This is a genomic window from Cecembia rubra (genome assembly GCF_003014575.1).
In the GTDB taxonomy this organism is placed as follows: domain Bacteria; phylum Bacteroidota; class Bacteroidia; order Cytophagales; family Cyclobacteriaceae; genus Cecembia_A; species Cecembia_A rubra.
Window position 1 is genome coordinate 167,850 of the sequence record NZ_PYGF01000002.1, and the last position, 115,343, is coordinate 283,192.

A 115,343-nucleotide genomic window follows, 5' to 3' on the forward strand; every position below is an offset into this window, starting at 1 on the left:
TTTCGGGTAAAAGATGACAAAAACTAAATTTAGGCGATGATTTTAGCGAATTAAAGCTGGCGCTTGATTTTACAGTAGGTGGTGGTCATATTAAGACGAAGTCTTTGATTCGCTTTAATTCTACAAGCTCCGAGCTCCTGATATGGCAGATCTTGAGAAAAGCACAACTAAAATTCGTGCAATTGGTGTAATTCGTGGACAGAAAAATATTGTCCACGAATTACATGGATTTCCACGAAGAGATGCTTTTCGGGTAAAAGATGACAAAAACTAAATTTAGGCGATGATTTTTGCGAATTAAAGCTGGCGCTTGGAGTTACGGTCGTTGATGGTCATATTAAGACTAAGTCTTTGATTCGCTTTCATTCTACAAGCTCCGAGCTCCTGATATGGCAGATCTTGAGAAAAGCACAATTCAAATTCGTGCAATTGGTGTAATTCGTGGACAGAAAAATATTGTTCACGAATTTCACGGATTTTCCTGAAATAGTTTATTTAAAGAAATTAAGGAAAGTATTTTGGGTTTATTATCAATCACCAATTAAACAAAAAAGGTGGTCTATTCAGACCACCTTTTTTATGTAGATTTCACGAAAATCATCCAGCATTTTTCTTATCCTGAACTTCTTTACGGATGTCTTGCGCCAAAGTCTTAAGGTCTTGCATGCCTTTTCTTACTCTGGTTCCAGCTGCTTGGTTGCCTTTGCTGTAGAACTTGTCGAAGTCAGCCTCCAAACCCATCACAAGATTTTTAATTTCTTCAAATCTGTTCATAATCAAAAGTTAATTTTTAGGTTGATGATAAGTTTAATTTTTCGTTCAATATAGTCAAAATGTTTATAAAACAACAATCTGGCGCACTTTTTCGATTTTTTTTTATTCACCAAAAGACATGGCTAACTCAGTAGACTTGTAATATCCACTGCTTAGCTTATCCTTAACTGCCTCAAATGCAGCTATTGTTTCAGCTACATCTTCCAAAGTATGTACCGCTGTAGGAATCAATCTCAAGATAATCATTCCCTTTGGTACAACTGGATAAATTACCACAGAACAGAAGATATTGTAGTTTTCCCTAAGGTCTTTACTCAAAGTAGCAGCTTCTCCTACAGTTCCATTCAAAACCACCGGTGTTACAGGTGAGTTGGATTTTCCTGTACTGAAACCTTTTTCTTGAAGTCCACTCTTAAGTGCATTAACAATTTTCCAAAGATTGTCCTTCAGTTCTGGCTTAGATCTCAATAGCTCTAACCTCTTCAAAGCTCCTTCCACTAATAGCATGGGTAAGGACTTTGCGAAGATTTGGGAGCGCATATTGTATTTTAGATAACGGATTACATTGGCATCCCCGGCGATAAAAGCACCAATTGAAGCCATAGATTTAGCAAAAGTAGAGAAATAAAGGTCAATTTGATCTTGAACTCCTTGCTCTTCTCCTGTTCCAGCTCCTGTTTTTCCCATTGTTCCAAAACCATGGGCATCATCAACCAATAATCTGAATTGATATTTTTCTTTTAGTTTAACTATTTCGGCAAGTTTTCCTTGGTCACCTGTCATACCAAAAACGCCTTCAGTGATAACAAGAATCCCGCCGCCAGTCTCTTCAGCAAGCTTGGATGCCCGTTGAAGCTGCTTTTCACAGTTTTCAATATCATTGTGAGGGAAAACATACCTTTTGCCTAAGTGCATCCTTAACGCATCTATGATGCAGGCATGGCACTCACTGTCATAGACTACTACATCTTTTCTGTCCAAAAGGGCATCGATGGCAGACATAATACCTTGGTAACCGTAGTTCAACAGGTAAGAACTTTCTTTGCCTACGAATTCTGCTAATTCACGCTCCAATTGCTCATGGAGATCAGTCTGACCGGACATCATTCTAGCTCCCATAGGATAAGCAGCGCCCCACTTAGCTGCAGCCTCAGCATCAGTTTTCCTGACTTCGGGGTGATTGGCCAATCCCAGGTAGTTGTTTAAGCTCCAGGTCAACACTTCCTTGTCTTTAAATTTCATTCTTGGAGCGATTTCTCCTTCTAGTTTAGGAAACATAAAGTATCCCTCAGAAAGATCCGAATGCTTGCCCAATGGGCCAAGATTAGTGTGTAGTTTGTCGAATAAGTCCAATGTCTTATGCTGTTTTATGTTACATTTTTGTTCTAAGGTTCAGACCTTAAAATCGGCCAAAAGTAATATAAATTGTCCATCCTTGCAAAAATCAAAGGGCTTTTCAAATTTTCTTTCACTTACTCGTTTTATTTTATTTATTTCGTGAGTTGAGCCTTTTTGACAGAAATAAACCCTGAATATGCGAAAAATCAATAAGCTATTGGTTGCCAATCGTGGAGAGATCAGTTTGAGGATAATGAGAACTGCCAAAGAAATGGGAATCAAGACTGTAGCCGTTTACAGTGAAGCGGATAGAAATGCACCCCATGTGAAATTTGCTGACGAAGCTGTATGTCTTGGACCTCCTCCATCCAATCAGTCATACTTATTGGCAGATAAAATTATTGATGCCTGCAAATCCCTAAATGTTGATGCGGTACACCCAGGGTATGGCTTTTTATCAGAAAATGCCACTTTTGCCAAAAAGGTAACTGATGCAGGAATCATTTTTGTTGGGCCATCCCCCGAATCTATAGAGGTTATGGGAAGCAAACTGGCAGCAAAAAATGCAGTGGCAAAATATGGTATTCCCATGGTTCCCGGTACAGAAGAAGCCATTACCGATATTCAGGCAGCAAAATTAAAAGCGGAAGAAATCGGATATCCCATCTTGATCAAAGCCAGTGCCGGTGGAGGTGGAAAAGGGATGCGTATAGTCAAATATGAGGCTGAATTTGAGGAGCAAATGCAGCGAGCTATTTCTGAAGCACTCTCGGCTTTTGGGGATGGAGCAGTATTTATAGAGAAATATATAACTTCTCCCAGGCATATTGAAATTCAGGTCTTGGGAGATGTGCATGGAAATATTGTTTACTTGTTTGAAAGGGAATGTTCCGTTCAGAGAAGACATCAAAAAGTTATAGAGGAAGCTCCTTCCGCAGTTGTTTCACCAGAAATGAGGAAGGCAATGGGTGAGGCTGCAGTTCAGGTAGCCAGAGCCTGCAATTATTATGGTGCTGGTACCGTAGAATTTATTGTAGATGAAAATCTGAACTTTTATTTCCTGGAGATGAATACCCGCTTACAAGTGGAACATCCGGTTACAGAAATGATCACCGGTAAAGACTTGGTGAAAGAGCAAATTTTAATTGCTGAAGGCAGGCCACTTAGTTTCAAACAGGGAGATTTAATAATTAACGGTCATGCCCTTGAGATAAGAGTATATGCGGAAGATCCTAAAAATAATTTCCTTCCTGATATTGGCAACTTGATGACTTATATCCGTCCCCAAGGACCTGGAATTAGGGTAGATGATGGGTTTGAGCAAGGAATGGATATTCCCATCTTTTATGATCCTATGATCGCTAAATTGATCACACATGACGAGACTAGAGAGAAATCTATTCAAAGAATGATCCGGGCAATTGATGATTACCAGATTACAGGTATAGAAACTACACTAGGTTTTTGTCGCTTTGTGCTTGAACATGAGGCTTTTACTTCAGGTAACTTTGACACCAAATTTGTTGAAAAATATTTTAGTCCTGAGAAGTTGGAAGTTCAATGGGATGAAGAGGAATTGGCATTGATGGCCTCTTTGGCGGTAGATATTTTTGAGAAAGAGAAAACTAACCTGAAACGGGTCACCGGTCAAAATAGAAATGGTATGCCAAGAACCAACTGGAAAAACCGATTGATTTGATGGCCGAAATCCTACCCATTAAAGCCTGGAGGTACAATGAGCGTTTTTCTGCTAATATAGAGGAATACACTTCTCCTCTATTTGATGTAGTTTCTAGTAAACAAAGGCAAGCGCTTTATGCTAATCCCTACAACAGTATCCATCTATCTGTTCCTTTAGGAGATAGCCCCGCCCAAAGAGCGAAAATCCTTCTAGAGGAGTGGAAACAGTCTAAAGTAATTCAACAGGATAAACTACCCGGCATTTATGTATATTACCAATATTTTAAATTTCCAGGTCAAGAGGAGGAGTCAGTTAGAAAAGGCTTTATCGCTCATATAAGAGCCTATGATTGGGAAGAAGGTGTGGTTTTGAGACATGAAAATACAATCTCAAAAGCAGTAAATGACAGAACTGAATTGCTTAAGGCTACTCAATTTCAGTCTAGCCCCACACATGGACTTTATGAGGACCCTTTGCATCTTTTAGAGCCCTATATGGATGCTGCCATAGAGGATCCAATATATGACTTAGAGGATTACCAAGGAGTAAGGGAAGTGCTTGCTGTCATTCAGGATGTAACTTTGATCAAAAAGTTTGTTGAGGTAATTGGCAATAAGAAAATTATTTTAGCTGATGGTCATCATCGGTATGAAGGGGCTATTGCCTTAAAGAAAGAAATGGAGAAAGCCAATCCACTTCATTCTGGAAAGGAAGGATATAATTACCACATGATGTATTTTACCAATGCCCTTTCCAAAAATTTAAGGATTTTGCCTACTCACAGGCTTTTCAGAGAAATTGCGCTTTCGGAGGAAGAAATCACCAACCGCCTTCAAAATTGGTTTATTGTAAGGAAACTCAACGAGGTGGATGAGATTATGGAGCTGATCCTACAGAAGCAATGGGCTTTTGGTTTAGTGTTTCCTGAAAATGCCTATAAGATCAGTCTCATTCCTGAGAAAATAAAGGAATTTGACCATCATGTTCCTGAAGTGATCAAAACAGTTGATCTGATGGTATTACATTATTTTTTCATTGACAAGGTTCTGGGAATCCCCATGTCGGAGCAGCGTTTTTCAGATCATATCGAATATGAAAGGAATCTGCATCGCTGTTTGCAGAAAGTAGAGTCTGGAAGTGCTTCATTTGCTGTCATTACCAAAGATGTTTCCATGAACCAGGTCTTGGATGTTTGCAAGAGTGGCTACACTATGCCTCAGAAATCCACCTATTTTTACCCTAAAACTCTTTCGGGTTTGCTTTTTACTTCCATTGAAGAATCAGAGTTTAATTTTCCATATGAAGCCTTTATGCCATGATTGACCTCAAAGGAAAACAACTGATACTGGCTTCCCGGTCTCCAAGGAGACAGGAACTGCTCAAAGGCCTCCATCTTGACTTTGAAATCAGAATCAAGGAAACTGAAGAGGATTTTCCTGCTGACATGCCAGCTGACCAGGTGGCTCCCTTTTTATCCGAAAAGAAGGCAAAGGCTTTTGAATCTGAACTAAACGAGGGCGAGCTGGTATTGGCTTCCGATACTGTGGTGGTATTAGAGGGAAAAATTTTGAATAAACCCTCAGACAGTGCAGAGGCAAAAGAAATGTTGAAGTCCCTTTCTGGAAATGTCCATGAAGTCATGACCAGCATTACCATCCTGTCCTCTGAAAAAATGGTAACCCAACAGGATATTGCCAAAGTGACTTTCAAAGGGCTTTCTGATGAAGAAATGGATTTTTATATCACCCATTTCCAGCCTTTTGATAAGGCCGGGGCTTACGGCATTCAAGAGTGGATTGGATTTATAGGTGTGGAAAAACTGGAAGGCTCATTTTATACCGTAATGGGTCTGCCAGTGCATTTAGTTTACAGAGTATTAAATGAATGGTAATTCCTGCAAAAACTAATATTTTCCGAAATTAATACATTAGGACTTTTTTCATGTGTTTTCCGAGCATTTTTGCATATATGAGTTTGAAAAATTACTATAAATTTGTCCGTTCAAAAATCCTGTAAAAAATAACAAAGAGGCCAATTTTGGCCTCTTTGTTATTATCTTTTATTTATCCTTTTTTTCCGGATTGTTGATTTTAATGGCATCCCCATCCTTCAATTGACGGCTCACTACAAAATAAGGGCCTGATATGACTTCCTGACCTTCTGTAACTCCCTCTAGAATTTCAATATTGTCAAAGTCTGAAATTCCTGTTTTAATTTCCACCATTTTTGCCCTTCCATTTTCAACCACAAAAACCAATTCTTTTGACCTTGAAGATCCGTCTTGATTTTGGGTTGTTTGATCCTCCCGGGTGGTGACAGCAGCCAAAGGTACAGCTAGGACATTATCCTTTTTCTGGGTTATAATATCAACACTTGCGGTCATTCCAGGTCGGAATGGGAACTTGTTTCTTTCAGTTATAAGATCAGCATAGGATTCATTTAGAATTCTAATTTTAACCTCAAACTCAGTAACTGCATCTGGACTGGCTTTGGTATTGGCAGAATTGGCAATGGAAGTAACGATTCCTTTGAATTTTTTACCTGAAGAAGAATAAGAATCCACATCAATAATGGTAGTATCTCCCAAATTGATTCTGATGATGTCATTTTCATTGACATTCACACGAACTTCCATTCTGGAAAGATCAGCCAATCTAAGCATTTCTGTACCGGCCATTTGTTGGGTACCGACTACCCGCTCACCTTTTTCTACAAGTAACTTGGAAACGATTCCATTTACCGGAGAATAAACATTGGTAAGTCTTAGGTTTTCAGCAGCTTCATTTACTGTTGCTTGTGAAGATTTTACAATAAATTCTCCTGCCAAAACAGTTTGTTTTGCTGCATCCAAGTCGTTTTTGGCAGTTTGGAAATTAGCCTGAACCTGTTCCCAATCAGCATCTGAAATAACTTTGTCTTTGTATAGTTTTTCATTTCGCTTGAATTCAAGCTCAGCTCTTATGAATTGAGCTTCAGCTCTCTTGAGATTTGCGTTAGACTGCGCAAGGTTTGCTTGGTTTTGGTTGAGGTTGGCCCTTGCCCTATCCAATGCAGAAATGAAGTTGTCAGGACGGATCTTTACCAGCAAGTCTCCTACTTTGACAGAATCTCCTTCGATAACATTCAATTCGATTATTTCACCAGCTACGTCTGGGCTGAGTTTTACTTCAATTTCAGGTTCAACTACTCCGGAAGCACTTACTTTCTCAGTTATAGAAGACTTCTTGGCTTTGGTTGTTTCTGCCATAATCTCCTTTTCTCCACCGATCCATCCGGCGGATTTACCTATTATGGCAAAAAGGATAATTGCGCCTAAAACACCTAGAAGGATATAAATCAGTTTGTTGGATTTTTTCTTAGCCATCTTTATTGCTATGATTAAAGTTTGAGGGGGTTTCCTAAATAAAAGTCAAGAACTTTGACCCTAAATATGTATGTATATTTTGATGTTACTAAATCAGCCTGTGCATTGAAATAGTTGTTTTGTGCCAATTGATAGTCTGCAAAGTTAATAGCGCCTGCATCAAAACGCTGCTGTGCAATCCTAAAGGCCTCTTCCAAAGAGGAAACCCTAATCTGTGAAGCCTGATAGGACTGTCTGGAAGCATAAGCATTGGTATAGGCACTTTCTATATCCTGCCTAAGTTGATTCTTAGTTTCGGATTCTTGGATTTCACTGAGTCGTTTTTGCAATCTTGCCCTTTGGACATTGGCCCTATTCCTTAAATTTGAAAGTATAGGAATGTTTAACTGCATATTTGCGGAATTGGAGAAGTTGTTCCTCATTTGGGTTCCGAAGTCAAGCCTTTCTCCCATGAAAAATTGATCCACATAGTTTGAAAATGCACTGGCTCCAATACCCAAAGTAGGCATATAGCCCCCTCTTGCGATTTTCACTCCAAATTCAGCACTTTCAATTCCCAACTCCGCGGCCTTCACCTCAGGCATCAATTCAAATGCGATTTCAAAAATTTCATCTACTTCTCTTTGTGTCAACATGTAATTCTCAGGGTCTAAATCCGGAGCAATTACGTCAAGCCTGTTATCAAAAGGAATCTGCATGGCCTGGGCAAGATTCAGCTTGGCTATTCTTAAATTGTTAGAAGCATTAATTACTTCAAGTTCATTGGTGGCATTTTGTGCCTGTATATCCAATTTGTTGGCTAAGGGTAGAGCGCCCGCATCAACCAGTTTTGTAGTAACAGAAAGTTGTTCCTTGGTAGTGGCCAGTTGATTTTCTGCAATTTTTAGTTGCTCTTTTGCAAAAACCACATTGATAAATAAATTGATCACGTTTAATGTGATAGTGTTTTCCGTGGCTTTGACATTGTACCTTGCAGCTTCAATATCGGTCCTACTTTGCTTAATTGAATTGGTGATCTGTTGACCGGCAAACAAGGTCATGTTGGAGTTGCCAAACACGTTGATATTGCCAATCCTATTATTTTCAAATAGGTTGGTTACGGGGTTGATGGAGCGGCCCCATCTATACCCTGTGCTTGCGCCAGTAGAAAGGGTGGGAATCCTTTGCCCTTGATTGCCTATTAAATTGGCCTCCTGGTTTGCAAGATTCACCTGACTCCTTTGCAGGTTCAAATTATTCTCTAGGGCAATATCAATAGTCGTCCTCAGATCCAAATTTTGGATATTATAATTCTGAGAATGGCTCTTGAAAGAAATCAGGAATAACAATAAGAAAGAAAAACTGTAGAAAATTTTCATATTTAAAGGTCAATGTCCGGAATATAAATCAATTGTTTTATCCAAGGCAAACTTCTTAGGTATTCTATGGTCATAGGTCTGATACCGGAATCCATTTCAATTACATGGCAGGCCAAATCGTTTTTGCCTTTTCTGGATACAGACATAGTAGCAATGTTAGTTTTTTCCTGCGCAATTACAGATGAAATAAAAGCAATAGCACCAGAAATATCATCTGCCTTGATAATCAAGGTATGCATCTGTGCGGAGAAATTGGCGTTGAAGCCATCTACTTCAGCTATGTTAATTACACCTCCACCTAGGCTTTCCCCAATAACCTCTATTTTCTGATCCCCCTTTTTGAGGTTGAGCTTGATGGTATTTGGATGATAAATGGAAGCATTACCTATGGATTTGAATGTGAAGTTCAGTCCTTTTTCTTTGGCCAGGTCAAAGGAAGTTTTGATGCCGGGATCATCTGTTTTTAAATCCAATAATCCACCTAAAATCGCCTTGTCACTTCCATGTCCTTCATATGTTCTGGCAAAGGAATTATAAAAAGTTATGGTCGCTTCTTCCGGTGTTCCTCCCAAAACCCTAATTGCCGCCCTTGCAATCCTTACAACTCCTGCGGTATGGGAAGAAGAAGGCCCTATCATAACAGGTCCGATCATATCAAAAACACTACTTTTATTGCCCATTGCCTAACTCTTTTCAATTAACGTGCTAAAGTAAAAAGTTTTTCGGTAATGTGGATTGTTTTCTACACAAAGCATATTTTTTTGAAGAAATAATGTGGTAATTTTTATTAATTTTATTCTTCCTTTATGAAAGCAAAGTAAGATTTGTTCAAAAATGAACATGCCTGTGAACGATTTTGATACAATTTATCTTTATAAGCAAGGAAGCGGGAATTGGTCTTCCGAACCAATTGAATGGCATAACCGTGGATTCTTGTTTGGGGATGGACTGTTTGAAACAATGGTCTTGATCCATGGTAAAATCCGATTCAATGATCAACATTCCGAAAGGTTATCCCAGGGGTTAGATCAGCTTGGGATTGATCGTGACAAGATTTCAACTTTGGACCAAATTGAAGAAAAAATCAATGAGTTGACCTTCCGTTCATCTATTCTTAGGGTCAGATGGAACATTTTTAGATCTGGAATGGGGAAATATGCTCCTGAAGATAATTTCTCTTCCGAATCACTTATAATCCAAACATTTCAAAAAGCTCCGGCAATTAAATTTAATGCCTATATTAGTTCTGCTTTTAGGTTGCCGGAAACTCCCTGGAGCCACTGTAAAACACTCTCTGCATTACCCTATGTGATGGCTGGTCAGGAACGGTCATCTTTAGATATGGATGAGGTGATTTTAAAAAATACAAAAGGATTTATTTCTGAAGCGGGAGCTTCCAATGTTTTTTGGGTAAAAAACGGTATTTATTATACACCTTCACTATCCTGCTCCTGCATAGCTGGAATTGGAAGAAACCGGGTAATTCAACGATTGAAAGATACAGGAAAGATGATCATTGAAGGTGAATTTCAGGAAAGTGAACTTTTGGTTGCTGAAAAAGTCATCACCACAAATGTTACTGGTGCCAGCTATATTTTTAAAATTGGAGAAGTGAAATTTGATACAACTCCGGATCCTTGGATAGAATCTGTTTTTGAGGGTACCTGAACTTTGGGATATTTTATAAGCTCAGAACTAACCTAAGCAAATTTTCCTATTCAGGGGTATGACAAGGCCATTGGCCTATTTTTTATGATCTGGCATATAAGCAGATATCAATGAAAATGAAATCTAAAAAAAGGGAGCAAAACATGCATTTGCTCCCTTTTTTTAGAATATTTTATAACTTTCTCAAGCCTTTTGTAGCTGATTTATCGGCTTCTGTAATACTTATGGCATATCCTCCACCTGGAGCTGAAAATTGAGAAAGTTTTGATTTGTTGCTTACCAAAAATCTTTTGATAGTGTAAGCCTGTGGATTATTTCGGTAATGGGCTTCCTTAGCATCAGTATAAATGGTGGCTATGTAGGATTTGTTTGGTTCCAAAAAGTCAAAAGTAATATTTGAAAGCCGACTTTCATTTCCGTTGACATTACCGACATACCATTCTTTTTTGCCTTTAGCTTTTCTGGCTATGGTAAGGTATTTTCCTGGTTCGGCTTCCAAATACCAGGATTTATCCCAGTCCACGGCTACATCTTTGATAAACTGGAAGGCATCGATGAATTTTTCATAATGTTCAGGAAGATCAGCAGCCATCTGAAGAGGACTGTACATAGTCACATAAAGAGCCAATTGATTGGCTAGGGTGCTATTCACCCAAGAATTATTTTCCGGGTTAAGTTTACTGATGTCCATTTCAAAAATGCCCGGTGTATAATCCATGGGCCCACCTATAAGTCTTGTAAAAGGTAGGATTGTAACATGGTTGGGTTTCGATCCACCAAAAGCCTGATATTCTGTGCCCCTTGCGGATTCGTTGGCAATCAAATTCGGCCAGGTTCTACCTACTCCAGTTGGTCTTACTGCTTCATGTGCATTTACCATAATCTGATAATCTGCAGCTTTTTCTATGGCGTATTGGTAGTGGTTGACAATCCACTGACTGTAATGGTTCTCTCCAATGGGTAGAATATAGCCCACATAACCACTTTTCAAGGAGTTATAACCATTGTCTTTCATGAACTGGTAGGCCAGATCCAGGTGACGTTCATAGTTCCTGACCGATGCGGAGGTTTCGTGGTGCATGATCATTTCCACTCCCTTACTTTTGGCATATTGACGGATTTCAACCAGATCAAAATCAGGGTAGGGTGTAACAAAATCAAAAACATAATCTTTGAAATTTCCAAACCAATCTTCCCAACCCACATTCCAACCTTCCACCAGTAAGCCATCAAAACCATGTTCTGCCGCAAAATCAATGTATCGTTTGACATTTGCCGTAGTTGCACCATGTTTTCCATTTGGCCTGGCATTGGAATAGTCAATAGAATTCAAGTCAATTGCCGCATAATCATCTGTATAATGCCAGGTGCTTTTTCCTGTTATCATTTCCCACCAAACACCCATATACTTCATTGGTTTGATCCAAGAGCTATCCTTAATTTTGCTAGGCTCATTGAGATTGTAGGTAATTCTTGAAGCCAAAATTTCCCTGGCATCATCACTGACTATGACAGTTCTCCAAGGGCTTTGGCCGGGTGCTTGAAGATATCCCTTATCACCAATTGCATCTGGTGTCAACCAAGATTCAAAAATCATGTTTTTGTCATCTAGGTTTAAATGCATAGTTGAATAATTGATCAATGCAGCTTCATGCAGATTAATGTAAAGTCCATCATCAGTTTTCATCATCAAAGCCGTCTGAACCCCGGTTGGTGAGAATGAAGTCTGAGAAATATTTCCAGTAATGGCTGATTCCATAAGCCCCCTTATTTCCGAAAGCCTGGATTCTGTGTAATCATATTCCTGAGTATCATAGTCGCCTGCGATCCAAAATGCCAAATGGTCTCCTGCCATTGCAAATTGTGTCCGTTCTTCTTTCAGTACAAAATGAGCCAGATTGGATTGAGCAGGAAATTCATAACGGAAACCAAGCCCATCATCAAAAAGTCTGAACCGAATGATCAAATTCCTTGAAGTGGAAGGCTGCTCCAGATGGATTTCCATTTCATGGTAATGATTGCGGATTTGGGATTCTTCTCCCCAAACAGGTGCCCAGATTTCATCAAAGTTATTATGCTTTAACTCAAAAATTTCAAATCCATCCAATAACGAAGGTTTGTTTTTCAATTCCAGCCCAAGTTTGCTGGGCAAAATCACTGGTTTTCCTTTGTAGGTTAATGTATATGTTGGCACTCCCTGATTTAATTCAAATCCCAGCTCAAGCAATCCATTAGGAGATTTCATTGTCTGTGACCAGACAAGAACAGGGATGAAAAGAAAAAACAAAAAAGGTAAAGTCAGTCGTAATCTCATAATTGTGGTTTTAATTTGTTGTACAATATTTTGAAAATTTCCATTGCAAAAATTATAGGAAGAGCCAGTGTCAGAATAATGCCCCATTCTGAAAGAGTGATCGGATGAATCCTTAGCAGTTCCTGCATAAAAGGGATGTGCATACTTACAATATGAACGCCCTGTGCTGCAATTACCAATATGATCAACCAAAAGTTCTTGACCAAGGGAATCCTGAAAGTTGATTTTCTCTCGGATCTACAATTAAAAATGTGAAAGTTTTGAAGAAAAACCATCAGCAATAAGACTAAGTTGCGGGCATACTGTTCTTCCATTTTCAAGTAATTGATCAAATAATACCAGTATCCAAATGCCATTGCTCCGATTATAAAGCCTGAGACAAGGATTTGCTTACTCATGATCTGATTGAAGATACCTTCACTTGGTTTCCTTGGCTTCCTTCTCATGGTTTCAGGTTCGCCTGCTTCAAAAGCAAGGGCTTTATCCTGTATACCATTGGTCACGAGGTTGAGCCAAAGCAGTTGGACTGCCAAAAGCGGCAAGGGTAGTCCGGCTATTATGGCCATAATAAACATGAACACTTCTGCTGCTCCTGTGGAAACCAATAAATAAATCACTTTTCGGACATTGTCATAAGCAAATCTTCCTTCTTCCACACCGGCCACAATTGATGAAAAGTTATCATCTACCACAATCATTGCCCCAACATCCTTTGCAACATCGGTACCAGATCCCATTGCCACTCCCAAATTGGCTCTCCTAAGGGCAGGGGCATCGTTCACACCATCTCCTGTGACTGCTACAAATTCCCCCGCCTTGATGAGCACATCCACAATTTCGAGTTTTTGTTGCGGTGAAACCCTTGCAAAAACAGAAGCTGAGGCTACCGATTCTCTGTATGCTTCAGTATCTGGATTTCCGGCTTGACTCAGCATTTTTCCAGTCACCACGGTTTGGTTTTCATCATGGATTCCCAATTCTCTTGCTATATTTCCTGCGGTGGCTGGATGGTCACCTGTAATCATGATGACCTTAACACCTGCTTTTTTACATTTTTCTACAGCTGATTTTGCCTCAGCCCGCAGTGGATCAATAAAGCATATCAATCCAATGAATTCTAAGATTGGAATTTGATTTTCCAATTCTGATCCAGATTGCAAAGAATCAGCTACCTCGCCCTCTGCAAAAGCAAGGACCCGATATCCTTTTTCTGCAAGATCATTGGCTTGTTGAAGTATTTTTTCCTTGAAATAGTATGAGTTCTCAGGGGCCTTACAGTAGTCCAAAACTGTTTCCACAGCACCTTTTATCCCACAGTGAATACTGCCTCCTCTTTTGTAAAAGGCAGCAGCATATTTTTTTTCTGATTCATAAGGGATTTTACCCAAAGATTCAATGCTGTTTCTGATAGTTAATGGGCTCATGCCGGCTTTTATACCCAAACCCAATAAGGCTACGTCCATGGCATCACCAAAATGTTGCCATAGCCCATTTTTAATTTCCAGTCCTGCCTCATTGGCCAATATGGAAACTTCTATAATTTTTATCAACTCTGGATAATCATCTAAAGAAGTAAGTCGCTCGGAATTATTTTCTGGTAAAATTTCCCCCTCTCCATTATAACCCTCTCCTGATATATTAAAAGCCAGACCATCTGGAAAAAAAATTTTCTTTACAGTCTGTTGGTTGACAGTAAGAGTACCAGTCTTATCGCTGGCTATTACTGTACAACTGCCCAAACTTTCCACTGAAGTTAATTTTCTTACAATGACATTTCTTTTTGCCATCCTTTTGGTCGCCACAGCCAGGGCTACTGTAAGTGAAACAGGTAAACCTTCCGGAATGGCTGATACCGCCAGTGCTACTACAAAGAAAAATATGGACGCCATATCCATGCCCTGAAACCGTAATAGCATTGCCAGTATGACACTCAATACAATTACTATATAAGCAATGTTTTTGGTGAATTTCTCCATCCGGTGGATCAATGGTGGTTTGGCTGATTCACCTTCAGAAACATTCTTTGCTATTTTCCCCACCTCTGTTTGGAGACCAGTGCTCACTACTATTCCCATTCCTCTCCCGGACATGACTGTAGAGCCGGCAAAGGCCATATTTTTCCTGTCAGCTACTACAGTGTCTTTTTTGATCACATCAGTATTTTTGATTACAGCTTGTGATTCACCTGTAAGGAAACTTTCATCTATTTCAAGACCAAGTGTTTCAACAAGCCTCAAGTCTGCAGGAACTTTATTGCCAGATTCCAAATAGACGAGATCCCCTGGAACCAATTCTTCTGAATCTAGGTGCTGTGCAGTATTATTTCGCTTGACCTTAGACCGAATTCGCAGGAGTTTTTGCAAACTTGCAGCACTTTTCTCGGCATTGAATTCTTGGTAAGTACCAATAATGGTATTGATAAGGATCACAAGAAATATAAAAATTGCATCCTCACCTTCACCAATTAGGATAGATGCTACAGCCGCAGCAATCAAAATAAAAATCAGAGGATTGAAAAGTTGACTGAAAATGATCTTCCATATACTGATTTTGTGTTTATCGGGAAGTTTATTTGGGCCAAAGTTTGCCAAGCGGACTTTTGCTTCTTTGGTATCAATACCATTTGCTGAAGTTTTTAAGATGTTATAGACATCTTCTTCACCGATTGAGTGCCATTTTTTATCTGATATTGAAGATTTTTTGATCATTTATAGGTCATTTTTTAGATTAAAATCAATCTTAATTTGATCTCATCAACATCTAAAGCTTTTAATGCTTTACGAAATATTTGCTTTTTCAATCACCAAACCAGAGCATTGAGTAACTAAGATAATATTTTAAATTTTCTTCCAAACCTTTCGAAAATGGATTTGTCAAGATTTTCCCTATGGTCTGGATGGGCAATATTCATCAGGGCTTCAGCTCTTTGCCTTAGATTCTTTCCATAGAGGTATGCTACTCCAAATTCAGTCACTACATAGTGAACATGAGCCCTGGTGGTAACTACACCAGCCCCTTCTTTGAGGAAAGGGACAATTTTGCTGTTCCCGTTTTTTGTTTCAGATCTCAACGCCAAAATAGGTTTTCCTCCTTCAGAAAGTGCAGCCCCACGCATAAAATCCATCTGTCCTCCCACTCCTGAATATTGGAAGCTTCCAATAGAATCTGCGCAAACCTGACCTGTAAGATCTATTTCAAGGCAGCTGTTGATGGCAACCATCTTGGGGTTTTTGCGGATAATAGCTGAATCATTGACATATTCAGCTTCTTGAAATGTAAATAATGGGTTATCATGGATAATGTCATAAAGCCTTTGGGTACCCGCAGCGAATGAAGTCAAGACTTTTCCTTTGTGTTTCTTTTTGTAAGCATTGGTGATGGTACCCGACTCCAGAAGATCAATGATGCCATTTGAAAACATTTCCGTGTGCACTCCCAAATCTTTATGGTTTTTTAATGCTGCTAAAACAGCATCAGGAATAGCACCAACCCCTAATTGAAGGGTTGATCGGTCCTCGATTAGTTCAGAAATGTATTTTCCGATCTGCCTTTCAGCGTCGGTAATTTTTTCTAAGTAATTGATCTCATGAAGTGGTTGGTCAGCAAAAACCACTGCATCGAATTTACTGAAGTGAATGTGGCCATCTCCATGGGTTCGAGGCATCTTTGGGTTGACCTGAGCGATAACGGTCTTTGCGGACTCCACTGCGGCTTTTGCTATATCCACCGAGACCCCTAAGGAGCAAAAACCATGAGCATCCGGCTCAGAAACATGGACTATGGCCACATCCAAAGGCATAATTTTTCTTCTAAATAGTTGCCCGATTTCACTCAAAAAAAGAGGGATATAGTCTCCCCTTGCTGTATTGACAGCACTTCGGACATTGCTGGAAACAAAAAATGTATTGAAGAAAAAGCTTTCTTCAAATTCTTCCCCGGCCAACGCCATAGGGCCAAATGTGGAAATACTTATCAATTCCACATTCTTAAGCTCATCTTTTCTTTTTGCTAATTCTTGGAGAAGGAATGTAGGAGTGGCGGCACTTCCATGGATAAATACCTTTTGATTGCATTTAATCAGATCTAAAGCATGGGATGCTGTAGTATAGGAGAATGTTTTCATGAAACACGGAATTTATAATATTTATAGATTTCAGTAACCCAAAATACCAAAGAAGAAAGTCCTGCCCACAACAAGAACTCCTCGAATGAAATGGGCTTGAATTTAAAGGCAATAGAAAGTACAGGTACTTCAATAATTAGAATTGTAATCAATGTGGAAATCAGTAATGCATAGTTCAACCATTTGTTTGAAAATATTCCAAGGGAAAACACAGACCCGCTCAAGTTTCTCATATTTATGGCGTTGAACAGTTGACTGAAAGCTAAGGATATAAACACCAGCGTCCTTGCTTTTTCGATTCCCTCATCGAGATGCCACCAAAAAGTAAAAATTGCCAACGAGGTCATAATCAAGGTGCTGATGACTAAATATGGCACAATGCTTCTATTGATGATGTTGTCATTTTGCCTGATCGGGGGGGAATTTAATTCATTTCCTTTGCCTTTTTCTGTAGCCAAAGCTTTGTCACAAAAACCATCTGTAACTATATTTATCCATAAGATCTGTGTGGCGGTTAAGGGTATCGGTAATCCAAATATAACTGTTAATATAAGCGTCATGATTTCTGCAAAATTGGTGGTGATCAAAAAGAAGGAAGTTCTCCTGGCATTGTTAAAAACTATTCTGCCTTGTTCAACAGCCCCGACAATAGTGGCAAAATTATCATCAGCCAAAACCATCATTGAAGCATCTTTGGCCACATCAGTTCCCATGATGCCCATAGATATTCCGATATTGGCTTGTTTGAGGGCAGGAGCGTCATTGACACCATCTCCTGTCATGGCTACAAGAGCGCCATTTTTCTGAAGGGACTTGGCAATTTTCAGCTTCATCATTGGAGTCAGCCTCGAAAAAATATCAGCTTCCTGAACTGCCCTGTCAAATTCTTCTTCTTCCATTTTAGCAAGATCCATTTCACAAAATACTTTTTGTCTTCCTTCTCTCACAATTCCAACATCTTTGCCTATGGAATAGGCTGTTGAGGCATGGTCACCTGTGGCCATGATTACCCTTATTCCAGCTTTGTGACATGATTGGACGGCTTCATAAACGCCATGTCGGGGAGGGTCAACCATTCCAGCTAGGCCGACAAATTCCAGTTCAAGTTCTCCTGATTTATTTTCTTCCTTTTTGGCCAATGCCAGCACCCGGAGACTTTCAGATGACCAAAGGTGTAGTTTGTCTTCAATGAGGGATTTGTTCAATAAAGGTATTTTCTTTCCTTCTTTATCCCTGGTTTCTGTGCAGAGTGATAGAATAGCTTCTGGAGCACCTAGGTAAAATCTGATCTTTTTTCCATCTTTTAGCACGAGCGTTGACCTGTATTTGAGATCAGAATTAAAAGCTACATCCTCTAAGATTGTCAATTCTTTAGATTTTCCAGCTTTATTTCCCAAAACCAGAAAGGCAGCTTCTGTGGGATCACCAGTAATCTGGTAATGGCCTTTATCATTTATTTCAATGGAAGAATTATGGCAGTGGGATGCAATTTCAAAAAGTTGCTCAATGCTCAAAATGTCCGCTTCACTTCCATGAAACTGTCCGATACTTTCCCAACCTTCTCCTGTAACTTTGACATCGTTAGTTTCAGGCATCCAAAGACGCGTTATCGTCATTGTGTTTTGGGTCAAAGTCCCGGTTTTATCAGTGATGATGGTATCAACAGAACCCAAACTTTCAGTTGCTGTGATCTCCCTAATGATGGCATTTTTTTTGGACATCCTATAGGAACCTATGGCAAGAACGATGGAAAGGACGGCTGGAAGGCCCTCTGGAATTGTAGCCACCAAAGCAGCTAAAGCAATCAAAAAAGATTCCGAAATGGGGATTTCTTGAAACCATCTGGTGACCAGAAAAAGTACCGTAGCAGTTCCTAATGCAATCAATGCCATTAGTCTTGCCAGTTTGTTTGTTTTTTTCTGAAAACTTGATGGTTCCCGTTCAATTTTACTCAGTGAACTTGCAATCTCTCCAAATTGGGTATTGAGACCTGTTGAGGTGACAACAGCCTTTATGGATCCGGAGTTGACAAATGTACTTTTCCAAACCATGTTGGATTTGTCTCCTAAAGGGATATCTTCCTGTAGTATGGTGTCAAATTTTTCTACAGGAACAGCCTCGCCTGTTAAAGAAGATTCGGTCACCCGGGCATTTTTTGAATAAATGAGCCTAGCATCTGCGGGTATATTGTCACCTTCTTCCAATACAAGAATATCTCCTGGTACCAAATCTATGGCATTGATTGTTTGAAGGAAACCCGATCGTAAAACCTTGCATCTTTGAACCAATAAACTTTTTAGAGCTTCCAATGCTCCCTCGGCACGGTATTCTTGTAAAAACCCGATCACAGCATTGATAAGAATTATGGCTAGGATGACATAAACATCTAAAAAGTGCCCTGTGAGGATTGAAATAAAAACAGCCACCAATAATATATATACCATCAAGTTGTTGAATTGCTTGAGGATAATTTCTCCGATTGGTTTTTTCCCGGGCTCAGGGATTTCGTTTTTTCCAAAATACTGAAGTTTATCCAAAACCTCAGAAGGCTCTAGCCCATTTTCATTGCTTCCCAATTGCCGGAGCACTTCGTTGCCCGAAAGCGCATGGGGAGCCTTCAGAAATGGTTTCATTGATTAAGGGCCGTTTTTACCAAAATAAGCTCACTGATATTTTCTTGGTCTAGGATACCAAGGAAATGCCCGTTTTCAATAATAAAAGCTACTTTTTTATTTTGGGTCAACATGAGCTTCCATGCATCGTCGAGAGGGGAATCGATATCTAATTTAATCGGATTGAGATCAGAGAATTTTTCGATATAAGCATTTTCTCCTCCCGTTTCCAAGCCTTTAATAATTTCATTCCTGCTTATTGTCCCTATTGCTACATCATCTTTTACTACCACAAAATGAGTGGCCTGGGAATTCAAAAGCTTCTCCACTGCCTTGGACAGGGGGGCATTGTAACCAAGAATCTGGAAATGGCTCATCAGCGCATCTTTGACTTTGAATCCTTTTAAGAAGCTTTCTTGTTGGGTATGGGCTACTTCAGCACCTGCTCCTAGGAAAATGAAAATCCCAATCAGAACCAATATGGGATTATTGAACAAGCCAAAGAAGACAAAAAAGATTGCTAAAAACTGACCTATTCCACCGGCTATTTGGGTAGCTTTTGCTCTTGGAAGCTTAATGGAAAGAAAAGCTCTCAGTACCCTTCCTCCATCCATTGGGAATGCCGGCAGCAAGTTGAACAATGCTAATATCAAATTAGCAGAGGCTATATATAGCAACATGGTGTTTGGCTGGATTTTGATTTCTTCCAAACTTTGGATATTGTAACCTGTGAAACTTAGAACGATGGACAGGATAATAAATAAGGCAATATTGACCAAAGGTCCTGCAATGGCAACCCATAATTCCTGCTTGGGGTCTTCTGGCAGTTTTTCAAGCCGTGCTACACCACCTATAGGATAAAGTACAATGTCTTTAGTCTGAATACCGTAACGCTGTGCGGCAAGGGCATGTCCAAATTCATGCATGACTACACAGGCAAATAGGGCCAGCACAAATAAAATAACCCAAAGAATGTCCATCATCGGAATTCCCTGTCTCATATTTGAAATTATGATCCAAAGTAAAAGCAATGAAAAAGTCCAATGGATGAAAACTTTTACATTCCTGTAACTTCCTAAGTAGAGGGAAAATTTCATGATCTACAGATTTAATATGTCCATTAATTTAAAGGTTTAATCCTTCAATAGCATAAAATTCGGAGGAATTAATTAGGAAAATCATGATGAATGTCATTTTTGAAAATGATATTTCAAAAATCTGCTTTTGGCAAAAACCGGGAATGGTCCAACTTTTTATATTTAAAGGGTAATATTTTATTATATTCTGCTATTGTTGTTTATTTTAGAACATTATTTTTATTATTGTTGATTTTAAAGAAAGTTCAAAATTTTGTTTTGAGTTATAGAGACATTGTGGATTTGATTAAGCGTCTTTTTTATTATATTCGCAAGCAGTTATGCTGCTGATGATCTGTTAATTCTTAGGACAGATTTATCTGGATTAGATTAAAAGAAAAACTCCTAATATAATGTCTTATTCACAGGAAATATATAAACCCAAAAACCACATTAGGATTGTGACGGCCGCATCTTTGTTTGACGGACATGATGCAGCTATAAATATCATGCGTAGAATCATACAGTCAACCGGGTGTGAAGTAATCCATCTTGGGCATAACCGTTCTGTTCAGGAAATAGTGGATTGTGCCATCCAAGAAGATGTTCAGGCTATAGCCATTACTTCCTATCAAGGTGGACATGTAGAATTTTTCAAGTACATGTTTGACCTATTGAAAGAAAAGGGAGCGGGGCACATTAAAATTTTTGGAGGTGGTGGAGGAACCATTTTACCAGAAGAAATCAAGGAACTGCATGAATATGGTATTTCCAGAATCTATTCTCCAGATGATGGCAGAGCAATGGGGCTCCAGGGGATGATCAATGATTTGGTTCAAAAGTCGGATTTTCCTGTCGGGCAAAATGTAAAGAGTTCCGTTCTAGATAAAGCTGATAAATCCAGCATTGCAAGATGCATTTCAGCGGCTGAAAATTATCCGGAGGAAAGTAAGTCTATTCTTGAGGAAATAAGGAAGATTTCTTCGGACAGCAAAACACCTGTATTGGGGATAACAGGAACTGGTGGTGCCGGCAAATCATCTTTGGTGGATGAATTGGTAAGGAGATTTTTATTGGATTTCAAAGACAAGCATATTGCCATTATTTCAGTGGATCCATCTAAAAGAAAGACTGGAGGGGCATTATTGGGAGATAGGATCAGGATGAATTCTATAAATCATCCAAGGGTCTATATGAGATCTTTGGCGACAAGGCAATCGAACTTGGCACTTTCAAAATATGTGCAGGATGCTGTGGATGTGGTCAAGGCAGCCAGTTTTGATCTGATTGTACTGGAAACCTCAGGAATAGGTCAGTCCGACACAGAAATAATAGAGCATTCTGATATGTCCTTATATGTGATGACTCCGGAATATGGTGCGGCAACCCAACTCGAGAAAATTGATATGTTGGATTTTGCTGATGTGATTGCCCTGAATAAATTTGATAAGAGAGGTGCACAAGATGCGCTACGCGATGTCAAAAAACAATTCAAGAGAAACCATAACCTTTGGGATATTGCTGATGAAGATATACCGGTTTTTGGAACTATTGCCTCTCAGTTTAATGACCCCGGAATGAACAACCTCTATAAAGCGGTAATTCATAAGCTTGCTGAAAAGACTGGAGCTGATTTGGCAACTTCATTCGAGGTTACCAAAGAAATGTCCGAGAAAATTTATATCATTCCGCCTTCAAGAACCCGCTATTTGTCAGAAATATCTGAGAATAACCGTAATTATGATAGGTGGGTGGAGGAGCAAAAAAATGTTGCTCAAAAATTATACAGTGTCCAAAAGTCGATTGAAGCAGTTAAGTCAGCCAAAGTTTCGGATCAGGACAGACTGATCAAAGAACTTCAAGAGGTGTATGACCAATTGGAATTGGAGCTGGATCCCAAAAACAAAAAATGGTTGGAGGAATGGCCTCAAAAAATGCAGCATTATGCTGATGATTACTATATTTTTAAAGTGAGGGATAAGGAGTTGAAAGTCAAGACTTACCATACTTCTCTGTCCCAGTCCAGAATCCCGAAGGTATCACTTCCAAAGTATGAGGCATGGGGAGATCTTTTGAAATGGGGCTTAAAGGAAAATGTGCCGGGAGAATTTCCTTATACTTCAGGAGTTTTTCCTTTCAAAAGGGAAGGAGAGGATCCTACAAGGATGTTTGCAGGGGAAGGTGGACCGGAAAGGACAAATAAACGTTTTCACTATGTGTCTAAAGACATGCCTGCCAAAAGACTTTCTACGGCATTTGATTCGGTAACGCTTTATGGTGAAGATCCTGATTATAGACCTGATATTTATGGTAAAATCGGTAATTCCGGAGTGAACGTTTGCTGTTTGGATGATGCCAAGAAATTATACTCAGGCTTCAATCTTGCGGATCCTTTGACTTCTGTTTCTATGACCATCAATGGGCCTGCAGCTACTATGACGGCTTTTTTTATGAATGCTGCTATTGATCAACAGTGTGAAATATATATCAGGGAAAATGGTTTGGAAGAAGAAGTTAATGCCAAAATTGACGCGATTTACAGGGGTAGGGGTTTGCAGAGGCCTAGCTACAATGCCTCCATACCGGAAGGCAACGATGGATTGGGATTAATGCTTTTAGGCGTTACCGGCGATCAGGTACTTCCTCATGATATTTACCAGCAAATCAAAACCAAAACCTTGGCTTCTGTCCGAGGAACTGTTCAAGCAGATATCCTGAAAGAGGATCAGGCACAAAATACCTGTATTTTTTCAACAGAGTTTTCATTGAGATTGATGGGAGATGTGCAGCAATATTTTATCAATCATAATGTAAGGAATTTCTATTCTGTTTCTATTTCTGGATACCATATTGCAGAGGCAGGAGCCAATCCTATCACCCAATTGGCGTTGACTTTGTCCAATGGCTTTACTTATGTAGAGTATTATGTGTCCAGAGGGATGGATATCAATAAATTTGCTCCTAATCTTTCATTTTTCTTCTCCAACGGCATTGATCCCGAATATGCCGTAATCGGTAGGGTGGCCAGAAGAATTTGGGCAAAGGCCATGAAGCTGAAATATGGTGCCAATGATCGTTCCCAAATGCTGAAGTACCATATCCAAACTTCTGGGAGATCTCTACATGCACAGGAAATTGACTTCAATGATATCAGGACTACCTTGCAAGCACTCTATGCAATTTATGACAACTGTAATTCCCTGCATACCAATGCTTATGATGAGGCAATAACTACTCCGACTGAAGCATCTGTTAGAAGGGCGATGGCAATTCAGTTGATCATCAATAAAGAACTTGGTTTGGCTAAAAATGAAAATCCAACCCAAGGAGCTTTTATCATTGAGGAGTTGACCGACCTGGTTGAAGAGGCTGTTTATGCAGAATTTGATAGGATTACCGAAAGGGGAGGAGTTCTAGGGGCCATGGAGACCATGTACCAAAGAGGAAAAATCCAAGAAGAAAGCCTCCATTATGAAATGTTGAAGCATACAGGGGAGTATCCGATCGTTGGGGTAAACACATTTCTATCTTCTGAAGGTTCACCAACAGTCATCCCTGGTGAGGTAATCAGGGCAACTAAAGAAGAGAAAGAGGAACAAATTGAAACCCTTAACCGTCTTCACAATAGACACAAAGAAAAGGCCGAAAAAGAGCTGGAAGAACTTCAGAAAGTTGCTGTCCAAAATGGCAATATTTTCGAAAAGTTAATGGAAGCAACCAAATTCTGTTCCTTAGGTCAGATTACCAACGCCTTGTACGAAGTAGGAGGTCAGTATAGGAGGAATATGTGATAGGAGAAGCGAGAAAATAGAAGCGAGAATCTACATAAAAAACTCAAGATACAAGACGCAAAAAATCGGTTAAGGGGGATTTCGGAAGGCGGATTTCGAGACGGAGCGTATAAATATGATCCCTTTGGATCATTTTAACGACGGGCCAGTTTGGAGTGGAGGTGAAAACTATTAAGGATTTAAGGTTTTCATTAAGGTAATTGCTTGAAATGATGACAAAACCACCCCGATGGGGGTTTAAATCCCTTAAGGGTAGGGGTTCGCCCGGGGCTGAGAGGTAATTTTGATATTCAGGAATCCCGACTCTTAGGGAGTCGAACCCTAGAGAAGAAAATAAAATAAGTGTCAAGTAAAATCAGGACGTTACAGGATATTGGATATATTTAGAAACTTGGTACTGGTGGACCAAGTTTCTTTTTTTTAAACTTGTCAGCTTACAGTTTTGATATTTCTTGATTAAATTATAGGATTATCTGCTAAAATTAAAGTCTATGTCACCTTACCGAAAATTCATTTTCCTATGTAACGGTTCTGACTGTAAGAAGGCAGGTAGTAAAAAATTGGGTTCGGGCATCAAGGAGCTAATCAATTCAGAAGACCATAAAGGGAAATTTAAGCTGATCAAAACGAAATGTATGGACTTTTGTAAGTCAGCTCCTGCAGTCATTATACAAAATGAATTGATCAAAAAAGCTGATATCGACGATATTGAGGCAAAAATAAAATAATTGAAAAAGGCTGTTCAAATTGAGCAGCCTTTTTTAATTAGTGTTTTATATATTAGTCAGCGAGGTATTTTTCAACTGGCACATAGTCCATATTGAATGCCTCAGCTACAGCTTTATAAACAATGTCTCCGTTGATAACATTAAGGCCTGGAACTAATTCAGGGTTTTCTTGAGCTGCTTTTTTCCACCCTTTGTTAGCCAATTGAATGGCATAAGGTAGGGTAGCATTGGTCAAAGCCAGTGTGGAAGTATAAGGAACAGCACCTGGCATATTGGCTACGCAATAGTGTACTACATCATCAATGATGTATGTTGGGTTTTCATGGGTCGTTGGCTTACAAGTCTCAATGCAACCTCCTTGATCTACTGCTACATCAACCAATACAGTTCCTGGTTTCATGTCCTTCAGCATATCTTTTGTGATCAAATGAGGAGCTTTTGCACCAGGAATCAATACAGCACCGACAATTAAGTCCGCATGCTTGATCATTTCTCTGATATTATATTCGTTGGACATCATGGTCTTGACATTGGCAGGCATTACATCTGCCAAGTACCTCATTCTTGGAAGAGAAACATCCATGATAGTCACATCAGCACCTAATCCGGCGGCCATCCATGCGGCTTGGGTACCTACTATGCCACCACCTAAGATCAATACTTTGGCAGGGAGTACACCTGGTACTCCACCTAGCAGGATCCCTCTGCCTTTTAATGGTTTTTCCAGATAATTAGCGCCTTTTTGTATAGCCATTCTTCCTGCAACTTCTGACATTGGCACCAAAAGTGGGAGGCTTCGGTCAGCTTTTTCAACAGTTTCATATGCTAAGCAAATAGCCTTACTTTCAACCATTGCTTTGGTCAAAGGTTCGTAAGATGCAAAATGAAAATAGGTAAATAAAAGTTGACCTTCTTTAATGAGCTTGTATTCAGGTTCAATTGGTTCCTTTACCTTGATTATCATTTCCGCAATGCTATATACATCTTCAATTGTAGGTAATATAGCAGCTCCTGCTGCGGTATATTCATCATCGGAAAAACCACTTCCTATACCAGCAGTATGTTGAACATAAACTTGATGGCCTCTTTTTACCAGTTCTTTCGCACCGGCAGGAGTAAGTGCCACCCTGTTTTCATTGTTTTTGATTTCCTTTGGAACACCTATGATCATATCGTTACAATTTGGGTTTTTTAAAGAGTTGCGCAAAGATAATAAGGGCTCATGGATTTGGAACAAAATCAATTCATTTATTTTGAATTCAAGGTGCAAACATTCTGTTTTCAGAATATAATTTTATTAGGTAATATTTTTCTAAACAAAATTTCAAAAATCTGTTTTAAAAAATTAAAAATTCCGAGAATCTTTAATTTTCGTTTTTGGCTAATATTTGTATGGCATTTTGCGCACAATGCATATTCTAAAAATTGGATTAAGTTGTCTATAAAAAATTTTATTTTGTAAAAAAGAAAAATATGTCGATTATTTGGAATTTTTTTTCGAATTTTTTTGCGATTATTCTGTTTTCCTGTTTGTAAAAATAACAAATTTCCCTATTTTTGGAATACTTGGTTGACAGCCATTTACACCCAAAATAACGATTAGAGATTACAATATGACTAACGTGGCAACAATTTCAAAAAACAAAAGATCAAAAGTGCTTGATAAAGAGCAGCTTCTCAACGATTACCGATTGGGCTGGGAAAGCCGTCATGCATCGCTAATGGGCAGGAAAGAAGTCTTTATGGGGAAAGCAAAATTTGGCATTTTTGGTGATGGTAAAGAACTGGCCCAGATTGCCATGGCAAGACATTTTAAAGATGGGGATTTCCGAGCAGGTTATTACAGGGACCAGACTTTTATGATGGCCATTGATCAATTGACAATAAAGGAATACTTTGCTCAACTTTACGCACATACTTCCGTTGAGGCAGACCCAGCTTCTGCCGGACGATTGATGAACGGTCATTTTGCCACTAGATCTTTAAATAATGATGGGACCTGGAAAAATCTGACTGAGATGAAAAATTCTTCTGCGGATATTTCCCCAACTGCCGGTCAGATGCCGAAATTGCTGGGCTTGGCATATGCATCTAAATTATTCCGCCAGAATCCTGGATTAAAGGAATTGAGTCAATTCAGTAAGAATGGAAATGAAGTAGCTTGGGGTACCATCGGTAATGCTTCTACTTCAGAAGGGATGTTCTTTGAAGCGGTTAATGCCGCAGGTGTGCTTCAAGTTCCTATGGTAATTTCAATTTGGGATGATGGATATGGAATTTCTGTTCCAAATGAATACCATACTACAAAAGGCAGTATCTCCGAGATTTTGAAAGGTCTCCAGAGAAATGATGATCAAAGAGGTTATGAGATTTTTGTAGTAAAAGGTTGGGATTATGAAGCCTTGGACAGGGCGTATGAAAATGCGGCAAGAATTGCCAGAGAAGAGCATGTGCCCGTAATGATACATGTTGTTGAAATGACCCAACCTCAAGGCCATTCAACATCCGGCTCGCATGAGCGATATAAATCCAAAGAAAGATTGGAATGGGAGAAAGAGTACGATTGCCTTCTCCAATTCAAAAAGTATATCATTGATAGTGGCATTGCTTCTGAAGAGGATTTGGATCAGATTGAACAGGACGCAAAAGCATTTGTCAAAAAAGAAAAGGATGCCGCTTGGACTGCATTTTCCGGTGAAATCAAAAATGAACTGAAAGAAGCAGTTCATTTGTTAAAACAAGCTGCGGAACAATCTTCATTTAAACAGGATTTAGAAGCTTTAGCAGAAGATCTGACCAAACTTATCAATCCAATAAGAAAGGATGTGATCAGTACAGTTAGAAGGGCTTTGTGGCTGTTGAGAAAGGAAAATATTTCTGCAAAAACTGTCCTTAAAAATTGGTATCTGCAACAGCAGGAAATCAATGAGGATAGGTATAGCAGTCATTTATACAGCCAATCAGACTTTTCTTCAGAAAAAATTTCTCCGGTGCCAGTTGAATATGAAGCGGATGCACCATTGGTTGATGGAAGGGAAGTCTTGCAGGCATGTTTTGATAACCTACTGGCTACGGATCCAAGATTTTTGGCTTTTGGAGAAGATGTGGGGAAAATTGGTGACGTAAATCAGGCATTTGCAGGTCTTCAGGCAAAACATGGCGAATTAAGGGTCACGGATACAAGTATCCGGGAGGTGACAATCATAGGTCAGGGGATTGGAACTGCATTAAGGGGACTAAGACCAATGGCAGAAATCCAGTACCTTGATTATATTCATTATGCCTTGATGACCTTGTCCGATGACTTGGCCTGTTTGCAATATAGGACAAAAGGTGGACAAAAAGCACCGCTGATCGTTAGGACCAGGGGGCACAGGCTTGAAGGAGTCTGGCATGCCGGTTCCCCGATTGGAATGTTGCTCCATTCTCTAAGAGGAATGCTGATATGTGTGCCAAGAAACATGACCCAGGCAGCAGGTATGTACAATACCCTGATGCAAGCTGATGAACCAGCTCTTGTGATTGAATGCTTAAACGGTTACAGGCTTAAAGAAAAAATGCCTGCCAATATTGGTGAGTTCAGAGTTCCCTTAGGCCAGCCTGAAGTGATCAAAGAAGGGAAAGATCTCACTGTTGTGACTTATGGGTCTATGTGCAGAATTGTGGAAGATGCAGCAAAAGACCTTGCTGATATGGGAATAGATATTGAAATCATTGATGTCCAAACGCTCTTGCCTTTTGATGTGAATCACATTATTTTAGAATCTGTGAAGAAGACAAATCGGGTGTTGTTTGCAGATGAAGATGTTCCAGGTGGGGCTTCTGCATACATGATGCAGAAAGTGGTTGAAGAACAGGGAGCTTATTATTTCCTTGATGCAGAACCTGCTACATTGGCAGGAAAGGCGCATAGGCCAGCCTATTCTTCAGATGGTGATTACTTCTCAAAACCATCCATAGAAGATGTGGTAGAGAAAATATATGGAATGATGCATGAAGCTGATCCTATAAAATTCCCTGAATTATAATCTGGTTTCCTGAAACAAAAAATTGAGAGGCCGCATTGCATTTGAAGCTTTGCGGCCTTTTTACAAATTTATCAATACAGATTTTTATTTATGAACCTTTTATTTGTCCCTGATATTGCAAAAAAATTAAGACATTTTGATACTTTTTAAGCATACTAAGAAAATCTTGCTAAATCAGATTTTTCACATACTTGGGTAGAAAGCCCATTATCTCCTGCTGATTTGATTCAAGGTTACCTCCGGGCTGGAAGCAATATTACTTTTGTTTAATGCCCTATCCTGAATTTGAACGTCAATCCTGATGGTGTCGTTTCTGAAAATGGACTGCCATCCAAAAGAAAGCATTGAATATTGGATAACCCCTTCTACAGGTTGTCCTTCAGCGCTATTGAATATCCTTGGGAATCGGCCATTAAATGTTGTAAAAAATGGAGGATCTTGCCACCTAAATTCGTTAAAGGTTCCATTTCTTTTTATAAAAAATTTAACAAAGATATTGAAGTGGTCGGGGTTCTGTTCAACCCAAATTGTGTCATTTACTCTAACGTTATTCACTAGCGGGTTAATTGCCCAGTCAAGCGGGTTGAAATTAGGTGCATTGGGAGGTCTATTTGCATAAGTGATGAGTGTGCCATCATTGTTTCTCCTGAAGTTAATCTCTTGAAATGGCGGGTTGATATCAGTTGGGTTCAGTCCGAGATCGCCTTCTGCATCTTTAAACTTAATGGAAACTATTAGGGAATCAGCCCCTGCGGTGTTGACAAAAACCATGTCTTCAAAAGCAATTTCCGGAACTGTCGGAAAATTATCCGGTGTGGATATACAGGAATAGGTTATTGGTATCAGAAATAAAATGTACAGATATTTTTTTACACTGCTCATGCTGGTATAAATTTACAGGAAATCGGTATCCACGTAAAATTGCTCAATTTTCGGTATACAAATTATGAAACGATGAATTATTTCAAAAGTTTTCAGGAAGATATCCTCAATTTTAATATTCAAGACTTTGAAAAAAAGTCAATTGAATTGTTTCAATTTCAAGCCCAGAATAATCCGGTTTATAAGACCTATCTGAACGCAAGGAGGATTAATCCGGATGATGTAGGGGAAATTTCTCAAATACCTTTTTTGCCGGTTGGATTTTTCAAAGATTTCATTGTTGTATCGGGAGATATTACTCAATATGAGGGTTTTTATTCCAGTAGTGGTACTTCAGGCACAATTACCAGTAAACATTACTATTGGTCTGAAGAATTTTATCTGAAAAATGCCCTGAATTTATTTGAAAAGGAATATGGATCTATCAGGGATTTCCATGTTTTAGCGCTTTTACCTGCTTATTTGGAAAGAAAGGGGAGTTCGTTGGTAAGTATGGCTGATTATTTTATAAAGGAATCAGATTCTCCATATTCTGGATTCTATCTGTATAACCATGAGGATTTGGTAAAGGTACTTTGGGAATTGAAGGATGATACAAAAAATGTTTTGCTTTTGGGGGTGACTTTTGCTTTGTTGGATTTGGCGGAAAGCAACATTAAGTTTCCAAAAATGGAAAATCTGATAGTAATGGAGACAGGTGGAATGAAAGGCAGAAGAAAAGAAATGATCAGGGAAGAGGTGCATGAAAAGTTAAAGGCTTCATTTCACCAATCAAAAATACATTCTGAATATGGCATGACGGAACTTCTTTCCCAAGCTTATTCAAAAGGAGATGGCAAATACAATTTGCCAATCACTATGAACGTTTTACTGAGAGATGTCAATGACCCATTGTCATTAAGCTCTAAGAGACAGGGTGGAATCAATATCATTGACCTGGCTAATTTTCATTCCTGTGCTTTTATTGAGACTCAAGATTTAGGGAGATTTGACGATCAGGGGTGCCTAGAAGTCCTGGGACGATTCGATAATAGTGAGGTAAGAGGTTGTAATTTAATGGTCAATTAATTTTGTATTGGTTGAATAATTAAACATATTTGGTTTTTAAAAACTTTAAAAGCATGAAAAAATTAGCGGTAGTTGTAATGGCTCTTGGACTTTTGGCTCTTGGTGCTTGTGCTTCCAGTAAACCATGTCCTGCTTATGCCAAAGCAGTAGACAACAAAGAAATTAAAGGATAAAAAATATGCTGACTTAGTAGTCAGCATATTTTTTGACATCTTCAAGGCAGATTGTTTTATCACCCAATATAACCAATCTTTCCACTACATTGCGCAGCTCTCGGATATTTCCTGTCCAAGGAAATTCCTGAAGTTTCGCGATTGCTTCTTTGCTGATATCTTTTTTGGCAGTTCCGTATTCCTTTGCGATATCTTCTAGAAATTTATCAACTAGTAAGGCTATGTCCTCTTTTCTTTCTTTAAGGGCAGGTACTTGAATCAGGATCACACTGAGCCGGTGATAGAGGTCTTCCCTGAATTTTCCATCTTCTATTTCTTTCTTAAGATCTTTGTTGGTTGCAGCTAAAACTCTGACATCCACTTTGATGTCTTTGTCTCCCCCTACACGGGTAATTTTATGCTCCTGTAAAGCCCTAAGTACTTTAGATTGAGCAGAAAGACTCATGTCTCCGATTTCATCCAAAAACAAAGTGCCTCCGTCTGCTTGCTCAAATTTCCCAATTCTCTGTTTGACCGCAGATGTAAATGAGCCTTTTTCATGACCAAAAAGTTCACTTTCAATCAACTCAGCAGGTATAGCGGCACAGTTTACAGCGATAAAAGGGGCTTCAGACCGGTTGCTTTTTTGGTGTAGCCAGTGTGCTACTAATTCTTTTCCTGTTCCATTGGGACCAGTGATTAGAACCCTGGCATCTGTCGGGGCTACTTTCTCAATAGTCTCCTTGACCTGTTTTATAGCAGGAGATTCTCCCACCATATCCAACTTTTGGGAAAGTTTTTTTCGAAGAACCTTGGTTTCGGAAACAAGATTTTTTTTGTCCAGGGCATTACGGACGGTAAGAAGCAATCGGTTGAGATCAGGAGGTTTAGGTATGAAGTCAAAAGCTCCCTTTTTAGTGGCTTCTACCGCAGTTTCTATACTGCCATGGGCAGAGATCATGATAAACTGTGGTTGTTTATCGAGTTCCGAAACTTTCTCGAGGACTTCCAGTCCATCCATCTTAGGCATTTTGACATCACAAAGGACCAGATCGAATTCCTCTTCTTGGATCTTTTTAAGCCCCTGTTCCCCATCTTGGGCTTCGGTTACTTGATAATTTTCGTATTCCAGGATTTCTTTTAGTGTGGACCGGATGACTTTTTCATCATCGATAATGAGGATTTTTGCCATAAATATTTTTAGTTGGTTAAAAAAAGTGCAAGCCTATAAGCCGGGTTCTGTTCACTGCTTTTTGGGCAGCTTACCTGTCATTTATCTAGGCCCTGATTCACATCAGGGCTCTATCGATCTACCCATTCCGCATAAGGACGAGCAGCCCTTTTTGGGTTTAACCCAAGGCGGAACCTATTTGATCTTTCAACCCATAAGGTTTACCGTGCCCCCTTCATCACTGTCGGAGCGGTGGGCTCTTACCCCACCTTTTCACCCTTACCCCGGGCCGATAGCTATCGGTACAGGGCGGTATTTTTTCTGTGGCACTGTCTGTGATCTTGCCGTCACCATCAAGACCCCTTCCCGTTAGGAAGTATGGTGCTCTTTGTTGCCCGGACTTTCCTCTCTCCCAGATTAAACCGGAACAGCGACAAGTCAGCTTGCACTTTGCAAATAAAGGTAAATAATCCTTATGTGGCTAACGAATAATTTTAGAAAAAGTGCGGAAATGGAAAATAATTAAGCAAATACAATAAAGAAGCCTGAATATGGATGAAATCTATCGGGTTAAAATTATCATAAAAAAACAGCATTTCACAATTAGCGGGTTTTATTTGGATTAAGTTTAAATAAGAAATACTTTTGGCCAATAAATTAAATTTAATCTAAATATAAACTCCTATTATGATTAAGCTTATCACAAATTGTTTAATGATTTGGGTGTTGTCATTAGTTTTGATATATCCAAGCTATGCAATCAACGGCGAAAATAAAGAAGGAAAGTCTTTGATAGTCTCCGGACAGGTCAAATCACCTGAAGGTGAGATTATTCCTTTTGCAAATATTCTTGTTTTAGGGACTGTAAAAGGAACCTATACCAATTTGGATGGAACTTTTCAGATTTATGATTTAGAAGATGGAGAATATACCATTAAAGTTTCTGCGGTAGGCTATAAATCTTTTACAAAAACGATACAGATAATAAACGGCATTGTGAGGGAATTGGACCTGGTTTTTGAAGAAACTGGAGTTGAAATGCCTCAGATTACGATAATTGCCTCAAAAGATAGGGTTTTCAGTAGGGTGCCGGGTTCTGTAACATATATTGATGCCAAAGAGATCCAGACCATCAATCCTCTAAGTGGAAATGAAGTTTTGAGAAGGTCTCCGGGAGTCCATGTAGTGGACGAAGAAGGCCTTGGGATGAGGGTAAATATTGGTATTAGGGGACTTGATCCTGACAGGAGTAGAAGTGTTTTGGTTTTAGAAGACGGAGTTCCAGTGGCTTTGTCTCCATATGGTGAGCCTGAAATGTATTATACTCCTGTGATGGATAGAATGGCCGGAGTTGAAATTTTGAAAGGCTCAGGTCAGATTCTGTTTGGTCCACAGACAATCGGTGGAGTTATTAATTACATCACGGCCAATCCACCACAAGATGAAGAAGGGTCGATCTATATTCAAGGAGGCCAGGGAGGATTTTTCTCCGGATTGGTCAATTATGGGAATACTTTTGGTAACACAGGAATTCAGACCAGTTTGTTAAGAAAAAAAGCAGACAATATTGGTCCAACTGAATTTGATATTACTGATTTCAACACCAAGTTCCTCTTCAACATCAATGAAAATTCGGAGTTGGGGATGAAGTTGGGGATTTACAATGAAAGCTCAAATTCTACTTACATAGGGATTAACCAGGTCATGTTTGATCGAGGAGGGGCCGATGATTTCCTAAGATTGGCACCTGATGATAGACTGGATGTAAGAAGGTATTCCTTGAGCTTCAATCACCAATATAGATTTAACAAAAATGTGAGATTGAAAACCATTGCCTATGGTTACACTACCACAAGGAATTGGAATAGGCAGGATTTTACCATCAATAATTCCAATACGCCTCCATCCAATTGGACTGGTATAGTTTGGGGTGATGTGGAAATTCCAGGTGGGGCAATTTATATGAGGAACAGTACAGGTAATAGAAACAGACAATTTGAGGTGGCAGGAATTGAGCCAAGACTGGAAGTAGATTACAAAGTATTTGACTTGAAAAACGAACTGATTGTTGGAACCAGGTACCTTTATGAGAGGGCATTTGAGCAAAGAGTGGATGGTACCAGAGCTGGTGTAAAAAGCGGGAACTTGGTAGAAGATGAAGTGAGGACAGGTTATGCACTTGCTGCTTACATTCAAAATAAAGTAAACTTATCCCCCAAATTAGACTTAAATATGGGGTTAAGATTTGAAAATTTTGACTATGAAAGAGACATAAGAAGGAGAAGTTTTCCAGGCTTAGGAGTACGGGATACTGTTTTGGTAGCGGGAAATGTTATCAATGAAATTATACCGGGTTTCGGCTTTAATTACAGACCTGCACAGACCTTAAATGTTTTTGGTGGGATCCATAAGGGATATGCTCCTCCAAGGACAAAAGACGCGATTACCTCACTTGGAGATGTGTTGGATTTGGAAGCTGAAAAAAGTGTTAATTATGAACTTGGCCTCAGAACAGAACCCTTAAAGTGGTTGTTCTTGGAGGCGACCGGTTTTGTTATGAATTTCAGTAATCAAATCATTCCTGTATCAGAGTCTTCAGGAGGTGTTGGCTTTGGCTTGGTAAATGGAGGGGCCACTTTGAATAGGGGTGTTGAAACAGCTTTGGTAATGGATTTAAGCAATCTTTTTGGATTTAGCAAAACCAGGCTGATTTATGATATCAACGCTACTTTTTTGAAAGCTACTTTCTCTGAAGACCGGTTCCAAAACGGAGTAAATATCAATGGGAATAAAACGCCTTATGCGCCTGATTGGTTTATCAATTCAGCCTTAACACTGGAGACTGAATCTGGATTAGGTCTGAGATTGGTTGGGAATTTTGTAGGGAGTCAATTTGGAGATGAATTAAATACTATTCAACCATCTGTTGACGGAAGAATTGGAATTATACCTTCCTACAAAGTCTTTGACGCTGTGATTTCTTATCAGATAAAAAACTGGAATTCCAAATTCAATTTATCAGTTAAGAACCTTACAGACGAGAGGTATATTGCTTCAAGAAGGCCTCAGGGAATTAGGGTAGGTATCCCTAGGTTAATTACCGTAGGTTACCAATTCACTTTCTAAAAAAAAAATTAAAAAAATTCAAACAAAATTAAATCCAGTTCAGTTAAAAGAATGAAGGCTTTAAAAGCTTTTCTTCATAGTGCTGGGTTGAGCCGTTCTGAGAAATCAGAACGGTTCTTTTATTTTTAGAATTCAACTTATTTGGCCAAATCTCCCTAAATTTACAATAAAATTTATTCCATGATACTGATAGGTAATGCGGTGATCAGCGATGATATCAAAGAGCAGTTTTTTGTATGTGATTTGGAAAAGTGCAAAGGAGCATGTTGTGTCGAAGGAGATTCTGGAGCACCACTGGAAGATAACGAGACCGACATTTTGGAAAACATATACCCCATTGTTAAAGATTATATTACTGAGGAGGGCAGGACTGTGATTGAGGCTCAAGGTACATGGGTGATCGATAAGGATGGAGATAAATGTACTCCAACCATTGGAGACAATAGGGAATGTGCCTATGCTCTTTATGACAACAAGGGTATTTTGAAATGTGGGATAGAACAAGCCTACCTGGATGGAAAAATTGATTTTAAAAAACCGATCAGTTGTCATCTATATCCTATCAGAATCACCAAATATGACCAGTTTGATGCCCTGAATTATGATCGCTGGCATATCTGTGACCCAGCTTGTTCCTTGGGGAGCAAATTGGGAGTTCCTATCTACAAGTTCCTGAAAGACGCTTTGGTAAGAAAATATGGCCAGGAATGGTATGATGAGTTGGTCGATGAGATCGAAAACAAATAATTTAAACTTTTGACCTGCTAAGTGGCAGGGTCATGCACCTTGGACCGCCCAACCCTCTTGAAAGTTCTGAGGAAGGAATCTCTAATACTTCAACCCCCATATTTCTCAAAGCCCTATTGGTATGGATATTCCTATTATATGAAATTACCCTTCTGGGCCCAATTGCAAATACATTGGCTCCATCAAACCATTGTTCACGCATTGAATAGTCAGGATTTCCATCTGCAGTTGAAAGTATTTCCAAATGAGGGATTTCCTTTTCCAAAACTGTAAGAAGAGATTCGTTTAGTACCTGTCTTTTAATGTGTACTTTGTCACCCTCTTGCTCTTTAAGGGTATAAAGTGAAGTTTGTAGGACTGCATTCAAAGCATCCGGATAAGTAAGCACCAAGTTTTCGTCCAAAATAGTGAAAACTGTGTCTAGGTGCATGTATTGCCTTTTCTTTGGAAGATGTACTTCATAGACCCTTTCGACTGTTCCTTCTGCCAGCAAGGCTTTGGCCGCATGGTAAATCGCCTTTTCTTCTGTTCTTTCAGAATTACCGATAGCAACGGCTTTTTTTGATAAGATGATCACATCTCCACCTTCAATGCTTGGTGGGTTATCATGTCCATTTACCGGATAGAGGGTGTTGACATGTTCCATAAATTCAGGGTGATTTTCAAAAACTGCCCTGAGAAGATTGGCTTCTCTTTGGCGTCCTTCCATTTTCATACTGGAAAAAATTATTCCTCCAGGAGTGATGGCCATAGGGTCTCTTTGAAAATAAAGATTCGGGCAAGGGGTAATCACAAAAGCATAATCCATCAGCTCAGTTTTGGGAAGGTTAGGGATCTTTCTTTTGAGTTCGTGAACCTTAATGCCAGCTGTAAGAGCCAGTGCACACTCTGCAGTTGAAAATCTTTCTAAAATGTATTCCTTGAAATGGGTAAGTCTGTTTCTTTTTAAAGCATCATCCATCAAAGTTTCCAATAAGTCCCTTTTTGATAAAGTCTGCATTAACAGTTCTTTTAATCTATAAACCTGGGCTCCGGTAGTTTGCTTAATGAGGTCAGTGAAATAGTCATGCTCTTTCTGCATTGCTTCCAGATAGGGAACATCTTCAAACAATAAGAAATCTTTGTTGTAGGGCGTCAGCCTGTCTATTTCTTTGCCTGGCCTGTGCATTAGCACGGCTTTTAATGTTCCAAATTCTGAATTGAGTCTGAGGTTCATGGTTGAAAAAGTGTTTTGATTAGAAATTTTGTAGAATATCGTAAAAATGATTTATAATTTAACAATAAAAAGGTAAAATATTTGCAAGATTTGATAAAATAGGTTGTTTTTTCAACCAATAGGATTATGTTTAATATGTGTATCCGCAATTAGACCAGTAACCAATTTAAATTGGGTCTTGAATCAACCTGTTATTAATAGATATTGGATCCGCCTGGGCGGACAAGTTATTCATTGATATTGGTTTGAAATCGTAGGTTTATTCTATTGTGATTATTCTACTGGCATGAAAGCGGACAACCATGATGTTTAATTATGACAAAGGATACCAAGTTAAAATTTTTAATTCCGTGAATTTTACTATTTTTCTGGCATGAAAAATTATCAATTTCTGGTTTACCTGGCTTTAGGGGTCTTGGTTTTTTTTATAATCAAGCCTTATAATTTCAGCTTCGAATTTAAAGATTCAGCCTACACTGTGGGATATAGTATGCCTTGGACCATATTATGGGTGGGCTTTGGAATTATTTATTTAATTATTAAACAAAAAAACCGGGCTTCCTGAACCCGGTTTTTTTTTGTTAAGCCAACCAATTTTCTACATCTTCTTTTGTAGGATTGGGTGTTTCAAGTTTCAGTTTTTTCCTTCTACCGCAGACATCATTGAATAATTTGTTGACATCCTGTTCCTTTAATTGTTCAATAGTATGAATATTCAAATCCCTTATCGCTGGGATCAGTGCTGCAGGAATACCCAATTCAATAAAATCTTTATCTGAAGCAATTTTTATTTTCTTTTCAGGGCGCATTTGAGGAAAGAACAATACTTCCTGGATAGTGGATTTGTTGGTCAAAAGCATAGTTAGTCTATCAATTCCGATACCCAATCCAGAGGTAGGGGGCATTCCATATTCCAATGCCCTTAGGAAATCCTCATCCATCGCCATTGCTTCATCATCTCCTCTGGCAGCTAACTTCAATTGATCCTCAAAGCGCTCTCTCTGATCAATTGGATCATTAAGTTCTGAATAAGCATTGGCAATTTCTTTACCATTGACAAATAGTTCAAATCTTTCTACCAGTCCCTCTTTGCTTCTGTGCTTTTTGGCAAGAGGGGTCATTTCAACAGGGTAATCAGTAATATAGGTAGGCTGGATCAGATGGTCTTCTACTTTTGCCCCAAAAATCTCATCGATCAATTTGCCCTTACCCATACTGTCATCGATTTCTATACCAAGGTCGATGCATGTTTTTCTCAAAGCACTTTCATCCATCTCGCTTACATCCACTCCAGCATATTCCTTGATGGCATCAAACATGGTCAATCTCCTGTAAGGGCCAGCAAAGTCTATCGTATTTTCACCAACTTTCACTGTTGTATTGCCATGGATGGATTCAGTAACTTTTTCAATTAGCTCTTCCACCATTTCCATCATCCATATGTAATCTTTGTAGGCCACATAGATTTCCAAAGATGTGAATTCAGGATTGTGAGTTCTGTCCATTCCCTCGTTTCGGAACATTTTACCAAACTCATATACGCCATCAAAACCGCCAACTATGAGTCTTTTTAAGTATAGTTCATTTGCTATCCTCAGGTAAAGAGGCATGTCCAATGTGTTGTGATGGGTTTGGAATGGTCTGGCAGCTGCCCCACCATGAACTTGTTGTAAAATCGGTGTTTCCACTTCCAGCCAGCCATGATCATCAAAATACTTGCGCATATTGGTGATAATCCTGGATCTAGTAACGAACACCTCTTTTACCTCTGGATTTACAGTCAGATCCACATACCTTTGTCTATATCTCAATTCCGGATCGGTAAATCCATCGTATACATTACCTATTTCATCCCTTTTTACCACAGGAAGCGGTTTGACTGATTTGGAGAGGATTTTCAGTTCAGTAACATGAAGGGAAATTTCTTCAGTCTGGGTAGTGAAAATATAACCCTTCACACCTATAAAATCTCCAATTCCCAAAAGTTTCTTAAAAACCGTATTGTAAAGTGTTTTATCCTCTCCTGGGCAAATGTCATCCCTTCTGATGTAAATCTGAAGTCTTGCCGTCGAATCCTGGATTTCTGCAAAAGCAGCGGAACCCATTATTCTCCTGCTCATCAGCCTTCCAGCAATGGAGATATTTTTATAGTCGTTTTTATTGTTTGCGTAATTGCTGTGAATATCTTTTGCTGTTACGTTGATAGGGAAGGTTTCCGCAGGATAGGGGTTTATCCCTAATTTCATCAATTCCTCACGGTCTTTTCTTCTCTCTAACTCCTGTTCGCTAAGTAATTGCATTTTGTTTAATTGGTTTGATATCAATTTATTTGGAACCCGGATGAGTTATCTTCACCAGGTTACATTTTTCTTTTTCTTTAGCAGATCCTGATTTAAGGAAAATCTATTATCGGATTGTTGCTTCAATTATTTTTAATTTTTCTCCTTCTCATTTCCTTTTTGATCAGGTCAAATTCCCTACTGCTCTGTCCGGCTACAGAGGTGTTTTCTTCTGCTCTCCTAGACAGGTAAGGCATTACTTTTTCAACCGGACCGTAAGGTACATATTTGACCACATTATATCCTGCATCCGCAAGATTGAAGGAAATATTGTCACTCATTCCATAAAGCTGCGCAAAGTAAACTCTTTCGTCATTTTCTGCCAGTCCATAATCTCCAATTAGTTCGGTCAATAGGAGATTGCTGTGTTCATTGTGTGAACCTGAAACCAGGTTCATGGTCTGGATATTCTCCATACAATATTTTACAGCTGCGTCGTAATCTCTGTCTGTTGAAGCTTTGTCAGGCTGTATTGGGCTTAGATATCCTTTTTTTAGAGCCCTTTCCCTTTCTTTTTCCATATAAGCTCCCCTTACCAGTTTTGCGCCAAGGAAATACCCTTTATCAAGTGCTGTTTGATGGGCATTTTTTAATCTCTGAAGCATATCATGCCTATACATTTGATAAGTATTGAATACCACGCAGGATTCTTTGTTGTACTTTTCCATGGCTCGGTAAACAAGGATATCCAAAGTCTCCTGATACCAAGAGTCCTCAGCATCAATTAAAATTTTGGTTCCTGCCTGGTAGGCGGCCTCACAGAGCTCATCTACTCGTTTTTCAAGTTTTTGGAATGCTATTTCCTCTTTACTACTGAGTTTTTGCCCTTCCTGGATTTTAGTCATAATATTGAAATCACCCAGGCCGGTGACTTTGAATACAGCAAAGGGGATATTTGGATCTCCTGCAGACCTTTCGATGGTTTTTAGGATTTCATTTTTTGTAGCCTCATAGCTTTCCTCATCTCCTTCTCCTTCTACTGAATAATCCAAGATAGTTTTTACACCGTATTCGGCCAGTTTATTTACTGATTTTTCACAGTCTTCGATACTTTCGCCTCCACAGAAATGACCAAACATGGTTTTTTTCATGATCCCATTGATGGGTAATTTCAATGCAAATGCCAGATCTGCCAACTTGATCCCAAGGCTGACAGCTAGGTTATTATTCATTGTAGCAAAGATGTAGTACATCTTTTTGAGTTCTGCATCCGATTTTGAAGCAAAGGCTACTTCTAAATTCTCAAAAGAAATTTTGGGTTTTACTGACATAAAGGTTGAATCAGGCTGCAAATATATCAAAAAAACTGCAAGAGGATTGGCTTTGTTTGGTGAAATACGTTGATTTAAAATGGGTTTTTTTAAGCCTGTTTCTGATTCAGTTGAGCTTCATCTGATTTTTACAAAGTAATATTCAAACTCAATTATAATATTACAGGAATTCACAGATCAGCATTAGATATAGGGAAAACATCACCTGAATATGGGTGAAAGTTTTTAAGAGGGGATCTGTATCTTTGCAAGTCAAATTAATCAATAAAAAAAGGAATGCTTATTAAATCATAAGCAAATGGGAATCTTCGGTTTAATGTTGATGTAAACTAAAGTCTTTCCCTTGTTGTTGATAAGTATTCAATAAATACCATAGAATTGGAAATTAAGAGACTAAATGATTGGGGGATTTTTGATAATCACCCTGTATTTATGGTAGGTCCCTGTAGTGTAGAGACTCCCGAGCAATTGGACAACACGGTAGGGGAATTGGCAAGACTAGGGTTCAAAATCATAAGGGGAGGGGTTTGGAAACCCAGGACACGGCCCAACTCCTTTGAAGGATTGGGAAGTATTGCCTTGCCCTGGATTCAGGAGGTCCAATCAAAATACAATGTCCAGTTTGCAATTGAAGTAGCCAGTCCCTACCACGTAGAGGAAGCACTTGAGCATGGGATCCGTGTTTTTTGGATTGGTGCCCGGTCTACAGTAAACCCATTTACAGTTCAGGAAATTGCCAATAGCCTAAAAGGAATTGATGTACCTGTCTTTGTAAAAAACCCGGTAAATCCTGATTTGGCACTTTGGATCGGTGCTTTGGAAAGAATCAACCAAGCCGGTATTACAAGATTGGGAGCTATCCATAGAGGGTTTTCCAATTTCAATGATAAAGTTTACAGAAACAGTCCGACCTGGCAGATTCCATTGGAGCTAAAGACCAGATATCCCCAGATCCCCCTTCTCAACGATCCGAGTCATATTTCAGGAAGAAGGGACCTTATATTGCCCGTCTCACAAATGGCCTTGGATCTGAATTTCGACGGATTTATTATAGAATCCCATATTGATCCGGATAAAGCCTGGTCCGATAGTGCTCAGCAGCTAACCCCATCGGATTTGGCAGGATTGATCCAGCAACTCCAGACCAGGATACCTTCTGTGGATAATCCCTTTTTGGAATCACAATTGGAAATTATTAGAGGACACATAGACGAAGTGGATAGGGAATTATTAGAAATATTGAGCAGAAGGATGAAGTTGGTGGAAAAAGCAGGAGAATATAAAAAGCTAAATAATGTAGCCATTTTTCAAATGGAAAGGTGGAAAAAAGTATTTGAATCCAGACCTGAATGGGCAAAAGCACTACAAATCAATCCTGAGTTTGTCAAAGAATTATTTGATATTATTCATTCAGAGTCCATAAGAAAACAAGAGGAAATTATGGAGGTCAAGAATAAGGGAAGTCATTCATGAGTTTTATTCAGAATTTTATTTTGTTTTGATTCAAAAAAATTATCTCATTTTCTGAATTTGTAATGTTTTGGTCAGTGTTTGAAAAAAAATCAAAAAAATATTCATTCATTGATTTGTTATTAATAATTATCCCCCTACATTTGAAACATGTTAAACGCAGCTCTATCATATTTTACCTTCTTTTACTTTTACTTTCGTCCTGAAGGTCGAATCGGAGCTGCTTATTGTCTGGTAAAAATTTAAAAAAAATAAACCAAATAAAGAGCCCGATTCGAAAGAATCGGGCTCTTTTTATTTAAACCGTAACAATCATGCAAGATCATTTACAAACCAAAGATTGGGGATTAGGGCTAAAAGGCCACACCATCATCGCAGGACCATGCAGTGCAGAGACACCAGAGCAAATTGAGAAGGTCTGCCTCGAAATGAAAAAAGAAAATATGGTTCCTGATATTTTCCGAGCAGGAATATGGAAACCTAGAACCAGACCGGGCTCCTTTGAAGGCATTGGGGAAGATGGATTGAAATGGATGGAAATTGTAAGGCATCATCTGAATATCCCCATCACCACAGAAGTTGGAAATGCAGCTCATGTGGAAAGTGCACTAAAACATAATGTAGATGTACTGTGGGTAGGAGCAAGAACTACTGTCAACCCATTTGCTGTGCAGGAATTGGCGGAAGCGCTTCGTGGAGTAGATATTCCAGTGATGGTCAAAAACCCTATGAATCCGGATCTCCAGCTTTGGATTGGGGCTTTGGAAAGGTTTCATGCAGTAGGTATTAATAAATTGGCTGCTATACACCGTGGATTCTCAGACTCTTACGACAAAAGATTCAGAAATAAGCCCAACTGGTCCATGCCTATTCACCTTAAAAGGGAATGGAAAGGAATGGAAGTAATCAATGATCCCAGTCATATCGTAGGTAATAGGGAGGGAATTTTAGAGACTGCCCAAAGGGCTATCAATTTTGGATTGGATGGTCTGATGATTGAAACTCATCATGATCCAGATAATGCATGGTCTGATGCTAAGCAGCAAGTAACCCCTGCCAAGCTAAAAGAAATACTTTCTTTTATTGATTTCAAAAATACACTTGAAGAAGAAAATCCAAGTGAAAGGCTGAATGATCTTAGGAATGCCATCGATCATTTGGATGATCAATTGTTGGATATTTTACAGGAAAGATTCTCTTTGATTGATCAGGTCGGTGCTTACAAAAGAGAGCATAATCTGGCAGTATTTCAGTCTGATAGGTGGAAATTTGTAATGGAGTCGAGGACACAGAAAGGGATTCAGAAAAACCTCAGTGAAAAATTCATGAAAGAATTGCTGTATTGTATCCATGAGGAGTCAGTAAAAAGGCAGGAAAAACAATTAAGAGAAGCAGAGCCTGTAAAAAAAGGTTGAGACTAACCACCTGTAATTGAACTTGTATGATGTGGAAAATTTGGATCGGGGGACTTAGATTCCCCGACCATTCCCTTCTTTCAATTGTATGGATTAAATTTATCTATCATGATATTAAGGAGTGGATAGACTTTTTTAAACTATACATTTCCTTAGTTTTGTAATAAAAAATCGTTTTGGAGACAGTTTTATTTTCCAGTCAAATTGCCAATGACCTCAAGCAATTTTTGGGGCATTTAGAATATTCATCATTGGGTCTAATAATGGATTCCAATACCAAAAATACTTGCCTTCCTTTAATAGAAAAGATTTTGCCGGAATCGGTAAGAAAATTTGCTTTTCCAGCTGGCGAAAATCATAAAAACCTTGAGACCTGCGTAAAAATCTGGGAGTGGATGACTAATGAAGGATTTGATCGCAAAACATTGATCATTAACCTGGGTGGAGGAGTAACAGGAGATATGGGGGGATTTTGTGCAGCGACCTATAAAAGAGGAGTTCGTTTTATCAATATCCCAACGACTTTATTGTCCCAAGTGGATGCCAGTGTAGGAGGAAAGCTGGGTATAGATTTCCAAGGTTTCAAAAACCATATAGGGGTTTTTACTCAACCGGATGCGGTAATCATTGCTGAAGAATTTTTGAAAACATTGCCGGAAAATGAACTTAGATCAGGATTTGCAGAAGTACTTAAACATGGCCTTATCCGTAACGCGGATTATTTCAGGATTTTAAAATTTGAAAACTGGCAGGATCAGCCATGGAAAGAAATTATTGAGAAGTCCGTGAATATCAAGAAAGAGGTAGTGGAAAAGGATCCCAAAGAATCCGGATTAAGGAAGATACTTAATTTTGGGCATACAATTGGGCATGCCTTTGAATCTCATTTTTTGGGAACCCAACAACACTTACTGCATGGAGAGGCTATAGCAATAGGTATGATATGTGAAGCGTATCTTTCTACCAAAAAATCCGGGCTTTCAAAAGAGGAATTGAAAGAAGTAGAGAAAGTGATATTAAGTGTCTTTGGCCATTTTGAATTTTCTGACGAAGATGTTCCTACTATCACCCAGCTTTGTAGTCAGGATAAAAAAAATGTATCCAGTACCATGTACTTTTCTCTTTTGAGAAAAATTGGAGCATGTGATTTTAATATTCCTGTAAGCCACCAGGAAATCAGTGAATCTATCCACTATTATCAATCAATCAAGCTTTAAACGAACCTATCCATACCTTGGAAACATTAGTATTGAATCAATTCTCTGCTTTTCAGCCCTGTACCATACCCTTACCTTCTTCCAAAAGTGAAAGCAACAGGGCCTTGATCATTGATGCCTTAACCGAAGGTGAAAATCACCTCCACAATCTCGCTGAAGCGAGAGATACACAGACTATGATCAGGCTATTAAAAGAAAATCCTCCGGTTTATGATGTACTTGATGCTGGTACAACCATGCGCTTTTTAACTGCATATGCTGCTGTAACCAATCAGCATAAAGTATTGACAGGGACTGCAAGGATGTGCGAGAGGCCTATTGGTATTTTGGTAGATGCATTAAGAGAAATTGGAGCTGAAATCCATTACCTAAACAGCGAAGGTTATCCACCTTTAGCTGTACATGGTCTTCAGGAACAAAAATCAGGAAGAGTAAGCATAAGGGGAGATGTCAGTAGTCAGTATATTTCTGCCCTATTGATGATCTCCCCCAAACTTCCCCAAGGTCTTCAGCTGGAACTTGAAGGAAAAGTAGGCTCAAAGACTTACATAGAAATGACCATCCAACTGATGAAGGCATTTGGGGTGGAGGCAATCTGGGAGAATAACACCATAATTGTAGCTCCCCAAAAGTATCAGCCTACGACCTTTTCCGTGGAGAGTGATTGGTCTGGAGCCAGTTATTGGTTCAGTTTGGTGGCCTGTGCAGAAAAGGGAGAGTTGTTCTTAAAAGGTCTTAAAGAGAATAGCCTTCAAGGAGATTCCAAAATTGTGGAAATTATGGATAAACTTGGGGTAAAAAGTGAGTTTAATGCAGATGGAGTTAAACTTACCAAGCAGCCCATCAAAGGTTTTGAAGCCTTCGATTTCACTCATTGTCCTGATATAGCCCAAACAGTAGCTGTAACCTGTGCTATTGTGGGCCAGAAGGCAGTTTTCACCGGAGTTGAAAGCCTAAGAATTAAAGAAACAGACAGGATTTTTGCATTGCAGCAAGAGCTTGCCAAATTCAATGCAGATTTTGTGGAGACAGAGAAAGATGTGTTTACACTGATCCCAAGTGTTAATATGCCAAATCAAGTAAGGATACATACTTATGATGACCATAGAATGGCCATGGCATTTATGCCTTTGATGACCAAAACAAGGGTTATTATAGAAGATCCAGAGGTCGTTAATAAATCATATCCGAGTTTTTGGAAACATTTGGAAATATTAAGTTCCAACATATAGTTTCATGCGAAGATGAAAGGATTACTTACCATCTTGTTACTTGTCTTGTCCAATACCTTTATGACATTTGCATGGTATGGTCATTTAAAATTCAAAGAAATGCGCTGGTTTGAAAATCTTGGGATAGTTTCTATTGTCCTGATAAGTTGGGGAATAGCCTTCTTTGAGTATATCTTTCAGGTTCCTGCCAACAGGATTGGATTTCGGGAAAATGGAGGCCCTTTTTCCCTGGTAGAATTAAAAGTTTTGCAGGAGGTAATTACTTTGATTGTTTTTATGGCATTTACTTTCATTTTTTTCAAAAATGAGTCCATAAAAGCCAATCATTTGATCGGATTTTTCTTTTTGGTGCTGGCAGTTTATTTCATTTTCAAAAAGTAATACAATGAAAATAGGCATACAGGGCATACCGGGTTCTTTTCACCATCAAGTGGCCTTGAATTATTTTGGGCATGAGACAGAAGTGTCACCTTACAGGACATTTGAAGAAGTGGCCAATGCTTTGTCATCCGGGAAAGATGATTTTGCAGTAATGGCCATTGAAAACTCCATTGCAGGTGCGATTCTCCCCAATTATGAACTTATAGACCGTTACGGCCTATTTGTTTTTGCAGAGTATTACTTGCCAATATCCCATAATCTTATGGCATTACAAGGGCAGGTAATTGAGGAAATCAAGGAGGTGAGATCCCATCCCATGGCCATCCTTCAGTGTAAAAAATTTTTTCAGCAATATCCGACAATCACATTAACCGATGATCTGGATACAGCGAGCGTGGCAAAGAGAATTGCAGACGAAAAAATTACAGGTGTAGCTGCAATTGCCAGCACAACAGCCGCTGAAATCTATAAACTGGAGATTCTGGCTTCAGATATTCAGACTGTTAAGGATAATTTTACCAGGTTTATTATCCTTCAAAAGGACTTTCCTGTCCAAAATAAAGCTAGCCAAAAAGCATCTTTGAAGATTATAATAAGTAATGAAAAGGGTAGCTTGGCCAAGCTATTGACTTTACTGAGCGACTTTGATATCAACCTCACAAAAATTCAATCTATTCCAGTAATAGAAAAACCTTGGAATTATGCCTTTTTCATTGATGCGGAATTTGAAAGTTACGAGAAATACAAGTTGGCATTGAAGGCTATAGAGGAGCAAGGGGGAGAGGTCAGGATTTTTGGTGAGTATAAAAAGGGCGTTAAATAAAAAAGGTCATGACCAGCTTTTCCGATAGATCAAATAATATTCAGGAATACTACTTCTCCCAAAAGCTCAAAGAAGTGAAGAGAATGCAGCTGGAAGGCAAGCCTGTGATCAATATGGGGATCGGAAGTCCTGATCTTTCACCGGCACCTTCCGTGATAAAAGCCTTGAATGATTGTTCTGTTTTGCCAGATGCCCATGGTTACCAGAGTTATCAAGGTATTCCTGAACTAAGACAGGCATTTTTGAAATTTTATGCCAACTATTATCAAGTTAAAGATCTTGGAATAGATGAAGTATTGCCCCTTTTGGGCTCCAAAGAAGGAATTCTCCATATTTCAATGGCATTTACCAATCCTGGAGACTCTGTTTTGTTACCTGATCCGGGTTATCCAACCTATACTTCAGTTAGCAAAATGCTGGATCTTACTTGCGTTCCTTATTCTTTAAGGGAGGAAAATGGCTGGTATCCTGATTTTGAGCAGCTTGAATTATTGGATTTGGAAAAGGTGAAATTGATGTGGGTAAATTACCCCCATATGCCGACAGGTGCAAAGGCAGATTTTTCAGTCTTTCAAAAACTGGTTGAATTTGCCGAAAAGCATCAGATTTTATTGGTCCATGACAATCCATACAGTTTTATTTTACAGGAAAAGCCAATGAGTATTTTTCAGGTTGAAGGAGCTAAAGAGGTGGCTTTGGAGCTGAATTCCTTGAGTAAAACAGCCAATATGGCAGGCTGGAGAATTGGTGCTGTCTTTGGTAAAAGGGAATTTATTGAAGTAGTTACAAGAGTGAAAAGTAATGTTGATTCTGGTATGTTTCTGGGATTACAGAGGGGCGCCATAGCAGCTTTGGAATTAGATGAATCTTGGTTTAATGCCCTGAATTCAGAATATGCCCAAAGAAGAGTTTTGGTTTGGGATTTGGCGGAAAAATTAGGTTTAAGCTTTCAAAAGGACACATCAGGAATGTTTGTTTGGGCGAAGTTAAATGAGGGGCGGGATTCCAAAATTTTTGTAGATGATTTGCTTTACAAAAAAAACTTATTTGTAACTCCGGGTGATATTTTCGGTCAAAATGGAGCCGGTTGGGTAAGGTTTTCACTATGTGTTTCCCAGGAAAAAATTAAAGAAGCAATTAATAGGATTTAATATAAACTAAAGTAAACGATTCAAAAAATTCGAAATGAAGAAGATACATGTTGTCGGGCTAGGATTACTAGGTGGTTCCTTTGCATTGGCATTGAAAAAAATAATGCCTCAAATAAAATTTACAGGATATGATACTAATTCCCAAAACCAGGCAGATGCCCTTTCGCTGGGAATCATAGATGAAGCCAAAACTGAGGCAGACCTTGATACAGATATTATTGTTTTGGCGACTCCGGCAGATACACTTCCTTCACTTTTGACTAAGGCATTGGATAAAATAGGATCACAGACATTGGTAATGGATTTTGGTTCTACCAAGTCCAATTTGTGCAGTGTTGTGTCAATGCACCCGAAAAGAGCTCATTATCTGGCCGGTCACCCCATTGCAGGAACAGAATATTCCGGCCCAAAGGCTGCCAAAGCAGACTTACTGGACAGGAAAGTTTTTATTGTCTGTGAGATGGAAAAGACAGATCTCCACTTGAAAAGCAAGGCTTATGAGGTTTTGGAAGCTTTAAATATGAAATTGCGGTTTATGGACCCTGAAGAACATGATAGCCAATTGGCTTTTGTGTCCCACCTCTCGCACATTTCCTCATTTATGTTGGGAAAAACTGTATTGGATAAAATGGAAGACGACAAGAATATATTTGATATGGCCGGATCTGGTTTTGCTTCCACAGTAAGGCTGGCGAAGAGTTCACCTGCAATGTGGGCACCAATCATGAAAGAGAACAAGAAAAATATTTTAGAGGCTCTTAGCATGTATATTGTGAATTTGTCGAAATTTAGAGATAGGATCCTTGAAGATGACTATGAGGGTGTTTTTCGTGAAATGGAAAAAATCAACAAAATCAGGGATATATTGGATCTGGAATAGTTAAATTGTTTTAAATAGTTCTTTTGCGGTCTGTTTTTTGATCTGATCAATTGAACTTAAATCCTAAAATGATGAAGAAATTGATTTTAATCCTTCCGGTATACTTACTTTACCTGTCTGTATTTTCCCAGCAAATACCCACTATAGAAGTAGAGGGTCTAAGTGAGATCAGTATCATGCCAGATGAGGCCATTCTATTCATCCACTTAACTGAAAAGGCCTTAAAGGTATCAGATGCTACAAATGCCCTGAACAAAAAAACCAAGGGTTTGGAAGATGCAATTAAAAAATCCGGGGCTAAAGGATATGATTTTTTTGTGGACAATTACAATGTGTATGTCAACAGGATTTATACCAAAGGAACATCCAGGGACAGCGGTTATGTAGCATCCCAAAATGTGAGAATAAGGGTAACTGATATCCAAAAGGAATTGGTGAAAATAACCGAGGCAGTCCATCAATCAGGGAATTTAGGTTTTAACCTTTCTATGCAGGTTTCGGATAAGCTCAAAAAAGAATCTCAGAAAAAGCTCCTAGAGATGGCGATTGAAGATGCAAAGCAAAAATCGGAAACCATCGCCAAGACTTTGGGTGTTGAAAAGGTAAAAGTCTTTAAAGTTCAATACACTCCACAGGGCAATGTTTTTTACCCAATAATGAGAGAAGCCAAGATGGCAATGTCTGACATGGGACAAGTAAGAGAGGATCCGGTTTTCAGGCCTGAAGAACAAAAGCTGACAGATAAAGTAATTTTAATTTTCAGTTTTGAAAATTAGGTAACAATTACCTCCAAGCATAAATTGACCCCAGAGCGATTGTTTTGGGGTTTTTTATTTTATCAAATCTTGGAAAAGTTAAATTTGGGTTAGAAAAGTAGAAAATTACCTTAAATAATACCATTTTGGTTTTAAAAAATACCTTGTACAGGGTATAGGAAGGTATATTTGAAACCGCTATATTTGAATTGGGTGATTAAGCGACTTTTCAAACAATTTTTGAAGAAATTCTTTGTAACTAAACAGGGTATTAATCTATAATTTTTTTTCCCTGTTTCTTATTTTTTTTTCAATCCGGTTTTTTGGGATTTGTGCCGTCCATCAAATTGGTTTTTCTTTCGGTATACTTTCATTTAAATTTCATGATCCAAAAACCTAGAATTATGAAGAAGATTTGCCTTATGTTTCTGGCTGCCACATTACTATCCACCATGTCTCATGGACAGCAAAGAGGAAATATAGACTTAGTGGCTTTAACAGAATCCCATTTTTTGCATGGAATTGATATTTTAAATTCTCTGCTTTCTATACCCAATGATTCCCATTATCCTGAGCAACTCATCCCCAATATTGAATGGTGTGAGGACAATTTAAGGGAAAGGGGATGGCAAGTGAAAAGGCTTGAAACTTCAAGCGTCCCTTTGCTTTTGGGTCAAAGGGAAGTGCCCAATGCACAAAAAACAGTACTTTTTTATTTCCATATAGATGGTCAGTCTGTTGACCCGAGGCAATGGCAGCAGCCAGACCCATTCCGTCCAGTGCTAAAGGAGAAAAATACAGAAGGGAATTGGGAAATCATTCCCATGGAAACACTACAAAAAGCATATGATCCGGAGTGGAGGGTTTTCGCCCGTTCGGCTTCGGATGATAAAGGGCCTTTTGCCATGTTCTTGACAGCATGGGATGCCATGGTTTCAAAAGGTCTGATGCCGGATTACAATGTAAAAATCGTTTTGGATTTTGAGGAAGAAATTGGTTCTCCAAACCTTGCCTCCGCGGTCCACAAGTATAAGAAAGATCTTATGGCAGACATGATGCTTATCATGGATGGTCCAAGACATGTGAGCAATATGCCTACCTTGAGTTTTGGAGCAAGGGGCATATCTCAGATTACTTTAACCACATATGGTCCACGTGTTGATCTTCATAGTGGTCATTATGGTAACTATGCACCTAATCCGGCATTGAGGATGTCACAATTGTTGGCGTCCATGAAAGATGAGAGAGGCAGGGTTGTCATTCCAGGGTTTTATGATGGTATAAAGCTGTCCCAGTTGGAAAAAGATATTCTATCTCAAGTACCTGATGATGATGGTGATATTATGAGTAAAATTGGAATTGGTATTACAGATAATGTAGGAGAAACCTATCAGGAATCTTTGCAATATCCTTCTCTGAATATCCGTGGGTTATCTTCAGGCTCGGTGGGAAATGAGGCCAGGACTATAGTACCTGCTATTGCTGTGGCTGAAATTGATGTTCGTCTCGTTCCTGAATCTGACCCTGAAAGGCTTTTTGCTCTTATCAGAAGGCATATAGAGGAGCAAGGTTATCATATTTTGGAAAAAGAACCAACTGAAGAGGAAAGGTCAAAATTCCCCAAATTGATCAAATGGGAAGGAAGCATTTCTTACAAAGCATTCAGGACACCTATGGATTCGGAAACAGGAATTTGGTTAAACAAAGCATATAATAGGGCATTTGGAAGAGATCCCATTCAAAAGAGAATCAGCGGTGGATCTTTACCTATCGCTCCATTTGTAGAAGCATTGGACAATATTCCTGCTGTCACCGTCGTGACAGTTAATTTTGATAACAACCAACATGGGCCAAATGAAAATATCAGGCTTGGAAATTTTAAAGAGGGCATCAAAACAGCTTTGGCAATTTTTACAGAGCCATTAAATGATTTGTCAATAGATAAAAAATGACCTGGATAGCAATTTGATCTAAGAACCGGTAAGACTTTATTTTACCGGTTTTTTTTTGGTTTATTTAATAAAATTTAAGAGGATCTTAAAGTTGTATTTTTATAACTTTTTGCCAAAAGAATTATTTCAGGTGTATACTTCTATTAGTTTCCATTAAATTTTGCTCAACTCGGAAACACAAGAATAACTACAAAGCATTGTTGTTCAGTGGATAATTACACTGATTGTATTAGAGATTTTTGAAATTTTGAAAAATTTGGTATTCAGCCAAATTTTATTTTTACCATTTATGGATTTGTAAATTAAAGTTTATGATTGTTTTTAGTATCTTTCACTAGAAGTAAATACTGTTCTATAATCAAACTTTTATGAAAAAATTTTACAGATTCAGCATTACCGTAATCCTATTTCTGCTCACAGCAGGATGGAGTTGGGCGCAGTACACGGTGACGGGTACTGTGACAGATGACCGTTCGGAAGAGCCGTTGATTGGCGCAACCATTCTGGTCAGGAATTCTACTACCGGTGCAGTTACTGACTTGGATGGTAGGTTCAGCATTACAGTTCCTGGTAACCAGGAAACTGTCTTGGTGGTGTCTTCTTTGGGCTATATTAGCCAAAATGTGACAGTAAGCCCAAGTTTAACTTCCATTCAAGTTAGGTTAAGGGAAGACGCAACAAATTTGGAAGAGGTGGTAATTACAGGTTTGGCCTCCACTGTTAAAAGGAGCAATCTGGCCAATGCCGTTTCTTCGGTTTCCGGAAAAGAACTTGTAGGAACCACAACCATCCAGACTACTGATGGTGCCTTATATGGAAAGATTGCAGGTGCCAATATCAGGATGAATTCTGGAGCGCCAGGTGGCGGTGTTTCCATTCAGCTACGTGGTATTTCCAGTTTGACTGGCGCATCCCAACCCCTAATTATTTTGGATGGGGTTTACATCAACAATTCTTTTCAGAGAACAGGGCGTGCTTCTGTTTCTGGTGCGGGTGCATCTAACCAAGATGATGGTGCCAACCGTCTGGCCGACTTGAACCCGAATGATATTGAATCCATTGAAGTCTTGAAAGGACCATCTGCTGCAGCAATTTATGGTACCCGTGCCAATGCTGGGGTAATCATTATCACTACTAAGAGAGGTTCTTCTGGAAAAACCCAGGTTTCCCTTTCCCAAGATATTGGCTTTGCTGAGCCATTGAGATTATTAGGGGTAGATAACTGGAGTGAGGAAAAAATCAACTTCTTTTTCCCTGAAGCCAGAAGACCTATCGAATTGGAAAGGTTCAGACAAGCTGTTGCCACCAATACTTTTGTGGATTATGAAGATTACTTTTACAACAACCGGGCTATCTTATCCAATACAAGGTTGACAGTTAATGGAGGAAATGATAAGACTAGGTTCTTTATAAGCGGAAATATTGCTGCAGAGGATGGAACAGTAAGAAACACTGGATTTGAAAGGTATTCATTAAGAGCCAATGTGGACCATAAGATTTCAGATGTTTTTAGATTGGGCGTATCTTCCAACTATATCCGAAGCAATACAGATAGGGGTTTTACAGGTAACCAAAATAATACCGGTGCCAGTATCGGTTATAACATCGCTTATGTCCCTAATTATTATGACTTAAGGAGAAACCCTGATGGAACTTATCCAATTAACCCTTACTTCTCAGAAAATCCCGTGGCCGTTACAGACCATGGAATCAACAATTCTGAAGTAAACAGATTCCTACAATCCTTCACTTTGGATGCGGATATTTATAAATCTACCAATAGCTTCTTGAGGTTCCAATTGTCAGGAGGCTTGGATTTTCTTCAAAATACTACTTTGGTCTATTTACCTGAATTCCTACAGTTCCAGAGAGGTCAGGCCAACCCAGGCGATGCACTTTGGGGCAAGCAGGAAAGTTTTAATACCAACATACAGGGTGTTTTGGTGTACAACTGGAACCTTGGAAAGGTAAACATGAACTCCCAGGCAGGTTTGGTAAGATTGGACTTTAAAAATGACGCTCTATTCAACAGAGGTAGGGGCCTTGCACCTGGTCAGATCAACCTTCAGCAAGCAACAGTTCAACAAATAGATCAACAGTTTTTCTCTGAAATTCAAGAAGCAGGTATATTCTTGCAGCAGGAGGCCAACTTTGATGATAAAATCATCGGTACGGTAGGTGTACGATGGGATAAATCCACATTGAATGGAGACCCAAATAAATTCTTCGCATTCCCAAGAGCATCGCTTGCTGTCAACCTAGCCAATTTTGATTTTTGGGGATCCAAGACAACATTCTCTGCTTTAAAACCAAGAATTGCATACGGTGAAACAGCTGGACCTGTGGCATTTGGGGCCACGTTTACTCCACTTGGGGGGGCGAACATCGGAGGTCTTTTGGGTTCTGTGGTTTCTGCTCAAATTGGAAACACCCAAATTTTACCTGAAACGGCTACTGAATTGGAGTTTGGTGTAGATGCAGGTTTCTTTAACAATAGATTGGGGTTGGAAGCAACCTACTATATCAAAAACACGCAAAACAATATCCAAAGCCTTAGCCTTTCACCTTCAACCGGTGTGACATCTACACCAAGTAATGAGGCTGAATTGGAGAACAAAGGTATTGAATTGGCTTTGTTTGGGACAGTTTTGGATAAGCCTAATTTCCGTTGGAATACACGATTGATGTATTGGCAAAATAGATTGAATATGAGGAGGTTAGGAATACCCACCTATGTGGCCGGTGGATTTGGAGCTGCATTGGGGACCTTCCTATATGCTCAAGGCTTTTCACCTACAACTATCGTAGGTACACCGGCTGACCCAAATAATCCTGGTAATTTTACCATTTGGGGAAATGCCCAACCAAAGTTCAATATGTCTATGATCAATAGCTTTACTATTGCCAAAAACTTTGAGTTTTCTTTCCTTATGGAATATAGAAAAGGTGGTGATAACATCAACTTGTCTCAGTTCCTTACTGATGCTGGAGGAACTACCAAAGGCTGGTTTGATGATGACAATGGTGATGGAATTCCTAATGGAAGGCAAAGACCTCCAGCACCTTTCAATAATGCCGGCCGATGGGTTCAGGATGCTACTTTCTTAAAAATAAGAGAGATTGGACTATATTACACCATTCCAAGAAATACAATAACTGAGACCTTTGGGAGAAGTATAGAGAATATCAGGCTTGGAGCTTCTATGAACAACGCCTTCTTATTTACAAAATATCAGGGTTATGATCCTGAAACTTCCACCTTTGGTGCTCAGGCAGTGGCTAACAATGTGGACATCACGCCATATCCGACACCAAGGAGGGTATTCTTTCACATCACAATTGATTTCTAAACACCAAAGCTGATAATCATGAAAAAATTGCACAAATATATCGGAACAGCGGCTTTGGCAGCAATGAGTTTGTTCGCTTGTAATCCGCTTCAATTAGATGAAATTATTGATCCAAACAATCCATCAGTTCAGAGTGTAAGCAATAATGCTTCCAGAGAACAGATCCAGTTTTTGATAACAGGTTTGGAGTCCAGACATAGAGATTATGTATTCAATGTAACGGCTGCTTGGGGTACGTTCGGTAGAGAAGTTTGGTACCTTAACGCTTCTGATCCGAGGTTTCAGACTGATTGGTTAGGGCAAAGTGGTAGGGTGCCTGACAGGGCTTACTTTGGTTTTGGTGTCACAGGAGGTGGTTCTTGGGCATCTCCTTATCAGGCGATTAAGCAGGCTAATGTCCTCATAGATGCTGCACAAAATGCTGCAACTTTAAATGAAGCAGATAAAAGAGCTGTTTCTGGTTTTGCCAAAACTATTAAGGGTTACCAGTTTATGATTCCAGCAAATTTTGTTTATCAAAATGGAATCAGGATTGACGTGACGGACCCTCTAAAACCTGGACCTTTTGTACCCTATGAGCAAGCCTTGGACTATATCAAGTCAGTATTGGATGAAGGTGATCAGGACCTTGCTGCGGCTGGTGCGGGTAATTTCCCTTTGAGGCTTACTCCCGGTTTCACTGGATTCAATACCAATGCCGCTTTGAGACAGGTAAATCGGGCTATCACCGCCAGATTAAATGCTTATAGAAAAGATTGGACAGGAGTGCTTTCCGCACTTGAGGGTTCTTTTATGAATTTAAATGGCAACCTAAATGCTGGACCTGCCCATCCTTATGGCGCACCACCTGATCTGTTCAATCCTATCTTCTACGTTCCCAATGCCTTGGTGACCACCATGATTGTAGTACATCCATCAGTACTTAGGGATGCTACTCCAGGAGATCTTAGGGTTGCAAATAAGTTTTTGCAAAGAACAGCACCCCCAGTAACGGTTTCAACTGACGTGGGGACATTGGTAGGAACTCATCAGGATAGAAGGTGGGCAAGCAATACTTCTGCTATTCCTTTTATTAAAAATGAAGAACTGATCCTTTTGAAGGCTGAAGCACATGCTAATTTGGGTCAAACTGCCCAAGCTGTTGAGGCTATCAATATCATCAGAAATGCAGCGGGAATAGGGAATTATTCAGGAGCAACTACTCAAGCCGCTTTGATTAATGAGATCCTTTATCAAAGAAGATACTCTCTTTGGTTAGAGCCTTGGGGCCACAGATGGATAGATGCTAGGAGGTACAATAAACTCAATGAGATAGATGTATCCTTTGATGGTGGGACAGTTTTTACTCAGTTCCCTCATCCACAAGCTGAAGTCAACTGGGATAATTATATTGGAAATTAATTTCAATTAGTAAAAGAAAGAAGCTGTCCAACAAACCGGACAGCTCTTTTTTTTAGTGAAATTTTAATTTTGGTGAAACCTTATGGACCCAGTAAGATTTCGGGATAGCATAAACGTACAGGTTGTTTAAAGCAGAAAAAATTTGGCATATCAATGAAATACCTTTTACTGGTACTATTATTATTCTTACAATTTACCGATGTCATGTCACAGCATCAATTAAGGATATTGACTTACAATATTTACCATGGAGAAAACCCTTATCAAACAGGCAAATCCATTACAGAGGAAGTCGGTGAATTCATCAGGTCGATCAATCCTGATTTGGTGGCACTTCAGGAAGTTGACAGCATGACGCTCCGGACAAAAGCTTTTGCAGGCAAGAAACTTGACCTGACCAATATATGGGCTGAAAAGACAGAAATGAAGGGTTTCTTTGCAAAGGCAATTGATTTTAGTGAGGGAGGATATGGTGAGGCTGTATTTTCCAGGTTTCCTGTTGAATTTGAATCCATAATGCTGCCCACACCAAAAGGAGGGGAGGGTAGGAGCATGGCCGTTGCCCATGTTCAATTGGAAGGAGGGATCAAAATAACTTTTGCCGGCACCCATCTTTGTCATGAATTTGTAGATAACCGCAGTGCTCAGGTTAGGGCTATAATAAATTATTTTAAGGATTATTCTCATCCTGTGATAGTCGTCGGAGATTTCAATTTTGAAGCTTCCGAAAAAGGCTACAGCTTAATGGAAGATGCTTTTTTTGATGCCGCAAAAGTCAGTGGACAATTAAAAAACACTTATCCCACTGACCATCCTGACATCCGTATTGATTACATTTGGTTAATGAAAAATACTGAATGGGATATTGATTTTTTCAAGGTTATGGAAGAAATTCAATATTCGGATCATTTGGCAGTATTTGCAGTCGTCAATTTCAATTGATCTATTATATCAATTTAAAAACATTTAAAATCATTCATACTCTTTCCCCAGCCGATGAAGACAAATACATTCAATTTAGCTTATTATTTACCAGTGCTGTTTGTATTGAGTTTATTTTCCTGTTCTCAACAAAACCGCCAAAATGAAGGAGAAGATGTTCAGTGGATACAGCTCTTCAATGGTGAGGACCTGGAAAACTGGATTGTAAAAATTGCAAAACATGAGCTTGGGGAAAATTTTGCGAATACTTTCCGGGTAGAAGACGGCTTGATGAAAGTGCGCTATGATGGCTATGAAGATTTTGACTATCAGTATGGACATATATTTTACAATAAGCCTTTTTCCCATTACGTGCTCAAAGTGGAATATCGATTTGTTGGAGATCAAGTCAAAGGGGGTGAAGGATGGGCCTTTAGGAATTCAGGGGCTATGCTCCATGGGCAAGATCCACATACCATGCTTAAAGACCAGGATTTTCCTATCTCTATTGAAGGGCAACTATTGGGTGGAGATGGAGTAAATCCAAGATCGACAAACAACCTATGCACCCCTGGTACACATGTTGTGATAAATGGGGAATTATTTACCCCGCATTGTGTTAACTCCAGTTCTAAGACTTATCATGGGGATGAATGGGTGACGGCAGAGTTTTTGGTGTTGGGAGACTCTGTAGTGCATCATATAATGGAAGGGGAAGCAGTACTTACTTATTCCAAACCCCAGATAGGAGGGGGAAATGTTGCCAATTTTGACCCCATTGTAAAAAAGGATGGTACACCATTAAAAGGAGGATACATTTCACTTCAAAGTGAAAGCCATCCCATTGATTTTAGAAATGTTGAAATCCTTGACCTTTCTAGATGGGCAACCTCACCCAAACATTTGGATTCAATTCTAATGAAGGAAGGTTATGGGGCTTTTACATCCAATAGGAAATAAAAGCCCAAAAACCATTACAGGTATTTTCTGAAAAACTCAATGCTGCGTTTCCAAGAGAGTTCGGCTGCATCTTTGTCATACCTTGGTGTGGAATGATTATGGAAACCATGGTTTACACCTGGGTAGAAATATGTGCTATAGGTTTTTTGGTTAGCAATAAGGGCTTCCTCATAAGCTGGCCATCCTTCATTTACCCTAGTATCCAATTCAGCATAGTGAATAAGTAGTGGGGCTTTAATGGAAGGAACATCTTCAGCTGCAGCTTGTCCACCATAATATGGAATACCGGCTTTAAGGTCCGGAATCCTAACAGCCATCATATTGGTTATCCAACCACCAAAGCAAAAACCAACCACACCAACGCTTCCATTGCAGTTTTCATGAATTTTCAAAAACTCATAAGCAGCGATGAAATCTTCTAGCATTTCATCCCTGTTCCTTTGGGCCTGCATGGTTCTTCCTTCATCATCGTTGCCTGGATACCCCCCAAAAGGTGTTAGGGCATCAGGAGCGAAAGCAATATATCCATCGATAGCTGCCTGCATTGCAACATCTTCTATGTATGGATTAAGTCCACGGTTTTCATGTACTACCACAATTCCAGAAAGTTTCCCCTTGCTTTCTTTAGGTATGCAAAGCAGCCCCTTCATGGTGCCTGCTCCTTTTGGAGAATTATAAGTTACATACTTAAAATCAATCCTTGGGTCATTTTCCTTAAACCTCCTGGCTTCTGCGTAATTGGGCATCAAAAATGATAGCATGGCTGTGACAGTGAGACCACCAACAGCGTATTTGGAAAGTCTTTCGGTAAACTCTCTTCTGGAAATTTTTCCATGAACATAGTAATCATACATGTCAAAAATCTCCTGATCCAGGTCTTCTTTTTTGATAGGGTGCATGTTGATTGAATTTGTTAAGTCTTTTGGGATTTGTGAAGCTTCTAAAATACAGCTTTTAGTGAAGAGTTTAACTCATTCTGTATGCCGTTGGTGTAATAAATTGACAACATATAAAAGTAATAACTCTTGTAAAGCAGGATGGTTTTTGTAATTCCTTCTTGCTTTACAAGAGTTTTAAAAAATTAGTCTGGTATTAATGGTTTACAATGGTAATGTTACCGGAGGTAATTCCTCCCCTTATTGTCTTAGTAGATCCATTATCGATATTCAGGTTACGGCCTGCTCTAGAATTTCCAACAGTGATGTTTCCCGATGTTGCGCTCAGAAAATAATTGAAATCATTCAAATTGGAGCTGGTCTGAATTTTGAAATTTCCAGAAGTTCCACTTATTCTGGTTTGGTCTCCGAGTCCGACATTAACCGCATTGAAATTTCCAGATGTGACTTTCAAATCCCCAAGTTCTGATACATTTTCCAATTTGGCATTACCTGAAGTAAGGCTGATATGGGCCGTTCCTGCAATTGAAGTTGCTTTCATTCCGCCACTGCTGCAGGAAAATTCCAAATCGCCTTTAATATCCGCAAATTCAGATGAGCCTGAACCAACTATTCCCTTTATATTTCCTGTTATTCCCGACAACTTTATCGAACCTGATCCTGCATTTGCATGTATATTGCTGTTTATATTGCTGCCGGATATTCTACCTGAGCCAACAGATAGTTGGGTTTTCTCAGAAACAACATTTTCAACATGGATGGCTCCGGATCCTCCTTTGATGTCAAGTTCCATTTTTTGTGGGCCACTGATTTTTATATGGCCTTTTGTGCGCATATTACCTATGGTTACCCGGTTTGAGCTTACCTGGTGGGTAATCTTCAAAACATTGCCTACTGTCACAAAAACGATATCCTGTTCATGATTATTTGACTCCAAAAATGCATTGACCTTAACTTCGGAATTGTTGTTGCCAATAAATTCAACTTCTAATGCCCCTCCTGAAACTTCAATTTTTGTAATTCCTGAAAAGCTTTTATTGACATCGACCAAAGTTTTCATTTGGGCAAAAGCTTGCATTGGACCTCCTACTAATAAAGCTATTGTCCAAATAATTGATAATTTGATTGCGTTCTTCATAGTTTTAGATTTTTAAAGGATTAGACCAAAGCTTATTGCATTTACTTTTGGCCCTTTGTCTTTTTGGAAATAATCATACAAGTCGTAATTCAGGAAAAGATCAACTTCTCCTACCCCAATTTCTAGTCTTCCGCCATAGCGGAAGTTATTGGCAAACATGTTGGCACGTTCGAATAGCTTGTTTCGATTGCCATTGTCATCATTGTAAACAAATTTTCCTCGTCCGCCTAATCTAAATCCAGCATATGGTCCTACACCAAGTCGAAAATTGCCATTGTTGGATTTGATTGTAGGGATGAGTGCCAGATTCAAATAAGAGGCAGATATTTTGGATTTCACGCCTTGACCGTCAAAATCCTCAAAGATTATTCCCTGATTGTTTCTTAAGGCTTGTAGATTTCTGTCTTCAAACTTAAAATTATACCAAGAGACACCAATTAAGGTATTCAATTCAAAGTTTTTACTTGGCTGATAAGCATGCCTTAGATTAATTGCTGGATTCCAACTTCCCCAAGGCCTAACTTTTGGTGCTTCACCAGAAGGTAACCAGGTATTGATTCCTATGTCAAAACTCAAATCTGTTGATTCCTTGTTGTGCTTTTTTTCCTTTTCAGTTGCCTCAAAAGTTTTGTGCTTTGGACTGAATTCCCAAGTTTTCTTCCCATCACCATGAACCGTTTTTTCAATTTGCATATCGAAAACCGTAAAAACTTTGGTGCGGGATTTTGCTTCATCCTCTTGGCCAAATGACCAAGAGGAAAGCAACATTGCCAATAAAATAATAGTGGTTTGTTTCATATGGTATTATTTTGAATATCACAGGTCGCCTGTTTTGACCTTATGATTGTCCTTTTTACAGGGAATAGCTACTCAGGTTTATCTTCTGTCCCTTTTTGCTTTTAGAAAATCACCCCAAAACTTAGGGCGTTTAATTCTGGGCCAGCACCTTTTTCAAATAATGGGTTCAGATCATAAGTAGTGAAGAAATTGAATCTGCCAATACCTACCTCTCCTCGGATACCATATCTAAAATTATTTAGATAAATACCGGTGTTTTGACTTTCTTTTCTTCTTCCACCACCATCAATAGGCCTGTAGACATATTTGCTCGTTCCTCCCAATCTATATCCTGCATAGGGTCCTGCTGCAATTCTTAACCCTTTTCTTCCATTATCATTCATTTTGCCAAAATCCAGTCTAAAAAGTGACATGGCTGTCAGATAGGAAGCTGATATTTTGCTTTTGAAACCGTCAACATCTGTCCTTTGTATAAAATCAATTTCTCCATCACCGCGTACCGCCTGGAAATCACGGTTTTCAAATTTGAAATTGTACCATTGTACGCCCAATCCAATGTCCCAGTTGAATCCCTTACTGATTCTTTGGCTGGCCATCCAGTTAAGTCCTAAATTCCAGCTTCCCCATCCTTTTACAGCGTATGGAGCACTGCTTCCTGGGAAGTTTCCGTTGGCATCAAGGTAATTGTTTATACCTAGATCGAGATTGAAATAAGTTCTGAAAGGAGGGTCACTTGCTTTTCTGCCTCTGGTTTCAACCTTTACTTTTGTATTGCCAGGATTGCTTTCATCTACCAAAATTTTGACTCCACCCACCGTGACCTCAGTTTTATTCCAGTCTTCGGTTACCTTGACAATTTCTTTGGTGCCTTTTTTTCCTGACACTTCCACCACAACCAATTCACCTGTCTGTTCGTCGATTTTTAAATCAAGTTCACTGATGATCTGGTTGACGTTCATGTTCTTAAGTTTATCAAAGTCCTCCTTGTTGTCCACAACAAGGACTATTTTTCCAGACTTCCCAAACTCTATAAGAATGGTATCTTTTTCTACCTGATTATTAGTTTCCAGTTTGGTTCCGAATGCCAACTGAACAAAACCCAGCAGGCAAAACAAGAGCAGATATTTTTTCATGGTTTCGTTTTCTAAAATTTTATTTACTTCTTTCTTTTCTTGGAGTATTGCTGGCAAAGAGGTTCTCTTTTGCATCCTGCAGGTCTGCAAAACCTTGTTCTACTTTTTCCAAAAATGCCCCGATTTTATTGACATTGTTTTCTAATCCCTCGATGATATTTTGTTTCTTCGTTTCCTCTTTTAATCCGTTGGATTTGATGGTGATACGATATGAAATGGTTTCTTCCTGAGCTTCTTCCTTTTCTTGGGTTTCGCTGTTAAAGGCGATAGTTTCACTTAGTTTTAATTCTGGAAGTGAAATTTCAGTCACCTGAGGAATATTTTCATCTAACCTGATTTTTTCGATAATGGGCTCATTATTTGCAAAAAGAGGGGTGTTTGGTTCTATTGATTTCTGACTAGGCTTTTTGTTCTGGTGATGTGAAGGCTTGTATTCTTCAGCATCTTGTTCAATGACTTGTGCTTGCCTATCTATTGTTGCATTTTCGATAGTTTCCATTCCTTCCATGCCTTCATTTGCCTTATACTTTTGATCAGCCGGAATTGCTTCTTTATTTTCAGCCACCTGCACATTTTTAGTATCACCTGTGTTGGATACCTGCCAGAAGATGTAGCCAAATCCCAATATAAGTAGGAATATGGCTGCCGATTTCCACAGTGGACTGAAGCCGGGTTTATTATTCCCTAAATTTTGGTCCAGTCTCTCCCAGACCAGATGCGAAGGTTTTTCCTCGTGTTCGACCAGTTTTTCGCGGAAATACCGGTCCAATTGATTTTCTTGATTAGCCATTGATCCTCCTTTCTTTGGTTTGTAAATCGGCTATTTTTTGTTTCAATACATTTCTTGCTCTATTGAGTTGGGATTTGGAAGTCGATTCTGTAATTCCCAAAAGATCCCCAATTTCAGCATGGCTATATCCTTCCACCGCATAAAGATTAAATACTGTCCTATATCCCACTGGCAAACCTTTGATAAGATCCATTAAATCCGAGGTTTCTAAATGGTTAAGTTCATATCCAGCATCTTCTACCTCTAGGTGACTTTCCACCTGCACGACTTCCATATTAAGGTGTCGTGAGTTACGCAATGTCAGAAGCGCTTGAGTCACCATGATGCGTTTCATCCAACCCTCAAAACTCCCTTTTGACTCAAATTGAGGTAATTTTTCAAAGATCTTCATAAAGCCTTCCATCAGCACATCTTCTGCCAGCTCCCGGTCTTTTACATATCGGATACAGATGGCCAAAAACTTTCTGGAATAGGTATGATACAGCTGCTCTTGAGCCTTTCGGTCATTTTTGAGGCAGGCTTTGATAATCTCCTGTTCCGTTGTAAAAGTTTTTCTAAATAGCATTAGGTTTGGTTTTCAATAATGTAGATACAGCTTGATAAAAATAGGTTGCACTGCCTTCATAAAAAATTTTAATTTTTTTTATTTAAGCCTATTAACTTTATGAACAGCCACTTTCTATTACTCATGACAAAGTCCTACATACCATATTTCTTAAATCAACCTGATTTTAGGATCCCCCAAAATATTACTACTGACATTCTCAAGGAGAAAGATGCTTTGGCTTTTCACCTATCCCTGGCAGAATATCAGCACACACCTTTAATTTCATTACCAGCTTTAGCCAAACATTTGGGAATAGGAAAGTTATTTGTCAAGGATGAATCTAAGAGATTTGGCCTAAATGCATTCAAAGGGCTTGGGGCTTCTTTTGCAGTTTTTCAGATTCTTCAAGATAAGCCAGACATGAAGGTTTTTTGTACGGCTACGGATGGAAATCATGGACGGGCGGTGGCTTGGGCTGCCCAAAAATTTGGTAAAGAGGCTGTGGTTTTTGTTCCCTCAGATACCACTTCTAATAGGATCCAAGCTATAGAAAAGGAGGGAGCTAAGGTAATACAATTGAATAAAAATTATGATGATACCTGTGCCTATGCAGAAGAGATGAGTATAAAAAATAACTGGGAACTGGTGCAGGATACTGCATGGGAAGGGTACGAGACTATACCTGCTTTGATCATGGCAGGTTATCTTACCCAATTTAAGGAACTTGAAACCGATTTGCATCCCAGGGAATTTCCAGAAGTAGATGTAGTTTTTCTTCAGGTAGGTGTAGGAAGTTGGGCAGGAGCTGCTGCCTATTACTACCTCCAAAGGTATAGTTCAAAAGGTCCTGCTCTGATTTCTGTAGAGCCGGAAGGCTCATCAGGTTTACTGGACTCCTTTAGAAGTAGTCAAAGAGTAGTTCCAAATAATCCTTCCTATACCATCATGGCTGGATTAAACTGTGGGATTCCTTCACTTTCAGGTTGGGAACTATTAAAAAATGCCATAAGCGTATCTCTCAATATCCCAGATATTCAGGTGGAGGAAGCTATTCGTTGCTTATATTATCCATTGGAAGATGATCCAAGAATAATTTCAGGTGAATCCGGTGCTGCTGGACTAGCAGGATTGTTGGCCATGATGCAGGATCCGGTTTTTCAGCCCGTCCGTCAGCAACTGGATATAGGTCCACATTCCCGTATTTTGGTTTTTAATACAGAAGGTGATACAGATAAGGAAAGTTTTCAAAAGATTATTTCCTGACTATTTCAAAGGTTTGCTGGCCAATTTCCAACTCCTCATTGGTAGGGATAACCAATATTTTGACAGGTGAACCTTTTTGGTTCACTTCCCTAATGGTTTGGGTTTTTTGGCTGTTGAGTAGGAGGTCCAATTGTATGCCAAAGAAATCCATGCCCTTGCATACTTCCGCCCGCATGTCCGGGTCATTTTCTCCAATTCCTGCAGTGAAAACAATCGCATCAAGACCTTTGAGAACTGCAGTAAATGAACCGATGTACTTTTGAATCCGATAAGCATACAATTGATAGGCTAATTTGGCATCCTTATTACCTTCTTCAATGGCTTTTTTCACATCCCTCATGTCACTGAATCCGGAGAGGCCCAAAAGGCCACTTTTTTTATTCAAAATTTCATTTACTTCTTTAGAGCTGTATCCTCTTTCATTGATAAGGTGAAAAATGATAGATGGATCAATATCTCCGGCTCTTGTACCCATAATCAGACCTCCCATAGGGCCAAGTCCCATACTTGTATCGATGGATTTTCCCGAATCAATGGCTGTCATACTACATCCATTTCCCAAGTGGATAGAGATGATTTTGGCATTTGGGTTTTGAAGGTATTTGAGCGCCTTTTTGGATACGTATTGATGGCTTGTGCCATGGAAACCGTATGCCCTGATGCCCAATTGAGAGTACATTTCTTTTGGCACAGCATAGCGGTAAGCCAATGGGGGCATAGATTGATGAAAAGCTGTGTCAAAAACAGCTACCTGTTTTGCGTTAGGGAAAATTCGCTCTGCTACGGTAATTCCTAGATAATTTGGTGGATTGTGAAGTGGTGCCAAAGCAAATAGTTCTTTGATTTTAGCTTTTACTACTTCGGTTATTAAGGTTGTGGATGCAAATTGCTCTCCTCCATGTACCACTCGGTGGCCTATGGCTTCTATTTCGGAATTGTCTGAGATTGATCCTTTTTCAGTGTCTTTGAGGAGTTCGGTGACCTTAAGCAGTCCCGCTTCATGATCTTGTATGGGAGTTTCTATCAGGAATTTTTCTTCCTTTCCGGACTTTAAGTTTTTATGTGTGATGGTAGACCCTTCCAGACCAATCCTGTCCACCAATCCCGAGCACAGCGGTTGTTCATTTGGCATCTCAAAAAGCTGGTATTTCAAAGAGCTGCTTCCTGAATTCAATACGAGTATTTTCATAGCATTAATTTGCTTTTTCTATGGTTATTGATGTACGTTTGGATCCAGAGTTATAAAACTCAACACTCCTTGGTCCTGCGTTTGGAAACACAGGGTAACCTAAGTCGCCAAAGGAATTATTTTTAACTACGTCCGGAAATCCGAAATCCGCATCCCTACTTTTCTTTCCCTCCACATGGTACAATATCCTACCTCAATCTTCCTGAGCTTGAATCGCTGTAATTATTACTGTATTGAAAATATCATCTACAGTACATCCTCGGCTAAGGTCATTGACAGGTTTATTGAGGCCTTGGAGCATTGGTCCAATGGCAATGGCTCCGGTTTCCCTTTGAACAGCTTTGTAGGTGTTGTTACCTGTATTTAGATCAGGGAAGACAAGTACAGATGCATTTCCGGCCACTTCAGATCCAGGCATTTTTTGTTTTCCGGTCACAGGATCTACTGCCGCATCATATTGAATTGGGCCTTCTACCTTGATGTCTGGTCTTTTGGATTTGACTATTTCAGTTGCTTTCCTAACTTTTTCCACATCTTCTCCAGTTCCGGAATCTCCTGAGGAATAAGACAACATGGCTACTCTTGGTTCAATACCAAACTTGGTACTGGTATCCGCAGAGGAGATGGCAATCTCGGCAAGTTCTTCCGCTGTTGGGTTGATATTTATGGCGCAGTCACCAAAAACAGTTACCCTGTCAGCCAAGCACATAAAGAAAACAGAGGATACAAGTGATATGCCTGGCTTTGTTTTGATAAATTGTAAAGCAGGCCTTATGGTATGTGCAGTGGTATGAATCGCTCCTGAAACCATTCCGTCTGCATGACCTTTGTGGACCATCATGGTGCCAAAATAGGCTACATCAGTCATTAAGTCTCTTGCTACCTCCATAGGCATGTTTTTGCCTTTTCTCAGTTCATAAAGCGTATTCACATAATCATCAAAATATAGGGAATCTTGTGGGTTGATGATTTGACAGTTTTCTTGATTGATACATAGTCCCAACCTGGCAATGCTTGCTGAGATTTCATTGATATCACCTAATAATGTAACATTGACAATACCCTGCTTGACCAGTCTGTCTGCGGCCTTCAATATCCTTTCATCTTTACCTTCCGGAAGTACGATATGCTTTTTCCGGCTTTTTGCCCAGCTGACCAATTGGTATTGGAACATTCTAGGGGTCATCCCTACAGGCCTGAATGCGGCAATTTCTTTTTCCAAAGCTTCCAGATCCATAAACTTCCTGAAAGTATTGATGGCAACATGGATTTTATCAGTATTGTCAGGAGTAATTTTCGAGTGGATACCGGCCACTTTGGTAGCTGCATAAAATGAGGGTTCTTCTACCCTAAGTATGGGAACTGAAATATTAGAACCTTCCATTAGGCGGAGAACGGAATCAGCTATCTCGAAGCCACCGGTCAGGACAATACCAGAAATCTTGGGGTAATTCTTTGATAAATTTGCCTGAAGTGAAGCCATAATGATATCGGCCCTATCCCCTGGAGTCACGATCAAGACGTTTTGTTTGATATGTTTGAGGAAATTGGAAATCTGCATAGCTCCAAAGATGAAATGATCTGCCCTGTTGGAGAGATGTTCTTCGCCAAAAAGAACCTCAGCATTGAGCAGTTCTTTAACCTCTTTCATGCTGGGACTTTTTAGCTCTGTTATATTGGGTATTACAGTTACAAGAATATCTTTTTTTAGGTGGCATATCAATTGGGTTTTAACCTCCTCCAATTCACTGGCCTCTACTTTATTGACTACTACCCCAAGAACTTTTACTTTTCTTTCAAGAAAATTATTGATGGTGACATTGACCGAATTAGTTATCTGTTGCACAGTTTTGCCCTCACCGGTAGTTACAATCATTACAGGTGTGCCCAGGTTTTTTGCAATAGTGGCATTGGCATCAAACTCAAAAGCTGTTCCTTCACCCAAAAAATCACTTCCCTCGATAATTGTAAAATCATAGGATTCTTCCAGCTTTTTGTATTTGCTTATGATGGTATCAATAATTTCGCCCTGCAAACCGGATTCTGCCAAAATGTTAGCTTCTTCTCTGGTGTAGGCATAGGCTTTTTCATATTGAATGGGCAGCTTGAAATGCTGGATCAAAGTATCTATTTGTGCGTCTCTTTTAATTTCCGGTTTTTCGTTGATAATGGGTTTGAAATATCCAACCTTTTGGGTTTTGGCCAATAACATATCAACGATTCCTAAAGCAACGGTAGATTTTCCACTGTATGGTTGGGCGGTAGCTATAAAAATACTCTTTTTGGTTTCCATTTTGACGTTGGTTTATGATGGGCAAAATTATAAAGGTTTACCAATCCCATTCTTGATGAAATTGGTGACCAAACATGACATTAATCATGTTAATTTATTTGCAAGTTTGGCAGAAACAGCCCGTCTTTCAGCTGCCTTATCCAAACTTACATTTATTTCAAAACTGATAAGAATAATTAGTGAAGTGATAAAAAGCCACAACATTACAGCAATCATGGCTCCAATGGATCCATAAAGTTTGTTGTATGTGCCAAAATTGTTCAAATAAAAAGTAAACAAATAAAAACTAAAATTGATCAGAAAACCGGCTGTAATAGAACCTGCTGAGAAAAACTTCCATTTATCATGAACAGCCGGAGCAAATCTAAAAATATAAGCTGTAGCTAGAGTAAATAGCCCTAGCAATACAATGAATCTGAAAATGGTCAATAAGTAATAATAAAGATTGCTGGATACTATTTCCCATTCCGAAATATGATACAAAACGCTGCTGCCAAGTATCATTACTACAACGGCTCCACAGATAGCTAATACCAAAACAATCACAATTGTGATGGCTATTATTCTAGTAGTCCAGAATGATCTGTTTTCTTTGGTCCTGTATACGGCATTAAATGCATTCATCATGCCTACCACACCATTGGTTGAAAGGAATAGTGCCAGGAAAAAACCTATAGAAAGTAAGCTTTGTCTGGGTTTACTGACAATATCCATGATGGTCGATTCGGCTTCTTGATATATACTTGCCGGAATCAGGTCTCCAATAAATAAGAGGATATTTTGTGTGGTTACATTGGGGAAAAAGTGGCCAATGTAAGGGATCATGTTCAAAAGGAACAGCAAGAGAGGAAACATGGCCACAGTAAAGCTAAATGCCATGGCTCCAGCCCTTTCATTTAGATCATCTTTCTTCAATTGCTCAAGAAATATCCTGCCTACATCATAAAGGTTTTGGTCAGGATTTCCTAAATGGAATTTCCTGAGGAGTTTTGCTTTTCGGGTAAACTTTATGGAAAATAATCTTATCCTTTTTTTCACTTAAAAATGGATTATTCAAAATATGGACGCAATAAATCTAATAAATATTGCGGAGGTCTGCAGGGTTTATGGCTGTCTTTTTTCAAAAAGGTCAATGTGGTCCATCCTTTGGTAATCAATTCTTGGGACTCATTGATAACTTCATATTCAAATTTTATCCGGATGCCGGGAAGTTCAGGAATTTTTGTTTTGATGGTCAACAACTCGTCATATTTTCCGGGCTTCATGAATTGGGTGTGGAGTTCTAAGACAGGCATCATGATGCCATCCTCTTCCATCTGCTTGTATGAAAATCCAGCCGAGCGCAGTGCTTCCACTCTCGCTACTTCGAAGTACATGGCGTAATTCCCATAATAAACATAGGCCATTTGGTCTGTTTCCGCGTATCTTACTCGTACTTGTGTTTCGGCTTGGAACATATCAATAAATATTAGCTTTGGTTAACGCAGCTTGATACTTTCTTGCATTGTTAAGGTGCTCATTAAAATTACTAGCAAAAGCATGGTAGCCTGAAAAATCATCTTTTGCACAAAAATAGAGGTAATCATGCTTTTCATAATTTAGGACAGCATCCAGAGCATTTATTTCGGGCAAATTAATTGGCCCAGGAGGAAGTCCTGTATATTTATAGGTATTATAAGGACTGTCAATTTCTTTATGTACATTAAGCACCCTTCTGATGGAGAAATCCCCAGCAGCAAATATTAGAGTGGGATCTGCCTGAAGGGGCATATTAATTCTTAGTCTATTCATATAAACTCCTGCCACCTTTGATCTTTCATCAGTTTTTTGAGTTTCAGCCTGTACTATGGAAGCCAAAGTGGAGACTTCTGTTGGACTTAAACCAATATTTTTAGCTTTTTCTTTCCTTTCATCTGTCCAAAATCTCTCATACTCCCTGTACATCCTGTCAAATAAATTTTCTGGACTTGTATTCCACCACAACTCATAAGTGTTAGGGATGAACATGGACATAACAGTCTCATCTTCAAAGCCAAACTTCATAATGTACACTGAGTCTGACATTAGGTCTAAGAATTGTTGTGGTACTATTTCCAAATTTCTTGTCAATTTTTCAGCGAGGTCCTCTTTGGTTCGTATATTGTTAAAAGTAACTTTCACAGGAGTTTGGCCTCCCCGGAGTATACGGATCAAATTAAGGTTATTGGTCTTTGGGTGGATAGTGTATAATCCTGGTTTGACAGCCTCTTGATAGTCCAAAACCTTGGCTACAAAGCTAAAAGTAATGATGTCATTGATGACCCCGTTGTTGTACAAACTATCAGACACGTTTTTGAAAGTGGCGTTGCTGGGTATTTTTAACAAATAAGGATCTTCTTTGTCCACTAAAGCGTTAGGGCTAAAAAAGGCCTGATAAAAATAGAAGGATAAAGAGGTCAACATCACAGAAAAAGTGATGATTACAATGAGGTAGATTTTAGTTTTTTTATCTTCAAACATAATTTGCACTTCAAACACAAGAATAACGGCAAAAATAGACAATTTTGTTCATCAGGCTAAACTAAATTAAAATCTATGTCCCATACTATCAGGGTGACTTGTGCTATCATTTTTAAGGATCAAAAAGTTTTGTGTGCACAAAGGAGTGAAAAAATGTCACTCCCTTTGAAATGGGAATTTCCAGGAGGAAAAATTGAAGATGGGGAATCGCCTGAGCAAAGCCTGATCAGGGAGATCAAAGAAGAGTTAAATCTTGAAATTGAAATTTTAAGGGAATTTCAAAGTTATACGCACGATTATAATAATGGGAAAGTGATTGAACTGATTCCTTTTCTTGCAAGACATATCGGTGGGGACTTGGAACTAAAAGAGCATAAGCAGGTCATCTGGAAAGAGATTGGGAACTTAAAAAAGCTTGATTGGGCAGAAGCAGATATTCCAATTTTGGAAGATTTATTAGCTTGGTGTAGAGCGTAATTCGCTGGATTTTAACTGTTTTTTTACAAATAGCTGATTTTGGTCTGAACAGATTTTCTATCACATTAATCTCATTTTCAATAAATTGAATGCTGTTTAAATTTTAAACATAAACTAAATCGGTTTAAAATTTTGACTTGAGGGTACTGCCCCCTAAATTCGATCATAGGAAGAGGTTAATCCTTCCTTCTTAGAATACCAAGTGCTACATGTTACTTGAATTACCTAGTGGATTTTTATCAGAAAAACCTATAAGAAATGGCAGCGGAATTTATCAAACTATATGCTGAAAATCCCGAAATAAGAAAAATCCAAAAAATAGTAGATATTCTTAGGGACGGAGGGTTAATTATTTATCCTACGGATACAGTTTATGGTATGGGCTGTGACATACACAATCAAAGGGCCGTAGAAAAGATAGCCCAGATCAAAGGTATCAAGCCAAAAAAGCATAATTTTTCTTTTATTTGTTATGACCTGAGCAACATTTCGGAATATACGAGAGCATTGAGTACACCCGTCTTTAAAGTAATGAAAAAAGCGCTTCCTGGTCCATATACTTTTATTTTGGAGGCAAATAATTCAGTCCCCAAAATTTTGAACAGCAATAAAAAAACAGTAGGTATTCGTGTACCGGATCACTCCATTCCGCGGCTTTTGGTAAAGGAATTGGGTTCCCCAATTCTGACTACTTCCATTCGGGATGAGGATGATGTGATAGAGTACAGTACAGACCCTGAGTTGATATATGAAAAATTCAAAGATTTGGTGGATGTGGTGATCGATGGGGGGTATGGCAATAATGTTGCTTCCACAATATTGGATTGTACAGGAGATGAGATTGAAGTGGTCAGAGAAGGCCTAGGTCCAGTGGATGAAATTCTGTAATATTCAAATTGAGTTTACAGGATGAGTATATTGACTGAATTATTTTACCTTCCAACATTGGAATTTTTCACGGCGGTTTTGGGCCATGAAGAGATATGTGTAGATGGAGGAGAAAATTACCAGAAGCAGAGCTACAGGAACAGGACTTCGATTTTATTGGCCAACAAGGTAGAGGTATTGTCTGTTCCTGTTTTAGGAGGGAACAAAGGGCTACCTTACAGGGAAGTAAAAATTGATTATGGTCAAAAGTGGAAGAATGTTCATTTGAGAGGAATTCAATCAGGATATGGAAAAGCACCTTTTTTTGAGTATTTTTATCCATATTTTGAAAAAGTTTATCAAAAAAACCTGGCATTTCTTTTTGACTTGAATTTAGAATTACTGACAGTTTGTCTTAACCTCTTGCAACTGGATGTCAAACTTTCCGTAATGGGAAATATAGGTCAAAAAACCTCGGAAAATGATATCAGAGGGCTTATTAATGCTAAAAAGGGATTTGAGTCAAGATCATTTTACCAATCTCATACCTATTCTCAATTATTTGGCGTAAACTTTGCCCCTAATCTCAGCGTGATCGATCTGCTTTTTTGTGAAGGTCCGGCTTCAAAAAATATACTCTGGACTTCTCAAAAAAAATGATTGAACAATCATTAAAAGGATTGTGTTTTTAAAACAAATTCGGTAACATTAGTACAGATTTCAAATAAAATCAGAAAGGATATACATGGAAGCAAAATTTTCAAACAGAGTCAAAGAGGTGATCTCCCTTAGCCGCGAAGAAGCATTGCGGTTAGGACATGATTACATTGGGACCGAGCACCTCTTGTTGGGAATGATTCGTGAAGGTGAAGGAGTGGCTGTTTCCATACTGAAGAAATTGGGAGTTCCGTTGGATGAACTTAGAAATTCTATTGAAAGAGCGGTGAAGGGTACGGCAAATCATAATGTAAAAAATCTTGCAAATATTCCTCTTACCCGTCAATCTGAAAAAGTATTGAAGATAACTTACCTGGAGGCGAAGATATTTAAAAGTCAATTGATCGGAACAGAGCACTTGTTGCTTTCCATTCTTAGAGACGAAGACAATATTGCAACGCAGATCTTACATAAGTTTGATGCCAATTATGATGCTGTAAAAGAGATGTTAGAGTTTCAAACCAATAGTGGTCCAAGATCTAAAGCTGAGGCAGACGATCCAGATGAGGACAGTTCAAAATTATTTGGTTCTTCTTCTGGCAGTGGTTCTTCAGGTAGTGCGTCCAAAGGCACTTCTGAGAAGTCTAGAACCCCTGTTTTGGATAATTTTGGTAGGGATCTTACCAAAATGGCTGAGGAAGACAAGCTTGACCCAATTATCGGAAGAGAAAAGGAAATTGAGCGTGTAGCCCAGATTCTGTCCAGAAGGAAGAAAAACAACCCAATTTTGATAGGAGAGCCAGGTGTAGGTAAAACAGCAATTGCGGAGGGTTTGGCCCTAAGAATTATTCAAAAGAAAGTGTCCCGTGTGTTGTTCAACAAGCGTGTTGTTACATTGGATTTGGCATCTTTGGTAGCTGGCACCAAATACAGGGGACAATTTGAGGAGAGAATGAAGGCTGTAATGAACGAGCTGGAAAAATCTCCTAATGTAATTCTGTTTATCGATGAGTTGCACACTATTGTCGGGGCAGGTGGAGCCAGTGGTTCCTTGGATGCTTCAAATATGTTCAAACCTGCATTGGCAAGGGGCGAGATCCAATGTATAGGTGCTACCACATTGGACGAATATAGGCAGTATATCGAAAAAGATGGAGCTTTGGCAAGAAGGTTCCAGATGGTAATGGTAGATGCAACCTCGCCAGAGGAAACTATTCAGATACTTAACAATATTAAGGATAAGTACGAAGATCACCACAATGTGATTTATACCACAGAGGCCATTGAAGCCTGTGTGAAATTATCTGATAGGTATATTTCTGATAGATTTCTTCCTGATAAAGCTATAGATATTTTAGATGAAGCCGGTGCCCGTGTCCATATCAACAATATCCACGTTCCAGAGGAAATTCTGAAATTGGAGGAAGAAGTCGAAAAGATTAAAGTCGAGAAAAACAGGGTAGTTAAAAGCCAAAAATACGAAGAAGCTGCCCAGTTGAGAGACAAGGAGAAAAAACTCCTAGAGCAATTGGAGAATGCTAAAGTGAAATGGGAAGAGGAAAGCAAGACCAAGCGCTATGTGGTGGAAGAAGACAACGTAGCAGAGGTAATTGCCATGATGACGGGTATTCCTGCAAAAAGAATTGCCCAGAATGAAGGTGCAAAGCTTCTCAATATGGGAGAGGAACTTCAGGGTAAAGTCATAGGGCAGGACGAAGCTATCAAGAAATTGGTGAAAGCCATCCAAAGGACCCGTGTTGGATTGAAAGATCCGAAAAAGCCAATTGGTTCCTTTATCTTCTTAGGTCCAACTGGTGTAGGAAAAACTGAATTGGCAAAAACATTGGCCACTTATCTCTTCGACAAGGAAGATGCCTTGGTAAGAATAGACATGTCTGAGTATATGGAGAAATTCAGCGTATCCAGATTGGTTGGAGCGCCTCCGGGATATGTTGGGTATGAAGAAGGGGGGCAATTGACAGAGAAGGTTAGAAGAAAGCCCTATTCTGTAGTGCTTTTGGACGAGATTGAAAAGGCTCACCCAGATGTATTTAATATCCTGCTACAGGTGCTGGATGACGGTATCCTGACTGATGGTTTGGGAAGAAGAGTGGATTTCCGAAATACCATTATCATCATGACTTCCAATATCGGTGTCAGGGACCTCAAAGATTTTGGTGCAGGAATTGGGTTCGCTTCTAAAGCTAAACAACAAAGCATGGATGATGTTATGAAATCTACCATTCAAAGCGCCCTTAAGAAAGCCTTCAGCCCTGAATTCCTCAATAGATTGGATGATGTAGTTGTATTCAACTCCCTGGATAAGGATCATATTCACAAGATCATCGAGATCAGTTTGAAGAAACTCTTCAGCAGAATCACTGATTTAGGGTACAAAATCCAGTTAACAGATAAAGCCAAGGATTTCTTGGCGGAAAAAGGCTATGACCAACAATATGGAGCAAGGCCTTTGAACAGAGCCATCCAAAAGTACCTTGAAGATGCCCTGGCAGAAGAGATACTCAAAGGGGAGCTAAGTGAAGGGGATGTGATCCTAGCGGATTATTCCGGTGAAGGTGATGAGTTGACCATCACTGTCAATAAAAAAGAAAAAGCTGAGTAAGTTGTGTATCACCTTGAATAACAAAGAGCTGTTGCAGTAATGCGACAGCTTTTTTTAATTGGGCTCTTTTTCCTCCTGTCCTAAAACTTTCAACTCAATAAATAAGTCATGGAAATCTTTCTGACAACTGAAACATGGATAGCTTTGGCTACCCTTACATTCCTGGAAATTGTCCTCGGAGTTGATAACATTATCTTTATCTCAATTATATCCAACAAACTCCCGGAAGATCAGCAGGAGAAAGCAAGGATATTAGGCTTGGCTTTTGCTATGCTCTTCAGAGTGGGCTTATTACTTGGGATTTCTTACATCATCAAATTCAATGATCCTCTGATTACAGTTTTTGATTTCAGTTTAAGCGGGAAAGATATGATTTTGGTCTTTGGAGGATTGTTTTTATTGTTCAAATCGACCTTGGAGATCCATCACAAGATGGAAGGGATACCGGAGGAAGTCAAATCCAACTCGGCCAGCAGTTTATCCCAAGTAATCTTTCAGATTATTTTGTTGGATGTGATATTTTCATTTGACAGTATTCTTACCGCAGTGGGTCTGGTAAAGGAGGTGGTCGTAATGATCATTGCTGTGATTATTTCCATGATAGTCATGATGCTGTTTGCCGGGAAAATCAGCAAATTCATCAACAAGCACCCTACACTTCAGATCCTGGCGCTATCTTTCCTGATCTTGATCGGATTTATGTTGTTGGTGGAGGGCTTCCATTTTGAAGTACCCAAAGGATATATCTACTTTGCAGTTTTCTTCTCTCTGGGAGTGGAACTTATCAATATGCGGATGAGACGGAATGTGGAGGGAAAAAAAGTAAAACTCAACCCAAGGATCAAGCAGAAATAATACTTCTTTGTATTACGATATTAGGAAAAAAAAGAGGCTGTCGTATAAATGGACAGCCTCTTTTAGCTTACATCGTTGTAATCCCTGATTCCAATTCCTTCATAAATGGTTGTTGATAGAACCTTCTTCCTGTCGCTTTATACAAGGCATTGGAAACCGCCGCAAAAACAGGTGGGAAAAAGGGTTCTCCCAGTCCTGTAGGGTCATGTTCATTTTTTGCAAAATGGATTTCTACCTTTTTGGGTGCTTCGGGCATGCGGATCATTCGGTAATTGGTGAAGTTGTTCTTTTGGGGAACACCATCTTTGAAGGTGAGTTCTCCAAAGAAGGCATTCCCAATACCGTCCACGATGGCGCCTTCCCCCATATTGATGGCTGCATCAGGATTGATGACAATGCCGCAATCAGCAGCAGCAAATACATTTTCAACCACGGGTTTATTACCTTCCAGTCTGAGGTCTATTACTTCCGCCACATAGGAATTATGACAGAAGTAAGCAGAAACTCCTCTATGGACTACGGGCTTTGGATTATCCCAGTCAGATTTCTCCCTGACCAATTTCAATACACCGGCATACCTTTCCGGATCATAATCATTATTCGAACCGACCGGGTTATTTTTAGCCCTTTCTAAGAGTTCCAATCTGAAATCAATGGGGTCTTTGCCCATTATTTCAGCAAGTTCATCCAGAAATGCCTGTTCAGCAGCAGCCATAAAATTGGATCTTGGGGCCCTAAATGCCCCAATGGTGATATTGGATTCGATCAGCCAACTTTCCGCTAAGTAATTATCAATAGCTCCTGCGGGGAACCTGTTGGGATAAATGGGACTCTCAGGGATTCCTCCTGCCTTTACATGGAATGCAAGAAGGTTGTTGTTTTCATCCAATGCCGCCCTGTAGGTAGCGGTATAGGTAGGCCGGTAGATACCATAGCTCATGTCGTCTTCACGGGTGTACATCATTTTGACAGGTGCGCCCATTTTTTGGGATATGACAGCTGCCTCGACCATGTGGTGTCCATAAGCCCTCTGTCCAAAACCGCCACCCATTCTGGCCAGGTTGATCTGGATTTTATCTTTGGGCAGCCCCAATCTATGGGTCAGTGCATTCATGATGGACTCAGGTGCCTGAATGGGCCCATAAACTTCCGCATGGTCTGCGGTGACATGGGCATAGCAGTTGACAGGCTCCATACAGTTATGTGCCAAGTAGGGAGCATTGTAGCTACGCTCCAGGATTTTGCTGGCTTTTTTAAAGGCGGATTCAGGATCGCCATCTCGACGAAGGATGTTTCCTGGCTTTTTGGAGTATTCTTCCATTTTGGCCAGGTGACCATCTGTACTTTCCAATCCGGCAGGAACTCTCACAGTTGATTTATTTCCTCCCCATCCACTCATTACAAATTTTCTCTCTGGGGCTTTTTCCCAATCCACTTGCAATTGCCTTTTTGCCTGCAATACTTCCCAAGTAGAATTTCCCACTATGGCAATCAGTTCCGGATGGGTGGTGGTATCAAACATGTTTTGTTCATAATCCTCTTTGTGGACCTCAAAACTGAAAACATCCTTAATTCCCGGCATGGATTTGACCGATTCGGCATTGAAAGATTTTACTTTCATGCCAAAAGCAGGAGGCAAAGCGACCATGGCAATCAACATGCCCTCCTTTTTGAAATCCATGGTAAACAAAGGTTTACCTGTTACAATTTTTCCGGCATCCACATTTTTCCTGGAGGTTCCGATGATACTGAAATCTTTAGTGGCTTTCAGCTCTACTTCTTCAGGGACTGGAAGAGTTGCCGCAAGAGAAGCCATTTCTCCATATCCTGCTTTTTTACCGCTGCCTTTATGATGGATCATTCCCGCTTCCGTCGTGATTTCATTGGGGGAAACATCCCATGTCTGGGCTGCTGCCTGGACAAGCATCAAACGGGCAGTGGCACCTGCTGTGCGCAGTGGTTTCCAACCTTGTCGGATGCCCTGACTGCCGCCTGTAAACTGTCTGTCATAGCGTTCCGGGTAAAAATCAGCCTGCTCTACAAATACATTTTTCCAGTCCACATCAAGTTCATCTGCCAGGATCATCGGCATGGAAGTTTTGACGTTGGAACCGAATTCAGGATTGGGAGACATCAAAGATATAGCCCCGTTTTCTCCTATTTTGATATAACTGTTCAGTTCAAACCATTCATCAGGCAAACCAAGGGCAACTTCCTTGGGGCTAGGCTTACATCCCGCCAGCCAGCTAAAGCTCAGCATCATGCCGCCACCTGCCAGTGCAGAGGCCTTGAGAAATGATCTTCTATTGAGTTTTGTCTTTACAATTGTCATGGTCTCTGGCTTTTGGGTTAGGATTTTGCAGCTGTTTTGATAGCTTTCTTGATCCGTACATAGGTTCCGCATCGGCAGATATTGCCGTTCATCGCATTGTCAATATCGGCGTCACTGGGATTGGGATTGCTTTCCAGTAAGGCCACTGCACTCATGATCTGACCTGCCTGACAATAGCCGCATTGGGGTACGTCGTGCTCTAGCCAAGCCTTTTGTACAGGATGGTCACCGTTTTCGGACAAACCTTCTATCGTGGTGATTTTGGCTCCTTCCGCGGCCGAAACAGGAGTTACACAAGATCTGATGGCATTTCCGTTCATCAGTATGGTACAGGCTCCGCAAGCTGCCACTCCGCAACCGTATTTGGTACCCACAAGATCCAGATGATCCCTCAATACCCATAGTATTGGAGTTGAGGGATCTACATCTACTGTTTGGGATTTGCCGTTGATAGTGAGATTGAATTTTGCCATAATTCTAGTTTTTTAATAAAGTTACTGTTTTTGGAAAGGAATACCTTACGAAAATCAAACAGATCCTTGCTTAAATCGATTATTCTCTTTGGGTAGTGAGAATTTGGGATACTGGTCAATTCAAAGCCCAAAAGTCAGACTCGTGTAGTAAAACCCTCCAATCGCGGGGCCACCCAAAAAGGAATAATAATATCGGTTGAGTGCATTTGTAGCACCAAACTTGACACTTCCAAGGTTTTTGAATATTCCCATAGTAAGCTGTGCATCGAGCGTGGAATATCCCTGCACCCATCCCGTGGCCAAGGCAGATTCCCAGAGAAATCCAGCCTGTTGCCTGAAGTTGACTTGGAAGCCCAAGGACTTGTACAAATTGGGGTTTCCCAGAGACAGGTTGTAAATCCATTCCGGCGTGTTGAATCCATCTTCCAAACCATCTCCTCGGGTTTGTCGGGAGAGTCTTGCGTAGGTGAAGTTGCCGCCGAGCCAAAAACCCTTGAAAAAATTGTAGCTCAGGCCTAGGCTACCTCCATAATTCAAACTGACCGTCTTGGAATTGGTCCAAAGGCGATAAAGATCTTGGGTGGAGTTTTGAAGGAAATAGTTCCCAATGCTGTCACTATTGGAGGTTTTGGGCACGTTGGCATCCAACTGGGCGATAAGGTTGCGGAACCTGTTCAGGTAGAGGTCGGCATCCAAGGCAAATTTCCCCCCGAGCAACTCGGTGCGATAGCCGCCCTCCAGGCTGGTTGCCTGCTCAGGTTCGAGGTAGGAGTAGTCTGTTTTTGCCAACAGGCCTTCGTTTCGACGGATCGCCTCAGCAAGATCCAGGCCATTGGTATTCACGTCTGATTGGACAGCACGCTGGTATTGGGTGATGGAGGCTTGGGTGAAGCTGTTTTCAAAAATCCCTGCCGACATGATCGGCAAGCCGCCAATCCGCTTTCTCCCTCCGCTGTTGATATTGGAAAAGCCCTCGAAAATACTCGGGAATCGGTAGCCACTCTGCACCGAAAAGCGAAAGCTTTGCTGTGGTGAAGGGGTATAGACCGCTGCCAATCTCGGATTGAGCCTTGGCTCGAAATAAAGGTACTTGTCCAAGCGGAGCACTGCATTGACCTTGAACCGGTCCTGCCAAAAGGTCTTTGTTGCTTGTATAAACCCACCCGTTTTCCAATAGTTCAGGTTTTCGCCTGGCTCCGCCGGATTGATAAAATAATTCCCGTCCGGCACGATAATGTAGGTTCTATAGTCCAAACCATACATCACCTGGAAGTCGAAGTTCCTTGGCAAGAGCCAGGAACTGATATCCTGTTGATATTCGGCGTGGAAAAGCCTTGCCTGTACCCGTAGTGCCGCTCCAATATCCCAATTGTTGATGCTTCTGAGTTCCTCGATTTTGGCAGCCATTTCGGGTGTGTTGGGAAGAATCCTTCCCTGGTCGGCAAGGGATCTTGCCAGATTCATCGCATCTGTAACTCCCATACCTATACCCGAAGCTTCAAGGTAATGTCTGGAAAAATCGGAAAACCACTGGTTGTCTGTTTTGAAACTCCGGTCTATATTTTCCGCCATCGATCTGATGTTGTACGAATCCCCCGTGTTTTCTTGGGTCAGGTAAGTCCGAAATTGGATTTTTGGGGACTGAAAGGTCAAGGCATGCTGTTGGGTTCGGTAGTCTTCAAACCGAAAGCGATTGGTCCGCTGGTAGATATTGTTTTGATGGGCAGCACGGAAGGTATAGGAGATTTCCAGGTGGTTTTTTGGCCGGAAGAAAAGAGTAACGTCACCCTTGAGGTTTTTCAGCCCATAGTCGGCCACTTCCTTTTCGGCATAGCCCGTTCGGCTGACCACATAGCGGATCCCGTCAAGGGTCAGCGTCCTGCGATTGGATGCTTCATCGCCATATTGGTTGACACGGTCTGCTCCTGGGTTTTGGTCGGCAGACAAGCCGGTTGTACTATTCGTCAATGGGTTGAGGTCCTGCTGGTTGTTGGCGTGCCAATCGGTACCCTGCATCCAAGTTCCGTTGATCTTCAGTCCCCACTTGGCATTCCAGGTCTCGGCTATCCGAAGGTTGGTTTCATAAAAAGGCGTACTTTCCGAGTCCGGGGAATTAATGTTGTTTACACCAATTTTCTGATTGATGGAAATCCCAGGAAAGTCAAAAGGATTTTTGGTAATGAAATGGGCGATCCCGTTGATGGCGTTCATACCATACAGGGCCGAGGCAGATCCAGGGATGATTTCTACCGAGAGTATATCCAAATCGTTGGGGCCAAGTGAATTGGCAATCGGGGCCCCAATATGTGGTGCCTGATTGTCCACACCGTCCACGAGCTGGACAAACCGCACATTAGTGGTATGGGCAAATCCTCGGGCATTGATGACCCGGAAACCCAAGCTCGGCGTGATGACCTGAACGCCCTTTAGGTTTTGAATCGCCTCAAAAAATCCAGGCTGGGCTGATTGTTGAATGGCTTGTACATTCAACTTTTCTACACTGACGGGAGCTTTGAGGATACTTTCCTGCTGCCGGGTGGCAGTGACGACCAGTTCGCCTAGGTCCCTGGTGGGGAGCGTGTCCGGTGCTATTTTTTCCTGGCCCCAAACCTGAGCATGGAGTAGAAAGAATATCACAAATAGCCTGTTGGGTTTCGAAATCATATAGGAAAAAGAGACCTCTAAGATAGTCAGAACTTAGAATTTGAAATCAAAAATTGACTGGCTTTTAGACGTGTTTCAATAGGAACTTTGGAAGTTTGAAACCCAAGGATTACCCCAACTGCCCCGCAAAAGGCTGTCTGTACAAGCGCTTTCCGGTTGCCTGATACAGGGCATTGGCCAATGCTGCAAACACCGGTGGGTAACCCGGCTCTCCCAATCCCGTTGGATCTTCTCCATTCTCCACAAAATAGGTTTCAATGGCCTTAGGTGCTTCAGCCATTCTGATCATGCGGTATCTGTCAAAATTGCTTCGGTCAGGTTGTCCCTTTTCAAATTTCAGTTCCCCGAACATGGCGGTTCCAATACCGTCCACTACGCATCCTTCACTGAGATTTTTGGCTGCATCGGGATTGATGACCAAGCCGCAATCCAAAGCCTGAACCACTTTTTCAACCTTAACCCGGCCGTTTTCTATTTTCAGATCAACCACCTGTGCTGCGTAGCTGTTGTGGCAAAAATAAGCGGAAACGCCACGGGATATGCCCGTTTGATTTTGTCCCCAGTTGGATTTTTCTCTTACCAATTTCAAAACACCAGCATAGCGATCCGGATCATAATCATTGTTTTCACCCACAGGATTCTGTTTGGCTCTTTGCAATAGCTCCAAGCGAAAGTCTATAGGATCATTGCCCATGGCTTCAGCCAACTCATCCAAAAAGGACTGTTCTGCTGCAGCGATAAAATTGGATCTTGGTGCCCGAAAGGAACCCACAGTAATGTTGGAGGAGACAACCCATTCTTCTGCCAGGTAGTTTTCAATGGCTCCTGCCGGAAATCTATTGGGGTAGGATGGAGGTTCCACCAGGCCTCCTGCATTTACATGAAGCCCTATCAGGTTGTTGTCCTTGTCCAAGGCAGCACGGTAAGTGGCCTGGTACATGGGTCGGTAGATTCCACCGGTCATATCGTCTTCACGGGTGTACATTAGTTTGATTGGCGCATTGACTTTTTGGGAAATGACCGCCGCTTCGATGAGCCAATGAGCATAAGAACGTCGGCCATAGCCTCCTCCCAATCGGGTCATTTCGATGTGAATGTTTTCAATGGGTATTCCCAATCGCGAGGACAGTGCCTGTTCAGTCAATTCCGGTTTTTGGAGTGGCCCGGCGCATTCCACTTTATCTCCTTGCACATGGGCAAAGAAATTCATCGGTTCCATGCAGTTGTGTGCGAGGAATGGACCGTAGAAAGTACGTTCAATGACTTTGGTGGCATTGGCAAAAGCAGCTTCCGGATTTCCGTCTTTTCTAAGCGTTCTCGCTTTTTTGGCGGCATCAGTCATTTTTCTTTGCTGATCGGATTCGCTTTCCAGTCCTGCCGGGATCGTTCTCTTTTCTTTTCTGCCATTCCAGTCCCTGCTTTCCTCGTAAGTTGAAAATTCTTCCCATTCTACCTTGACTGCTTTTTTGGCATTCATTACTTCCCATGTCGAATTCCCGACGATGGCAACGGTATCCGTGAAACTGGTGGTGTCAAAAAAGGTGCGTTCGTAATCATCCTGATGGGATTTGACCTGGAAAACATCTTTGATTCCCGGCATGCCTGTGGCCTCTGAAGCATCAAATGATTTCAATCTTAATCCGTGGGCAGGAGGGTGGATGATCATGGCATAAAGCATACCCTCTTTTTTGTAATCCAATCCAAAAAGCGGTTTGCCTGTCACAATTTTTTGGGCATCTACATTCTTGCGGGAAGTGCCTATTATCTTATAATCCTTTCTATCTTTCAATTGAACATTTTCAGGCAAAGGAAGTGTTGCTGCCAGAGAAGCCATTTCTCCATAGTGGGCTTTCTTCCTGGATGCTGTGTGGATGACATAACCTGATTCGGTGGTAATTTCATTGGCTGGGACATCCCAGGTTTGGGCTGCAGCATTGACCAGTAGTTGTCTGGCTGTAGCACCGGCTTGTCTCAGCACATTCCAACCCATTCTGATGGCCTGACTTCCGCCTATGAATTGTCGGGTAAAGTTGTCTGTGTCCAATGGTGCCTGTTCCACCACTACTTTAGACCAGTCTGCGTCCAATTCCTCCGCCACGATCATGGGCATGCCAGTTTTGACGTTTTGCCCACCTTCCGGATTGGGAGACATGATGGTAATGAGACCGTTTTCACCGATTCTGATAAATCCATTGATCCTGAACCATTCCTCCGGCATTCCATGTGCCGCTTCTTTGGATCCGGGTTTACAGCCTGCCAGCCAACCCACACTCAAAAACAATCCTCCACCGGCAAGGGCAGATACTTTAAGAAAGGAGCGGCGGTTAAGGGAAGTTTTGGATAAGGTCATTTTATGAGTTGATGGATTATCTTCTCAATTTACCAGTATATAGCCCTAATGTCAAGGCAAATTGATTGAAGGTTTTTAGGAATTTGTTTTCGACGAAAGAGAAACCTGTTAGATTTCATTACTTTTCTATTTGATGCGTGTCTCTTACACTACTAAAGGTCATGGCCATCATTTTCCAGTCAGAACCCTCTTTTTGATAAACCTCAGTTACTGTAAATTCTACTTTGGCATCATTTCCCCGGACTACCGATTCGAGGGTGATCCGGTTCCAGACAATGGCAGTATTTCCCACAAGCTCTACTGCTGTGTCATGCACGGTGGCTTTTTTGTACCATATGCTGCCTGTTTCGATGATTTCCAGTTCACGGGCTGTGGTCCATGTTCCGCTCATGTGGACAAACTTTGCCTGCGGGTGGAACAAAGGAGCAAGTTTCGAAACGTCTTTGTCTGCCATCCACTGCCATTTGTCCATGGAGAGTTGAATGACTTCTTTTTCAGTATCGCTATTGGGATGGGTTTGGGCATGATTTGGAAAGGACAAGTAAAGGTAGAAAAGAATGGTCAGCAGGAAAGATTTCATGTGTTTTTCAGTTTGTTAAGCTCTTTGGAATTAAAGTTAATTTTGGTAAACCAAAATTACAGAATATAAAACTGGTTTTCTTACGGAATTCAAACAAGGAATTGGCAAAATCAAAGAACATTAATGTTTTTATTAAATTTTAAGACATTTTGTGTCTTGATCGTCCCAATGAACGTCTGAATCATTTAAATTTTATATTTTTAGGCAAATAGTTGCTTATGGCCCTTTTTCAAAATTCAGTACTTAAGAAATACCTTGGAGCAGAAGATCAATTGCTGGTAAAGGAAGCTTTTTCAGCGTATCAAAAGTATTTCCATCATCCACAGGTCCGTGAAAATATCCGTGCTGCAAAAGAAGAACAATTTCAGGAAGGATTTCTCAGGGAGCTTTTTGTCAACATCTTGGGCTATACCATCAATCCTGAGCCGGATTATAATCTGACCACGGAACTCAAAAACATCAAAGATTCCAAAAAGACAGATGGTGCCATCCTGAAAGACGGTACTGCATTGGCTGTAATTGAGTTGAAAGGTACAGACACCAAGGACTTGGATAAAATCCGTGATCAGGCTTTCAGCTATAAAAACAACCAGCCCAATTGCATCTATGTGATCACCAGTAATTTCGAAAAGCTGCGGTTTTACATCGACAATGCGGTGGATTTTGTAGAGTTCAATATCCTGGGGATGCAGCTGGAGGAATTCAGGCTTTTTTGGCTCCTGCTGCACAAAGAAAATCTCATGGCCGGATTGCCTAAAAAAATCAAAGAACAATCCCTTGTCGCAGAAGAACAGGTTACCAAAAAACTGTATGCCGATTACTCTTCCTTCAAGCAGGAGCTTTGGCAGGATATGGTGAGGTTGAATCCTGGGATAGACGAACTGGATTTGTACAAAAAGAGTCAGAAATTATTGGATAGATTTCTCTTTATCTTTTTTGCGGAGGACAAAGGATTATTGCCGCCCAATTCCATTATGGAGATTGTCAATCAGTGGTTGGAATTAAAAGATTTGGATGCTTATATCCCACTGTATGATCGGTTCAAACTCTATTTTGGATACTTGAATACGGGAAGGATAAAACCAGGTAAGGCAGAAATCCATGCCTATAATGGAGGTCTTTTTGCGGCGGATCCGATCTTAGATACCTTGCTTATTTCAGATCAGTTGATTGAAAAGCATGTTCGGAAACTCACTGAATACGATTTTGAATCGGAGGTAGATACCAATATTTTGGGGCATATTTTCGAACATTCGCTCAATGATATCGAAAATGTGCGCGCCAAACTGGCAGGGGAGGAGGTGGACAAATCCAAGACCAAACGGAAGCGGGATGGCGTATTTTATACCCCAAAGTACATCACCAAATACATTGTAGACAATACCTTAGGGAGGCTGTGTACGGAGAAAAGGACGGAACTTGGTATCATCGACGAGGAATTTGCAGAGGGGAAGCGGGGAAAGCAAAAGAAAACGATCTTAAAACTCAAAGAAAAGCTGGATGCCTATAGGATTTGGCTGCTTCAACTGACCATCTGCGATCCTGCCTGTGGGTCAGGGGCATTTCTGAATCAGGTGCTCGAATTCTTGATGGCCGAGCACCGATATGTAGATGAGCTTGAAGCCCAACTCTTTGATACCCCATTGATTCTGCCCAATGTGGAAAACCACATCCTCGAAAACAACATCTTCGGAGTCGATATCAACGAGGAATCGGTCGAGATCGCCCGCCTCTCCCTATGGCTGCGTACCGCCAAGAAAGGCCGCAAACTCAGCAGCCTCAATTCCAATATCAAAGTCGGCAACTCCCTGATCGATGACCCTTCCGTTGCTGGAGACCTGGCCTTTGACTGGCAAGCCCAATTCCCACAAGTCTTTGCCAAAGGAGGATTTGATGTGGTGGTGGGTAATCCGCCTTATGTTCAATCTCATTCATTGGATGAGAAATCAAAAAACTTCATTTACTCTGCTTACAAGACAGCAGAATATCAAATCAATACCTATGCTGTCTTTATGGAAAGAATTTTAAAAATCCTTTCAGACACTTCTCTTTACAGTGTAATCATTCCTAATTATTGGCTTTCTACACAAAATGACTCTAAGCTTAGAATTCAAATATTTTTGGAAAATGAATGCATTGAAGTTTTGAATGTTTTTAGTGTGTTTGAAGACGCAACAGTTGATACAGTTATCCTAACAGGAAAGAAAACTTTAGATATCAAATTTCCAAAATCCACAAAAGTAGTTGCTATCAAAAAAGATTATAAACTTATTTCTGAAAGATTAAGCGCAATCTCGGATAAACTTTGGGAAACAAATCAGGTATTCTTATTTGAATCAATAAACGATGAAATAAAAATCTCTTTTGAAAAGAAACTCGAATTAGACGGAAATTTTTTAGTCGAAGACTATTTTGAAGGGTATCAAGGGATGAAAACTTATGAACAGGGAAAAGGAACCCCTCCACAGACAAGGGAAATGATGAATGAAAGAGTTTATCATTCTCTTTCTAAAATTGATGACACTTATTTGCCCTTAATTGGAGCAGGAAATGTCCAGAGATATTTAATCAAACCGTTTCATGAGTATATCAAGTATGGACCCAATTTGGCAGCTCCTAGAAAGGAAGAAATTTTTATAAAGCCCCGTCTTTTGGTAAATAGAATATTGTCAAAAGAAAAAATTGATATTACATATGAGGAACATCCATTAGTAAATAATACAGATGTTTTCAATTTTTTGCCAAAGCATGGAAAGGAAGAATTTGTAAAACCAATATTGGCAATTTTAGCCAGTAAGATTTGTTCTACATATTTTAGAAAGTCTAATGTCAATTTATCAAGAGCAGCATTCCCAAAACTCAATGTCAATAACTTGATGAGTTTTCCTATTCCCGCATTAAATGAGGAAAAAAGAAAATTCTTGACAGCTTCAGTCGATTCTATTCTGAAAATGAATCAGAGTTTATTTGAATTGGTAGAAAGCCTTGTTGATTTAATGAAAGCTAAATTTTCAATTGACAAACCATCTACAAAACTCCAAAACTGGCCTTATTTGGATTTCAAAGGATTTTTGGGAGAGTTAAAGAAGGCCAAGGTCAAGTTGAGTTTGGCAGAAGAAGCCGAATGGATGGTCTATTTCAATGAACAGAAAGCCAAGGCCCAAGCCCTCCAAGCAGATATGAACCGAATTGACAAAGAAATCGATGCTTTGGTGTATGAATTGTATGGTCTGACCGAGGAGGAGATTAGGATTGTGGAAGGGGGACTTTAAATAAAATAGTTACATGAAAAAAGTATTTAAAATAGCATCTTTATTAGTTTCGTTATTAGGTCTAAGTATTGGGGTTATTTCGCTTTACAATGAGTTCAAAACAAAAGAGTTAACCCTTTACAAGGTATCACAAGATATTTATGCATCAGATAGATATAATTTTTTTGATTATTCTGATTCTTTAAAGAATAATGAATACTTAACAGTCATGCCTTCAAAAATTAGGCTCCAAATCTCATCATTTTATCCTGAAAGCGCCTCAATATCAGAATGGATCATTGAAAACACTGGAGGTTTACCTATTAAAGGTGAAAATGGGCTAAATCCAATAAAAATAAAACTACCACTGGAGAATAAAATTTATTTAGCATGGATGGAGGGATCTTACCTAGGGGAAGATCAAGTAGAATTAGACATTGATACAATAACTAATACAGTTCTAATCAAAGATTTTCTGTTAAATAAAAATGACCAGTTGTGGATTACCATAGCCCATGAGTTTACAAGGGCTAAAAAGGAAAATTTAAATCCTCATTTTTTGTATAAAGATGATGGGATTACAGGTTTAAGAGATGGAGAAGATTGGGATCCATTAAATTTGAATAAGTACATAAACCTAGGTGTATTTTTATATGGTTCTCAAATTTATGTTTTCTTCTTTTTTTCAATATTACTTTTTTCAATTGGTAGTTTTAGGATAATAGCTTTTAAATTTTCAAATAAAAGAAAGTTATTTGAGTTAATTTTCGTGTTTTACCTTTCGGTATCTCTTGGAACCATTATAACAGGTTTAATTTTCAACCTTCCTATTGGTATCGAAATATCAACTTTAGTAACTACCATGACAATTATTTATTATCTAAGATTATACTTCTTCATAAAAAAACAAGAAATATTGATTTACAATAAATCTTGAAATATTTAAAAAATGAATATGATTCACTGAGAATAAGAATTAAATTTTAAGGAAAAAGAAGAACTAAGTGAGGTTGAGTTTGGCCGAAGAAGCTGAATGGATCGTCAACTTCTTTAAGCTAAAAGCCAAACCTTAAGAACTATAAACAGAAAGCAATTGAATTGAGAAAAGGATTGATACCTTACCTCATGAATTTTTTTGCCTAACAGTGGAGAAGATTAGGATTTTAGAAGGAGTAATGGTTAAAAACAAAATTAGAAAAATGATTAAACTTTTTTTATTTGTTAACGCAAATTCTTTTCGGTGTAATTTATTGGCGTTTAGTTATTCGGAATTTAAACGTGGTAACGGGAAAAAATTATGAATTTAATTGTAAGTATATGACATTTTGGGACTTTATTTTCGCATCACTTGAAGTGTTTGGGAATTATGCACTCGCAACGATTTTATTTGGGTTTCTAATCTATTTTTTAGGTCCAAAAGCTTGGGATTATTTTTTGTCAAGTAAAATAGAGTTAGAGAGGTCTAATCTTGATTTAATAAAAAATAACAAAGGAAATGTTTTTAATAGACTTCATGAACGGAAATTGGATGCATATACCGAACTTTTTTCAGAATTGGTATTGACATATCAGAAATTTAATGATTATACTAATCCTGTAAAAATAGTTCCCAAGGGAATGGCTTATGATGATTTTTGCTTGCAGGAGAAAAAAGAATTTATCGAAGTATATCGAAATTTAAAAATATGTTATTATAATTCGATAATCCTAATACCTGAGGAAATTAGTGAAAAGATCAAATCTCTTTTTGAGAAATTAAATGAATTATTTATAGATTATCAAGAATTTGAATTCTATTCATTACATGGTGTGAGAGATACAAACAAATTAGACATAGCATTAAAAAAGCAATTAGATGCAACTAATTTTATCCAAACGCAGTTCCCAAAGTTGCTAGATGAAATTTTAACAGTCTTTAAAAAAGATATTTTAAAGCATGATTAAAACAACCTTGGTCGAGGCTATTTTAATGCGTTTGAAGAGGGGATGTCCAAATAAGGTGTTTTTGCTATCCAGCCCTTTTATTTTCTCGAATTTGTAAATCCATTCCGGAAGTTCAGCCCCTGAAGGGGTTGTCAATACCATGCTTTTCGATGTTACTTTTATCCTAGTTTTTACATTATCATAATAAGAAAGGAGTTCGACCCTGCCTTTGCCGTCAGGCAGGCCTGTCAGGGTCGGGATGATACAAACCTTTATTTATCCTAATCCACCAGTTTACCGGGGGCTCCGCCACGGAGGACAAGTTATTGAGAAGTTTGATCCTGAAAGGATCAAAACCGTGTTCTTTACTTGGCCTTCCGGCTGAAGTACTTATTCAGGAAACCAATGTGAAGCTGCATAATATTACATCTGAATTTTATTTGATAAATAAATATGGGTATAAAAGTTAAATGGGGATATATTCAGATTTAGAGATTAATGCCGGGATTTTGTAAGTAAAATTATCTAAATCACCCTTCAATCATCTTAATCACCTTTGCTGGAATACCACCCACAATCGCATTGTCGGGCACATCTTTATTAACAACTGCTCCTGCTGCGACGATGGCATTTTCACCCACCGTTACGCAAGGAAGGATGGTGGCTCCGGCTCCAATCCAGGCATTGCGCTTGATATGTACCTGCCCCAAAATCAATTGCCTTCTGATCTTGGGATCCAAGGGATGGTTTTCGCTGGTAATCTTCACTTGGGGTCCAAGCATCACATCATCTTCAATGGTAATCCCACCCAAATCCAAAAAGGAACAGTCATGGTTGATAAAGACATTCTTGCCGATACGGGTAACCTTCCCAAAGTTGGTATGAAAAGGAGGGAAAAAGGTGGTGGATGCATCCAAAGGCTCAGCCAGCACTTCACTCAATATCGCCCTTATTTTTTCAAGATCACCAGATTGGTTGAGCTGGGTAATCCGAAAGATGGTCTTGGCTACTTGTTCATTGATGGAGGCGTATTGGGGTTCTTTAAGGTTGATGGGGGTGCCTGAAGGGAGATTTTTTAATCAGTCATAACTAACAAAATGAATAGTTCAATTAAACTAATTACATTTTGATGATTTAGAAAAGTTTAAAGCTCAACATAATTTATTAATCGAAAGTGGAGGGAATTTAGAGTTTAACCCAAAACCAATTCATGTAAATACTTTATCAAATGAATATTCCCAAATAGCCCTATTCTTATTTCCTTGTCTGCTCGGCGGAACGATCTGTATATCTTTCTCCCTTTATCTCCACCTTATCAAGGTCAGCTGTCAGGTTTTTCAATTCATCTTCAGTAAATGCATAATTGACAGCCCACATATTTTCCTGTAAATGTGCCAGTTTGGTGGTTCCGGGAATGGGTACGATAAAGGGCTTTTGTGCCAAAAGCCAGGCTAAAGCTACTTGCCCAACAGTGAGTCCTCTATGGTCTCCAAATTCCTTTAAAATATCGATCAAGGGCCAATTGGCAATTATAGCTTCCGGCTGATATCGGGGCAGAGAACCCCTGTTGTCATTTTCAGGGTTGTACTGGGTGCGTTCGTTGATATAACCAGTAATCAGGCCTCTGCTGATTGGGCTATAAGGAACAAAACCTATTCCCAATTCTTCGCAAACGGGAATCACATCTTTTTCCGGTTCCCTTGTCATCAGAGAATATTCACTTTGCAGGGCAGTCACTGGCTGTACTGCATGTGCTTTGCGTATGTTTTCCACCCCGGCTTCACTCAACCCAAAATGCTTTACTTTTCCTTCCTGAATAATGTCTCGGACTGTTCCGGCAACATCTTCCATAGGCACATTTGGGTCCACCCGGTGTTGATATAGCAGGTCAATATAGTCTGTTCTGAGGCTTTTAAGCGAATGATCTACAACCTGTCTGATGCGTTCTGGCCGGCTGTCAAGCCCTAAGCTTGGTTTCCCCTCTTTAAATCCGAATTTGGTGGCAATGATCACATCTTTTCTGAACGGAGCAAGCGCTTCTCCCACCAATGCTTCATTGACCAAAGGACCATAAGCTTCAGCCGTGTCAAAGAAAGTAAACCCTAATTCAGGCGCCTTTCTCAGCAAAGCAATCATGGTATTTTTATCCGGGATAAAACTTCTGTGATAACTCATACCCATGCATCCCAGGCCCAATGCTGAAACCTGAAGTGCATGTTTTCCTATACCTAAAGTGCGGAAAGAAGAACTGTTTTTTTGTTTCGGTTCTGCTATTATGGAAGTTGAATTTCCAAAGACTGTTTTGGCAATGGCCGGAGCGCCAATAATTGCCGCACTTAAGGTGGAACCTACTTTGATAAAATTTCTTCTGCTATTTTCCTGTCCCATTTTATTTGTATTTTGATTTTTTTCAGATACTTTAAACCTGCCAGGCTTATTTCCTGATATTTAGGTTGATGAATTAATTGGATTAAACAATGTAAAGGTAAAATCTTGTCTTCCACATAAATAACAACAGACAAACATTTTATTGCAAAAATCAAACAACCTTTAAATAGTTAAAATTTCATTCAAAATCCATTTCTGACTTTGGCATTCCTCAAACCCCAAGTTTTTCTGTGTAAACTCTTCGAGGTTACAAAAACACATCAAATGCTGATCATCCATTCCTAAAATTCAAAGGCGTGCTGCCTACGTGCTTTTTAAAGAAATTGTTGAAATGAGGTATTTCTGTGAATCCTAAAGCAAAGGCAATTTCCCCCACATTCCATTGACTGTGTTTGAGCAGCACTTTGGCTTCCTGAATCAGCCGCTCAGCAATGACCTGTGTGGTGGTCTTTCCTGTGGACTCTTTTACAGCTCGGTTGAGATGATTCACATGAACATTAAGTTGCTCTGCAAAATCCGAGGCCGATCTAACCTGTAATTTCGGATGGTTGTCTTCAATAGGAAACTGCCGCTCCAAGAGTTCTGTAAACATGGCCGAAATTCTGTGGGAAGCATTGAAGGGCTGCCTGTCCGTCAGGATATTGGGCTGAATTTTCATGCTATAATGGATAAGTTCAAGAATCTGACTGCGGATACTGTCGTATTTGTATTTGTAATCGGAATTAAAGTCCTTTTCCATTTTTTGAAAAACAGTTTCAATATCCTTCACTTGTTTATCAGTCAGTTCAAAGATATGATTACCCGTGGGCTGAAAAATCTCATATTGGCTGATATTGCCAAAATTGGACATGAAGTGTTGGTTAAAAATGCAATACTGCCCTTTCAATTCTTCATGATGTTCCCATTTGTAAGGGATCAATGGATTGGAAAAAGACAAAGCCTGTTTTTTTACTTCAATGACTTGGTCGGCATAATACACGGTGCCATGGCCCTTGACCAACATGATTTTGTAGAAGTCCCTGCGACGGTAAGGAATCGTGGTCTGTTTTCCATGGGAATAGGACTCCAGGTCAAACATATTGAAATGCCCGATGTCATTCCGGATGTTTTCTGGCAGCCAGCTAAATTTTCTTTTGTAGAATTCCTCTAAACTTTCAGGTTTGCTCATGGTTTAATTGATATATGCTGCGCGAAATATGATGGATATATGCTGCGCGAAATACAATTGAAATTCGTTCACCATATATATTGAAATATGCCTTAGGCGATCATCAAACGATATATGCTTCGCGATATAGATATATGCCTTCGGTGATATAAATTTTCAGTATCAACTTAACTTGAATATTTTAAGTGCTGATATGGGAATTTATTTCTACGTTATTTCAATATTTCTCCTATCCCAATATCCATTCAATATCCAATATCAATAAATATCAAATTATAAGAGCGGATTCGACCTTTTCACAAACTCATTGTTGAAAGAATAAATCAGACTCAAATTCCAGATCCAGTTGTCAACTTCAATTTCTGAGACTATTTTTTTGCTGATGATTGATCCTAATGAAACAGGAAAGTCTTTCCTTCCAATGACAAAAGATGAGCTTCCAAAATACCCGTCTTTTTCATTCATCTTCAGGTAGAACAGCTGTGGACTGGCATTGAAGAAGTATTTTTCAGAAAGAGGTATTTTGGTAAACTGGGAGCCAAGTGCCACAAACTGATTGAGAGCATAGGGTATTTTGCCCAAACTTCTGCCTGCCAGGTACAGGAAACTAACTGTTACTTTATGATTGAAAGTATACCTGGGAGAGATTTCAGAGGCAAAAAAGCGCTTGGCTTCCATACTTGGGATTAAGGTTCCATTGCCATTTGCCACCATTTTATTCTCAAAAATAAAGGCGGGATGTGAACCCACGTGAAGTTTGAATTTGTCGGACTTGATGATTTTGTAACGCCACCAGAAGATAAATGACCAAGGCTGTCCATCCAAAGCAAAGCGCATCTCAGGGTCAAAACTCAGGCGCTCTCCCCCCAAAGACAGTTCAAAAATCGCTGCAGGACGGTTTAAGGAAAATGTAGGAATCAAGGAAAGGCCATTGTTGGTCACGCTGATATTGCCCCTGAAATGCCCTATTCCTGATTTTTGATTTTCCTGCGCATATGAAGCAGGAGAAAAACTTAGCCATAAGACTGCCATCAGGCCAATTGCTAATGACAAAGGGTTGTTTTTTGAATTGCTGGGTTTCACTATTAGGTTCTTAAGTTCAAATATTGGAAAATAAAGATCCAAATTATTCTGAATCAGATGTTTTTGACCTCAATTTATGTCACAAAGGTAATACAATACTTTCCGAGTAGAGAATCAGATTCAAAGAATTCATTGCAAAAATCAAACAATTTGGTTTTGGTTTTAAAGGTCATAAGAATAATGTCCCGATATGGGATAAATCAACACCATTAAGATGTTCTATATGGGGATACTCATAAAAAATTAACAATTCTTAATAAATCCTGTAATTTTATGCTCGTTCAGTTAAAATATGAGTACCAATAAATATTATATCATTAAGAGCTTTTTGCTTTTTTTGGCCTTGCCATTTTTGATAGCAGAGAGGATACCTCAGTCCAAAAAACTGCCCATAATTCCCTTATACCAGGATTCTCTGTTTACTGGACCAAAAAGTATGGGGAAAATCTACAACAGGGCCATCGATGAAGCCAGTGGATTGGCATTTTCCAGAAGGCATCCAGGAATCTTGTATACCCACAATGATAGCGGGGGAGATCCGGTGATTTACCTTATGGATACAGTGGGACGACATGTTGGGCAAATCACTTTGGTGGGTGTGAAAAACAGGGATTGGGAAGATATTGCAGTAGGTCCGGGACCGGATCCAAATAAAAATTACATTTATGTGGGCGAGATAGGGGATAATGCCGGTCGGTACAAGCATATCAAAATTTTCAGAATACCAGAGCCCAAAGCATTGGCAAAAGAAATGCAGGCTCAACCTGAAGTATTGCTTCTACGGTATCCCGATGGCCCGAGGGATGCAGAAACTTTGATGGTAGATCCCATATCACATGATATTTTTATTTTATCAAAAAGAGATTCTGTTAATATCCTTTACCGTGCACCTCAATCTGCTTTTTCACAAGGAGAATACACCCTAAATAGAGTTATGGAATTGCCCTTTACCATGTCTGTTGCAGGAGATATTTCTGCTGATGGTTCCCAGATTATCATAAAAAATTATTTTTTGGTTTTTTATTGGGAAAGAAAGTCAGGTGAAACGGTACCTGATGCATTAAAAAGAAAAGCGAAAATTTTGCCGTATAAACCTGAACCTCAGGGAGAGGCAATAGCTTTTCTGCCAAATGGGAAGAGTTATTTTACTTTAAGTGAAACCCGATTCAATATTCATCCGGTGCTTTACAGGTATGATAAAAAATAAGTAATTTGCTTATCTGATTCAAGTTTTATGTCCCAACAGACCACTTCAACAATTTTGATGGTGAGACCTGCCAATTTTGGATTCAATCCAGAGACTGCGGCCAATAATTTTTATCAAAAGAATGACCAAAGGTCACCGGATGAGATCAATGCGCTGGCACAGGAGGAGTTTGATGGATTTGTTGGACTTCTCAGACAGAGGGGAGTGCAGGTACTGGTAGTTGAGGATACCTCTGAACCCTGTAAAACAGATGCTGTTTTTCCCAACAATTGGTTCAGTACCCATGAAGACGGGAAAGTGATCCTTTATCCTATGTTTTCCCCGAACAGGAGGCTGGAAAGGAGAAAAGATATTCTTGAATTTTTGATGCAGTCCGGTTTCAGCATTTCAGAAATCGTAGATCTTTCTTTTTTTGAAAAGGATGAACAGTACTTAGAAGGTACGGGCAGTCTGGTTTTGGACAGGCAAAACCGTATCGCTTATGCTTGTAAGTCTGTCAGGACACATCCTATTCCTTTGGCTTATTTTGGCCGTTTGCTCGGCTTTGAGGTGTTGGATTTTGACGCAGTTCAGACAGTAGAGGGGAGAGAAGTCCCCATCTACCATACCAACGTGATGATGCATGTGGGGACCGATCTGGCAGTCGTCTGCTTGGATAGTTTGCCCAATTTCTCTGAGAAATTGAAACTCCAGGAAAAGTTGTCCAAAACAGGCAAAAAGATCATTCCGATAACTGCAAAGCAGAAGTTCCAGTTTGCGGGAAATATGCTGGAAGTTAAAAATGATAAAGCTCAGAAGTTTACGGTAATGTCCGATACGGCCTATCATGCTTTAAACAAAGCTCAAATAAAATCTATAGAGAAGTACACTGAAATTTTGGTACCCAAAATCCCCACCATTGAAAAATTGGGTGGAGGAAGTGTGCGCTGCATGATGGCGGAAATATTTCTCCCTTTAGTGTAATCCACTGACTTTTATTCCACGGATTTTGATGGTGTCCACATCAATATTCCTGCTCGGCGCATTGGTTCTGAAGTTTTCAATTACCTCCAGTACATCGTGGTCAATAACTTTGGATTTGGAACCATCGATAATCACATGTTTTCCATCTGGAATTTCTTCCAAGGCCTTGATAAGAGCACCTTTGTTCAGGAAGCTGACTTCCTCAGAGAGGGTGATTTTTATGGTGTCGCCATTATCGGCTTTTTTGCTTTCCAATAAATAAGAATTCTGGAAATTTCTTAAAAGGATATACACAATAGCTACGCCCATACCCAGTCCGATTCCAATCAGTAAGTCAAAAATGACAATACCTAAAATGGTGATAATGAAAGGTAAGAACTGATCCCATCCTAATGAAGCCTGAGATTTGAACAAGGAAACTTTTGCCAATTTATATCCTACCATGAGCAGGATAGCTGCTAAGGAGGCCAATGGAATTAGGTTGAGTGCCTTTGGGATGATGAGCACACTCCCAAAAAGTAAAAAGCCATGGAAGATAGCAGAAAATTTGGATCTGGCACCTGCGCCTACATTGGCTGAACTCCTTACAATAACCGCAGTTACAGGTAGGCCACCGATGAGTCCATTTACCATATTGCCCAATCCTTGGGCAAAAAGCTCTCTGTTCGGAGGTGAAATCCTTTTGTAAGGATCTATTTTATCTGCTGCCTCCAAGCTCAATAAAGTTTCCAAACTTGCAATTACTCCAATGGTAAATGCAGCCAACCAAACATCACTATTGAATACCTGCGTGAAATCCGGAAAAACAAAAAGATCCAAGAAGCCGTCAAAAGAACTCAATACAGGTAATACAACCCGATCTTCTACGTCTAAGTAAAAGGAAGGCAATATTGCTTTGAAGAGAAGATTAATTCCAATACCTAGGAGAACCACCACTAGTGGTCCGGGGACCAATCGGGAAAATGCAAGTTTTTTGATGATTGGCTGATCCCACACAATTAGGACTATCATTGATAAAAGAGTAATTAGAATAGCCCCCAATTCAAATTCCTGACTAAGATTTCTTAACTCCATTACAGATTCCCAATCATTGATAAATGGGATATAATTGGCCAAACTTTTACTTTCATTTACTCCAAACGCATATGGGATCTGTTTGATGATTAAAATTATTCCAATTCCCGCAAGCATTCCTTTGATGACAGCTGAGGGGAAATAATATCCGATAACTCCCGCCTTCAATACTCCCATAAGCACTTGAAAAACCCCAGCAAAGAAAACAGCTGTTAGAAATATTTCAAATGATCCCAGTTCCGTGATGGCATTTAGCACTATTACGGTTAATCCTGCTGCAGGTCCTGAGACAGAGGTATGGGAGCCAGAGAAAAAACCCACTATAATCCCTCCGACCACGCCAGCGATAATACCTGAGAAAAGTGGAGCCCCCGAAGCAAGAGCAATGCCCAAACATAAAGGTAGTGCTACAAGGAAAACTACCAAGCCTGCGGGCAGGTCATTGCTAAGGTAAGAGAATATGGATTTTTGGCCATTCATAGTTAAAAAGCTTAGGAATTATTGTTTCACAGCCTAAAATAGGCTTTTTGCTATTGAAAAATATAGTATTCGAAAAAATAAAATAAGAAAAAACCCTGCTTTACACAAAAGAAGCATAAAACAGGGTTAATTTCAGTTATAAAATTTATTTATATATTCCTGTATAGTTGAAAGGACTGATTTGCCTAAGTTCATTTTTGACTGATTCCGTCACATCCAAAGTCTCAATAAACCTATGAATCGAATCTTTAGTGATTTTTTCATTGGTTCTTGTCAGATCTTTTAAAGCTTCATATGGTTTAGGATACCCTTCTCTTCTCAGAATGGTCTGGATAGCTTCTGCCACTACAGCCCAGTTTTCCTCAAGATCAGCATCAATAGCAGCTTTATTAAGTTCCAACTTGTTTAGCCCCTTTATAAGTGATTCAAAAGAAATCAACATATGGGCAAGAGGAACACCTATGGTTCTTAAAACTGTACTGTCAGTCAAATCCCTTTGCAGCCTGCTGATAGGTAATTTTGCAGATAAATGCTCCAACAAAGCATTGGCAATTCCCAGGTTACCTTCTGCATTTTCAAAATCAATAGGATTGACTTTATGGGGCATGGCTGAAGATCCAATTTCTCCAGCTTTGATCTTTTGTTTGAAGTAATTCATTGCCACATATTGCCAAATATCCTTTGAAAGATCTAAGAGAATGGTGTTGATCCTTTTCAGTCCATCAAAACAAGCGGCAAGATTATCATAGTGCTCAATTTGGGTAGTAGGATAACTCCTTTCCAGATGTAGGTATTGTGCTACAAACCGCTCAGCAAAACCATTCCAATCAAATTCAGGATAGGCCACTTGATGGGCATTCATGTTACCTGTTGCACCACCAAATTTTGCAGAATAAGGAACCTGCTCCAACAATTCAAGTTGTTTTTCCAATCTGCTCACAAACACTTGGATTTCTTTTCCCAATCGGGTAGGAGAAGCAGGTTGGCCATGGGTTTTGGCCAACATGGAAATGTCTTTCCAATCTGTTGCCTGTTCTTTGAGTTTGGCAATGACCTGATGAATAGAAGGAAGAATTATTTTTTCAAGCCCATCCTTCAGCATCATGGGTGTTGCAGTATTGTTGATATCCTGGGAAGTCAGACCGAAATGTATAAATTCCTTGAATTTTTCCAAACCAAGTTCATCAAATTTTTCTTTGATGAAATACTCTACAGCCTTGACGTCATGGTTAGTAATTTTCTCTGTTTCCTTTATTTTCTGAGCATCTTCCAATGAGAATTGCGCTACAATTTCCCTGAATTTTGGAAAAAGGTTGCTGTCAAAACCTTTAAGTTGGGGCAGGGGAAGTTCACACAAGGCAATAAAATATTCAATTTCCACATGCACACGATATTTGATGAGTGCGAATTCAGAAAAATAGTCACGAAGTGGGGCTGATTTGGAACCATATCTTCCATCCACTGAACTTACTGCCGTAAGAGTTGTGAGCTTCATAATTTTTGGATTATTGATTAAGCCTGCAAATTTATGCGATACTCTGATAAATTCCCTGTTTGGCAGGCATTTTAATATGGATATTAACTATGTGTTTCGAGTAATTAGAAAATTTGTGCTGAATTTTAAAAATCTGTCTACTGATTTCGGCGAAGAAATAAACCTGTTTGATAGAATTTTTGTTAAGTCAAATAATATTCTGAGCATAGGGCAGTAAATTGAGCATCGTGCATTAATTTTGGCCATTGAATTTGCCAGATCGGAAAAAAACAAGACATGTTTAATTTATTCAAGCGCAAAAAAGAAGATCATAAAGGAAGTCAGTACACTTCAATAAAAATAAGGGAGATTGTTAAAGAAACTCCAGATACAGTAACCATTTATTTTGAGCAGCCCGAGCCCTATTTGGATTATAAGGCAGGCCAATACCTTACGGTCATTTTGGATATCAATGGCAATGAAGAAAGAAGGTCTTACAGCCTTTGCACTTCTCCTTATGTGGATCCTCATCCAGGTATAACTGTCAAGAGAGTAAAGGATGGACTGGTTTCAAATTATCTCAATGACCAATTGAGGCCAGGTAAAACCATAGAAATTATGAAACCTATGGGGCATTTTACGACAGATTACCATTCCCAGAACCGAAGACATTTTGTATTGGTAGCGGGAGGTAGCGGAATTACACCAATGATGGGCATCACTAAATCTGTTCTTGTTAATGAACCTTTGTCTAAAATTACTTTGATTTATTGCAGTAGGTCTGAAAGTGAAATAATATTCAAAAAAGCCTTGGAGGACCTTGAAACAAAATATGAAGGGAGGTTAAAGGTCATCCATAACCTCAGCCAACCATCAGAGGCTTGGACAGGTTTAAAAGGAAGGCTGGATTCCCAAAAAATCAAAGATACTCTTTCAAGTATTTACGATCCGGATTTGAAGGAAACTGTCTATTTCTTATGTGGCCCTGAGGGGGTTATGGAAACTGCAGAACGAACTTTTCTTGAAATGGGAGTGGATAGTGAATTAATCCATAAAGAAAGCTTCTATTCAGATTTAGAGGCCAAAGAAAAAGAAATGAAAGCAGCAGGTAAGCTGGCTCCAGAACTGACTAGGGAAGTCGAAGTTGTCCTAAATGGGGAATCTTACCATTTTGAGGTTCCGGCAGGCAAAACGATCTTAGAGGCCGGCCTAGACAATGATGTGGATATGCCCTACAGTTGCCAGAGCGGTCTGTGTACGGCCTGTCGTGGGAGATTGCTATCAGGAAAAGTAGATATGATTGAAGATGCTGGATTGAGTAAGTCGGAAATCGAGGAAGGATATATTTTATGTTGTTCCTCCAAACCTGCCAGTGCTGATATAAGAATAACCATTGAATAAGCAATCTTGGAAAATTTAGAACTCAAAAAGATTTACGACAAATTGGAAAGGAATGTACTGATTTTGATCGCTATTCCGATTCCTTTTTTCGCAGTAGCCTATCTGAATTCCCAGAACGGAACATTTTCTTTGGATTTGCCTGAGGTACCTGCATTTTGGAATTCGTTCAGTTTAGGGTTTGTATATGTTGGTTTAGCACTTCATTACATCGATTTCCATTCCTCCCTAAAAAAAATTATTAGCTCCGATTGGAACTTGGAAGAGAAGGTTAAGAAATATGCAAGTGCCACCATGCATCGGTTCTGGATCCTGTTCATTTCAGCCTTGGTGTGTTCAGTGGGTTTGTTATTATTTGATAATCCAGGTTATACCATAGCTTTTGCGATAACCTTGGTTTTTTGTTCTTTGGGCAAACCTACACCGGACAGAATTATACGTTTGTTGAAGTTGAAAGGTGAAGAAAGACAGGAAATAGAATTGCTGAAGAGAAGGGGATAGATAAAAGATTAATCCTGAATCTTGATAGTGTCTTTGGATTGGTTAAACCCTAATGCATGATTCGGGTTAAAAATCTATATTAGATATTGGTGGATATTAATTGATATTAGGATATTGGCGAACATTAAACGGTAGGGCTACCTGATATTCCTTTTTTTGGATTGGAGTTTAGTTTGATAAATTCATATTAGACATCATGCCTTTTAGGGATGTCAGGGTTGACAAAAGTAAAACCCCTGGCATCATTTCCTTCATAAAAATCTACCTGCATTCCCATGAGAAACATGTAGTGCTTTTTTTCAATCAAAACAGGAATACCTTCAATTTCGAATTGCTGGTCTCCCTCTTTGGGCTTATCAAAACCTAAAAGATAGGACATGCCACCACATCCACCGCCTTTTACTCCCACTCTAAGAGAATAATCCATTGGGATGTTTTTATTGGCTATGATGTTCTTTATTTCTTTTTGGGCTTTTTCTGTAATTTTTATTGGGATCAGCATATCTTTTAAATGCGGTTTCTAATTTGGAAGTTCAAATTTAGATTGAAAAAATATCAAAACTCAAAGTTTCATCCCAAGTATTATTTTTGGATATTCGGAGCATAAATAAAAAATCATGGAGTATATCGCTGATTTACTGAAAATCGTTTTGCCAGCAGGTTTGGTAATCTATGGTATGTATCTGACCATTATGTCATTTCTGCAAAAAGAAAGAGAGAAAATGCTGGTAGAGATCAAAACACAGAATACCCAGACCATTTTACCCATCAGGTTACAGGCAGGAGAGAGGCTCTGTCTTTTACTGGAAAGGATCACTCCCAACAACCTCGTAAGAAGGGTAAATGACCCGGATTATTCATCCCGGGATCTTTACAGCCAATTACTGCAAGAGGTAAGGGAGGAATTCAACCACAATTTGTCGCAACAGGTATATTTTACCGACGAAACTTGGGAAAGTGTAAGAAGGGCTGTGGAAAGCGTCATCACTATGGTTAATACTGCTATGCAGGATATGAGCAATGAATCTCGAGGGATCGATCTTGCAAAGCGCATTTTCCAGCTTTCCCTGGAACAAAAAAATGATGCGATTCAGCTCGCGCTCAAAAATGTAAAGGATGAAATCAGGTTGTTCTTCTAAGTGACAGTTATGGCATCATTCAGAGACAAGTCGGTTGATTTTTTCACTAAAGCTAAACTTGTTTATCAGGCAAAATCCCAGGAAATTGCTGGAGAGGACGGTAAACTCAGGAAGCTTATACTTCAGGTAAAAGAGCGCTTGGAGAAGGTATCTGACAATCCCAAAGTAAAGACTGCTTTGGAACCCATTCTGGTATTCAAAAGAATGATACAGGCCCACCTTTCTGGCGAGTTTAGAGTGACCAATAAAACCTTGGGTCTTATTGTCCTTGGCTTGGTTTATTTTATTACTCCATTGGACTTTATTCCTGATTTTATGCCATTGATCGGTTTTGCGGATGATCTTTCTGTTTTAATCGCCATTTACAATTCCGTCAAGCATGAAATTGATGAGTTCAAAATGTGGGAAAAATCAAGGTTTTGAAATTAACTATGACAATGAATGAAAAAAATAGCTTTTTTGGCAGGAACATCTGGATTAATTGGAATGCAGCTTTTGCATCAATTGATCAAAGATTCAGGATATGATGTCATCATTTCAGTTGGAAGGCGAAAGCTAGCACTGAAACATGAGAAATTGGTGCAAATTGTTGGTGATATGACTGGATTGATGGATTGGGATCTGGAGGAGAAACTGAGGGCGGAAGATATTGGTGGTTTGATGTTTCCTTTATGGGAAGCCATCAGAAACCAAAGCCTTCAAATCCATGCCTTTTGCACTTTAGGCACAACCATCAAAAATGCGGGAAGCCAATCAAAATTCAGGGAAGTGGACCATGATTTTGCAATTGGATTTGCGGTATTTTGCAAAAAATTTGGAGCAAGTAAATTTTTGATTGTGTCCGCTATGGGTGCAGACCCGCAGTCCAAAATATTTTACAATCAAGTGAAAGGGGAAACAGAAGAAGATCTTAAGATAATACCTTTTGAATATTTGGGGATTTTTCGTCCTTCTTTGTTATTGGGGCAAAGAAGTGAATTCAGATTTGGTGAAGAAGTGGCAAAAATATTTATGAAGCCTATGGTTTGGTTCAAACTTGCCAAAAACATAAGACCTATTTACGAGCACCAGGTGGCTAAGGCTATGATCCATTATGCCAATCAAGAAAAATCAGTTAAAGTGGAAGTGATAACTTCCGGCGAAATGCAAAATTATTAGAAATGATTGCAGTAATTCAAAGGGTTTCTTCTTCCTCAGTAACTATAGATGGGAAGGCTAAAGGACAAATTGGTAGGGGGTTGATGGTTTTATTGGGGATTGAAGAGGCGGATAATCAGGAAGATATTGAATGGTTGAGTAAAAAAATTGTGAATCTCAGGATTTTCCCTGATGAAAATGGGGTTATGAACAGGAGCGTTTTGGAGCAGGGAGCTGATATTTTGTTGATTTCCCAATTTACCCTACATGCCAGTACCAAAAAAGGCAATAGGCCTTCCTATATAAAAGCTGCTAAACCTGATTTTGCTGTACCTATGTACGAAAAATTCATTATTGCCTTACAGAAAGATCTAGGGAAACTTATTCAGACTGGGGAGTTTGGAGCAGACATGAAAGTTGCCCTTGTCAATGATGGTCCGGTAACGATAATTATAGATAGTAAAAACAAGGTGTAGGTTTTTTTTGAATTTGGGAGATAGGGGGCAAGAATAGGTAATTTGGAGAATTTGATTTACGATAAACCTGGAATACCATAAATGGACGAATATGAAAACTCTTATCAAGATTTCAGGAGCAACTGTGCGTTTAATGGACCAAGTGGTCTTTCTAGATCTTGATTTTGAATGGAAAGAAGGACAGCATTGGGCTGTTATAGGTAATTCTGGAGCTGAATTGACTGCTTTTTTGGATACCTTATTGGGAAGGACGATGCTCACACAAGGTCAGGTCACACGACCATTTGCAAAATCTTATCAAGAAGAAAAAAACCAAGCAGGAGAGGTGAATTCCTTTCGTGACTTAATAGCAGTTGTTTCTCAAAAGTACCTCTTCAGAAATAAATCCAATTTGCAGAATTTTTACTATCAGCAGCGCTTCAATTCTTCTGAATCTGAAGAAGCGGCTACTGTACTTGAATATCTTGTTGAATTGGAGCCACAAATTCCAGGTCCTTGGGATATTAGTTCGGTCATTCAATTTTTGAAACTGGAGGAATTGAAAAATGAATCCCTTATCAAACTTTCCAATGGGGAAACCAGAAGGCTGGCCATTGCCACTGCATTGCTAAAAAATCCCAAGATCTTATTAATGGATCAGCCTTTAACAGGACTTGATATTCAGACAAGGCATAATTTTGATGGGATTCTTCAAGGAATAATCGCATCTGGCATTCATGTGATACTTTCTACACATAGTTTTGAAGTGCCAGAAAGCATAAGCCATGTTGCAGTCTTAGGAGACAAAAAGATAAAAACTGTGCTTGAAAGAGGACAGTTAAGTAAAGAGGAGGTAGACAATTCCTCTCTGGATATATTTAATCAGGAGGAATTGTCGGAGCTATTGAAAGAGGGGAAAGGAATACCGAGAGGTGAAATTGTCAAGTTGAATCAGGTCCATATACAGTATGGAGATAAACCCATTTTAGATAATTTAAGTTGGACTATCCTTGCTGGAGAAAAATGGCTGCTTAGAGGTCCTAATGGAGCTGGAAAATCTACTTTATTGAGTCTTATTATTGGGGAGAATCCACAGGCTTATGCTAATGATATCTGGCTTTTTGGAAAGAAGAGAGGTACTGGAGAAAGTATTTGGGATATTAAAAAGCAGATTGGTTTTGTAGCTCCTGAGTTAAGCCGGTATTTTCCGGCCAATCAGACTTGCTTGAAGGTTGTACTATCAGGCCTTTTTGACACCATGGGGCTTTTCAGAAAAACTACACCTGAACAAGAGAAATTAGCGATGGCTTGGTTGGGTCTGTTCCGTCTGTCTTCATTGGCTCAAAAAATATTAGGAAAGGTGAGTCTGGAGGACCAAAGGTTTGTGCTCCTGGCGAGAGCATTAATTAAAGTTCCTCCTCTATTAATATTAGATGAAGCGTCCCAAGGTATGGATGAGTATCAGCGTATTTTGTTTAAGAAGACCATTAATCAAGTATGTTCACTTTATCCCTTGACATTAATATATGTAAGTCATTATCAAGAAGATGTTCCTGAATGTGTGGACAAAGTATTTGAATTAAAACATGATTAACCAGCAGTTTTTTCAATGTCTCTATAATCAGTTGGGATAGAAATAATTTCTTTGAAATTTCCGTCCTTTTTCAGTTTAATTCCTGTCAGACAAATCCCCCCATATGCCCCTGTATCAATATTCCATGAATTGGATTGCGATTGATATTCTGGTTTGCCCTCCAATCTGGGAGTGTGCCCTATGACTTGAATTTTTTGTATATTTTTCAAAGGTTTTCTATTCCATAGAAGGCCATTTGGGTCCAAAGGATTGAAGGGATATTGAGCATAATCAGAAACACCTGCATGAGAAATAAAGACATGTTTATTTTCCCAATACAATGGAAGATCCCTTAACCAGATCATGTATTTAAGTGGATCGATACCAGCAAGCTCAAATTTATTCAGGGTGTCTATGCCTCCATTAAATTCCCAAACACCTGCGTTGTCCCTTTTTAAAAGGAAATCTACCATCATCTGTTCGTGGTTACCTTTTAAAAAAACAGTCTGCTTTTTAAAAGCCAATTGAATTTCGTAGGATAATCGGACAGTGAGGTGAGGAAAATTGCCTCTATCCACTAAATCCCCAACCTGAATGAGGTTTTCAGTCTTAGGGTTCCAGTGCTCTAATAATTTAAGATAGGTGAAGAAGCAACCATGTACATCGCCGATAATAAATAAGTCCATTTTCTAGCAAGTAATTTTTCTGTTTTTTCTATTACGATTATCCGCAATCATACCACTAACTGAATTTCATAGAATTTACCTGTAAATTAGAATCAATATCCAGGAATAACTTGTCCTACGAGGTGGATCCAATATCAATTAACATTATTATGGTTTAAAACCACATGTAAAATGATTATTGGTATCATTGAGGACATACATATTTTCGATGAATGTATCTCTAATACTTCAACCTTTCTTGATTCTCAAAAAGAAAATATGTATAATAGTCTGACAATCAAGAATCTTGATAAACATTTTTTTTTCGGTCTAGTTAGGTATAAGTCAACAGCAAAATTATGTAAAATATCCAAACCTTGTCAGCCATGAAACATTTACTTTATTTATTGGCCATTGTCCTTATCAGCGTCTCTTGTATGAGTCAGAAGGATTTTATAGCAGAATATGACTTTAATTATTCCGGCAATTTTAAGCGGTATAAAACTTTCGGTTTTGTTGGCAGCCCGGTACCAGGTGATTCATTACGTTATTTTCAGGCTATAGAAAGGACCATAGCTAACCGCTTAGGTTCTCAGGGATTTAGGTTGCAGGATGAAAGGCCAGACCTTTTGATCAATTATATGATTTTTAATGAGCAGGTGAAGTATCGTGGATATGATCAGCCTAATTTTGATTATTGGTTGCAAAGGAGGAATGAAAATGTGGATATGGAAAAAGTAATGGAGTCAGAGGATCAAAGGGAAAAAGATGAAAATTACAACAAAGTCAAATATTTGGATAACAATGGAATGCTGGTTATCTATGTAATTGACAATAAAAAAGGTAATACAATTTGGCAGGGATATTCCCCAGCGTCATTTGATTTTTTGTCCCCCGATCTTGAATCAGACCTGACCAGGGCAACTTACAGGGTAATGGATCAATTTAGGATTTTGACAAGGAATGGTTTCTAAAGTTGAAAATTTATACCTTGGTCCAGTTCATCCAGGAAGTGCAATGCTGCAATTTTTTGGACTGGTTCGAAGTTTTGGTAGGCTCCTACTACTTTGCAAACGTTACTTTTATTTGAGATTTTTTCTAAGGCCAGTGGGTTACCAAAAACATAGATTTGGCAATTTTTCGATTTTGTAATTTGAGTCAATTTTTCAATTACTTCCATATCCATTCCAAAATTATTGATTGGTTTTGCAGATGGAACAAAAAGCGCAATTAATAAATTTTCAAATTGATCGAGTTCTTTCCACACCATTAAATCTCTTGAAGACTTAATTTCGAATGAAGGTGTGGATTGATAGTTATCAATTTCATTAAAAAATGGATTGAATAATGGTGAAAACAAGGAGACTTTTGCAAAAGACCTGCAGTCTACAATATCTTCTCCTTTGTTGTCCTCCAGGACATTGATGTATTGTTTAGCAAGTTTTTCATTCAAGGCATTGTGATTTTCCCAATCAAATACAACAGGGGATTTTGGCATGATGTTTTTGATATCGAAAGTACTTTTCAAGTTTGAGATCCTTTGGTAGGACATTTCGATTTGACTTTCACTGGCATGTTTGGCAATGTAGTCTATTCCTTCCACTACATTTTCAGAGAAGCAAAGTAGATCATTACCTGCATTAAATGCTTCCCATTCTAATTGGCCTGGCTCAGCATACAATTTGCTGACGCTTTTCATGTTCAGTGCATCTGTGACAACAATACCATCGAATCCAAGTTCCTTCCTTAGAAAATCGGAGATGACTTCTTTTGAAAGGGAAGCAGGAACCTTTTTTCCTGCCGAAAGTGCCGGGACAGCCAAATGGCCAACCATAAGCATATTTACACCTGCATTTATTCCTTCAATGAATGGATATAATTCTTCTTCAAGCAGTTCTTTTTTGCTTTTGTAAATAATTGGCAGGCCCAAATGTGAATCTACATCTGTATCCCCATGTCCAGGGAAATGCTTGTAGCAAGCTTTGATACCCGCCTTTTCCATTCCATCATACATGGCAAAAGCAAATTGGCTAACTATATCCTTATCTTTGCCAAATGACCTATAGCCTATTACAGGATTGTCAGGATTAGTATTGATATCTGCTACTGGCGCAAAGTTGAGGTGAATACCACATTGCCTAAGGTCCTTACCAATACGGTAACCTACTTCTCTAATTAGTTTAATCTGACTTTTGGGCATGGCCCCCAAACTGATCGCATAAGGATATTGGGGTGTTTCCTCAACTCTCATAGCCAAACCAAATTCCGCATCAATACTGATCAAAAGTGGAATTTTTGCCAATTTCTGAAAGCGCTCAATCCTTTGGACTAACTTTTCTAGTGTGAAATCATAGTTGAGAATTTCCTGTCTTTGTTCAAAATTGGCAGCAGCAGAATGCCTACTGTGAAAAAATGTGACCCCCCCAATTTGTTGTTCAGTTATCAACCTCTCCATGGCACGAATGTTCTCTTCAGTATCATGAATAAAGGCTGCCGGAGAAAACAATTGTCCAATTTTTTCTTTCAAGGTCATAAAAATCAAGTCTAAACGTTCAATAAGGGTTTTCAAAAATAATCAAAATCTTTGAAAACCTTTAGGTTGGCAAATAATTCCTTGAATTTTCTAACCTTTCTTTTTGCCATAATCAATAGGGAATTTTACTATTTTCACCAATAAAATTCCAGGTATGGCAGCCGCCACCACCCAAAGGAAAAATCCTTCATATCCCAACCATTGTTGAACATATCCGGAAATCATTCCGGGCAACATCATTCCCAAAGCCATAAAACCCGTGGCGATTGCATAATGTGAAGTTTTGGAAGGGCCATCAGCCACATAAATCAAATACATCATAAAAGCAGCAAATCCAAAGCCATATCCCAACTGTTCCACTACTACGACCAACCCCGCATAAAATACTGATTCGGGTTGGAAATATGCCAGCAGATAATAGAAAAAGTTAGGAACATTTAAGGCTAGAATCATGGGAAGCATCCACTTACCCAAGCCGTCTCTTGAAATAACAATTCCCCCCAGGATTCCACCCAGCGACAAAGCAATAATACCTAAGGTACCATAGATGAGACCCACATCACTGGTATTCAGGCCTAGACCTCCAATTTCCCTGCCGTCTAAAAGAAATGGAGAAGCCATTTTCACTAATTGGGATTCTCCCAGACGGTACATCAGGATAAATGCTAAAGCAACCCAAATCCCCTTTTTTTGAAAGAAAGAGGTAAAGACTTTGGCAAAAGTCAGGGATTCCTGTTTGATATAGTTAGTTTCTTTTTCAATGTTAGGGGTAGCCCAAAGATTGATCAAGGTAAGAAAAAACATTAGGCCTGCTATAAGGATCATGGTCAATGACCAAGCTTTGCTGTTATCTCCATAGTAAGTTTCCAGATAACCGGCCAGAATTACAAAAAGACCTTGGCCTGTGACCATGGCAACCCGATAAAATGTACTTCTCAATCCTATGAAAAACGACTGTTGGTCTTCTTTTAAAGCTAGCAAATAGTAGCCATCCGAAGCGATGTCGTTGGTAGCGGATGCAAAAGAGGCTACCCAGAAACATGCCAAACTCAAAACAAAAAACTGGTTGGTTGGAATCGCGAGTCCAACTCCCAAAAATGCCAAAGACAGCAATAGCTGCATTTTGAGGAACCATTTTCTTTTGGTACTATAAATATCTACCAAAGGGCTCCAAAGGGGTTTAATGACCCAAGGAAGGTAAAGGAAACTGGTATATAAGCCTATATCGGCATTGTCAATTCCCAGTTTTTTGTACATGATGACAGATACAGTAATGATCAATACATATGGGATTCCTTCAGTGAGATAAAGAGGCGGAATCCAGTACCAGGGATTTTTACTAAATCTTTGGTTCATGATTCTTTTCTGATAAGATTTTGGTAAATACTGATTTCAGATTTATCTATCAGAACCGCATCTACGGTTTGCTTATAAAAATCTACAGGTCCAACACCTCCGATAATGGCATAGGCATAACCCATTTCTTTCATTGCCTGAAGGGATTTTATCAATAGGACTTTGCCGATTCCTTTTCCCCTTAAATTTTCTGCTGTTCCAGTAGGTCCAAAAAAGTTTTTGGCAGTGGCTTCAAAACAGGCAAAACCTAAAATTTCATTGCCTTTTTGGGCAATAAAGCAATGAACTGGCAAATAAGAAAATGCCGCTTCTACTTCATTTGCCCAATACTTTCCAAATTGATCGTCTACCCAATTCCTTACAAAGGATTTTTCAGGTGGTATGGGCCTCCTGAAAATTATGTTTTCTTGGAAAAGCTTTGATTCCAAGGCTGATATATCTGGAAGGCCCATCAATCGGACCAACATGTCTTTCATTCTGTTCTGGTCAAAAGTTTGCCCTCAATCTTAAATACCATAGGTTTGGTCTCCACCCCATAACGGTCAATAAAGCTCAGTGCAATATATGGTTTGTCTTCATAACTGAGGATAGGCACTACGAATCTGTCATTGTCATCCATATAGATTTTCTGAAAATTGGTTACCGAATTTCTTCGCTGCAAATCCGGAAGGGTTGGAGCAGTATAGATCAATGCATACCTGTAGTCGGGACTGATGACTTTATCAAATTGAAATGCATGTCCGGCTCCATGTAAGATCAGAATTGGATTTGGAAGGGGGGGAGGAGGGAGAATTTTCCTGTGCGGAATGGGGGATAGTACTGGGAATTCATAATGATACTGCTTTAACAAATCAGCCACATCCCTGTTTTTTTGATACAAAGATTTGGCACTAAAGAAAGAATTACCTGACATGTTTGGGGTAATATTGGAAAGGCTCAACTGGTCTATCAATTGAAATGGATCATTCCAAGCTCTGTCATCATTATCTCTTATTTTATAGGGGCCATTTCCAATGTAGATGGTGGTATTGTAATGGTTGGAAGACCACCAATTCACCAGTTCCCTGTAAGCAGCAGGTTCATAGTCCATACTCCAGTAAAGTTGGGGGATTAGGTAGTCAATCCATCCATTTTTCATCCAGGTTAGCACATCTGCATACAGGTCATCATAATTTGTCTGGGAAGCCCGGGTATTGGATCCCTTTGGGTCTTTGTCAATGTTGCGCCAAACACCGAAAGGAGAAATTCCAAATTGGACCCAAGGCTTTTCTCTTTTGACCAATTGGTTGATTTCATAAATTAATGTATTGACATTTTCCCTTCTCCAGTCTTCCAGAGATTGTCCATTTTTTGCAAACTGCTTGTAGGTGGCTTGGTCATTGAATTCTTGACCATTGACTTTGTAAGGATAAAAGTAATCATCAAAGTGAATGGCATCTATATTGTAATTTTTTATCACTTCCTCAATGATTTTGAGTAGGTGGGCCTTTACCTCTGGTAAACCGGGATTGTAATAATAACGGTTGCCATATTGGATCATCCAATTCCTATAAAGGAAAAAATCGTGTTCAGGGCTTAAGCTTTGAATATCCAGATCCATTGTGGCTCTATATGGATTAAGCCAGGCATGGAATTCAAATCCACGGCGCTTAGATTCCAATATCATCCAAGAAAGTGGATCCTCCATGGTTTCAGGTCTTTTTCCCTGTGTACCGGTAAGGTATTTTGACCAAGGGGCATACCTGGAAGGATAGAATGCATCTCCTGCCGTTCTGATCTGAACAATAACTGCATTGAAGTTGAGCGATTTGTAGTAATCCAACAGTTTGATAAAATCTTCTTTCTGCTTTGCATATGGATCATTGGGAGAGCTTGGCCAATCAATATTGGCGACAGTAGCTATCCAAACCCCTCTGAACTCTCTAAGGCTTTGAGGCATATCCATTTCGATTGCCCTGTAATAAAGGGTTTTTGGTAGATTGGAAAAAACCTTGCTGGGATATCCATCCTCTAGGCCATCTGCATAGGATTCGGAAGGTGGAGCAGTGATAGGAGCACTGGATTTGCAGGACTGAAAAAGAGAAAACAATACTCCCGTCAAGCAAACCAACAAAAAGCTTTTTCTTGAAAAATCATTCATCATGCTCTGTCATGGTTTATGTTTAAGGTTGAGGTCAGCCAATTTTCTTCTCAATTGCTTCATGAATTGGTCACCAGGGTCTTCCTTCTGTGTAAGATAGTTAGGATCAGTTTCTTTCCAAAGTATTGATCCCTGAAATGAATAATACTCATGATGACCTATGAGGTATTTTATAGAATATTTTTTACTTAGGTAGCGGATCAGCTCGGCATTGGCTCGGAGCTGGGCTTTGGTAAGAGGAGCTTCAGGGCCTCCTATATTTTCAATACCTATAGCCATATAGTTTAAGCCAATCGTATGTCTGGCAAATGTAGTGTCAGGCAAAAGTCGGAAAATAATTCCATCCCGGTCAACTAAGAAATGAGCAGACACATTCAAGTTGCTGGCTGAGCTGATCTCAGGCCTTCCGCCTAAGTGAACGGGGTTGAAAACATCAAAAGTAGCTTCAAGAGTGGGTACTGCAGTCCAATGCACGACAATCATGGAAGGCTCAATGGTAGCACGCTCTTTTTCAATTCCATGCCTATTTTTAAGGTATTCTAAAGATAATTTTTCCCTCTCCTCATTGAATATGATGGGTTTTTCGAAGATGCGGAAGGTCTGACCAATAGTAATTTGAAGATTGGAAAAAAGAGTGAGAATGAACAGAAAGTAAAATTTCTTCATCGACAGGACAGAATTTTCATCAAAGATAAAAGAAATCGGCTTTTTATTTTCATTGGCCGATTTCTTCTTTTTTAAGTCGTTTTTGATCTTCAATAAAAAGTTCATACTCCTTAATCCTCTCTCTCTCGAGATTGTCCTCAGGTTCTAATTTTGCTTCCCAATCAAAGTCGATTCTATTCCATGTAAGTTCCTCTCCATTCACATTTAATAAGGTATATCCGGGTTTGTAACCCTTCCAATTACCTCCCCACCAGGCAGCACTTACCGATTGGCTTGTAATATACCATATATTGTTATAGCGATAATCTTCAGGAATATGGCTGTGGCCTTGTAAAACTGCCTTGACTTTGTGCCGTTCTATAATTTGGCGGAATTCTCTGGTGTCGGTCACCACCATATGGTTCATAGCCAACAGTTCAGGGCTTGAATTGATCTGACCTATATTGTTGAATGCAGCTATATGGGTTACAATGATTGTTGGCATTTCATGGTGTTTGCCTAAATCAAACCTCAGCCATTCCAGTTGATCTTTTCCAAAAGCATGGGTCTGGCTGGGACCATGGTCGGATTCGACTTCCAGTAATGAATCCATGACTACAAAATGCCAACCTTTGTGGTTGAAGCTGTAATAACTTTGATTGAGATCAAATGTGTCGAGATAAAGTTTTTTGCCTATATCCGGATCATCTGGGGATGTTTTCCTTCTACTGCTTCTTCCAAAAACATCATGGTTGCCAAGACAATGATAAGTTCTGAGATTAAACCCTTCTGCAACCTGGGAAAAGACCTTAAGCTGATCCAGATATTCTTCTTTTTCTGTATACATTCCATCAAATACCTGGTCACCTCCGAAAATGATGAAATCTGGCTTTGTATCAAGCTTGTTTACACTTTCTACACAAGCTTCAAAGCCTTTATTTCCCTGACGTTTTCTTCTTACGTGAGCATCGGTCAAATGCAAGAAGGAAAAATTGTTTTCAGAAAGAGAATTGGCCATCCCCTGTTTACTGAGCCCTAAACCCAGACCTGAAATGGCCAATTTTTTAAGAAATAATCTCCTTTTTGTCATTACCTTACAGTTACATTTACTGTGCGGCTTACAGGGAAGTCAGGAACATTTTTATTGGTCACTCGCGCTTCCATTGCCACCACAGTTCCGGTCGGAACTGTGGTTGGGATAGTGTAATTGAATAGCAATGAATCTGTTTTTGTAATATTTGAAAAGGCGGGTGAGTATGGTTTTTCGTCAACCAATTGTGGACTTCCTGCACCTATCCTTACCCAAAACTGTATTTTATCAATTTCTCCTTCAGACCAATATCTCAGATCAAAAGTGCAGTTAGTTCCTGCTATAGGGGCTGTGGCAGAAGCTGTTGGACTTGCCAAAGTAAAATTAGCTATGACAGGTAGGTAACCGAAATCCTCCTTGATGATATCTCTTAGTGCTTCTGTAGGATCCAAGTCACAGGAAGTGATGAACAGCCCCATAAACATTGCAATCCCTAGTGAAAATATTTTTATCTTTTTCATGGTTTTCATTTATTAATTGTCAAATAACCAAAGTTTAACTCCTTGATTTGGAATTACTGGAATACAAGTGTTTGTTCCAG

Annotated in this window: 91 protein-coding genes and 1 other RNA gene (1 of these 92 only partly in view); 43 read left to right on the forward strand and 49 right to left on the reverse strand. The window is 39.5% G+C overall.

Annotated features, from left to right (window positions below; genetic code table 11):
- Nucleotides 1–597: 597 nt before the first annotated feature.
- Both CLV48_RS05555 and CLV48_RS05560 read right to left on the reverse strand, forming a co-directional pair.
- Nucleotides 598–774 (reverse strand): histone H1, encoded by a 177-nt coding sequence (locus CLV48_RS05555; protein WP_106566277.1) that lies wholly within the window; start codon nt 772–774, stop codon nt 598–600.
- 102 nt (nt 775–876) lie between these two features.
- Nucleotides 877–2,127: an aminotransferase class I/II-fold pyridoxal phosphate-dependent enzyme gene (locus tag CLV48_RS05560; protein WP_106566278.1), complete on the reverse strand. Its 1,251-nt coding sequence runs from the start codon at nt 2,125–2,127 to the stop codon at nt 877–879.
- Between the two features lie 181 nt (nt 2,128–2,308).
- Here CLV48_RS05560 and accC point away from each other — a divergent pair, with 181 nt between their 5' ends.
- Genes accC through CLV48_RS05575 form a run of 3 tightly spaced genes read left to right on the forward strand, consistent with a single transcriptional unit; the run spans nt 2,309 to nt 5,684 of the window.
- Nucleotides 2,309–3,811 carry an acetyl-CoA carboxylase biotin carboxylase subunit gene (gene accC / locus CLV48_RS05565; RefSeq protein ID WP_106566279.1) on the forward strand — a complete coding sequence of 501 codons (1,503 nt, stop codon included), beginning with the start codon at nt 2,309–2,311 and terminating at the stop codon, nt 3,809–3,811.
- Nucleotides 3,811–5,112, forward strand: coding sequence for a DUF1015 domain-containing protein (locus CLV48_RS05570; RefSeq protein WP_106566280.1), 1,302 nt, complete (start codon nt 3,811–3,813; stop codon nt 5,110–5,112). Before accC ends, CLV48_RS05570 begins: the two co-directional genes overlap by 1 nt.
- Complete coding sequence (locus tag CLV48_RS05575) at nt 5,109–5,684, forward strand: Maf family nucleotide pyrophosphatase (RefSeq protein WP_106566281.1); 576 nt, start codon at nt 5,109–5,111, stop codon at nt 5,682–5,684. The genes CLV48_RS05570 and CLV48_RS05575 overlap by 4 nt, the downstream gene beginning before the upstream one ends.
- Before the next feature lie 168 nt (nt 5,685–5,852).
- Here CLV48_RS05575 and CLV48_RS05580 read toward each other — a convergent pair whose 3' ends face one another.
- Genes CLV48_RS05580 through sdaAB form a run of 3 tightly spaced genes read right to left on the reverse strand, consistent with a single transcriptional unit; the run spans nt 5,853 to nt 9,195 of the window.
- Nucleotides 5,853–7,157: an efflux RND transporter periplasmic adaptor subunit gene (locus CLV48_RS05580; RefSeq protein ID WP_106566282.1), complete on the reverse strand. Its 1,305-nt coding sequence runs from the start codon at nt 7,155–7,157 to the stop codon at nt 5,853–5,855.
- 14 nt (nt 7,158–7,171) lie between these two features.
- Nucleotides 7,172–8,515, reverse strand: a complete 1,344-nt coding sequence (locus CLV48_RS05585) for a TolC family protein (protein ID WP_106566283.1) — start codon at nt 8,513–8,515, stop codon at nt 7,172–7,174.
- Nucleotides 8,516–8,517: 2 nt separating this feature from the next.
- Nucleotides 8,518–9,195 (reverse strand): L-serine ammonia-lyase, iron-sulfur-dependent subunit beta, encoded by a 678-nt coding sequence (gene sdaAB, locus CLV48_RS05590; protein ID WP_106566284.1) that lies wholly within the window; start codon nt 9,193–9,195, stop codon nt 8,518–8,520.
- 166 nt (nt 9,196–9,361) lie between these two features.
- On the opposite strand from sdaAB, the gene CLV48_RS05595 reads away from it, so the two are divergent.
- The gene (locus tag CLV48_RS05595) at nt 9,362–10,183 is read left to right on the forward strand and encodes an aminotransferase class IV (protein WP_106566539.1); all 822 of its coding nucleotides are present in this window, start codon (nt 9,362–9,364) and stop codon (nt 10,181–10,183) included.
- A gap of 172 nt (nt 10,184–10,355) precedes the next feature.
- On the opposite strand, the gene CLV48_RS05600 is transcribed toward CLV48_RS05595, so the two are convergent.
- The 5 genes from CLV48_RS05600 to CLV48_RS05620 all read right to left on the reverse strand — a co-directional run bounded on the left by CLV48_RS05600 (nt 10,356) and on the right by CLV48_RS05620 (nt 20,329).
- Nucleotides 10,356–12,497, reverse strand: a complete 2,142-nt coding sequence (locus CLV48_RS05600; RefSeq protein ID WP_106566540.1) for a glycoside hydrolase family 97 protein — start codon at nt 12,495–12,497, stop codon at nt 10,356–10,358.
- On the reverse strand, nt 12,494–15,205 hold the full coding sequence (locus CLV48_RS05605; protein ID WP_106566285.1) for a cation-translocating P-type ATPase: 2,712 nt from the start codon (nt 15,203–15,205) through the stop codon (nt 12,494–12,496). Before CLV48_RS05605 ends, CLV48_RS05600 begins: the two co-directional genes overlap by 4 nt.
- A 116-nt stretch (nt 15,206–15,321) precedes the next feature.
- Nucleotides 15,322–16,620, reverse strand: coding sequence for an acetyl-CoA hydrolase/transferase family protein (locus CLV48_RS05610; protein ID WP_106566286.1), 1,299 nt, complete (start codon nt 16,618–16,620; stop codon nt 15,322–15,324).
- The gene (locus CLV48_RS05615) at nt 16,617–19,253 is read right to left on the reverse strand and encodes a cation-translocating P-type ATPase (RefSeq protein WP_106566287.1); all 2,637 of its coding nucleotides are present in this window, start codon (nt 19,251–19,253) and stop codon (nt 16,617–16,619) included. Before CLV48_RS05615 ends, CLV48_RS05610 begins: the two co-directional genes overlap by 4 nt.
- Nucleotides 19,250–20,329: a site-2 protease family protein gene (locus CLV48_RS05620; RefSeq protein ID WP_106566288.1), complete on the reverse strand. Its 1,080-nt coding sequence runs from the start codon at nt 20,327–20,329 to the stop codon at nt 19,250–19,252. Before CLV48_RS05620 ends, CLV48_RS05615 begins: the two co-directional genes overlap by 4 nt.
- A gap of 392 nt (nt 20,330–20,721) precedes the next feature.
- On the opposite strand from CLV48_RS05620, the gene CLV48_RS05630 reads away from it, so the two are divergent.
- The gene (locus CLV48_RS05630) at nt 20,722–24,099 is read left to right on the forward strand and encodes a methylmalonyl-CoA mutase family protein (protein ID WP_106566290.1); all 3,378 of its coding nucleotides are present in this window, start codon (nt 20,722–20,724) and stop codon (nt 24,097–24,099) included.
- A gap of 491 nt (nt 24,100–24,590) precedes the next feature.
- Nucleotides 24,591–24,827, forward strand: a complete 237-nt coding sequence (locus CLV48_RS05635) for a (2Fe-2S) ferredoxin domain-containing protein (protein WP_106566291.1) — start codon at nt 24,591–24,593, stop codon at nt 24,825–24,827.
- A gap of 52 nt (nt 24,828–24,879) precedes the next feature.
- Here CLV48_RS05635 and ald read toward each other — a convergent pair whose 3' ends face one another.
- Nucleotides 24,880–25,998: an alanine dehydrogenase gene (gene ald / locus CLV48_RS05640; RefSeq protein WP_106566292.1), complete on the reverse strand. Its 1,119-nt coding sequence runs from the start codon at nt 25,996–25,998 to the stop codon at nt 24,880–24,882.
- 442 nt (nt 25,999–26,440) lie between these two features.
- Here ald and CLV48_RS05650 point away from each other — a divergent pair, with 442 nt between their 5' ends.
- Nucleotides 26,441–28,855, forward strand: a complete 2,415-nt coding sequence (locus CLV48_RS05650) for an alpha-ketoacid dehydrogenase subunit alpha/beta (RefSeq protein WP_106566294.1) — start codon at nt 26,441–26,443, stop codon at nt 28,853–28,855.
- Between the two features lie 207 nt (nt 28,856–29,062).
- Here CLV48_RS05650 and CLV48_RS05655 read toward each other — a convergent pair whose 3' ends face one another.
- Nucleotides 29,063–29,737: a hypothetical protein gene (locus tag CLV48_RS05655; RefSeq protein WP_106566295.1), complete on the reverse strand. Its 675-nt coding sequence runs from the start codon at nt 29,735–29,737 to the stop codon at nt 29,063–29,065.
- A gap of 72 nt (nt 29,738–29,809) precedes the next feature.
- Here CLV48_RS05655 and CLV48_RS05660 point away from each other — a divergent pair, with 72 nt between their 5' ends.
- A complete protein-coding gene (locus CLV48_RS05660) occupies nt 29,810–30,805 on the forward strand; it encodes a long-chain-fatty-acid--protein ligase (RefSeq protein WP_106566296.1) in 996 nt (331 codons plus the stop codon).
- Nucleotides 30,806–30,991: 186 nt separating this feature from the next.
- On the opposite strand, the gene CLV48_RS05665 is transcribed toward CLV48_RS05660, so the two are convergent.
- Together CLV48_RS05665 and rnpB are read right to left on the reverse strand one after the other, a co-directional pair.
- The gene (locus CLV48_RS05665; protein WP_106566297.1) at nt 30,992–32,149 is read right to left on the reverse strand and encodes a sigma-54-dependent transcriptional regulator; all 1,158 of its coding nucleotides are present in this window, start codon (nt 32,147–32,149) and stop codon (nt 30,992–30,994) included.
- A 20-nt stretch (nt 32,150–32,169) separates the two neighbouring features.
- Nucleotides 32,170–32,578, reverse strand: an RNA gene (gene rnpB, locus CLV48_RS05670) — RNase P RNA component class A.
- A gap of 237 nt (nt 32,579–32,815) precedes the next feature.
- On the opposite strand from rnpB, the gene CLV48_RS05675 reads away from it, so the two are divergent.
- Entirely contained in the window at nt 32,816–35,254 is a 2,439-nt protein-coding gene (locus CLV48_RS05675; RefSeq protein WP_106566298.1) for a TonB-dependent receptor, read from the forward strand.
- Between the two features lie 180 nt (nt 35,255–35,434).
- On the forward strand, nt 35,435–36,001 hold the full coding sequence (locus CLV48_RS05680; RefSeq protein ID WP_106566299.1) for a DUF3109 family protein: 567 nt from the start codon (nt 35,435–35,437) through the stop codon (nt 35,999–36,001).
- A 1-nt stretch (nt 36,002) separates the two neighbouring features.
- On the opposite strand, the gene CLV48_RS05685 is transcribed toward CLV48_RS05680, so the two are convergent.
- The 3 genes from CLV48_RS05685 to CLV48_RS05700 form a co-directional block, all read right to left on the reverse strand.
- The gene (locus CLV48_RS05685) at nt 36,003–37,217 is read right to left on the reverse strand and encodes an arginine deiminase (RefSeq protein WP_106566300.1); all 1,215 of its coding nucleotides are present in this window, start codon (nt 37,215–37,217) and stop codon (nt 36,003–36,005) included.
- 581 nt (nt 37,218–37,798) lie between these two features.
- Nucleotides 37,799–39,517 (reverse strand): lysine--tRNA ligase, encoded by a 1,719-nt coding sequence (lysS, locus tag CLV48_RS05695; protein WP_106566302.1) that lies wholly within the window; start codon nt 39,515–39,517, stop codon nt 37,799–37,801.
- A gap of 122 nt (nt 39,518–39,639) precedes the next feature.
- Entirely contained in the window at nt 39,640–40,827 is a 1,188-nt protein-coding gene (locus CLV48_RS05700) for a proline dehydrogenase family protein (protein ID WP_106566303.1), read from the reverse strand.
- 378 nt (nt 40,828–41,205) lie between these two features.
- On the opposite strand from CLV48_RS05700, the gene CLV48_RS05705 reads away from it, so the two are divergent.
- The 14 genes from CLV48_RS05705 (at nt 41,206) to CLV48_RS05770 (ending at nt 58,735) form a co-directional block, all read left to right on the forward strand.
- Entirely contained in the window at nt 41,206–42,300 is a 1,095-nt protein-coding gene (locus tag CLV48_RS05705; protein ID WP_245889495.1) for a bifunctional 3-deoxy-7-phosphoheptulonate synthase/chorismate mutase type II, read from the forward strand.
- Nucleotides 42,301–42,611: 311 nt separating this feature from the next.
- Complete coding sequence (locus CLV48_RS05710) at nt 42,612–43,712, forward strand: chorismate mutase (RefSeq protein ID WP_106566305.1); 1,101 nt, start codon at nt 42,612–42,614, stop codon at nt 43,710–43,712.
- A gap of 176 nt (nt 43,713–43,888) precedes the next feature.
- Nucleotides 43,889–44,929 carry a 3-dehydroquinate synthase gene (aroB, locus tag CLV48_RS05715; protein WP_106566306.1) on the forward strand — a complete coding sequence of 347 codons (1,041 nt, stop codon included), beginning with the start codon at nt 43,889–43,891 and terminating at the stop codon, nt 44,927–44,929.
- A 17-nt stretch (nt 44,930–44,946) separates the two neighbouring features.
- Nucleotides 44,947–46,161 carry a 3-phosphoshikimate 1-carboxyvinyltransferase gene (locus tag CLV48_RS05720; RefSeq protein ID WP_106566307.1) on the forward strand — a complete coding sequence of 405 codons (1,215 nt, stop codon included), beginning with the start codon at nt 44,947–44,949 and terminating at the stop codon, nt 46,159–46,161.
- A 12-nt stretch (nt 46,162–46,173) separates the two neighbouring features.
- Nucleotides 46,174–46,542, forward strand: a complete 369-nt coding sequence (locus CLV48_RS05725) for a DMT family protein (protein ID WP_106566308.1) — start codon at nt 46,174–46,176, stop codon at nt 46,540–46,542.
- 4 nt (nt 46,543–46,546) lie between these two features.
- Complete coding sequence (locus CLV48_RS05730; RefSeq protein WP_106566309.1) at nt 46,547–47,365, forward strand: prephenate dehydratase; 819 nt, start codon at nt 46,547–46,549, stop codon at nt 47,363–47,365.
- Between the two features lie 8 nt (nt 47,366–47,373).
- A complete protein-coding gene (locus tag CLV48_RS05735; RefSeq protein WP_106566310.1) occupies nt 47,374–48,516 on the forward strand; it encodes a pyridoxal phosphate-dependent aminotransferase in 1,143 nt (380 codons plus the stop codon).
- 34 nt (nt 48,517–48,550) lie between these two features.
- Nucleotides 48,551–49,396: a prephenate dehydrogenase gene (locus CLV48_RS05740; RefSeq protein ID WP_106566311.1), complete on the forward strand. Its 846-nt coding sequence runs from the start codon at nt 48,551–48,553 to the stop codon at nt 49,394–49,396.
- 68 nt (nt 49,397–49,464) lie between these two features.
- Entirely contained in the window at nt 49,465–50,172 is a 708-nt protein-coding gene (locus tag CLV48_RS05745) for an SIMPL domain-containing protein (protein ID WP_245889496.1), read from the forward strand.
- A 383-nt stretch (nt 50,173–50,555) separates the two neighbouring features.
- A complete protein-coding gene (locus tag CLV48_RS05750; RefSeq protein WP_106566542.1) occupies nt 50,556–52,103 on the forward strand; it encodes a M20/M25/M40 family metallo-hydrolase in 1,548 nt (515 codons plus the stop codon).
- Nucleotides 52,104–52,471: 368 nt separating this feature from the next.
- Nucleotides 52,472–55,453: a SusC/RagA family TonB-linked outer membrane protein gene (locus CLV48_RS05755; protein WP_106566312.1), complete on the forward strand. Its 2,982-nt coding sequence runs from the start codon at nt 52,472–52,474 to the stop codon at nt 55,451–55,453.
- An 18-nt stretch (nt 55,454–55,471) separates the two neighbouring features.
- Nucleotides 55,472–56,854, forward strand: coding sequence for a RagB/SusD family nutrient uptake outer membrane protein (locus tag CLV48_RS05760; protein WP_106566313.1), 1,383 nt, complete (start codon nt 55,472–55,474; stop codon nt 56,852–56,854).
- Nucleotides 56,855–57,007: 153 nt separating this feature from the next.
- Nucleotides 57,008–57,796, forward strand: a complete 789-nt coding sequence (locus CLV48_RS05765) for an endonuclease/exonuclease/phosphatase family protein (RefSeq protein WP_106566314.1) — start codon at nt 57,008–57,010, stop codon at nt 57,794–57,796.
- Nucleotides 57,797–57,850: 54 nt separating this feature from the next.
- Nucleotides 57,851–58,735, forward strand: coding sequence for a 3-keto-disaccharide hydrolase (locus CLV48_RS05770; protein WP_106566315.1), 885 nt, complete (start codon nt 57,851–57,853; stop codon nt 58,733–58,735).
- Between the two features lie 14 nt (nt 58,736–58,749).
- Here CLV48_RS05770 and CLV48_RS05775 read toward each other — a convergent pair whose 3' ends face one another.
- From CLV48_RS05775 to CLV48_RS05800, 6 genes are all read right to left on the reverse strand, one after another.
- Nucleotides 58,750–59,634 (reverse strand): dienelactone hydrolase family protein, encoded by an 885-nt coding sequence (locus tag CLV48_RS05775; protein ID WP_106566316.1) that lies wholly within the window; start codon nt 59,632–59,634, stop codon nt 58,750–58,752.
- Between the two features lie 193 nt (nt 59,635–59,827).
- On the reverse strand, nt 59,828–60,769 hold the full coding sequence (locus CLV48_RS05780; RefSeq protein ID WP_106566317.1) for a DUF4097 family beta strand repeat-containing protein: 942 nt from the start codon (nt 60,767–60,769) through the stop codon (nt 59,828–59,830).
- A gap of 12 nt (nt 60,770–60,781) precedes the next feature.
- Nucleotides 60,782–61,567, reverse strand: a complete 786-nt coding sequence (locus CLV48_RS05785) for a hypothetical protein (RefSeq protein ID WP_146140070.1) — start codon at nt 61,565–61,567, stop codon at nt 60,782–60,784.
- A 101-nt stretch (nt 61,568–61,668) separates the two neighbouring features.
- Nucleotides 61,669–62,700, reverse strand: coding sequence for an outer membrane beta-barrel protein (locus tag CLV48_RS05790; RefSeq protein WP_106566543.1), 1,032 nt, complete (start codon nt 62,698–62,700; stop codon nt 61,669–61,671).
- A 19-nt stretch (nt 62,701–62,719) separates the two neighbouring features.
- Nucleotides 62,720–63,490 (reverse strand): hypothetical protein, encoded by a 771-nt coding sequence (locus CLV48_RS05795; protein WP_106566319.1) that lies wholly within the window; start codon nt 63,488–63,490, stop codon nt 62,720–62,722.
- The gene (locus CLV48_RS05800; protein WP_106566320.1) at nt 63,483–64,055 is read right to left on the reverse strand and encodes an RNA polymerase sigma factor; all 573 of its coding nucleotides are present in this window, start codon (nt 64,053–64,055) and stop codon (nt 63,483–63,485) included. The genes CLV48_RS05795 and CLV48_RS05800 overlap by 8 nt, the downstream gene beginning before the upstream one ends.
- Before the next feature lie 99 nt (nt 64,056–64,154).
- Between CLV48_RS05800 and CLV48_RS05805 the strand changes: the two genes are divergently transcribed.
- A complete protein-coding gene (locus tag CLV48_RS05805) occupies nt 64,155–65,300 on the forward strand; it encodes a diaminopropionate ammonia-lyase (protein WP_245889497.1) in 1,146 nt (381 codons plus the stop codon).
- Here the strand turns inward: CLV48_RS05805 and CLV48_RS05810 are convergent.
- The 5 genes from CLV48_RS05810 to mltG form a co-directional block, all read right to left on the reverse strand.
- Complete coding sequence (locus CLV48_RS05810) at nt 65,290–66,489, reverse strand: acetate/propionate family kinase (RefSeq protein WP_106566322.1); 1,200 nt, start codon at nt 66,487–66,489, stop codon at nt 65,290–65,292. The genes CLV48_RS05805 and CLV48_RS05810 overlap by 11 nt on opposite strands.
- 193 nt (nt 66,490–66,682) lie before the next feature.
- A complete protein-coding gene (pta, locus tag CLV48_RS05815; protein WP_106566323.1) occupies nt 66,683–68,782 on the reverse strand; it encodes a phosphate acetyltransferase in 2,100 nt (699 codons plus the stop codon).
- Nucleotides 68,783–68,866: 84 nt separating this feature from the next.
- Nucleotides 68,867–69,820 (reverse strand): YihY/virulence factor BrkB family protein, encoded by a 954-nt coding sequence (locus CLV48_RS05820; RefSeq protein ID WP_106566324.1) that lies wholly within the window; start codon nt 69,818–69,820, stop codon nt 68,867–68,869.
- Between the two features lie 11 nt (nt 69,821–69,831).
- Complete coding sequence (locus CLV48_RS05825) at nt 69,832–70,239, reverse strand: acyl-CoA thioesterase (RefSeq protein ID WP_106566325.1); 408 nt, start codon at nt 70,237–70,239, stop codon at nt 69,832–69,834.
- A 1-nt stretch (nt 70,240) separates the two neighbouring features.
- Nucleotides 70,241–71,281 (reverse strand): endolytic transglycosylase MltG, encoded by a 1,041-nt coding sequence (gene mltG / locus CLV48_RS05830; protein WP_106566326.1) that lies wholly within the window; start codon nt 71,279–71,281, stop codon nt 70,241–70,243.
- Between the two features lie 75 nt (nt 71,282–71,356).
- Between mltG and CLV48_RS05835 the strand changes: the two genes are divergently transcribed.
- The 5 genes from CLV48_RS05835 to CLV48_RS05855 all read left to right on the forward strand — a co-directional run bounded on the left by CLV48_RS05835 (nt 71,357) and on the right by CLV48_RS05855 (nt 76,760).
- Nucleotides 71,357–71,758 carry a (deoxy)nucleoside triphosphate pyrophosphohydrolase gene (locus tag CLV48_RS05835; protein WP_106566327.1) on the forward strand — a complete coding sequence of 134 codons (402 nt, stop codon included), beginning with the start codon at nt 71,357–71,359 and terminating at the stop codon, nt 71,756–71,758.
- Nucleotides 71,759–72,016: 258 nt separating this feature from the next.
- Nucleotides 72,017–72,646, forward strand: coding sequence for an L-threonylcarbamoyladenylate synthase (locus CLV48_RS05840; RefSeq protein WP_106566328.1), 630 nt, complete (start codon nt 72,017–72,019; stop codon nt 72,644–72,646).
- 21 nt (nt 72,647–72,667) lie between these two features.
- On the forward strand, nt 72,668–73,285 hold the full coding sequence (locus CLV48_RS05845; RefSeq protein WP_106566329.1) for a WbqC family protein: 618 nt from the start codon (nt 72,668–72,670) through the stop codon (nt 73,283–73,285).
- Between the two features lie 85 nt (nt 73,286–73,370).
- Nucleotides 73,371–75,905, forward strand: a complete 2,535-nt coding sequence (locus CLV48_RS05850; protein ID WP_106566330.1) for an ATP-dependent Clp protease ATP-binding subunit — start codon at nt 73,371–73,373, stop codon at nt 75,903–75,905.
- A 108-nt stretch (nt 75,906–76,013) separates the two neighbouring features.
- On the forward strand, nt 76,014–76,760 hold the full coding sequence (locus CLV48_RS05855) for a TerC family protein (protein ID WP_106566331.1): 747 nt from the start codon (nt 76,014–76,016) through the stop codon (nt 76,758–76,760).
- A 67-nt stretch (nt 76,761–76,827) separates the two neighbouring features.
- Here CLV48_RS05855 and CLV48_RS05860 read toward each other — a convergent pair whose 3' ends face one another.
- The 5 genes from CLV48_RS05860 to CLV48_RS05880 form a co-directional block, all read right to left on the reverse strand.
- Nucleotides 76,828–79,092, reverse strand: coding sequence for a molybdopterin cofactor-binding domain-containing protein (locus CLV48_RS05860; RefSeq protein ID WP_106566544.1), 2,265 nt, complete (start codon nt 79,090–79,092; stop codon nt 76,828–76,830).
- Between the two features lie 17 nt (nt 79,093–79,109).
- Entirely contained in the window at nt 79,110–79,565 is a 456-nt protein-coding gene (locus tag CLV48_RS05865) for a (2Fe-2S)-binding protein (RefSeq protein ID WP_106566332.1), read from the reverse strand.
- Nucleotides 79,566–79,685: 120 nt separating this feature from the next.
- Complete coding sequence (locus CLV48_RS05870) at nt 79,686–82,202, reverse strand: TonB-dependent receptor plug domain-containing protein (protein ID WP_245889498.1); 2,517 nt, start codon at nt 82,200–82,202, stop codon at nt 79,686–79,688.
- Nucleotides 82,203–82,338: 136 nt separating this feature from the next.
- A complete protein-coding gene (locus CLV48_RS05875) occupies nt 82,339–84,579 on the reverse strand; it encodes a xanthine dehydrogenase family protein molybdopterin-binding subunit (RefSeq protein WP_106566334.1) in 2,241 nt (746 codons plus the stop codon).
- A gap of 118 nt (nt 84,580–84,697) precedes the next feature.
- The gene (locus CLV48_RS05880; RefSeq protein ID WP_009184526.1) at nt 84,698–85,159 is read right to left on the reverse strand and encodes a nuclear transport factor 2 family protein; all 462 of its coding nucleotides are present in this window, start codon (nt 85,157–85,159) and stop codon (nt 84,698–84,700) included.
- A 218-nt stretch (nt 85,160–85,377) separates the two neighbouring features.
- Here CLV48_RS05880 and CLV48_RS05885 point away from each other — a divergent pair, with 218 nt between their 5' ends.
- The 3 genes from CLV48_RS05885 (at nt 85,378) to CLV48_RS05895 (ending at nt 90,354) form a co-directional block, all read left to right on the forward strand.
- Nucleotides 85,378–88,431: an Eco57I restriction-modification methylase domain-containing protein gene (locus CLV48_RS05885; protein WP_106566335.1), complete on the forward strand. Its 3,054-nt coding sequence runs from the start codon at nt 85,378–85,380 to the stop codon at nt 88,429–88,431.
- 13 nt (nt 88,432–88,444) lie between these two features.
- Nucleotides 88,445–89,347, forward strand: coding sequence for a hypothetical protein (locus tag CLV48_RS05890; RefSeq protein ID WP_106566336.1), 903 nt, complete (start codon nt 88,445–88,447; stop codon nt 89,345–89,347).
- 281 nt (nt 89,348–89,628) lie between these two features.
- A complete protein-coding gene (locus CLV48_RS05895; protein ID WP_146140071.1) occupies nt 89,629–90,354 on the forward strand; it encodes a hypothetical protein in 726 nt (241 codons plus the stop codon).
- Between the two features lie 509 nt (nt 90,355–90,863).
- On the opposite strand, the gene CLV48_RS05900 is transcribed toward CLV48_RS05895, so the two are convergent.
- From CLV48_RS05900 to CLV48_RS05915, 4 genes are all read right to left on the reverse strand, one after another.
- Nucleotides 90,864–91,265 (reverse strand): DapH/DapD/GlmU-related protein, encoded by a 402-nt coding sequence (locus CLV48_RS05900; protein WP_342748290.1) that lies wholly within the window; start codon nt 91,263–91,265, stop codon nt 90,864–90,866.
- A 322-nt stretch (nt 91,266–91,587) separates the two neighbouring features.
- On the reverse strand, nt 91,588–92,721 hold the full coding sequence (locus CLV48_RS05905) for an aldo/keto reductase (protein WP_106566339.1): 1,134 nt from the start codon (nt 92,719–92,721) through the stop codon (nt 91,588–91,590).
- Nucleotides 92,722–92,992: 271 nt separating this feature from the next.
- Complete coding sequence (locus tag CLV48_RS05910; protein WP_106566340.1) at nt 92,993–93,889, reverse strand: helix-turn-helix domain-containing protein; 897 nt, start codon at nt 93,887–93,889, stop codon at nt 92,993–92,995.
- Between the two features lie 273 nt (nt 93,890–94,162).
- Nucleotides 94,163–94,942, reverse strand: a complete 780-nt coding sequence (locus CLV48_RS05915; RefSeq protein ID WP_245889499.1) for a hypothetical protein — start codon at nt 94,940–94,942, stop codon at nt 94,163–94,165.
- A gap of 322 nt (nt 94,943–95,264) precedes the next feature.
- Here CLV48_RS05915 and CLV48_RS05920 point away from each other — a divergent pair, with 322 nt between their 5' ends.
- Together CLV48_RS05920 and ctlX are read left to right on the forward strand one after the other, a co-directional pair.
- Nucleotides 95,265–96,179 (forward strand): hypothetical protein, encoded by a 915-nt coding sequence (locus CLV48_RS05920; RefSeq protein ID WP_106566341.1) that lies wholly within the window; start codon nt 95,265–95,267, stop codon nt 96,177–96,179.
- 27 nt (nt 96,180–96,206) lie between these two features.
- On the forward strand, nt 96,207–97,142 hold the full coding sequence (gene ctlX / locus CLV48_RS05925; protein ID WP_106566342.1) for a citrulline utilization hydrolase CtlX: 936 nt from the start codon (nt 96,207–96,209) through the stop codon (nt 97,140–97,142).
- Here the strand turns inward: ctlX and CLV48_RS05930 are convergent.
- Complete coding sequence (locus CLV48_RS05930) at nt 97,134–98,696, reverse strand: SulP family inorganic anion transporter (RefSeq protein ID WP_106566343.1); 1,563 nt, start codon at nt 98,694–98,696, stop codon at nt 97,134–97,136. The two genes, ctlX and CLV48_RS05930, sit on opposite strands and share 9 nt — an antisense overlap.
- Nucleotides 98,697–98,841: 145 nt before the next feature.
- Nucleotides 98,842–100,191 (reverse strand): adenylosuccinate lyase, encoded by a 1,350-nt coding sequence (gene purB, locus CLV48_RS05935; RefSeq protein ID WP_106566344.1) that lies wholly within the window; start codon nt 100,189–100,191, stop codon nt 98,842–98,844.
- Between the two features lie 276 nt (nt 100,192–100,467).
- Here purB and CLV48_RS05940 point away from each other — a divergent pair, with 276 nt between their 5' ends.
- Together CLV48_RS05940 and CLV48_RS05945 are read left to right on the forward strand one after the other, a co-directional pair.
- A complete protein-coding gene (locus tag CLV48_RS05940; RefSeq protein WP_106566345.1) occupies nt 100,468–101,571 on the forward strand; it encodes a ferredoxin--NADP reductase in 1,104 nt (367 codons plus the stop codon).
- A 6-nt stretch (nt 101,572–101,577) separates the two neighbouring features.
- On the forward strand, nt 101,578–102,069 hold the full coding sequence (locus CLV48_RS05945; RefSeq protein WP_106566346.1) for a hypothetical protein: 492 nt from the start codon (nt 101,578–101,580) through the stop codon (nt 102,067–102,069).
- Nucleotides 102,070–102,256: 187 nt separating this feature from the next.
- Here the strand turns inward: CLV48_RS05945 and CLV48_RS05950 are convergent, their stop codons facing one another.
- Entirely contained in the window at nt 102,257–102,571 is a 315-nt protein-coding gene (locus CLV48_RS05950) for a HesB/IscA family protein (RefSeq protein WP_106566347.1), read from the reverse strand.
- Nucleotides 102,572–102,686: 115 nt separating this feature from the next.
- Here CLV48_RS05950 and CLV48_RS05955 point away from each other — a divergent pair, with 115 nt between their 5' ends.
- From CLV48_RS05955 to CLV48_RS05975, 5 genes are all read left to right on the forward strand, one after another.
- Nucleotides 102,687–103,208, forward strand: coding sequence for a DUF7935 family protein (locus CLV48_RS05955; protein ID WP_106566348.1), 522 nt, complete (start codon nt 102,687–102,689; stop codon nt 103,206–103,208).
- A gap of 9 nt (nt 103,209–103,217) precedes the next feature.
- Complete coding sequence (locus tag CLV48_RS05960; protein ID WP_106566349.1) at nt 103,218–103,631, forward strand: YkvA family protein; 414 nt, start codon at nt 103,218–103,220, stop codon at nt 103,629–103,631.
- Nucleotides 103,632–103,649: 18 nt separating this feature from the next.
- Nucleotides 103,650–104,366, forward strand: coding sequence for a Rossmann-fold NAD(P)-binding domain-containing protein (locus tag CLV48_RS05965; RefSeq protein ID WP_106566350.1), 717 nt, complete (start codon nt 103,650–103,652; stop codon nt 104,364–104,366).
- A gap of 2 nt (nt 104,367–104,368) precedes the next feature.
- Complete coding sequence (gene dtd / locus CLV48_RS05970; protein ID WP_106566351.1) at nt 104,369–104,821, forward strand: D-aminoacyl-tRNA deacylase; 453 nt, start codon at nt 104,369–104,371, stop codon at nt 104,819–104,821.
- A 91-nt stretch (nt 104,822–104,912) separates the two neighbouring features.
- A complete protein-coding gene (locus CLV48_RS05975; protein WP_106566352.1) occupies nt 104,913–106,394 on the forward strand; it encodes an ATP-binding cassette domain-containing protein in 1,482 nt (493 codons plus the stop codon).
- Here the strand turns inward: CLV48_RS05975 and CLV48_RS05980 are convergent.
- Nucleotides 106,391–107,059, reverse strand: coding sequence for a metallophosphoesterase (locus CLV48_RS05980; RefSeq protein WP_106566353.1), 669 nt, complete (start codon nt 107,057–107,059; stop codon nt 106,391–106,393). The two genes, CLV48_RS05975 and CLV48_RS05980, sit on opposite strands and share 4 nt — an antisense overlap.
- Nucleotides 107,060–107,424: 365 nt before the next feature.
- Here CLV48_RS05980 and CLV48_RS05990 point away from each other — a divergent pair, with 365 nt between their 5' ends.
- Complete coding sequence (locus tag CLV48_RS05990; protein ID WP_106566355.1) at nt 107,425–108,012, forward strand: DUF4136 domain-containing protein; 588 nt, start codon at nt 107,425–107,427, stop codon at nt 108,010–108,012.
- Here CLV48_RS05990 and CLV48_RS05995 read toward each other — a convergent pair.
- From CLV48_RS05995 to CLV48_RS06030, 8 genes are all read right to left on the reverse strand, one after another.
- Nucleotides 108,009–109,571, reverse strand: a complete 1,563-nt coding sequence (locus CLV48_RS05995; protein ID WP_106566356.1) for a glycoside hydrolase family 3 protein — start codon at nt 109,569–109,571, stop codon at nt 108,009–108,011. The genes CLV48_RS05990 and CLV48_RS05995 overlap by 4 nt on opposite strands.
- Nucleotides 109,572–109,661: 90 nt before the next feature.
- Nucleotides 109,662–110,927 (reverse strand): MFS transporter, encoded by a 1,266-nt coding sequence (locus CLV48_RS06000; RefSeq protein WP_106566357.1) that lies wholly within the window; start codon nt 110,925–110,927, stop codon nt 109,662–109,664.
- Nucleotides 110,924–111,403, reverse strand: a complete 480-nt coding sequence (locus tag CLV48_RS06005) for a GNAT family N-acetyltransferase (RefSeq protein WP_106566358.1) — start codon at nt 111,401–111,403, stop codon at nt 110,924–110,926. Before CLV48_RS06005 ends, CLV48_RS06000 begins: the two co-directional genes overlap by 4 nt.
- Entirely contained in the window at nt 111,400–113,070 is a 1,671-nt protein-coding gene (locus CLV48_RS06010) for a glycoside hydrolase family 10-like protein (RefSeq protein ID WP_106566359.1), read from the reverse strand. Before CLV48_RS06010 ends, CLV48_RS06005 begins: the two co-directional genes overlap by 4 nt.
- A 6-nt stretch (nt 113,071–113,076) precedes the next feature.
- Complete coding sequence (locus tag CLV48_RS06015) at nt 113,077–113,733, reverse strand: N-acetylmuramoyl-L-alanine amidase (RefSeq protein ID WP_106566546.1); 657 nt, start codon at nt 113,731–113,733, stop codon at nt 113,077–113,079.
- 49 nt (nt 113,734–113,782) lie between these two features.
- Nucleotides 113,783–114,802, reverse strand: a complete 1,020-nt coding sequence (locus CLV48_RS06020; protein ID WP_106566360.1) for a metallophosphoesterase family protein — start codon at nt 114,800–114,802, stop codon at nt 113,783–113,785.
- Nucleotides 114,802–115,263 carry a hypothetical protein gene (locus CLV48_RS06025; protein ID WP_146140072.1) on the reverse strand — a complete coding sequence of 154 codons (462 nt, stop codon included), beginning with the start codon at nt 115,261–115,263 and terminating at the stop codon, nt 114,802–114,804. Before CLV48_RS06025 ends, CLV48_RS06020 begins: the two co-directional genes overlap by 1 nt.
- A 12-nt stretch (nt 115,264–115,275) precedes the next feature.
- Nucleotides 115,276–115,343, reverse strand: the 3' end of a protein-coding gene (locus CLV48_RS06030) for a SusD/RagB family nutrient-binding outer membrane lipoprotein (RefSeq protein WP_106566362.1). The gene runs 1,360 nt beyond the window's last position; the window shows 68 of its 1,428 coding nt (coding positions 1,361–1,428); its start codon lies off the right edge, out of view — the gene reads right to left on this strand; it ends in the stop codon at nt 115,276–115,278.

What these genes read in the sequence shown, in the direction of transcription:
- CLV48_RS05685 (WP_106566300.1), bottom strand. Translation starts at nt 37,217, where the DNA reads ATGAACCTCAGACTCAATTCAGAATTTGGAACATTAAAAGCCGTGCTA.
- CLV48_RS05840 (WP_106566328.1), top strand. Translation starts at nt 72,017, where the DNA reads ATGGCAGCGGAATTTATCAAACTATATGCTGAAAATCCCGAAATAAGA.
- CLV48_RS05740 (WP_106566311.1), top strand. Translation starts at nt 48,551, where the DNA reads ATGAAGAAGATACATGTTGTCGGGCTAGGATTACTAGGTGGTTCCTTT.
- accC (WP_106566279.1), top strand. Translation starts at nt 2,309, where the DNA reads ATGCGAAAAATCAATAAGCTATTGGTTGCCAATCGTGGAGAGATCAGT.
- CLV48_RS06010 (WP_106566359.1), bottom strand. Translation starts at nt 113,070, where the DNA reads ATGATGAATGATTTTTCAAGAAAAAGCTTTTTGTTGGTTTGCTTGACG.
- CLV48_RS05655 (WP_106566295.1), bottom strand. Translation starts at nt 29,737, where the DNA reads ATGAGCAGTGTAAAAAAATATCTGTACATTTTATTTCTGATACCAATA.
- mltG (WP_106566326.1), bottom strand. Translation starts at nt 71,281, where the DNA reads ATGTTTGAAGATAAAAAAACTAAAATCTACCTCATTGTAATCATCACT.
- CLV48_RS05885 (WP_106566335.1), top strand. Translation starts at nt 85,378, where the DNA reads ATGGCCCTTTTTCAAAATTCAGTACTTAAGAAATACCTTGGAGCAGAA.
- CLV48_RS05610 (WP_106566286.1), bottom strand. Translation starts at nt 16,620, where the DNA reads ATGAAAACATTCTCCTATACTACAGCATCCCATGCTTTAGATCTGATT.
- CLV48_RS05980 (WP_106566353.1), bottom strand. Translation starts at nt 107,059, where the DNA reads ATGGACTTATTTATTATCGGCGATGTACATGGTTGCTTCTTCACCTAT.
- CLV48_RS05575 (WP_106566281.1), top strand. Translation starts at nt 5,109, where the DNA reads ATGATTGACCTCAAAGGAAAACAACTGATACTGGCTTCCCGGTCTCCA.
- CLV48_RS05965 (WP_106566350.1), top strand. Translation starts at nt 103,650, where the DNA reads ATGAAAAAAATAGCTTTTTTGGCAGGAACATCTGGATTAATTGGAATG.
- CLV48_RS05660 (WP_106566296.1), top strand. Translation starts at nt 29,810, where the DNA reads ATGAATTATTTCAAAAGTTTTCAGGAAGATATCCTCAATTTTAATATT.
- CLV48_RS05960 (WP_106566349.1), top strand. Translation starts at nt 103,218, where the DNA reads ATGGCATCATTCAGAGACAAGTCGGTTGATTTTTTCACTAAAGCTAAA.
- lysS (WP_106566302.1), bottom strand. Translation starts at nt 39,517, where the DNA reads ATGCAATTACTTAGCGAACAGGAGTTAGAGAGAAGAAAAGACCGTGAG.
- CLV48_RS05810 (WP_106566322.1), bottom strand. Translation starts at nt 66,489, where the DNA reads ATGAAAATACTCGTATTGAATTCAGGAAGCAGCTCTTTGAAATACCAG.
- CLV48_RS05615 (WP_106566287.1), bottom strand. Translation starts at nt 19,253, where the DNA reads ATGAAACCATTTCTGAAGGCTCCCCATGCGCTTTCGGGCAACGAAGTG.
- CLV48_RS05950 (WP_106566347.1), bottom strand. Translation starts at nt 102,571, where the DNA reads ATGCTGATCCCAATAAAAATTACAGAAAAAGCCCAAAAAGAAATAAAG.
- CLV48_RS05580 (WP_106566282.1), bottom strand. Translation starts at nt 7,157, where the DNA reads ATGGCTAAGAAAAAATCCAACAAACTGATTTATATCCTTCTAGGTGTT.
- CLV48_RS05975 (WP_106566352.1), top strand. Translation starts at nt 104,913, where the DNA reads ATGAAAACTCTTATCAAGATTTCAGGAGCAACTGTGCGTTTAATGGAC.
- CLV48_RS06000 (WP_106566357.1), bottom strand. Translation starts at nt 110,927, where the DNA reads ATGAACCAAAGATTTAGTAAAAATCCCTGGTACTGGATTCCGCCTCTT.
- CLV48_RS05710 (WP_106566305.1), top strand. Translation starts at nt 42,612, where the DNA reads ATGCAAGATCATTTACAAACCAAAGATTGGGGATTAGGGCTAAAAGGC.
- ctlX (WP_106566342.1), top strand. Translation starts at nt 96,207, where the DNA reads ATGTCCCAACAGACCACTTCAACAATTTTGATGGTGAGACCTGCCAAT.
- CLV48_RS05845 (WP_106566329.1), top strand. Translation starts at nt 72,668, where the DNA reads ATGAGTATATTGACTGAATTATTTTACCTTCCAACATTGGAATTTTTC.
- CLV48_RS05905 (WP_106566339.1), bottom strand. Translation starts at nt 92,721, where the DNA reads ATGGGACAGGAAAATAGCAGAAGAAATTTTATCAAAGTAGGTTCCACC.
- CLV48_RS05880 (WP_009184526.1), bottom strand. Translation starts at nt 85,159, where the DNA reads ATGAAATCTTTCCTGCTGACCATTCTTTTCTACCTTTACTTGTCCTTT.
- CLV48_RS05680 (WP_106566299.1), top strand. Translation starts at nt 35,435, where the DNA reads ATGATACTGATAGGTAATGCGGTGATCAGCGATGATATCAAAGAGCAG.
- CLV48_RS05795 (WP_106566319.1), bottom strand. Translation starts at nt 63,490, where the DNA reads ATGGCTAATCAAGAAAATCAATTGGACCGGTATTTCCGCGAAAAACTG.
- CLV48_RS05675 (WP_106566298.1), top strand. Translation starts at nt 32,816, where the DNA reads ATGATTAAGCTTATCACAAATTGTTTAATGATTTGGGTGTTGTCATTA.
- purB (WP_106566344.1), bottom strand. Translation starts at nt 100,191, where the DNA reads ATGAAGCTCACAACTCTTACGGCAGTAAGTTCAGTGGATGGAAGATAT.
- CLV48_RS05745 (WP_245889496.1), top strand. Translation starts at nt 49,465, where the DNA reads ATGATGAAGAAATTGATTTTAATCCTTCCGGTATACTTACTTTACCTG.
- CLV48_RS05770 (WP_106566315.1), top strand. Translation starts at nt 57,851, where the DNA reads ATGAAGACAAATACATTCAATTTAGCTTATTATTTACCAGTGCTGTTT.
- CLV48_RS05910 (WP_106566340.1), bottom strand. Translation starts at nt 93,889, where the DNA reads ATGAGCAAACCTGAAAGTTTAGAGGAATTCTACAAAAGAAAATTTAGC.
- CLV48_RS06015 (WP_106566546.1), bottom strand. Translation starts at nt 113,733, where the DNA reads ATGAAGAAATTTTACTTTCTGTTCATTCTCACTCTTTTTTCCAATCTT.
- CLV48_RS05605 (WP_106566285.1), bottom strand. Translation starts at nt 15,205, where the DNA reads ATGATCAAAAAATCTTCAATATCAGATAAAAAATGGCACTCAATCGGT.
- sdaAB (WP_106566284.1), bottom strand. Translation starts at nt 9,195, where the DNA reads ATGGGCAATAAAAGTAGTGTTTTTGATATGATCGGACCTGTTATGATA.
- CLV48_RS05825 (WP_106566325.1), bottom strand. Translation starts at nt 70,239, where the DNA reads ATGTTCCAAGCCGAAACACAAGTACGAGTAAGATACGCGGAAACAGAC.
- CLV48_RS05955 (WP_106566348.1), top strand. Translation starts at nt 102,687, where the DNA reads ATGGAGTATATCGCTGATTTACTGAAAATCGTTTTGCCAGCAGGTTTG.
- CLV48_RS05790 (WP_106566543.1), bottom strand. Translation starts at nt 62,700, where the DNA reads ATGAAAAAATATCTGCTCTTGTTTTGCCTGCTGGGTTTTGTTCAGTTG.
- CLV48_RS05875 (WP_106566334.1), bottom strand. Translation starts at nt 84,579, where the DNA reads ATGACCTTATCCAAAACTTCCCTTAACCGCCGCTCCTTTCTTAAAGTA.
- pta (WP_106566323.1), bottom strand. Translation starts at nt 68,782, where the DNA reads ATGGAAACCAAAAAGAGTATTTTTATAGCTACCGCCCAACCATACAGT.
- CLV48_RS05940 (WP_106566345.1), top strand. Translation starts at nt 100,468, where the DNA reads ATGTTTAATTTATTCAAGCGCAAAAAAGAAGATCATAAAGGAAGTCAG.
- CLV48_RS05665 (WP_106566297.1), bottom strand. Translation starts at nt 32,149, where the DNA reads ATGGCAAAAATCCTCATTATCGATGATGAAAAAGTCATCCGGTCCACA.
- CLV48_RS05865 (WP_106566332.1), bottom strand. Translation starts at nt 79,565, where the DNA reads ATGGCAAAATTCAATCTCACTATCAACGGCAAATCCCAAACAGTAGAT.
- CLV48_RS05600 (WP_106566540.1), bottom strand. Translation starts at nt 12,497, where the DNA reads ATGAGATTACGACTGACTTTACCTTTTTTGTTTTTTCTTTTCATCCCT.
- CLV48_RS05850 (WP_106566330.1), top strand. Translation starts at nt 73,371, where the DNA reads ATGGAAGCAAAATTTTCAAACAGAGTCAAAGAGGTGATCTCCCTTAGC.
- CLV48_RS05800 (WP_106566320.1), bottom strand. Translation starts at nt 64,055, where the DNA reads ATGCTATTTAGAAAAACTTTTACAACGGAACAGGAGATTATCAAAGCC.
- CLV48_RS05805 (WP_245889497.1), top strand. Translation starts at nt 64,155, where the DNA reads ATGAACAGCCACTTTCTATTACTCATGACAAAGTCCTACATACCATAT.
- CLV48_RS05585 (WP_106566283.1), bottom strand. Translation starts at nt 8,515, where the DNA reads ATGAAAATTTTCTACAGTTTTTCTTTCTTATTGTTATTCCTGATTTCT.
- CLV48_RS05765 (WP_106566314.1), top strand. Translation starts at nt 57,008, where the DNA reads ATGAAATACCTTTTACTGGTACTATTATTATTCTTACAATTTACCGAT.
- CLV48_RS05775 (WP_106566316.1), bottom strand. Translation starts at nt 59,634, where the DNA reads ATGCACCCTATCAAAAAAGAAGACCTGGATCAGGAGATTTTTGACATG.
- CLV48_RS05990 (WP_106566355.1), top strand. Translation starts at nt 107,425, where the DNA reads ATGAAACATTTACTTTATTTATTGGCCATTGTCCTTATCAGCGTCTCT.
- ald (WP_106566292.1), bottom strand. Translation starts at nt 25,998, where the DNA reads ATGATCATAGGTGTTCCAAAGGAAATCAAAAACAATGAAAACAGGGTG.
- CLV48_RS05920 (WP_106566341.1), top strand. Translation starts at nt 95,265, where the DNA reads ATGAGTACCAATAAATATTATATCATTAAGAGCTTTTTGCTTTTTTTG.
- CLV48_RS05555 (WP_106566277.1), bottom strand. Translation starts at nt 774, where the DNA reads ATGAACAGATTTGAAGAAATTAAAAATCTTGTGATGGGTTTGGAGGCT.
- CLV48_RS05730 (WP_106566309.1), top strand. Translation starts at nt 46,547, where the DNA reads ATGAAAATAGGCATACAGGGCATACCGGGTTCTTTTCACCATCAAGTG.
- CLV48_RS05700 (WP_106566303.1), bottom strand. Translation starts at nt 40,827, where the DNA reads ATGTCAGTAAAACCCAAAATTTCTTTTGAGAATTTAGAAGTAGCCTTT.
- CLV48_RS05785 (WP_146140070.1), bottom strand. Translation starts at nt 61,567, where the DNA reads ATGAAACAAACCACTATTATTTTATTGGCAATGTTGCTTTCCTCTTGG.
- CLV48_RS05835 (WP_106566327.1), top strand. Translation starts at nt 71,357, where the DNA reads ATGTCCCATACTATCAGGGTGACTTGTGCTATCATTTTTAAGGATCAA.
- CLV48_RS05755 (WP_106566312.1), top strand. Translation starts at nt 52,472, where the DNA reads ATGAAAAAATTTTACAGATTCAGCATTACCGTAATCCTATTTCTGCTC.
- CLV48_RS05750 (WP_106566542.1), top strand. Translation starts at nt 50,556, where the DNA reads ATGAAGAAGATTTGCCTTATGTTTCTGGCTGCCACATTACTATCCACC.
- CLV48_RS05735 (WP_106566310.1), top strand. Translation starts at nt 47,374, where the DNA reads ATGACCAGCTTTTCCGATAGATCAAATAATATTCAGGAATACTACTTC.
- CLV48_RS05855 (WP_106566331.1), top strand. Translation starts at nt 76,014, where the DNA reads ATGGAAATCTTTCTGACAACTGAAACATGGATAGCTTTGGCTACCCTT.
- CLV48_RS05760 (WP_106566313.1), top strand. Translation starts at nt 55,472, where the DNA reads ATGAAAAAATTGCACAAATATATCGGAACAGCGGCTTTGGCAGCAATG.
- CLV48_RS05650 (WP_106566294.1), top strand. Translation starts at nt 26,441, where the DNA reads ATGACTAACGTGGCAACAATTTCAAAAAACAAAAGATCAAAAGTGCTT.
- CLV48_RS05630 (WP_106566290.1), top strand. Translation starts at nt 20,722, where the DNA reads ATGTCTTATTCACAGGAAATATATAAACCCAAAAACCACATTAGGATT.
- CLV48_RS05620 (WP_106566288.1), bottom strand. Translation starts at nt 20,329, where the DNA reads ATGAAATTTTCCCTCTACTTAGGAAGTTACAGGAATGTAAAAGTTTTC.
- CLV48_RS05890 (WP_106566336.1), top strand. Translation starts at nt 88,445, where the DNA reads ATGAAAAAAGTATTTAAAATAGCATCTTTATTAGTTTCGTTATTAGGT.
- CLV48_RS06005 (WP_106566358.1), bottom strand. Translation starts at nt 111,403, where the DNA reads ATGAAAGACATGTTGGTCCGATTGATGGGCCTTCCAGATATATCAGCC.
- CLV48_RS05725 (WP_106566308.1), top strand. Translation starts at nt 46,174, where the DNA reads ATGAAAGGATTACTTACCATCTTGTTACTTGTCTTGTCCAATACCTTT.
- CLV48_RS05995 (WP_106566356.1), bottom strand. Translation starts at nt 109,571, where the DNA reads ATGACCTTGAAAGAAAAAATTGGACAATTGTTTTCTCCGGCAGCCTTT.
- CLV48_RS05780 (WP_106566317.1), bottom strand. Translation starts at nt 60,769, where the DNA reads ATGAAGAACGCAATCAAATTATCAATTATTTGGACAATAGCTTTATTA.
- CLV48_RS05570 (WP_106566280.1), top strand. Translation starts at nt 3,811, where the DNA reads ATGGCCGAAATCCTACCCATTAAAGCCTGGAGGTACAATGAGCGTTTT.
- dtd (WP_106566351.1), top strand. Translation starts at nt 104,369, where the DNA reads ATGATTGCAGTAATTCAAAGGGTTTCTTCTTCCTCAGTAACTATAGAT.
- CLV48_RS05930 (WP_106566343.1), bottom strand. Translation starts at nt 98,696, where the DNA reads ATGAATGGCCAAAAATCCATATTCTCTTACCTTAGCAATGACCTGCCC.
- CLV48_RS06025 (WP_146140072.1), bottom strand. Translation starts at nt 115,263, where the DNA reads ATGAAAAAGATAAAAATATTTTCACTAGGGATTGCAATGTTTATGGGG.
- CLV48_RS05860 (WP_106566544.1), bottom strand. Translation starts at nt 79,092, where the DNA reads ATGACAATTGTAAAGACAAAACTCAATAGAAGATCATTTCTCAAGGCC.
- CLV48_RS05635 (WP_106566291.1), top strand. Translation starts at nt 24,591, where the DNA reads ATGTCACCTTACCGAAAATTCATTTTCCTATGTAACGGTTCTGACTGT.
- CLV48_RS06020 (WP_106566360.1), bottom strand. Translation starts at nt 114,802, where the DNA reads ATGACAAAAAGGAGATTATTTCTTAAAAAATTGGCCATTTCAGGTCTG.